The 112812-nt window shown below is 64.7% G+C and carries 104 protein-coding genes (1 of these 104 running past the window's edge); 62 read left to right on the top strand and 42 right to left on the bottom strand.

Going from position 1 to position 112812, the window contains the following annotated elements; translation table 11 throughout:
• Positions 1 to 76: 76 nt before the first annotated feature.
• Entirely contained in the window at positions 77 to 838 is a 762-nt protein-coding gene (locus AC0WR5_RS12235; RefSeq protein WP_475868994.1) for a GAF domain-containing protein, read from the bottom strand.
• 401 nt (positions 839 to 1239) lie between these two features.
• Here AC0WR5_RS12235 and AC0WR5_RS12230 point away from each other — a divergent pair, with 401 nt between their 5' ends.
• Positions 1240 to 3120, top strand: a complete 1881-nt coding sequence (locus tag AC0WR5_RS12230) for a PhoX family protein (RefSeq protein ID WP_475863480.1) — start codon at positions 1240 to 1242, stop codon at positions 3118 to 3120.
• 71 nt (positions 3121 to 3191) lie between these two features.
• On the opposite strand, the gene AC0WR5_RS12225 is transcribed toward AC0WR5_RS12230, so the two are convergent.
• Positions 3192 to 4094, bottom strand: a complete 903-nt coding sequence (locus AC0WR5_RS12225; protein WP_475868992.1) for a LysR family transcriptional regulator — start codon at positions 4092 to 4094, stop codon at positions 3192 to 3194.
• Between the two features lie 292 nt (positions 4095 to 4386).
• Here AC0WR5_RS12225 and AC0WR5_RS12220 point away from each other — a divergent pair, with 292 nt between their 5' ends.
• The 5 genes from AC0WR5_RS12220 (at position 4387) to AC0WR5_RS12200 (ending at position 9461) form a co-directional block, all read left to right on the top strand.
• Positions 4387 to 5382 carry an ABC transporter substrate-binding protein gene (locus AC0WR5_RS12220; protein WP_475863478.1) on the top strand — a complete coding sequence of 332 codons (996 nt, stop codon included), beginning with the start codon at positions 4387 to 4389 and terminating at the stop codon, positions 5380 to 5382.
• 5 nt (positions 5383 to 5387) lie between these two features.
• Entirely contained in the window at positions 5388 to 6167 is a 780-nt protein-coding gene (locus AC0WR5_RS12215) for an ABC transporter ATP-binding protein (protein ID WP_475863477.1), read from the top strand.
• A 1-nt stretch (position 6168) separates the two neighbouring features.
• Positions 6169 to 7023, top strand: a complete 855-nt coding sequence (locus AC0WR5_RS12210; RefSeq protein WP_475863476.1) for an ABC transporter permease — start codon at positions 6169 to 6171, stop codon at positions 7021 to 7023.
• Positions 7023 to 8390 carry an amidohydrolase family protein gene (locus AC0WR5_RS12205; protein ID WP_475863475.1) on the top strand — a complete coding sequence of 456 codons (1368 nt, stop codon included), beginning with the start codon at positions 7023 to 7025 and terminating at the stop codon, positions 8388 to 8390. The genes AC0WR5_RS12210 and AC0WR5_RS12205 overlap by 1 nt, the downstream gene beginning before the upstream one ends.
• Before the next feature lie 72 nt (positions 8391 to 8462).
• A complete protein-coding gene (locus AC0WR5_RS12200; RefSeq protein WP_475863473.1) occupies positions 8463 to 9461 on the top strand; it encodes an isopenicillin N synthase family dioxygenase in 999 nt (332 codons plus the stop codon).
• A 51-nt stretch (positions 9462 to 9512) separates the two neighbouring features.
• On the opposite strand, the gene AC0WR5_RS12195 is transcribed toward AC0WR5_RS12200, so the two are convergent.
• The 8 genes from AC0WR5_RS12195 to AC0WR5_RS12160 are packed head-to-tail and all read right to left on the bottom strand — an operon-like array spanning position 9513 to position 16925.
• On the bottom strand, positions 9513 to 10313 hold the full coding sequence (locus tag AC0WR5_RS12195) for a creatininase family protein (RefSeq protein WP_475863471.1): 801 nt from the start codon (positions 10311 to 10313) through the stop codon (positions 9513 to 9515).
• Between the two features lie 28 nt (positions 10314 to 10341).
• On the bottom strand, positions 10342 to 10983 hold the full coding sequence (locus tag AC0WR5_RS12190; protein ID WP_475863469.1) for an NAD(P)H-dependent oxidoreductase: 642 nt from the start codon (positions 10981 to 10983) through the stop codon (positions 10342 to 10344).
• Positions 10983 to 11564, bottom strand: a complete 582-nt coding sequence (locus AC0WR5_RS12185; protein ID WP_475863468.1) for an NAD(P)H-dependent oxidoreductase — start codon at positions 11562 to 11564, stop codon at positions 10983 to 10985. Before AC0WR5_RS12185 ends, AC0WR5_RS12190 begins: the two co-directional genes overlap by 1 nt.
• Positions 11561 to 12970 (bottom strand): FAD-binding oxidoreductase, encoded by a 1410-nt coding sequence (locus AC0WR5_RS12180; RefSeq protein WP_475863467.1) that lies wholly within the window; start codon positions 12968 to 12970, stop codon positions 11561 to 11563. The genes AC0WR5_RS12185 and AC0WR5_RS12180 overlap by 4 nt, the downstream gene beginning before the upstream one ends.
• Positions 12971 to 12974: 4 nt before the next feature.
• On the bottom strand, positions 12975 to 14237 hold the full coding sequence (locus AC0WR5_RS12175) for a cytosine deaminase (RefSeq protein ID WP_475863466.1): 1263 nt from the start codon (positions 14235 to 14237) through the stop codon (positions 12975 to 12977).
• On the bottom strand, positions 14237 to 15115 hold the full coding sequence (locus AC0WR5_RS12170) for an ABC transporter permease (RefSeq protein WP_475863464.1): 879 nt from the start codon (positions 15113 to 15115) through the stop codon (positions 14237 to 14239). Before AC0WR5_RS12170 ends, AC0WR5_RS12175 begins: the two co-directional genes overlap by 1 nt.
• Positions 15112 to 15915 carry an ABC transporter ATP-binding protein gene (locus AC0WR5_RS12165; RefSeq protein WP_475863463.1) on the bottom strand — a complete coding sequence of 268 codons (804 nt, stop codon included), beginning with the start codon at positions 15913 to 15915 and terminating at the stop codon, positions 15112 to 15114. Before AC0WR5_RS12165 ends, AC0WR5_RS12170 begins: the two co-directional genes overlap by 4 nt.
• A gap of 8 nt (positions 15916 to 15923) precedes the next feature.
• Positions 15924 to 16925 (bottom strand): ABC transporter substrate-binding protein, encoded by a 1002-nt coding sequence (locus AC0WR5_RS12160; RefSeq protein WP_475863462.1) that lies wholly within the window; start codon positions 16923 to 16925, stop codon positions 15924 to 15926.
• A 362-nt stretch (positions 16926 to 17287) separates the two neighbouring features.
• Here AC0WR5_RS12160 and AC0WR5_RS12155 point away from each other — a divergent pair, with 362 nt between their 5' ends.
• Complete coding sequence (locus AC0WR5_RS12155) at positions 17288 to 19144, top strand: bifunctional metallophosphatase/5'-nucleotidase (RefSeq protein ID WP_475863461.1); 1857 nt, start codon at positions 17288 to 17290, stop codon at positions 19142 to 19144.
• 50 nt (positions 19145 to 19194) lie between these two features.
• On the opposite strand, the gene AC0WR5_RS12150 is transcribed toward AC0WR5_RS12155, so the two are convergent.
• Positions 19195 to 20079: a LysR family transcriptional regulator gene (locus tag AC0WR5_RS12150; protein ID WP_475863459.1), complete on the bottom strand. Its 885-nt coding sequence runs from the start codon at positions 20077 to 20079 to the stop codon at positions 19195 to 19197.
• 129 nt (positions 20080 to 20208) lie between these two features.
• Between AC0WR5_RS12150 and AC0WR5_RS12145 the strand changes: the two genes are divergently transcribed.
• The 3 genes from AC0WR5_RS12145 to AC0WR5_RS12135 are packed head-to-tail and all read left to right on the top strand — an operon-like array spanning position 20209 to position 22993.
• The gene (locus AC0WR5_RS12145; protein WP_475863457.1) at positions 20209 to 21258 is read left to right on the top strand and encodes an SDR family oxidoreductase; all 1050 of its coding nucleotides are present in this window, start codon (positions 20209 to 20211) and stop codon (positions 21256 to 21258) included.
• Positions 21259 to 21289: 31 nt separating this feature from the next.
• Complete coding sequence (locus AC0WR5_RS12140; protein ID WP_475863454.1) at positions 21290 to 21997, top strand: SDR family oxidoreductase; 708 nt, start codon at positions 21290 to 21292, stop codon at positions 21995 to 21997.
• Between the two features lie 42 nt (positions 21998 to 22039).
• Positions 22040 to 22993 (top strand): aldo/keto reductase, encoded by a 954-nt coding sequence (locus tag AC0WR5_RS12135; protein ID WP_475863453.1) that lies wholly within the window; start codon positions 22040 to 22042, stop codon positions 22991 to 22993.
• 80 nt (positions 22994 to 23073) lie between these two features.
• On the opposite strand, the gene ilvD is transcribed toward AC0WR5_RS12135, so the two are convergent.
• On the bottom strand, positions 23074 to 24930 hold the full coding sequence (gene ilvD, locus AC0WR5_RS12130; RefSeq protein ID WP_475863451.1) for a dihydroxy-acid dehydratase: 1857 nt from the start codon (positions 24928 to 24930) through the stop codon (positions 23074 to 23076).
• Positions 24931 to 25031: 101 nt separating this feature from the next.
• Here ilvD and AC0WR5_RS12125 point away from each other — a divergent pair, with 101 nt between their 5' ends.
• From AC0WR5_RS12125 to tig, 4 genes are all read left to right on the top strand, one after another.
• The gene (locus AC0WR5_RS12125) at positions 25032 to 25955 is read left to right on the top strand and encodes a LysR family transcriptional regulator (protein ID WP_475863449.1); all 924 of its coding nucleotides are present in this window, start codon (positions 25032 to 25034) and stop codon (positions 25953 to 25955) included.
• 292 nt (positions 25956 to 26247) lie between these two features.
• The gene (locus tag AC0WR5_RS12120; RefSeq protein ID WP_475863447.1) at positions 26248 to 26925 is read left to right on the top strand and encodes an SGNH/GDSL hydrolase family protein; all 678 of its coding nucleotides are present in this window, start codon (positions 26248 to 26250) and stop codon (positions 26923 to 26925) included.
• Between the two features lie 176 nt (positions 26926 to 27101).
• On the top strand, positions 27102 to 28013 hold the full coding sequence (locus AC0WR5_RS12115) for a type IV pili methyl-accepting chemotaxis transducer N-terminal domain-containing protein (RefSeq protein WP_475863445.1): 912 nt from the start codon (positions 27102 to 27104) through the stop codon (positions 28011 to 28013).
• Positions 28014 to 28328: 315 nt separating this feature from the next.
• A complete protein-coding gene (tig, locus tag AC0WR5_RS12110) occupies positions 28329 to 29657 on the top strand; it encodes a trigger factor (protein ID WP_475863443.1) in 1329 nt (442 codons plus the stop codon).
• A gap of 248 nt (positions 29658 to 29905) precedes the next feature.
• Here tig and AC0WR5_RS12105 read toward each other — a convergent pair whose 3' ends face one another.
• The gene (locus AC0WR5_RS12105; RefSeq protein WP_475863441.1) at positions 29906 to 32767 is read right to left on the bottom strand and encodes a transporter substrate-binding domain-containing protein; all 2862 of its coding nucleotides are present in this window, start codon (positions 32765 to 32767) and stop codon (positions 29906 to 29908) included.
• 146 nt (positions 32768 to 32913) lie between these two features.
• Complete coding sequence (locus tag AC0WR5_RS12100) at positions 32914 to 33066, bottom strand: hypothetical protein (RefSeq protein ID WP_475863440.1); 153 nt, start codon at positions 33064 to 33066, stop codon at positions 32914 to 32916.
• A gap of 406 nt (positions 33067 to 33472) precedes the next feature.
• On the opposite strand from AC0WR5_RS12100, the gene AC0WR5_RS12095 reads away from it, so the two are divergent.
• Positions 33473 to 34759: an NAD(P)/FAD-dependent oxidoreductase gene (locus AC0WR5_RS12095; RefSeq protein WP_475863438.1), complete on the top strand. Its 1287-nt coding sequence runs from the start codon at positions 33473 to 33475 to the stop codon at positions 34757 to 34759.
• A 71-nt stretch (positions 34760 to 34830) separates the two neighbouring features.
• Here AC0WR5_RS12095 and AC0WR5_RS12090 read toward each other — a convergent pair whose 3' ends face one another.
• From AC0WR5_RS12090 to adiC, 3 genes are all read right to left on the bottom strand, one after another.
• Positions 34831 to 37131, bottom strand: a complete 2301-nt coding sequence (locus tag AC0WR5_RS12090) for an Orn/Lys/Arg family decarboxylase (protein WP_475863436.1) — start codon at positions 37129 to 37131, stop codon at positions 34831 to 34833.
• A 92-nt stretch (positions 37132 to 37223) separates the two neighbouring features.
• Positions 37224 to 37604 carry a hypothetical protein gene (locus tag AC0WR5_RS12085; RefSeq protein ID WP_475863434.1) on the bottom strand — a complete coding sequence of 127 codons (381 nt, stop codon included), beginning with the start codon at positions 37602 to 37604 and terminating at the stop codon, positions 37224 to 37226.
• Positions 37601 to 38956 carry an arginine/agmatine antiporter gene (gene adiC / locus AC0WR5_RS12080; protein WP_475863432.1) on the bottom strand — a complete coding sequence of 452 codons (1356 nt, stop codon included), beginning with the start codon at positions 38954 to 38956 and terminating at the stop codon, positions 37601 to 37603. The genes AC0WR5_RS12085 and adiC overlap by 4 nt, the downstream gene beginning before the upstream one ends.
• Before the next feature lie 531 nt (positions 38957 to 39487).
• Here adiC and AC0WR5_RS12075 point away from each other — a divergent pair.
• Positions 39488 to 40711: a multidrug effflux MFS transporter gene (locus AC0WR5_RS12075; RefSeq protein ID WP_475863430.1), complete on the top strand. Its 1224-nt coding sequence runs from the start codon at positions 39488 to 39490 to the stop codon at positions 40709 to 40711.
• 219 nt (positions 40712 to 40930) lie between these two features.
• On the opposite strand, the gene rplI is transcribed toward AC0WR5_RS12075, so the two are convergent.
• From rplI to AC0WR5_RS12055, 4 genes are all read right to left on the bottom strand, one after another.
• Positions 40931 to 41536 carry a 50S ribosomal protein L9 gene (gene rplI / locus AC0WR5_RS12070; protein ID WP_475863429.1) on the bottom strand — a complete coding sequence of 202 codons (606 nt, stop codon included), beginning with the start codon at positions 41534 to 41536 and terminating at the stop codon, positions 40931 to 40933.
• Positions 41537 to 41548: 12 nt separating this feature from the next.
• Positions 41549 to 41776 (bottom strand): 30S ribosomal protein S18, encoded by a 228-nt coding sequence (gene rpsR / locus AC0WR5_RS12065; RefSeq protein ID WP_005608650.1) that lies wholly within the window; start codon positions 41774 to 41776, stop codon positions 41549 to 41551.
• A gap of 26 nt (positions 41777 to 41802) precedes the next feature.
• Positions 41803 to 42159: a 30S ribosomal protein S6 gene (gene rpsF / locus AC0WR5_RS12060; RefSeq protein ID WP_475863427.1), complete on the bottom strand. Its 357-nt coding sequence runs from the start codon at positions 42157 to 42159 to the stop codon at positions 41803 to 41805.
• 200 nt (positions 42160 to 42359) lie between these two features.
• Positions 42360 to 43418 (bottom strand): SMP-30/gluconolactonase/LRE family protein, encoded by a 1059-nt coding sequence (locus AC0WR5_RS12055; protein WP_475863426.1) that lies wholly within the window; start codon positions 43416 to 43418, stop codon positions 42360 to 42362.
• Between the two features lie 381 nt (positions 43419 to 43799).
• Here AC0WR5_RS12055 and katG point away from each other — a divergent pair, with 381 nt between their 5' ends.
• Positions 43800 to 45974: a catalase/peroxidase HPI gene (gene katG / locus AC0WR5_RS12050; RefSeq protein WP_475863424.1), complete on the top strand. Its 2175-nt coding sequence runs from the start codon at positions 43800 to 43802 to the stop codon at positions 45972 to 45974.
• Positions 45975 to 46131: 157 nt separating this feature from the next.
• Here katG and AC0WR5_RS12045 read toward each other — a convergent pair whose 3' ends face one another.
• Both AC0WR5_RS12045 and AC0WR5_RS12040 read right to left on the bottom strand, forming a co-directional pair.
• Positions 46132 to 47109: a zinc-binding dehydrogenase gene (locus AC0WR5_RS12045; protein ID WP_475863423.1), complete on the bottom strand. Its 978-nt coding sequence runs from the start codon at positions 47107 to 47109 to the stop codon at positions 46132 to 46134.
• Positions 47110 to 47128: 19 nt separating this feature from the next.
• Positions 47129 to 47764, bottom strand: coding sequence for a TetR/AcrR family transcriptional regulator (locus AC0WR5_RS12040; RefSeq protein WP_475863421.1), 636 nt, complete (start codon positions 47762 to 47764; stop codon positions 47129 to 47131).
• A 246-nt stretch (positions 47765 to 48010) separates the two neighbouring features.
• Between AC0WR5_RS12040 and AC0WR5_RS12035 the strand changes: the two genes are divergently transcribed.
• Positions 48011 to 48598, top strand: a complete 588-nt coding sequence (locus tag AC0WR5_RS12035; protein WP_475863420.1) for a YceI family protein — start codon at positions 48011 to 48013, stop codon at positions 48596 to 48598.
• Positions 48599 to 48946: 348 nt separating this feature from the next.
• Here AC0WR5_RS12035 and AC0WR5_RS12030 read toward each other — a convergent pair whose 3' ends face one another.
• Entirely contained in the window at positions 48947 to 50170 is a 1224-nt protein-coding gene (locus AC0WR5_RS12030; RefSeq protein ID WP_475863419.1) for a cytochrome b/b6 domain-containing protein, read from the bottom strand.
• Positions 50171 to 50401: 231 nt separating this feature from the next.
• Between AC0WR5_RS12030 and fabD the strand changes: the two genes are divergently transcribed.
• From fabD to AC0WR5_RS11905, 25 genes are all read left to right on the top strand, one after another.
• Positions 50402 to 51343, top strand: coding sequence for an ACP S-malonyltransferase (gene fabD, locus AC0WR5_RS12025; RefSeq protein WP_475863417.1), 942 nt, complete (start codon positions 50402 to 50404; stop codon positions 51341 to 51343).
• 76 nt (positions 51344 to 51419) lie between these two features.
• Positions 51420 to 52157, top strand: coding sequence for a 3-oxoacyl-[acyl-carrier-protein] reductase (gene fabG / locus AC0WR5_RS12020; RefSeq protein ID WP_475863416.1), 738 nt, complete (start codon positions 51420 to 51422; stop codon positions 52155 to 52157).
• Positions 52158 to 52542: 385 nt separating this feature from the next.
• Entirely contained in the window at positions 52543 to 52776 is a 234-nt protein-coding gene (locus tag AC0WR5_RS12015) for an acyl carrier protein (RefSeq protein WP_475863415.1), read from the top strand.
• 290 nt (positions 52777 to 53066) lie between these two features.
• Entirely contained in the window at positions 53067 to 54326 is a 1260-nt protein-coding gene (gene fabF, locus AC0WR5_RS12010; protein ID WP_475863414.1) for a beta-ketoacyl-ACP synthase II, read from the top strand.
• Positions 54327 to 54329: 3 nt separating this feature from the next.
• On the top strand, positions 54330 to 55484 hold the full coding sequence (mltG, locus tag AC0WR5_RS12005) for an endolytic transglycosylase MltG (RefSeq protein ID WP_475863412.1): 1155 nt from the start codon (positions 54330 to 54332) through the stop codon (positions 55482 to 55484).
• A 114-nt stretch (positions 55485 to 55598) separates the two neighbouring features.
• Positions 55599 to 56045, top strand: a complete 447-nt coding sequence (locus AC0WR5_RS12000) for a hypothetical protein (protein WP_475863411.1) — start codon at positions 55599 to 55601, stop codon at positions 56043 to 56045.
• Positions 55930 to 57321 (top strand): DNA-packaging protein, encoded by a 1392-nt coding sequence (locus AC0WR5_RS11995; RefSeq protein ID WP_475863409.1) that lies wholly within the window; start codon positions 55930 to 55932, stop codon positions 57319 to 57321. Before AC0WR5_RS12000 ends, AC0WR5_RS11995 begins: the two co-directional genes overlap by 116 nt.
• Before the next feature lie 214 nt (positions 57322 to 57535).
• Positions 57536 to 58459, top strand: a complete 924-nt coding sequence (locus tag AC0WR5_RS11990) for a dioxygenase family protein (protein WP_475863408.1) — start codon at positions 57536 to 57538, stop codon at positions 58457 to 58459.
• Between the two features lie 235 nt (positions 58460 to 58694).
• Complete coding sequence (locus AC0WR5_RS11985; protein ID WP_475863407.1) at positions 58695 to 59903, top strand: phage portal protein; 1209 nt, start codon at positions 58695 to 58697, stop codon at positions 59901 to 59903.
• The gene (locus AC0WR5_RS11980) at positions 59896 to 60135 is read left to right on the top strand and encodes a GTA head formation protein, RCAP_rcc01685 family (RefSeq protein WP_475863404.1); all 240 of its coding nucleotides are present in this window, start codon (positions 59896 to 59898) and stop codon (positions 60133 to 60135) included. Before AC0WR5_RS11985 ends, AC0WR5_RS11980 begins: the two co-directional genes overlap by 8 nt.
• A 32-nt stretch (positions 60136 to 60167) precedes the next feature.
• Complete coding sequence (locus AC0WR5_RS11975; RefSeq protein WP_475863402.1) at positions 60168 to 60755, top strand: HK97 family phage prohead protease; 588 nt, start codon at positions 60168 to 60170, stop codon at positions 60753 to 60755.
• Positions 60756 to 60789: 34 nt separating this feature from the next.
• Complete coding sequence (locus AC0WR5_RS11970; RefSeq protein WP_475863401.1) at positions 60790 to 61977, top strand: phage major capsid protein; 1188 nt, start codon at positions 60790 to 60792, stop codon at positions 61975 to 61977.
• Between the two features lie 171 nt (positions 61978 to 62148).
• A complete protein-coding gene (locus tag AC0WR5_RS11965) occupies positions 62149 to 62751 on the top strand; it encodes a head-tail connector protein (RefSeq protein ID WP_475863399.1) in 603 nt (200 codons plus the stop codon).
• Complete coding sequence (locus tag AC0WR5_RS11960) at positions 62748 to 63086, top strand: head-tail adaptor protein (RefSeq protein WP_475863397.1); 339 nt, start codon at positions 62748 to 62750, stop codon at positions 63084 to 63086. Before AC0WR5_RS11965 ends, AC0WR5_RS11960 begins: the two co-directional genes overlap by 4 nt.
• On the top strand, positions 63083 to 63493 hold the full coding sequence (locus tag AC0WR5_RS11955; RefSeq protein ID WP_475863395.1) for a DUF3168 domain-containing protein: 411 nt from the start codon (positions 63083 to 63085) through the stop codon (positions 63491 to 63493). The genes AC0WR5_RS11960 and AC0WR5_RS11955 overlap by 4 nt, the downstream gene beginning before the upstream one ends.
• Positions 63494 to 63531: 38 nt before the next feature.
• Positions 63532 to 63945: a phage major tail protein, TP901-1 family gene (locus tag AC0WR5_RS11950; RefSeq protein WP_475863393.1), complete on the top strand. Its 414-nt coding sequence runs from the start codon at positions 63532 to 63534 to the stop codon at positions 63943 to 63945.
• Entirely contained in the window at positions 63945 to 64271 is a 327-nt protein-coding gene (locus AC0WR5_RS11945; RefSeq protein WP_475863391.1) for a gene transfer agent family protein, read from the top strand. Before AC0WR5_RS11950 ends, AC0WR5_RS11945 begins: the two co-directional genes overlap by 1 nt.
• Complete coding sequence (locus AC0WR5_RS11940; RefSeq protein WP_475863390.1) at positions 64268 to 64480, top strand: rcc01693 family protein; 213 nt, start codon at positions 64268 to 64270, stop codon at positions 64478 to 64480. Before AC0WR5_RS11945 ends, AC0WR5_RS11940 begins: the two co-directional genes overlap by 4 nt.
• Positions 64473 to 65111, top strand: a complete 639-nt coding sequence (locus AC0WR5_RS11935; protein WP_475863389.1) for a phage tail tape measure protein — start codon at positions 64473 to 64475, stop codon at positions 65109 to 65111. Before AC0WR5_RS11940 ends, AC0WR5_RS11935 begins: the two co-directional genes overlap by 8 nt.
• A 12-nt stretch (positions 65112 to 65123) precedes the next feature.
• Positions 65124 to 65759 carry a phage distal tail protein, Rcc01695 family gene (locus tag AC0WR5_RS11930; protein WP_475863387.1) on the top strand — a complete coding sequence of 212 codons (636 nt, stop codon included), beginning with the start codon at positions 65124 to 65126 and terminating at the stop codon, positions 65757 to 65759.
• Positions 65756 to 66640 (top strand): DUF2163 domain-containing protein, encoded by an 885-nt coding sequence (locus AC0WR5_RS11925; protein ID WP_475863386.1) that lies wholly within the window; start codon positions 65756 to 65758, stop codon positions 66638 to 66640. Before AC0WR5_RS11930 ends, AC0WR5_RS11925 begins: the two co-directional genes overlap by 4 nt.
• A complete protein-coding gene (locus tag AC0WR5_RS11920) occupies positions 66637 to 67080 on the top strand; it encodes an NlpC/P60 family protein (RefSeq protein ID WP_475863384.1) in 444 nt (147 codons plus the stop codon). Before AC0WR5_RS11925 ends, AC0WR5_RS11920 begins: the two co-directional genes overlap by 4 nt.
• Complete coding sequence (locus tag AC0WR5_RS11915) at positions 67080 to 71006, top strand: baseplate multidomain protein megatron (RefSeq protein WP_475863383.1); 3927 nt, start codon at positions 67080 to 67082, stop codon at positions 71004 to 71006. The genes AC0WR5_RS11920 and AC0WR5_RS11915 overlap by 1 nt, the downstream gene beginning before the upstream one ends.
• 94 nt (positions 71007 to 71100) lie before the next feature.
• Positions 71101 to 71904, top strand: coding sequence for a serine O-acetyltransferase (cysE, locus tag AC0WR5_RS11910; RefSeq protein ID WP_475863381.1), 804 nt, complete (start codon positions 71101 to 71103; stop codon positions 71902 to 71904).
• Between the two features lie 424 nt (positions 71905 to 72328).
• Positions 72329 to 73078 (top strand): hypothetical protein, encoded by a 750-nt coding sequence (locus AC0WR5_RS11905; protein WP_475863379.1) that lies wholly within the window; start codon positions 72329 to 72331, stop codon positions 73076 to 73078.
• Positions 73079 to 73088: 10 nt separating this feature from the next.
• Here the strand turns inward: AC0WR5_RS11905 and AC0WR5_RS11900 are convergent, their stop codons facing one another.
• From AC0WR5_RS11900 to AC0WR5_RS11870, 7 genes are all read right to left on the bottom strand, one after another.
• The gene (locus AC0WR5_RS11900; RefSeq protein ID WP_475863378.1) at positions 73089 to 73424 is read right to left on the bottom strand and encodes a carboxymuconolactone decarboxylase family protein; all 336 of its coding nucleotides are present in this window, start codon (positions 73422 to 73424) and stop codon (positions 73089 to 73091) included.
• Between the two features lie 150 nt (positions 73425 to 73574).
• On the bottom strand, positions 73575 to 74888 hold the full coding sequence (locus AC0WR5_RS11895) for a pyruvate dehydrogenase complex dihydrolipoamide acetyltransferase (RefSeq protein WP_475863376.1): 1314 nt from the start codon (positions 74886 to 74888) through the stop codon (positions 73575 to 73577).
• Between the two features lie 12 nt (positions 74889 to 74900).
• Positions 74901 to 76277 (bottom strand): pyruvate dehydrogenase complex E1 component subunit beta, encoded by a 1377-nt coding sequence (locus AC0WR5_RS11890; RefSeq protein ID WP_475863374.1) that lies wholly within the window; start codon positions 76275 to 76277, stop codon positions 74901 to 74903.
• Between the two features lie 15 nt (positions 76278 to 76292).
• Positions 76293 to 77309, bottom strand: coding sequence for a pyruvate dehydrogenase (acetyl-transferring) E1 component subunit alpha (gene pdhA / locus AC0WR5_RS11885; RefSeq protein WP_475863373.1), 1017 nt, complete (start codon positions 77307 to 77309; stop codon positions 76293 to 76295).
• Between the two features lie 653 nt (positions 77310 to 77962).
• The gene (locus AC0WR5_RS11880) at positions 77963 to 78262 is read right to left on the bottom strand and encodes an FtsB family cell division protein (protein WP_475863372.1); all 300 of its coding nucleotides are present in this window, start codon (positions 78260 to 78262) and stop codon (positions 77963 to 77965) included.
• Between the two features lie 180 nt (positions 78263 to 78442).
• On the bottom strand, positions 78443 to 79366 hold the full coding sequence (locus AC0WR5_RS11875) for a fructose bisphosphate aldolase (protein ID WP_475863371.1): 924 nt from the start codon (positions 79364 to 79366) through the stop codon (positions 78443 to 78445).
• Between the two features lie 150 nt (positions 79367 to 79516).
• On the bottom strand, positions 79517 to 80686 hold the full coding sequence (locus tag AC0WR5_RS11870; protein ID WP_475863369.1) for a phosphoglycerate kinase: 1170 nt from the start codon (positions 80684 to 80686) through the stop codon (positions 79517 to 79519).
• A gap of 137 nt (positions 80687 to 80823) precedes the next feature.
• On the opposite strand from AC0WR5_RS11870, the gene AC0WR5_RS11865 reads away from it, so the two are divergent.
• Complete coding sequence (locus AC0WR5_RS11865; RefSeq protein WP_475863367.1) at positions 80824 to 81330, top strand: peptidylprolyl isomerase; 507 nt, start codon at positions 80824 to 80826, stop codon at positions 81328 to 81330.
• A complete protein-coding gene (locus AC0WR5_RS11860) occupies positions 81323 to 81877 on the top strand; it encodes a peptidylprolyl isomerase (RefSeq protein ID WP_475863365.1) in 555 nt (184 codons plus the stop codon). Before AC0WR5_RS11865 ends, AC0WR5_RS11860 begins: the two co-directional genes overlap by 8 nt.
• Positions 81878 to 82045: 168 nt before the next feature.
• Here the strand turns inward: AC0WR5_RS11860 and AC0WR5_RS11855 are convergent, their stop codons facing one another.
• Positions 82046 to 82894 (bottom strand): isocitrate lyase/PEP mutase family protein, encoded by an 849-nt coding sequence (locus AC0WR5_RS11855; protein ID WP_475863363.1) that lies wholly within the window; start codon positions 82892 to 82894, stop codon positions 82046 to 82048.
• A 141-nt stretch (positions 82895 to 83035) separates the two neighbouring features.
• On the opposite strand from AC0WR5_RS11855, the gene AC0WR5_RS11850 reads away from it, so the two are divergent.
• From AC0WR5_RS11850 to AC0WR5_RS11830, 5 genes are all read left to right on the top strand, one after another.
• Complete coding sequence (locus AC0WR5_RS11850; RefSeq protein ID WP_475863361.1) at positions 83036 to 83803, top strand: metallophosphoesterase family protein; 768 nt, start codon at positions 83036 to 83038, stop codon at positions 83801 to 83803.
• Between the two features lie 230 nt (positions 83804 to 84033).
• A complete protein-coding gene (gene cysS, locus AC0WR5_RS11845) occupies positions 84034 to 85515 on the top strand; it encodes a cysteine--tRNA ligase (RefSeq protein WP_475863360.1) in 1482 nt (493 codons plus the stop codon).
• A gap of 218 nt (positions 85516 to 85733) precedes the next feature.
• Complete coding sequence (gene cimA / locus AC0WR5_RS11840; RefSeq protein ID WP_475863358.1) at positions 85734 to 87353, top strand: citramalate synthase; 1620 nt, start codon at positions 85734 to 85736, stop codon at positions 87351 to 87353.
• 15 nt (positions 87354 to 87368) lie between these two features.
• Positions 87369 to 88361 carry an alpha/beta hydrolase gene (locus AC0WR5_RS11835; protein WP_475863356.1) on the top strand — a complete coding sequence of 331 codons (993 nt, stop codon included), beginning with the start codon at positions 87369 to 87371 and terminating at the stop codon, positions 88359 to 88361.
• Entirely contained in the window at positions 88327 to 89139 is an 813-nt protein-coding gene (locus AC0WR5_RS11830) for a squalene/phytoene synthase family protein (protein WP_475863354.1), read from the top strand. Before AC0WR5_RS11835 ends, AC0WR5_RS11830 begins: the two co-directional genes overlap by 35 nt.
• Before the next feature lie 12 nt (positions 89140 to 89151).
• Here AC0WR5_RS11830 and cutA read toward each other — a convergent pair whose 3' ends face one another.
• A complete protein-coding gene (cutA, locus tag AC0WR5_RS11825) occupies positions 89152 to 89475 on the bottom strand; it encodes a divalent cation tolerance protein CutA (protein ID WP_475863353.1) in 324 nt (107 codons plus the stop codon).
• Positions 89472 to 90713: an MFS transporter gene (locus AC0WR5_RS11820; protein WP_475863351.1), complete on the bottom strand. Its 1242-nt coding sequence runs from the start codon at positions 90711 to 90713 to the stop codon at positions 89472 to 89474. Before AC0WR5_RS11820 ends, cutA begins: the two co-directional genes overlap by 4 nt.
• 293 nt (positions 90714 to 91006) lie before the next feature.
• Between AC0WR5_RS11820 and AC0WR5_RS11815 the strand changes: the two genes are divergently transcribed.
• Positions 91007 to 92125 carry an NAD(P)-dependent alcohol dehydrogenase gene (locus AC0WR5_RS11815; protein ID WP_475863350.1) on the top strand — a complete coding sequence of 373 codons (1119 nt, stop codon included), beginning with the start codon at positions 91007 to 91009 and terminating at the stop codon, positions 92123 to 92125.
• A 144-nt stretch (positions 92126 to 92269) separates the two neighbouring features.
• Here AC0WR5_RS11815 and AC0WR5_RS11810 read toward each other — a convergent pair whose 3' ends face one another.
• The gene (locus tag AC0WR5_RS11810) at positions 92270 to 93556 is read right to left on the bottom strand and encodes a cobyrinate a,c-diamide synthase (protein ID WP_475863348.1); all 1287 of its coding nucleotides are present in this window, start codon (positions 93554 to 93556) and stop codon (positions 92270 to 92272) included.
• Positions 93553 to 94401: a uroporphyrinogen-III C-methyltransferase gene (gene cobA, locus AC0WR5_RS11805; RefSeq protein ID WP_475863347.1), complete on the bottom strand. Its 849-nt coding sequence runs from the start codon at positions 94399 to 94401 to the stop codon at positions 93553 to 93555. The genes AC0WR5_RS11810 and cobA overlap by 4 nt, the downstream gene beginning before the upstream one ends.
• Positions 94402 to 94689: 288 nt before the next feature.
• On the opposite strand from cobA, the gene AC0WR5_RS11800 reads away from it, so the two are divergent.
• Genes AC0WR5_RS11800 through AC0WR5_RS11785 form a run of 4 tightly spaced genes read left to right on the top strand, consistent with a single transcriptional unit; the run spans position 94690 to position 97743 of the window.
• Complete coding sequence (locus AC0WR5_RS11800; RefSeq protein ID WP_475863345.1) at positions 94690 to 95730, top strand: cobalt-precorrin-5B (C(1))-methyltransferase; 1041 nt, start codon at positions 94690 to 94692, stop codon at positions 95728 to 95730.
• Positions 95727 to 96455 (top strand): cobalt-precorrin-6A reductase, encoded by a 729-nt coding sequence (locus tag AC0WR5_RS11795; RefSeq protein WP_475863344.1) that lies wholly within the window; start codon positions 95727 to 95729, stop codon positions 96453 to 96455. Before AC0WR5_RS11800 ends, AC0WR5_RS11795 begins: the two co-directional genes overlap by 4 nt.
• Complete coding sequence (locus AC0WR5_RS11790) at positions 96452 to 97081, top strand: DNA-3-methyladenine glycosylase family protein (RefSeq protein ID WP_475863343.1); 630 nt, start codon at positions 96452 to 96454, stop codon at positions 97079 to 97081. Before AC0WR5_RS11795 ends, AC0WR5_RS11790 begins: the two co-directional genes overlap by 4 nt.
• Positions 97078 to 97743 (top strand): alpha/beta hydrolase, encoded by a 666-nt coding sequence (locus AC0WR5_RS11785; protein WP_475863342.1) that lies wholly within the window; start codon positions 97078 to 97080, stop codon positions 97741 to 97743. Before AC0WR5_RS11790 ends, AC0WR5_RS11785 begins: the two co-directional genes overlap by 4 nt.
• A gap of 152 nt (positions 97744 to 97895) precedes the next feature.
• Here the strand turns inward: AC0WR5_RS11785 and AC0WR5_RS11780 are convergent, their stop codons facing one another.
• Positions 97896 to 98336: a VOC family protein gene (locus AC0WR5_RS11780; RefSeq protein ID WP_475863341.1), complete on the bottom strand. Its 441-nt coding sequence runs from the start codon at positions 98334 to 98336 to the stop codon at positions 97896 to 97898.
• A gap of 686 nt (positions 98337 to 99022) precedes the next feature.
• Between AC0WR5_RS11780 and AC0WR5_RS11775 the strand changes: the two genes are divergently transcribed.
• Positions 99023 to 99592, top strand: coding sequence for an HNH endonuclease (locus AC0WR5_RS11775; RefSeq protein ID WP_475863339.1), 570 nt, complete (start codon positions 99023 to 99025; stop codon positions 99590 to 99592).
• A 598-nt stretch (positions 99593 to 100190) separates the two neighbouring features.
• Here the strand turns inward: AC0WR5_RS11775 and AC0WR5_RS11770 are convergent.
• The 4 genes from AC0WR5_RS11770 to AC0WR5_RS11755 all read right to left on the bottom strand — a co-directional run bounded on the left by AC0WR5_RS11770 (position 100191) and on the right by AC0WR5_RS11755 (position 103701).
• Positions 100191 to 100697: a bactofilin family protein gene (locus AC0WR5_RS11770; protein WP_475863337.1), complete on the bottom strand. Its 507-nt coding sequence runs from the start codon at positions 100695 to 100697 to the stop codon at positions 100191 to 100193.
• Positions 100687 to 102015, bottom strand: a complete 1329-nt coding sequence (locus AC0WR5_RS11765; RefSeq protein ID WP_475863335.1) for a DUF5930 domain-containing protein — start codon at positions 102013 to 102015, stop codon at positions 100687 to 100689. Before AC0WR5_RS11765 ends, AC0WR5_RS11770 begins: the two co-directional genes overlap by 11 nt.
• A gap of 286 nt (positions 102016 to 102301) precedes the next feature.
• Positions 102302 to 103126 (bottom strand): ferritin-like domain-containing protein, encoded by an 825-nt coding sequence (locus AC0WR5_RS11760; protein WP_475863333.1) that lies wholly within the window; start codon positions 103124 to 103126, stop codon positions 102302 to 102304.
• A gap of 113 nt (positions 103127 to 103239) precedes the next feature.
• The gene (locus AC0WR5_RS11755) at positions 103240 to 103701 is read right to left on the bottom strand and encodes a peroxiredoxin (RefSeq protein WP_475863332.1); all 462 of its coding nucleotides are present in this window, start codon (positions 103699 to 103701) and stop codon (positions 103240 to 103242) included.
• Between the two features lie 134 nt (positions 103702 to 103835).
• Here AC0WR5_RS11755 and AC0WR5_RS11750 point away from each other — a divergent pair, with 134 nt between their 5' ends.
• The 5 genes from AC0WR5_RS11750 to lpdA all read left to right on the top strand — a co-directional run bounded on the left by AC0WR5_RS11750 (position 103836) and on the right by lpdA (position 112070).
• Positions 103836 to 107231 (top strand): YhdP family protein, encoded by a 3396-nt coding sequence (locus AC0WR5_RS11750; RefSeq protein ID WP_475863330.1) that lies wholly within the window; start codon positions 103836 to 103838, stop codon positions 107229 to 107231.
• 136 nt (positions 107232 to 107367) lie between these two features.
• Positions 107368 to 108417, top strand: coding sequence for a tRNA preQ1(34) S-adenosylmethionine ribosyltransferase-isomerase QueA (gene queA / locus AC0WR5_RS11745; RefSeq protein WP_475863328.1), 1050 nt, complete (start codon positions 107368 to 107370; stop codon positions 108415 to 108417).
• A 90-nt stretch (positions 108418 to 108507) separates the two neighbouring features.
• Positions 108508 to 109773, top strand: coding sequence for an MFS transporter (locus AC0WR5_RS11740; RefSeq protein ID WP_475863327.1), 1266 nt, complete (start codon positions 108508 to 108510; stop codon positions 109771 to 109773).
• A gap of 110 nt (positions 109774 to 109883) precedes the next feature.
• The gene (locus tag AC0WR5_RS11735; protein WP_475863326.1) at positions 109884 to 110462 is read left to right on the top strand and encodes a DUF924 family protein; all 579 of its coding nucleotides are present in this window, start codon (positions 109884 to 109886) and stop codon (positions 110460 to 110462) included.
• A 213-nt stretch (positions 110463 to 110675) separates the two neighbouring features.
• On the top strand, positions 110676 to 112070 hold the full coding sequence (lpdA, locus tag AC0WR5_RS11730; RefSeq protein WP_475863324.1) for a dihydrolipoyl dehydrogenase: 1395 nt from the start codon (positions 110676 to 110678) through the stop codon (positions 112068 to 112070).
• A 108-nt stretch (positions 112071 to 112178) separates the two neighbouring features.
• Here lpdA and AC0WR5_RS11725 read toward each other — a convergent pair whose 3' ends face one another.
• The gene (locus AC0WR5_RS11725) at positions 112179 to 112538 is read right to left on the bottom strand and encodes a rhodanese-like domain-containing protein (RefSeq protein ID WP_475863322.1); all 360 of its coding nucleotides are present in this window, start codon (positions 112536 to 112538) and stop codon (positions 112179 to 112181) included.
• A 161-nt stretch (positions 112539 to 112699) separates the two neighbouring features.
• Here AC0WR5_RS11725 and uvrA point away from each other — a divergent pair, with 161 nt between their 5' ends.
• Positions 112700 to 112812: the beginning of an excinuclease ABC subunit UvrA gene (gene uvrA / locus AC0WR5_RS11720; RefSeq protein WP_475863320.1), read on the top strand. 2746 nt of this gene lie beyond the right edge of the window; only the first 113 of its 2859 coding nucleotides appear in the window; its start codon is at positions 112700 to 112702; its stop codon lies off the right edge, out of view.

Raw genomic sequence — 112812 nt, 5'->3', positions numbered from 1 at the left:
CGTTCGCGGTGCGTCATCCCGCGGGAAAACCTTGACTGGTCAAACTGTCTCAGTGCTGAGACAGGTCCTGGCAGTTTTAGCCGATGCCGAGACGTTTCATGCGACGATAGAGCGTGGCGCGGGCGATCCCGAGCGTGCGGGCGGCCTCGGAGACATTGCCGCCGGCGCGTGTAAGGGCGCGGTTGACAGCAGCGCGCTCGGCCTTTTCGAAGCCGGTCGGCCCGTCCTCGCGCCCGAAGAGATCCGAGGCGGGGATTGAGCTGATCGGACCGGAGGCATTCAGACGAAAAACCTTGCGGGCTCCGCGCGTGGCACCTCGGACGATGTCGTCCTGGTCGACGGCCAGCAGCATGGCGGCCTCGCTGTCATCGAAATCCGCGACAATGATGCGGGCTGTGGGGAAGGCGGCGCGGAAGGTGTCCGCCTCGATTTGGCGCGCGGTCTGAGCAACCATCGCCGCAATCAACTGGTTGAAGGCGGCCGTCTGATCCGAGCGCGCAGAGGAGACATCGAGGGCGCCGAGCAATTCACCTTCGGCGCCGAATATCGGGGCATCCATGCAGCTCATTCGCGTGTTTCGTGCGTGGAAATGTTCGTCACGGTGAATGGTCACACGGCGCGCCTCGGCAATGCAGGTACCGATCCCGTTCGTGCCCTCGGAGGCTTCGGACCAGTCCGACCCTGGCGCCAGGCCCCAGGCATCGAAAGTCGCGGAGTCGCCGCCTGAGCTGCGTTGATCCAGCACCACGCCCCGGGAATCTGTCAGCAGGACGCCGCAGCCGGAGCTGCCGACGAGCTGGAAAAGGGCATCGAGCTTGGGCCCGGCCACCCGCATCATCAGAGCGGCCATCTGGCGGCGTTCTGCCAGTTCTGTGGACGAAATGCGGTACACCGCGTCCTTTTTGCCAGGATTGAGACCGTGGTGTTCCAGGGATCTGCGCCATGAGGCCGCCAAACGGGAATGGGCCGCCGATCCGGAATGGCTGGTGATCTCGATCACGCGATCGACGTGCTGCGACATTGAACTCATGTCAACTCCTCCCCGGGACAGTCTAGTCGACGGATTTCCGTCAGGGAAGGCAGCTGTTCGTCGTATGGTGTAGGTGGCCACGCTGGCGCCGCTGTCACGGATCTGTCGTGATATCGTCATCGGTGTGTTGGAGAAAGGTGAGATTTGCGCAGGGCAAGTGACCGGGTCTGTGCCCGGCGCGATCCAGCACTCTGCCAGAGGGGAATACAATGGATATCAAGAAGACCGTCGGTCTGTCCTGGGATGAATTCGATGAACTGCGCTCGCCGCGACCGGCCGAGAGTGATTTCGACCGGGTCGTCGAGCGCGCGGTGTCGCGTCGTGGCTTCCTTGGCGGTGCGCTGGCCTTCGGATCCGGCGCAGCTGTCTTTGGCAGCGGTCTGATCTCGTCGGTCTCGCAGGTCCGGGCCCAGACGAGCGGCTTTGCCTTTGCACCGGTTCCCGCAGGCACTGGCTTTGAGTTGACCGTGCCCGTGGGTTACCAGTGGAAGCCCCTGCTGCGCTATGGCGATGCACTCTGGTCCGAGGCCGATGGGGTCTATTCCCCTGAGACTGGTGTGCCTGTGGCCATGTCCGACAAGGTCTTTGGCGAAAACACCGATGGCATGGAAACATTTGTCATCGACGGTCGCACGGTCCTGACGATCAACTCGGAATACGCAAACCCTGAAATCAACCTGCCGGCCTCCTCCGAGGGCGTTCCCGCCAACGCGGGCGAGGTGCAGATGATGAAGAACATCCAGGGCGTCACGGTCCTGGAGATCGCCGACCGGGGCGACGGGTTCGAGGTCGTGGTTGACAGCCCGTTTAACCGTCGCATCACCCATGACACTCAAATGGCCATGGATGGCCCAGCCGCAGGATCGGCCCTGCTACAGACCAAAGCCGACCCCGAGGGCATGAGCCCGAAGGGCACGATGAACAACTGCGGTTCGGGCAAGACGCTCTGGGGCACCTACCTGACGTGCGAGGAAAACTTCAACGGCTACTTCGGCACCACCGGCGCCATGCCGGACGGGGAAGGCTACAAGCGATATGGCATCGGCGAGGAAGGCCGCTATGCCTACGAGAAATACGACGCCCGCTATGATCTGAGTCAGGAACCGAACGAGCCGCACCGCCACGGCTGGGTGACCGAGATCAACCCTGCAGACCCGGAGAGCACCCCGGTCAAGCACACCGCGTTGGGACGTTTCAAGCACGAGAACGCCGAGATGGTTCAGGCCGCAGATGGTCGAATCGTCGTCTATATGGGCGACGACGAGCGCGGGGAATTCATTTACAAGTATGTCTCCAACGGCACCTGGGCACCCGGTGAGCCGACCCATGGCCTGCTGTCGGATGGCACGCTCTACGTGGCGAAATTCAACGATGACATGTCCGGGGAGTGGCTGGCGCTGACACCGGAAACGACGGGCATGGAGATGGAAGAGATGCTGGTCTTTGCCCGCATGGCGGGCTCCAAGGTGGGGGCCACCACCATGGACCGCCCGGAATGGATCGCCGCCAACCCGCTCCGCTGCGAGGCCTATTGCGCGCTGACCAACAACAAGAACCGCGGTCTGAAGACCAACGCTGGCGGTGACGAGACCCCGGTGGGTGGTCCTAACCCGCGCGAGGCCAACAAATACGGCCAGATACTGCGCTGGCGCCCGGCGGGCGAAGACCACGGCGAGCCGACCTTCACCTGGGATCTATATGTGATGGCCGGCAACCCGGAAGTGTCCGAAGGTCTTTATCGCGGCTCCGAAAATGTAACGCCCGGCAACATGTTCAACTCGCCGGATGGCATGGCCTTTTCCTCCGATGGCATGCTGTGGATCCAGACCGATGGCGACGACAGCAACGAAGGCGAGTTCGCCGGCATGGGCAACAACCAGATGCTGGTCGGAAACCCCGAAACCGGCGAGATCGCGCGGTTCCTGACCGCGCCCCACGGTGCCGAGGTGACCGGCCTGACCTGGAGCCCGGACGGCAAGGTGGCCTTTGTAGGCATCCAGCACCCGGGCGGTTCATGGCCCGACGGTAACGGCATGCCGCGGTCGTCGGTCATTGCCGTGTGGCGGGAAGACGGTGCCAGGATCGGTTAGGACCGTCGCATCGCCTAAAGATCTGGGAAGGGACGCGGTGACGCGTCCCTTTCTTCTTGGGTCGACTGGCTTCAGCGACCGTGATTGCGCACGATTTTTTCAATTTCAGTCAGCACGGCACCGGTGGCACTTCCCAGGCGATTGCCGCGGCAGATGGCTAGGCTGAGTGTCTCTGTCAGGCGCCTTGTTGCGAGGGGGCGGAAGGAAAGACGACCGCTCTCGACGTCCCGCGAGACGTCGAGCCAGGGCAGAAAGGTGATGCCCTGGCCCTGTTGGACGAAGCTCTTGATCGCGGTAATTGAATTTGTGCTGAGGGCGACAGTGGGGTTGACCCTGACACTGAGGATCTCTGCGATCAGGCGGGTGTGCATCGAGAGCGCGGAACTTGGTAGACAGAGTGGCCAGGACAGAGCGTCCTGCATGTCGATGGGGCCTTCCCCCTCAAGGCCAATCGAGGGGGCGAAGCAAACCCCGAGATGGAATTCCATGCTCTCGACGACCACGAGCTGTGACAGCCGCGGCATGTTGTAGGCAACGATCACGTCGAGGTCGGAGGATTCCGTCTTTTCCATTAGTGCGGCCGTCGAGCCTACCAGCACCTCGAGTTCAACCGTGCCAAAGGCCTCTCTCAGGGCTGTCTCAAGGGGACCGAGCACGGGGGTGATCAGTCCTTCCATGATGCCCAATCGGATCCGAAGTCCCTGGGCGCGCTCCGGACGGCGCAGCGACTGGCTGAACTCGGCATCGAGGGTCATCCAGTTCAGGGCCTGCTTGCGCAGCTGCTTGCCCTCCTTTGTGAGCGAAACACCGGTGGAGGTCCGCACGAGCAGGGGGACGCCGTAGCTGCGCTCCAGGATTTGCATTTGTCTGCTCAATGCCGGGGCAGATATGTTCAGGCGGTTCGCGGCATCCCGGATGGAATCCGATTGCGAAACCACCAGGAACGAACGCAGTTCTCTCGAAAAAGCAGACATTTGTGGCGCGTCCTTACCGTTCTGATTGTCTCGCATTCCATATTTCTGAACGCGATGTGTATTTCTTTCTACTTTTTCTAACTTGAATTTATCTCGTAGCAATCTCCAGGGGCGGGCAGGAGCCGCCGGGAAGACGTGACGAGCGGCATCAGGGTATCGCTGCAGCCATCGCCGAAGGGCGGCCTTGCCGCTGTTACGCGACCGGTCGCACCGCACCGAACGGCCTGCCACCCGAACAAAGCGCTAGAGCACATGGCGCCAGCAGATACATCCAACGGGAAAGGCCGTAACAATGCAAAAGACCAAGACTTCAGTTCTGCTTTCCGCCGCTGCAATCGCGCTGGCCGGAACCGGTGCCGCCTCGGCGCAGGACATCGTGACCTACCAGCTCGACTGGCTGCCCGGCGGCGACAAGGCACCTATCTATGTCTGCATCCACGAAGGGTTCTGCGCTGACGCCGGCCTCGAGATCAGGATCGAGCCCGGCCGCGGATCCTCCGAGGCGATCACCAAGATCGCGACGGGGGCTTCGGATGTCGGCAGCGCGGGGATGGGTGCTCTCATGGCGGCCGTCGCCACCGAAAACGTGCCCGTGACCGCGGTGATGTCGATCTTCAACACGGGCCCGCACGCCTTCTACACCACCAAGGACAGCGGCATCGAAACCCTTGCCGACGTGAAGGGCCACAAGATCGCGACTTCGCCCTTTACCTCTTCGAATGTCTACCTGCCTCTGGTCCTGGCCGACAATGGCCTGTCGGAGGACGACATCGAGCTGACGAAATCCGATCCCGGTGCTCTCGGTCCGCTGCTGATGACGGGACAGACCGATGCCATCATCGCCTGGCTGACGGACGTATCGCGCTATGGCAATCAGGCCAAGGATGCGGGCAAGGAGCTGGTGATCCTGCCGTGGTCGGACGCGGGGCTTGAGCTTTATTCCGCGGCTCTGGTGGCAAGCGACGAGTTCCTCGAGGAACGCCCTGACGTGGCACGCCGTTTCGTGGCCGCGTTCAAGCAATCCCTGGAATTTGCACAGGAGCATCCGGAAGAAGCAGGTGCCGCCGTGTCGGCCATGGTACCAGAACTTGGCGCCGAGGATGTGACGGCGAGCTGGAAGGATGCCTCTGTCCTGGCCTTCAACGATATCACCGCAGAGATGGGCCTTGGCACGCTGGATGCCGACCGCCTTGCCGCAACCTGGGCTCGGGTCGCCGAGGCGCAGGGACTCGATCCTGAAGCGATCAATCCCGAGGATGTCGTCGACCGTTCCTTCCTGAAGGAGTGACATTCATGGCCCTCGTGCGCGACGCGATTACCTTTGAGGCCCTTCGGCAAACCTTTGCGACGGACGGCGGGCCACTCACCGCGCTCGAGGGCGTGAACCTGTCCATCGATCAGCACGAATTCGTGGCGGTACTGGGGCCTTCCGGCTGTGGCAAGTCGACCCTGCTGCGCCTGACAGCCGGCTTGATGAAACCCTCGGCCGGGGAGGTTCGGGTATTTGGCCTGCCGGTTGCCGAACCGCGTGATGATATCGGGATCGTGTTCCAGAATGCGACCCTGCTCCCTTGGGCGAACGTGCTCGATAACGTGGTCTTTCCGGCCCGCCACATGCGCGGCCGGGTGACCCCCGATGACCGGACCCATGCTCTGCAAATCATCGAGACGGTTGGCCTGAGCGGGTTCGAAGCCCGCCTGCCTGGCGAATTGTCGGGTGGCATGCAGCAGCGCGTGGGCATCGCCCGCGCGTTGTTCCTGAACCCCGACATCCTGTTGATGGACGAACCTTTCTCGGCGCTCGATGCCCTCACAAGGGATGCTATGGGGTATGAACTGTTGCGGCTCTGGCAGGCTAGTCCGAAAACCGTGTTGTTCATTACCCATTCCATTCCCGAGGCCGTCCTGCTGGCTGATCGCGTGATCGTCATGAGCGCACGGCCGGGCAGGGTGATCGCGGACATGCCTGTTCCGATGGGGCGGCCACGCGACGAGGCCTCGCTCCGCACGCCTGAAATGCAGGACTATGCTGCGCATCTGCGCGAGTTGCTCATTCACAAGGAGGTGGCGTGACATGACTGCCGAAGCGGATGCTCCCAACATGAGACAGGACAGCAGTGCGCCGCCCGCGGACGTGCCCGGCGACCGTCTGCCGTTCAAGGAACGCCTTATCCGAATGCCGACGGTCCTGCCGCTGCTGACGTTTGCTCTGGTTCTGCTGATCTGGGAGGGGGCGGCACGGTTCCTTGATATCCCGTCCTATATCTTGCCGGCCCCGACGCGGATCCTCGGCGGGTTCGATGCTGTCGATCCTTCGCGCTGGATGGAGCATGTCTGGGCCACGCTGCGGGTTGCGCTGATGGGATATGCCGTGGCGATCCTGGTCTCGCTGCCCATTGCCATAGGGCTGGCAAAGTCGCGCGTGCTGTCGCGCGCGCTCTATCCCCTGCTGGTGGTGATCCAGTCAGTACCGGTGGTGGCGGTGGCGCCCATCATCATCGTTGTCCTGGGCACCGATGATGCGCCTCGCGTCGTGATCACCTTCATGATCTCGTTTTTTCCGCTGATCGTGTCGATGACCACGGGGCTGATGGCCACGCCGTCGGAACTGATCGAACTGTCGCGATCACTGCGCGCACCGGTTTCGCGCGAGATTACCCAGATCCGTCTGCCCTATGCCACGCCGCACATCTTCTCAGGCCTCAAGATCTCGATCACCCTCGCTGTCATCGGTGCGGTGGTGTCGGAGTTCGTCGCGGCGGAGAAGGGGATAGGCTATTTTATCCAGTTCTCCACCTCGATGTTCAAGCTGCCGCAGGCCTGGGCCGGATTGCTGCTGCTGGTGATCATGTCGCTGGTCCTGTTCCAGGCTGTCAGCCTCGTGCAAAAAATCTTCTTTCCCTGGTCGTTGCCGAAGGAGCGCAAGTAATGCTCATCACGAATATCGAACATGGCTGGACAGGCGACGCCCAAGGCACCCGCCTGAGCGGCTCCATCCGGATCGAGGGAGGGCGGATTGCGGAAATTGGCCGGTTGTCCCCGCGCAAGGGAGAAGAGGTGATCAATGCGGCCGGTTGCGTGGTAGCACCGGGGCTGGTGAACACCCATCACCATCTGTTCCAGTCTGTGATGAAGGGCGTTCCTGCGGGTATGAACGTGGCTCTGGATGCCTGGCTCGAGACCGTGCCCTATCGTCTATGGCCACTGCTAGATGAACATGCGTTGCGGGTTTCAGCGCGGATCGGCTTTGCCGAGCTTGCACTGAGCGGGGCAACCACTGTCTGCGATCATCATTACGTCTTCTCCGAACGTTACGATTACGACCCGGCAGATGTGCTTTTCGAGGAGGCGGCGCGCTTCGGTCTCCGTTTCGTTCTGGCCCGTGGCGGGATGACCCGCGGACGGGCTTTCGAGGATCCGGCAACGCCTCCCTCGCCAACGGAAACTGTTGCGGCTTTCCTCGATGGCGTGGCGACGGCTGCGGCGCGTTGGCATGACCCTTCGGACCACGCGATGACCCGTGTCGCCTGTGCGCCGACAACGCCGAACTTCAACTTTGCCCCAGAGGCGCTGCCCGAGATAGCCCAAGAGGCCCGCCGGCAGGGCCTGCGCCTGCATGCCCACCTGTCCGAGAATACGGCCTATGCGCGCCACACCATGGCGGCCTTTGGCAAGCGGCCGGTGCCATGGCTTGCCGATCATGGCTGGCTGGGAGAGGACGTGTGGTTCGCGCATCTGGTGGATCTATCCGAGGATGAAATCGCGATGCTGGCAGAGAGCGGGAGCGCCATGTCGCACTGCCCACAGGCGAACGCGCGTCTGGGCTCCGGGATCGCACCGGCGGATGCGCTGCATCGGATGGGCGGAACCGTGTCGATTGCCGTCGATGGCGCGGCAGCGAACGAGGCGGCCGACATGGGCGCGGCGCTTTACTCTGCCTTCTGTTTGCACCGTGCAACGAAAGGTGTCGATGCCGTGGATGCGGGGACGCTGTTGCACTGGGGCACGATGGGAGGTGCTCGAACTTTGGGCATCCCGGGCGTCGGAGAGATCCGCCCGGGAATGGCAGCCGACATTACTCTTTTTGATCTGTCCGCGCCGCGCAACATGGGCTTGCACGATCCGGCACTGGCCCCGATGATCACTGGGGCGGCCGCTGTTCGACATAGCTTCGTCGCCGGTCGTCCCGTGGTGCGGGATGGCAGGATCGCCTGGCTTGATCTCGGCGACCTGGGTCAAGAGGCCAGAGAAGTCACCACGAGGCTTCGGCGCGAAACCGCGCTGGAGCTTGCCTGAATACCCACCGGAGTAGAAGCTGTCAGCGCCATGGGCGTCGGTCATTGCTCTTCTTTCATCAAGGAGAAAATCATGAGCACTGCAAAATCCTATGAACTGGCCGAGCTGGAAAAGGAAAGCCGGGTCGGCGGCTATGGCGAGGAGATCGACCGGGAAATCCCGCAGATCGACATGTCTGATTACTATAATCGTAAGGAAGAAATTACCGAGGCGCTCTGGGAGGCGGCCACCGGGATCGGGTTCTTCCAGCTCTACAATCACGGGATCCCGGAGACCTTGATCGCAGAGGCTTTCGAGATCACGGCACGGTTCTTTGACCTGCCCTCCGAGACGAAAGCGCAGTATCCGCTGAAGCCGGGGACCAACTCCGGCTGGGAGTACAAGGCCCAGGTTCGACCCTCGACCGGCACTCCGGACAACAAGGAGAGCTACCAGATCACGCTGCCGCGGATGAAGCAGCTCTGGCCGACGGGAGCGGAATTGGCCGGGTTCAAGGCGACCATGCTGGCCTTCGAGCGTCACAACTGGGCGTTGTCGATGAAGGTTCTGGATTGCTTCGCGACGAAACTGGACCTGCCGGCTGATTTTTTTACGGATCGGCACGACCCGGAGACGCCGGAATATCAGTCCACCCTGCGCCTGATCCATTACCTCGGGATGGAGAATGCCAAGCCCGAGGATTTCAAGTTCTGGCGGGCCGGGGCGCATACGGATTACGACTGCCTGACACTGCTGCACCAGAAGGAAGGGCAGGGCGGGCTTCAGGTCTGCCCAGGAAAGGACAGCCAAGGTCGTGCCGTGCAATGGACGGATGTGCCGCCCCTCGGCGGGGTGATCACTTGCAACATCGGCGACATGCTGATGCGCTGGTCCGACGACAAGCTGCTGTCGAACCTGCACCGGGTGCGGATGCCGAAGAACGGCGAGTCGCTGGGGCCGCGCTACTCCATGGCCTATTTCGCACAGGCTAATACGGATGCGATGCTTGAAGGCCCCGAAGGCAAGTACGAGCCGATGACGGCGGGTGACTATATCCAGATGCGCCTTGGGGCAAATTTTGGCAAGAAATGAATGCATTGCGGAGGTGGCCCGGAGGTGCCGGGCCGCCTACCGTGTCTGACGTCAGGCGATTAAGTCCTTGGGATAGGTCGGTTTGAACCCGTCCAGAGGAAGGTCGCGCACTTTGTACAGCATCTCCACAAACCCCTTGATCTGGAATTCGCAGGTGGCGCGGCCCTTCTCTGCTGTTGCCAGATGCGCCTCGCCGACGGTGCCCGCGGGGTTCAGGTCGGATGACACCCAGCCATAGGAAAGCGGACCGGTCGGGGAGATCGGAGCACTTTCTGCTGTGGAGCGAAAGTCTTCGGCCTTTTCCATGTGGACGGTCTCGGGCCGGAACGCGAGCATCAGGGAGGTCTCGACGTCGCCGCCATGGATGCCGTAGGAGCGTTCCTGTTCCGAATACATTCCCTCCGGATGGCTGAAATTACCCCATTGGCATTTCACCGCGAGCATGCCGGCCCTGACCCGCAGCTCTCGTGACAGGATCGAAACGAGGTCGAGGTTGCCGCCATGGCTGTTGGCGATCACGATTTTCCGGATACCTGCACGGGCGACCGACAATCCGATATCGGTCCAGACCCGCAGGGCATTTTCGGCGCTCAGGGTCAGGGTGCCCGGTGCATGGATATGCTCGTTCGACTTTCCGACTGCCTGAACCGGCAGGATCAGGATGTCGAGATCATCGGGGCAGGTGGCACGAAGTTGCGCGATCATCCCTTCGGCGATCATCATGTCGGTGCCGGTTGGCAGGTGAGGGCCGTGCTGTTCGATGGCCGCTGTGGGCAGGATGGCAATGGTCTTCTCCGGATCCATTCCGGAGAATTCGGTGGTGGCATACTGGGCCCAGTCGAGGCGTCTCATGATATTTCCTTGGGGGTGGTTTGTCGCATCAGGCGTGAAGTTCGCGGGCGATGGGGCGGGGCCTGGGCGCCCGAGAGGCGATCAGCTTGTCCATCTTGCCGGCCACGCGCTCGAGGTGCTTGGCACGGCTCTCGGGCGTGGATGAATCCATCAGGTAGTGGGCCGCGAAGAACTTGCGGGCAAAGGGCGCGAGGTTCCAGCCGAGGCCGCGCATGAGGGTCCGCTTGCCGGGGGCTCCGACCATGAAAGTCAACAGGCGGCTGGCCCCGCAGGTCGTGAAGACTCCCAGCTTGGTGATATGGGTCAGGCCGGGCCGGATTGTGTCCCCCTCGGATCTGGGCATCATGAATCCCACGTCGGGAACCAGGACTCGCTCCAGCCAGCCTTTCAGCATGGTCGGCGGGCCATACCACCATGTCGGATAGACGAAGATCAGCGTGTCCGCCCAGAGAAGGTCGTTGGTTTCCTCCTCGATGCCTTTTCGGTTGATCCGGACATCCTCGTAGTTGCGGTGTTCTTCTGCCCCCATGACCGGGTTGAAGCCGCGGGCATAGAGATCGTGGAGCCTGAGCTCTGCGCCGGCATCTCTGAGTTTTGCGAGAACCAGGTCGCGCACGGCCGAGGTGAAACTGTCGGAACGGGGATGGGAGTAGACAACCAAGGCACGCATCACAGCTTCTCCACTTCGCGCTTGACCCGCTCAAGATGCGCCGACCGTTGCGCATCCGTGACGCGGTTCAGATCATAGAGCGGAACATACCGCATCTTGTCCGGTCGGCAGACATGCCAGACAGCACGGGTCACTGTCTTGCGTGGCGGGTCGCCGGCCATGAAGGCGCGCATGCGCGTGCCGCCGTAGGTCGTGAAGGCCGCGAGCGTCCGGATGTGGGTCAGGTTTGGGCGCACCTTTCCATCCACGAGCTTGAAGCTGACGCCGGGCAGGAAGACACGATCGAGGAACCCTTTCAGGATCGCGGGATAGCCGAAGTTCCAAACCGGGAAGACCATGATCAGGGCATCCGCTGCCCGCAGCCTGTCGACATAGGATTGCACAGGGCCGAGATTTTCGGGCTCGTCATGATAACCTCTCCGCTCCGTTTCTGTCAGGACCGGCTGAAAGTCTTCGGCGTTGAGGTCGCAATCATCCACCTCCCACCCCTTGGCCGTCAGCCCTTCGACAACGACATTGTGCACGGCTGCGTTGAAGCTCTCGGGGCAGGGGTGTGCAAAGAGGACCAGGGCGCGGGTCATTCCGCATCCTCTTTTGGCAAGATGCCGGCATAGGCGTATATTCCCTTGTAGTCGAATTCCGGATCGTCCCAGGCAATCATCTTGCCTGGGTTCAGCAGCCCCTTCGGATCCGCTTCACGCTTGAAATCCAGCTGGCGGGCATCGGTCGACTGTCGACCGCCTTCCTCGAGTGTGTAGCGATGCGGATTGAAGATCATGCAGCCCATCTCCTCGTGCAGGCGCACAATTTCCTCGAGCCGCTCGTCACTGGAATATTTCACGATGGGCAGGCCAGCGAACATTACCTTGCCGTTCTCGCGCATCACCTCAAGGTGCTGCAGGACCTCGGTGCCGAATTCCTTGCGTACTTTCTCGACCAGTTCGAAGTGGTCGGGATACTTGTAGCGTACCTGGAGGTAGGTGATCTCCTTGTCGAATTTCAGGGCCCGCAGTGTGGTGTGGTTCCAGCCGAACTCGTAAACCGGGCCTGCTCCCCGCGGCCAGTCGTGATCATCCGAGCGATAAATCATCTTCATGCCGGCATACCGGGCGGAAAAGACGGCAAAGGCGTCCATGGCCTGCGGGGCGATCATCAACCCTACGACGGTGTCATCTTCGTCCACATGGGCATTCACGCGCTGGAAGTAGGACTTTGCAATCGGTGCCTCGTAAACCGAGGCCAGCTTGATCAGGATGCCGTCCTCGTTGGCGAGATCGGCAGCGAAATGCATTGCCTCGGTGAAGTCCTTGCCGGCCATGAATACGCCAACCCAGTCAAAGGCGGGGGCAGTGGGCAGCTCTATTTCGGTAATGATGCCGTTTGTGCCATAGGCATGGGAGACACGGGGCAGTTCGTCGCCACGGAATTCCAGGATCCGTGGTTCGGCCTCCATGGTGACAACCCGAAGGCGGATGATGTTACCAAGATCGCGCAGGGCGCCCCAACGCACGGATCCCACCCCGCCGGACCCGCCTGCGACAAAGCCCCCGACGGTTGCCATCGCGTAGGTCGAGGGGATCATGCGCAATTCCTGCCCCGAGTCTGCCCGCAGGGTTTCATCCAGGTCCTTCATGATGCAGCCGGGCTGGGCCACGACCCCTCCCGGATAGATCTTGGTTACCTTGTTGAAATTCTTCATGTGCATGACACAGCCACCAGCCAGTGGCATGGCCTGGCCATAGTTGCCGGTGCCGGCTCCGCGCACGGTGACGGGAACGTCGTGTTCATAGCAGATCTTCAGCACTTCGATGACCTCTTCCTCGGAGGCCGGATTGACCACGAAATCTGCGCAGAGGTGGTCCAGACGCTCCTTCAGGATCGGTGAGTACCAGTAGAAATCCCGGCTCTTGGAGCGGATCGTGGCCTCGCTCTCATCCATTTCGATATGCGAGAGGGCGGCTTTGGCGGCGGCAAAGTTGGGTTTCATCTGATCAGCTCATCAAGTGGTCGAGTTCGGAATAATCGGGCAGGGTTCGGTCGATCGCCACGCCGTTGCGCAGCACGATGCGGTCATGTTGCGGGCGGGCGAAGAGCTCTGTCCAGCTGCGGGCATTGCAGATCACGAGGTCTGCGGGGGCACCGGGGGCCAGAGACGGCATGTTGAAGCCGCAGGCCCGGGCGGGGTTGGTGAGGAAGGCCCGGGACCAGTCGGTTGCCGCATGGTCCAAATGGGCGATACGGGTTGCCTCTCGCATGACCTCGAGCATGTCGAGGTCGCCGTAGGCATAGAAGGGATCACGGGTGTTGTCGGAGGCAAAGCTGACGTTGATGCCGCGCTCCCGCATCTCGTGAACCAGGGTCACGCCCCGTCGGCGTGGGGTCCGGGTGGCGTGCCGGTCCTGAAGGAAGAGGTTGCACATCGGCAGGCTGACCACGTTGATTCCTGCCTTCGCGACAAGATCAAGGGTGCGCAGGGCCTCGTTTTCGTCCTGCGCCGAAAGCGAGCAGCAATGGCCCACGGTAAGCGGTGCTTCGAAGCCGGTTTCCAGGACCGTTTCGGCGATGCTTTTCAGGGTGTCGACTGTCGGATCCATCGTTTCGTCGACGTGCATGTCGGTATGCAGGGCGTGCCTCTCCGCGATTCGGAAGAAGGTCCGCAAGCGCTCCTTGAGATCCGGCATCGGGTAGGTGACTGTCCCGAGCACGCCCTTGCTGTCGGCCACGATCTCTGCGGTCTTCGCAAAAAAGGTGTCCTCGCCCACGTTGTCGATTGAAACGAGACAGGAGGCCTGAAGTTCCATCCGGCCGGCCCATTCCGCGCGCAGCTCTCGGAAGACGGGGAAGCTGATGGCATCCTGAGGCGCGAGGCTGTCGAGGTGCGTGCGGATCGCGCGGGTGCCGTGAGCATGGGCGCAGCGGATGGCAAACTCCATCCGGGCACGTACATCCTCGGCCGACCAGTTCGCGGTCCGGTCTGCCGCAACGGTTGCAAGGGCGCCATCGAACGTGCCGTCCGGATTCGGTGCGCGGCCCCAGATATGCCCCTTGTCCAGATGCGTATGCATGTCGATGAAGGCAGGAAAGACAATCGCCCCCTTCATGTCGACCACTTCTCCGGGAGGGCCATCTGAAATGACGTCTCCGTCGATGGTAAGGTCGATCGTGGCCATGTCTCCTTGCTGGCCAAGGAGGCAGGCCGGTGTGTGCAGGTTCGTTAGGGTAACGCGGCCGCTGGGCAGAACGCGAAAATTCATCAGACCTCTCGTTTCAGGGCACTCTCATGCCACTTGTGCAGAAGCATGTTGCTGAGGAAGGACAGGCTCGCGAAGATCACGACGCCAGCGCAGGCAATCAGGATCAGTGCAGCGAACATGCGCGGGATATTCAGCCGGTATCCGGCTTCGAGGATGGTAAAGGCAAGGCCCGAGCCGACTCCGCCGGTCCCGGCGACGTATTCGGCAACAACTGCACCGATAAGGGCCAGACCGCCGGCAATGCGCAGACCGCCGAGGAAATACGGCAGTGCCGAGGGTAACTGCAGGTAGCGAAGCCGTTGCCATCGTGTGGCGCCGTAGATCTTGAACAGGTCACGCAGGTTGTGGTCAGCGGAGTTCAGACCCAGCGTGGTGTTCGAAAGGATCGGAAAAAAGGCCACAATCCAGGCACAGATCAGCAGGCCTACCATCTTGTTGTCGACATAGATGAAGATCAGCGGTGCGACCGACACAATCGGCGTGACCTGCAGGATGACGGCATAGGGGTAGAAGCTCATCTCGATGAACTTGCTCTGGGTGAACAGCACGGCGAGCCCGACACCGCCGATGACGGCGATCAGGAGTGCCATCACGGCGGTTTGCATCGTCACCAAGAGTGCACTGAACAGGATCGGCCAATCCTGATAGAGCGTTTGCGCGACAAGGCCCGGACGGGGCAGGATGTAATGCGGAATCTCGTTGACCACACAGATGCGGTCCCAGGCATAGATCGAGAGCATGATGACGATGATCGGCAGCAGCCAGCGACCGATCCGTTCGTTGCGGTTGCGACGTGCGCGTGCCGCTTCCTCGTCATCCATGATGAGGTTCTGGGCAGTTACCTGGGCTGTGTCGGGATCGGTCTCACTCAGGCTCATTGATGTTCTCCCATGGCGGCATGGAGTGCGTCCGTGGCCTCGCTGCAGTGGCGGGCATATTCCGGGGTTGCGCGAAAGTCGTCGGTGCGGGGGTAAGGAGCGTCGACGTTCAACTCCCGGATCACGCGGCCGGGGCGTGCCGCCATGACCACGATTCTGTTCGAAAGAAATACGCTCTCGAAGACGGAATGCGTGACGAAGACGATGGTCGCGCCGGTCTTGGCGCGTAGTTGCAGCAGGTCATCGTTCAGCTTGTGGCGGGTGATCTCGTCGAGCGCGGCAAAGGGCTCGTCCATCAGGATCAGGCGGGGGTTGGTTACCAGGGAGCGTGCGATGGAGACCCGCATCCGCATGCCACCAGACAATTCGCGCGGATAGGATTCCATGAACTTGTCGAGGCCGACAAGTGAGAGCGCTTCGCGGATTTCGCTGCGCATGCTGCGATAGCTTTTGCCGCGCAGGCGCAGTGGCAACCAGACGTTCTGTGCCACGGTGGCCCATGGCATCAGAGTGGGTTCTTGAAACACTACGCCGAGGTCGCCGGGGTTTTGGCCTCCATGCCAGCTGATACGGCCCGAGGTAGCATGGCTGAGACCCGCGATCAGGCGCAGCGCAGTGGATTTACCGCAGCCGGAGGGCCCCAGCAGAGACACGAAATCGCCACGGTTGATGTCGAGAGACATTCCCGAGAGCGCCAGCAGCTTGCCGTTGAAGACCTTGGTGACGTCTTGCAGCGAAAGCACGACGTCGGGGGACGGTCGCACGGCGGGCATCTGGGCCGCCGTGCTCTCTTGGGTCATGTTCACGATTATTCGCCCAGCAGCTTTTCCTTGACCGGCAGGGCAACACCGGTGTTCGAGAACTCGGTGGTATAGACCTTGGAGAGATCGAGGCCGGCCTCGATCACCCCGGAAGCGACCATCTTTTCGTAGAAGCTCTGGATGGTTTCGTCCGTCATCGCGCCGATGCCCAGTTCGAGCGCGTCGCCGCTGTCCACGATGCCGTAGTCACGCATCATCTTGATGGAATAGGCGATCTGTTCGTCGCTCATCTCAGGGTTGGCTTCCTGGATCATGGCATTGGCGGCCGAGGGATCGCCGTAGAGATAATTTGCCCATCCGATGGAGGAGCCTTCGACGAAGCACTTCACGATTTCGGGACGTTCCTCGACGGTCTTGGCCATGGTCTCGACCAAGGTCGCATAGGTGTTAAAACCGGCGTCGGAGATCAGGTAGAGATCCGGGGTGAAGCCGCCCTCGCGTTCAACTGCGAAAGGCTCGGAGGTAATGTAGCCCTGCTGGCCCGAGTCCTCGTCCGCGATGAAGGGGGCGGGGTTGAAGGTGTAGGGCACACGCTGTTCCGGCTTGAAGCCGTATTCGGTGATCATCCACTGATAATAGGACTGATAGCCGTTGTCGCCGATGAAGAGCTTGGGGATGTTGACCAGATCGGCAAAGCTGTCTGCCTTGCCGGGGTGAGTCATGATCACCTGCGGTTCCTTCTGAAAGTGCGCCCCCACGATCATCACCGGAATGTCCTGGATGATGGCGTTGAAGGGCTGCAGCAGGTTGCCCGCCATGTGGAAATCTATCTTTCCGGCCAGAAGCAGGGCGCGGTTGTTCACCTGGGGGCCGCCGGGCACGATGGTCACGTCGAGGCCGCAGGCCTCGTAGGTGCCATCGGCGACGGCCTGATAGTAGCCGCCATGCTCTGCCTGGGGCAGCCAGTTGGTACCAAAGCTGACTTCTTCGAGAGCAAGGGCCGGCGTACCGGCGAGTGCGAGAGTTGCGGCGAACGCAGCACGTTTCATTGTGAGTGTATCCCTGATTGCAAGCAGACGTGCTCACGAGATTATGAGGAGCTGGTGATGGTGCTATGGTGCCATTGGGGAAAAGCTTCGGGTTTCCCGGGAAAAACTCGCAATGTTCTCTTTTGTGCCATTTTGTTGGTCGGTCCGGCTCTCTTTTAAGCCATGGATGAACACCCGCATGCCGGGTGTTCTGACGGAGCCTTGGCCCCGAGCGGTGCAACCGGCAGTGTGCGACGCAAGGACGAATGCGAGAAGTTGAAGGAAATGACGGAGATGCGGTGGAAATATTTGCGGGCGAATCAGGCGGGGCGTCTTTCTGGGGCTAGGTCCCGCTCTGGTCCAGTGAATTGCGGTCCGCGGACATGATGAATGAAGGCCGTGATCTTAGCCACTTGCTCAGGGTTTCGCCGGATCATGCCGGACCGCGCCTACGCCGCATTTCCGTTAACCCGCTCGGTCAGGCCGAGGCGGCCTTCGCGATAACGGGTGACTTCCTGTCGGCACCGGTCGGTCCGCTATACGCCCTGAGTAGACAGGATATTCCCGGGTGCCTTCCCCCGGCTCGGCGGCTCCGTCTGTTTCACTTCAACGACATGCACAATCATCTCTTCGACTACGCGCATGACGGCACCGTGACCCACCGGCTTGCGGAAATGGTTCAGCGTGTCCGGGACGCGCGTGGGGAGGCCGAGGATCAGGATGCAGTGCTTTTCCTGTCTGCCGGGGATGATCATACGGGAACGGTGCTGGATGAACTCCTGGGGTGGGAATCGTCGGAATTTTTGATGGATCCAGGTTATTCCGCCTTGTCTGCTGCGGGCCTGGATGCCGCAACCCTAGGAAACCACGAGTTCGACCGCGGGACTGCTCAGCTGAAACTGGGCATGGCACAGGCGACCTTTCCCTTGCTCAGCGCGAACCTGCATTCCTCCGCGAATATCCGACCCGGTGAAGATTATCACGCGGCGGTTCTGCTTGAGGTCAAAGGGATGCGCGTCGGGATCGTCGGCCTGACGACCCGAGTCGAAACCCGCGTCGGACAGCCTGCTGACCCGGAGATGGCCGTCGGCAGTCCGGTGACCGCGCTTCGGAACATCCTGCCGGTCATGAACGCAATTTCGGATGTGATAGTGATCCTCTCCCATTGCGGTTTTGGTGATGGAAATCATGCCTCGGGCAAGGCGGCTGTTGCGCGCGACATTGGAGAGGCGGATTTTGCCCTGGCCGATGTTGCGGGAGAGGGTTCCATGCGCCCGACGGTGATCGTGGGCGCGCATACGCATACGCGGCTGAACGAAAACGGCAGGGAGGCTGCAAACCTCCGCTCGGGCGTCCTGATTACACAAGCAGAGGCAAATGGCCGCTTTCTGGGCGAAATATGTCTGGATCTGGAGAGGTCCGGGGAAATTTTCGCGTGCTTGCATCAAATTGGCAGCGCCGGTGCGCGGCATGACTCAAGATTTGCAGAGGAGACGATCAAGCCGATCCAGGCGCGGGTTGCGGACCTGATGGCGGAAACGCTGGGCGAGGTCAGGGGGACGGAGCTGACGTGGCACGAAACCCGGACACGTCGCTATACGGCAGAATGTGCCATGGCCAATTTCATGAACGATGCCCTGCTGGAGCAGATGGCGGGTTTGCCGGGCGGTGCGCCAGACCTGGCCTTCATGAACGGCGGCAGTGTGCTTAGCGGCGCCGGACCCGGACAGGTGACATTCGGAGATTTGTTCAATGTCATGCCGTATGCAGACGAGGTCTTCCTGCTCGAGGCGACGGGAACGGAGATAGGAGAAATACTGCAGTCAAATGCCAGCCGGATCCTGAGGCCCGAGGAACTTGCCAGGACTGATACCTCAGGCTTCGTGGCCCGCGGTTTCCTGCATGTCTCGGGCGGGCTTCGCTATGCGATCTCGCTCGGTGGCTCGGCAGCCGAGGCCAGGGCGGAGGATATCGAGCTCTTCGGGCGTCCCCTTTCGGAACAGCGGGAGCGGCGCTTCAGCGTCGCAATGACGACCTATCTAGCCCTCGGAAGCTTTGGCGAGAGATGGAATGGGGGCGCGCTCGTCGGTGGCATACCGGGCGAGATTCCGGGCTATGACCTTCGCCAATTGGCGCGCCGCAATACCGGACTGGTCTATCGCAACCTGCTGGCAGATCATATTCGCACGGTCAGGCAGATTGCCGGGGAACTGGACGGAAGGCTTTCCGTTCGGAAGTGAGGATGGGCGGTTTATACCGCACACCTCCTTTCCGTCGGCTTTCCCGGTGCTCAGTCGGTGAGGTTGTCACTCACATAGTCGAGGAAGGCCCGTACGCGCCGGGCCTCGAAGACCCGGGGCGGGGACACCGCATATAGGTTTGTCGATTCCGTTGTGAAGCCTTCCAAGGCAGTTTCGAGCCGACCTGCGGCGATATCCGCGGCCACGTCAAAGCTGGATTTCTGAACAACGCCGGCCCCGGCAATCGCCCAGTCACGCAATGTCTGGCCGTCATTGGCCTGTCGGTTTCCGGACACCCGCACCCGTGTCCGTTTTCCGTGTTCGGTGAAAATCCAGTAGGAATGTGTATCGCCGGGCGCTCCGAGGATCAGGCAATTGTGCGTGCCAAGCTGCTTGGGGTATTGCGGTTTGCCGTGCCGGCGCCAGTAGACGGGCGCGGCGCAAATGCACTTGTGCCCCCGAAGCAGCATGCGCGCCCTGAGGTCGCTGTCACGCAGTGGGCCGGTGCGTATGCCCACGTCGAAGCCGCTCTCGACAATGTCGATCACGCGGTCGCTGAGGTAGAGCTGCACCGAAAGACCGGGATGATCCACCATGAACCGGTCGATCAGCCCGACGATCTGGCTGCGGCCGACGTCGTTGCTCGAGGTCACGCGCAACTGGCCGCTCAGTGGCCCCCGTTTCGAAAAATCGGTCATGGTCTCCTCGAAATCGGCAAGCAGTCGACGGGAGCGGTCGAGGAAATCGCGCCCCTCAGCCGTGAAGGAAAGCTGACGGGTGGTCCGCGTGACCAGTTGCGTGCCCAGCTCGGCTTCGAGTTCCTTCAATCCCTGGGTTACGGTGGATGGAGCCATGCCCCAGTCTCTTGCCACGGCGGACAGGCTGCCGAGCTCGGACAGAGCGACGAGGAGCTGCATCTTGCGGATGGTATCCATTATTCGACCTTGTCGAAAAGTCCTTGTTGAAAAATTACTATTTCATTTCCAGTGCGAAGGCTAGCTGATGCGATAGGCACGCCGGAATTGGCGTGAGCGGGAAAGATAATAGTGGAAACAGGACCTTCCATGGCTGAGAAACATGCTCTTGTGGCCGGCGGGCTTGGCGTCATCGGGCGGAGCTTGGTCACGCATCTTGCGGACGAACTTGGCTGGGACGTCACGGCAGTGTCGCGACGCACCCCCGATTTCGAGACAGGCGCGAGATACATTCAGACCGATCTGTTGAATGCGGAGGAGACCCGGGCTGCCTTTGCGGAGGCGGGGCCGTTCACGCATGTCTTCTACGCGGCCTACCAGGAACACGAGGATCCCGCACGGCAGGTCAAGGCGAACCTGGCGATGCTGCAAAACTGTATTGCGGCCGCTGACGAGGTCTCACCCGGCCTGCAACGGGTTCTGCTCTATGAAGGGGCCAAGTACTATGGCGCGCACCTCGGTGCCTTTCGCACGCCAGCGCGGGAAGGCGACGCACGGGTCATGCCGCCGATGTTCTATTACGACCAGCAGGACTGGTTGGCCGGCCATGCCGAGAGCAAGAGCTGGGATCATGTGGTCATCCGGCCCGATGTGGTCTGCGGGTTTGCCATCGGCAACCCGATGAACCTCGCCATGGTGATCGGCGTCTATGCGGCCATCTGCAAGGAGCTTGGATTACCATTGCGCTTTCCGGGATCGGCCGTCTGCTATGAGAAGCTGGCACAGGTAACAGACAGTGCCCAGCTGGCACATGGATCCACCTGGGCGGCGTTGAACGCCGAGGCCGGGCAGGCCTACAACCTGACCAACGGGGACATCTTCCGCTGGAAGCACGTCTGGCACCGGATTGCAGATCACCTGGATATGGATCCGGCCGAGCCTTTGCCGATTTCCCTGAGAGGGGTGATGGCCGACAAGGCGCCAGTGTGGGAACGGATCAAGGGGAAGCACGGGCTGGTCGACGTGCCATTCGACAAGGTGGCCTCCTGGGGCTTTGGTGATTTCATCTTCAATTGCGACTGGGATGTGATCTCCTCGACCACGAAAATAAGGCAGGCGGGATTTGGGCGCTGCGTGGACAGCGAAGAGATGTTCCTGTCGCTGATCGACGAATTTCGGGAACGCCACGTCCTGCCCTGAATAAGGGACCTGACGAAAGAAAAGGTGACACATGACATTGAACAAAAAGACTGTTCTCGTGCTGGGAGGATCCTCCGGGATCGGGTTCGGAGTTGCTATGGCAGTCCTTGCCGAAGGCGCTAGGGTGACCATTGCTTCGCGCTCGGCCAAGAAGATCGCGACCGCTTGCGGTCGTCTAGGTCAGGGCGCCGTGGGCGTGACGCTCGATACCGGAGATGCCGCGGCGCTGGAGGCGTTTTTCGCCGCGAATGCGTTCGATCATGTCTATTCCTCTGCCGCAGCGACACGGGTGGCTGCCGTCCGGGACCTGCCGCTGGAGGACGCTTATGCCTCCTTCGATTCCAAGTTCTGGGGGGCCTATCGCCTCGCCCGGGCAGTGCGGATAAACGAGGGCGGGTCGCTAACCTTTACCTCCGGCTTCCTATCGGTTCGCCCGAAGGCGGGAGCGGCGATCCAGGGTGCGATCAATGCGGGCCTCGAAGGGCTGACGCGTGGTCTTGCTCTCGAGTTTGCGCCGGTGCGGGTCAATTGCGTATCGCCGGGGCTGATCAAGACCGAGATGTACGACACGCTGGATGGCGACGGCCGCAAGGCCATGTTCGACGGCGCTGCGAAAAAATTGCCGACGGGACGGATCGGCACACCGGAGGATGTGGCCATTCAGGCTCTGGCGCTGATGAAGAACCCCTACATGACGGGGACGACGATTTTCGTCGACGGTGGCGGCGCCATCGCCTGACACCCGAAATCCATCTAAAACCAAGACATTCAGGAGAAAACAATGGAAAGCAAGAAACTTGGCAGCACCGGCCTGAGCATCGCGCCCATCGTCTTTGGCGGCAACGTCCTGGGATGGACGACCGACGAGACCGAGAGCTTCCGGGTGCTGGACGCCTTTGTCGATCACGGGTTTGATGCCATCGACACCGCCGACGTCTACTCGGCCTGGGTTGAAGGGCACAAGGGGGGCGAGTCCGAGACGATGCTCGGGAAATGGCTCGCGGCGCGCCCCGGTATGAGGGACAAGGTGAAGCTCTTTACCAAGGTGGGCTCTGACATGGGCGGTGAGGGCGAGAAAGGGCTCTCAGAGGCCTGGATTACCAAGGCCGTCGAGCGCTCGTTGGAGCGGCTTCAGGTGGAGAGCATCGATCTCTACTTCTCGCATTGGCCCGATCCGGAAGTGAGCCATGCAGAGACGCTCGGAGCCTATGACAAATTGCTGAAGGCAGGCAAGATCAAGGCCATCGGCGCCTCGAACTATGACGCGAAGTTGCTGGGCGAGGCTTTGACGACCGCCGACACGGAGGGTCTGCCCGCGTACCAGGTGATCCAGCCGGAATACAATCTCTACGACCGTTCGGGGTTCGAAGGTCCGCTGAAGGACCTCTGCATGGAAAAGAACATCGGTGTTGTGACCTATTTCAGCCTCGCGGCGGGCTTCCTGTCCGGCAAGTACCGCAGCGCAGCCGACTTGGCCGGGCGCCAGCGCGGCGGCATGGTCGAGAAATATCTGACCGAGCGCGGCATGCGTTTGCTGGATGTTCTGGAAGAGGTCGCCGGTGCCCACGGTGCAAGACCTGCAGAAGTGGCGCTTGCCTGGCTGATTGGGCGCGAGGGGGTGACCGCGCCGATCGCGAGCGCGACGAGCGTGGCGCAGGTCGAGAGCTTTGCAAAGGCGGCGTCGCTGAAATTGTCGGATGAGGACATGGCCCGGCTGACCTCTGCCGGAGCCTGAGCGGGCAGCCACACCTGGCAAAAAAGACCCTCCCGCGCCTTTCGGTGGGGGAGGGACATTTTCTTAACGAATGATGCCGCTTAGCGCTTGCGCGGCTGCAGCTGGGTCACGTCACGCACCGCGCCCCTGGCGGCAGAGGTGGTCAGTGCGGCATAGGCCTGAAGCGCGGCGGATACCTTGCGCTTGCGTGGCTCTGCCGGGAACCAGCCCTTGGCCTCCTGATCCGCGCGGCGCGCGGCCAGGGTGGCATCGTCGACCGCGAGGTGGATCGAACGGTTCGGGATGTCGATCTCGATCTTGTCGCCGTCCTGTACCAGTCCGATCGTGCCGCCCTCTGCCGCCTCGGGAGAAACGTGGCCGATGGAGAGGCCGGAGGTGCCACCGGAGAACCGGCCATCAGTCAGAAGCGCGCAGGCTTTGCCCAGGCCCTTCGACTTCAGATAGGACGTCGGATAGAGCATTTCCTGCATGCCTGGGCCGCCGCGCGGACCTTCGTAGCGGATCACTACCACATCGCCCTCTTTGACCTTGCCGGTCAGGATGTTGTTGACCGCGGCGTCCTGGCTCTCGCAGACATGTGCGGTGCCGGTAAATTTCAGGATCGAGGCATCAACGCCCGCGGTTTTCACGATGCAGCCATCCTCGGCGATGTTGCCGAAAAGGACCGCAAGACCGCCATCCTGGCTGAAGGCGTGTTCCTTCGAGCGGATCACGCCCTTTTCGCGGTCGGTATCGAGCTCCTTGAAGCGGTTCTCGGTCGAGAAGGCCTGGGTGGTGCGGACACCGCCGGGAGCGGCCTTGAAGAGCTGCTCCGCCTCGGGGTTGTTGGCGACCTTGATGTCCCAGTGCGCGATGGCTTCGCCCATGGTGGAAGAATGCACCGTGGCGCAATCCTCGTGCAGCAGCCCGGCGCGGGAGAGCTCGCCCAGGATCGAGAAGATGCCGCCGGCGCGGTGCACGTCCTCCATGTGGACGTTCTCGATGTTGGGCGCGACCTTGCACAGGCAGGGCACGTGGCGCGACAGCTTGTCGATGTCGTCCATGGTGAAATCCACGCCGCCCTCGTTTGCGATGGCCAGCAGGTGCAGCACGGTGTTGGTCGATCCGCCCATGGCGATGTCGAGCGACATGGCGTTCTGGAAGGCCTCGAAAGTGGCAATTTCGCGCGGGAGAAGGCCCTTTTCCTCCAGCTCGTAGTGGCGGCGCGTGATCTCGACGATCTTGCGGCCGGCCTCGAGAAAGAGGTGCTTGCGGTCGGCGTGGGTCGCCAGGGTCGAGCCGTTGCCGGGCAGGGCGAGGCCGAGCGCCTCGGCGAGGCAGTTCATCGAGTTGGCTGTGAACATGCCCGAGCAGGACCCGCAGGTCGGGCAGGCATTTTCCTCGATGTGCTGCAGCTGTTCGTCGGTGTAGGCGTCCGAGGCAGCGGCAACCATGGCATCCACGAGGTCGATTTTCTTGACGTCGAGATCGGCGATGTCGATCTTGCCTGCCTCCATCGGACCGCCAGACACGAAGATCACCGGGATGTTCAGGCGCATGGCGGCCATCATCATGCCGGGGGTGATCTTGTCGCAGTTGGAGATGCAGACCATGGCATCGGCGCAATGCGCGTTGACCATGTATTCCACGCTGTCCGCGATGACCTCGCGCGAGGGCAGGGAATAAAGCATCCCATCATGCCCCATTGCGATGCCGTCATCCACCGCGATGGTGTTGAATTCCTTGGCAACCCCGCCGGCCTTTTCCACCTCGGCGGCCACCATCTGGCCCAGGTCCTTGAGGTGCACGTGACCGGGCACGAACTGGGTGAAACTGTTGACGATGGCGATGATCGGCTTGCCGAAATCGCCGTCTTTCATACCGGTGGCGCGCCAGAGGCCACGGGCCCCGGCCATGTTGCGGCCATGGGTACTGGTTCTTGATCGATACAGGGGCATCGAACCCTCCCTGAGATAATGTCGGGCGCACCCTATACGCCTCGAACTTGCGAGTGAAATATATTATTGTGCCGCCATTGGGTCGCACAGGATATGAGTGAATGGACGTCAGGCAACTCAGGCACTTCGTCGCCGTGGCGGAGACATTGCATTTCGGCCGCGCCGCGGGGCGTCTTGGCATGACGCAGCCGCCACTGAGCCAGTCGATCCGGGCCCTGGAGCACGATCTCGGCGCGCCGCTCTTCGAGCGTACGCGGCGCAGCGTGGCGCTTACGCCTTTCGGGGCGGCCTGGCTGCCGCATGTTCGCGAAGCGCTCGAAGGGATTGCGGCCCTGCGCGAGACGGCCGAACGCATCCGCAAGGGCAGTGCAGGGCGGCTGGAGCTCTCCTTTGTCAGTACGGCGGACTACAGTGTTCTGCCGGCGCTCGTGCACAGGTTTCGAGAGGTCTATCCGGATGTCGAACTTGCGCTGAGCGAGGCCACAAGTGACCGTCAGATCGCCGCGATTGCAGAGGGAAATGGCCACGCCGGCCTGATCATTCCCCACGGCGAGGAGGAGCTGCCAGCCGGATTTGCCTATCGCCGGCTGTTGAGAGAGCCCCTGATGGCGGCGGTGCCGGAGGCCTGGATCCTTGAGGGGCGCCTGCAGGTGACCGGAAATGAATTGATGCCGGAGGCGGTGATTTCCTCTCCGCTGATCGTCTTTCCGCGCCGGGCGGCGCCGTCCTTCTATGATCTGGTCACCGGATATTATGCCGCCTGCGGAGGAACCGCCAACGTGGTCCAGAACGCGATCCAGATGCAGACGATCATCAGCCTGGTCTCTGCCGGAATGGGTATCGCCCTGGTGCCGGCTTCGTTGCATAACCTCGCCCGCTTCGGGGTGCGCTATCTGCCGCTGGCCGCCGAGGCGCCGGTACTGGAAACCGGGATCATCTGGCGCCGCGAGGACAGGACGCCCACGCTACAGAATTTCCTGGCGGTCGTGGCTGAAGTGGCGGCTCAGGACATCGATTTGCCTTAGGAAACCTGAGATTGCCCAAATTTGCAGCCCTGCCCGAAAGGGCTATCTGGACAGGGTCATGAATTCAGTTTGTACGGATACGTCCGGAATATGTACTCAGAACAGATGTTTAGGGCGCTGAAAATGCTCGAAAATTGATCTCTGTTCCCATAAACAGGACCCACGGCGACGGGCGGAGATGATTTCGCGCCCGGGCCCGGACCCGGATTTGTATATTGTGTGCACTGATTGGGCCGTCGGTCGGGCCCATCAAATATCGCGATAAATGTATCTATCAGGAGATCCTGGCGGAATGCTGAAACGAGTTCTGGCGGTACTGGCCGTCCTGATGCTGGCGAACTGCGGAGAGGCCGTTACCGGCAGTGCGGACGAGCGTATTTTGCTGATGGGCGATTCCATGATGGCCTTCAATCGCAGCTCCGGCAATTCGGTGGCCGACGTGGTCGAGGCGGAGCTTGGCGAGGAAGTCGTGGACCGTTCCGTGTCCGGCGCGCGCTACTTCTACCTGCTGCCGATATCGGGCAGCGCCGGGCTGAAAATCGAGAAGCAGTACCGACCCGGGCCCTGGTCCTGGATCATTCTGAATGGGGGCGGCAACGATCTGCTGTTCGGCTGTGGGTGTGCCCTCTGCGATCACCAGCTCGACCGATTGCTCTCCAAGGATGGCAGCACCGGTGCGATTGCCGAATTCGTGGGAGACCTGCGGCAGACAGGCGCGCGGGTGATCTATACCGGCTACCTGTTCAGTCCCGGGCGCTGGTCGGTCATCGACGGGTGTCGTGGCGAGGGCAAGGAGCTGGACCGCCGCCTGACGGCGATGGCCGCGCGCGATCCTGGCGTCTATTTCGTATCACTCGAAGACGTGGTGCCGAGCGGTGACGATTCCTTTCACGCGGTCGATCTGATCCATCCTTCGTCAAAGGGCAGCCGCGCCATCGGGCAGAGGGTTGCAGCGCTGATTACGGATTGATGTCAGATGGTTGCGGGGCGATCTGAAGGTGAAGCAACGCTGATCGTCAACACCGAACATCAGCAACTTTAGTCATTGCGGCAGTGCGGCGCGTTCATCCCGGGCGGCATCTTTACCTTTCCTAAAGGCGGATACTGTTCCTTGCCGGCATCCCTTCGCCTGCGAGGATCGCCATCATGTACGTATGTCTACGCAACGGAACCCGGATTGCGGTTGCGGTCCTGTTCTGCCTGGTGCAGCTGATCGTCGGTCACGCGGCCTCTGCGCAGGCAGAGGTGGCCCAGCAGATGAGCACGGCGGACAGGGTCGAGGCGGCCAAGCACAAGATCAACCTGGCTGGCGCGCAGAGGATGCTTTCGCAGCGGATCGCGATGTTGAGCTGCATGGCCGACAGTGGCGTGAACGTCGAGGACAGCCTGAAAAAGGCCCGCGCTGCCACCAGCCGCTTCGACCGCGTGCTGACCGGTCTGCAGGTCGGCGATGCGATCGATGAGCTGATGCCGGAGACCAATGCAGAGGTCCAGGCGGCGCTGGACATCGTCGACATGCAATGGACCGGCTACAGCGTTGCAATCGAACGCTTTCTGGAGACGCAGAGCCGGACCGCCCTGAACCAGATCCGCAACCGCAACATGCCCGTCCTGAAGGACATGAATGCTGCGGTCGGCGTGATGGAGCGGGTCTATGGCGAGGGGGTCGTGGCCCCCGATCTTGCCATGGCGCTGAACGTGGCCGGGCGTCAGAGAATGCTGATCATGAAGGCGCTGAAGGAAGCCTGCATGGTCGGGCGGAATTTTGGCCAGGACGACGACCGCGCGGCCCTGCGCGGCACGGTTTCGCTGTTCGAGAGTACGCTTTTCAAGCTGCAGGAGGGCAATTCCTTCGACGGTATCATCCCGCCGCCCTCCTTCGAGATCGTGGTCCAGCTGGAACTCGTGGACCTGATCTGGGGCTGGATGGGTGAGCGCTTTGACCAGATTGCCGATGGTGGCGCGGCCGACACGGAACTGTTGACGCAGCTGCTCTATCACGGCGAAGTGGCCCTCTTCGAGATGAATATGGCCGTGGGATTCTACGAGCTCGATTGAACCGCGACGGTTTCGGAAGTTTCGCGCGGGCGTCCGATCGGGCGGCAAAGCAGCGGATATAGCGAAATTTTCAGCACCACGCCCCGGGCGGCCGAAAGGGCCTCCGGGGCTTTTCCCGTTGAGCGAAGGGGAAGATTTCCGGGGGCAGAGGCCGCGGCGCCGGATCGGGGGGACCCGAGCGCGCCGCTTTTTGCCGCCAGAGCCGCGAAACGCGGTGAATCCGCCTTGCGCGACAGGGGTTCACCGCATAGAAGGGCCTCTGATTTTGAAGGCCGTGCGAGTGACGCGGCACCCGGTATGGAAGGACAAGCAACGATGCAGGTCACCGAGACCCTGAATGAGGGCCTGAAACGCGGCTACACGATCACTGTCTCGGCCGACGAGCTGGACAGCAAGGTCAACGAGAAACTGGCCGAGGCGCAGCCCGAAGTCGAGATGAAGGGTTTTCGCAAGGGCAAGGTGCCGATGGCACTGCTGAAGAAGCAGTTCGGCCAGCGCCTGCTCGGCGAAGCCATGCAGGAAACCATCGACGACGCGATGTCGAAGCACTTCGAAGACAGCGGCGACCGCCCGGCGATGCAGCCGGCCGTGAACATGGTTGACGGCGAGAACTGGAAAGAGGGCGACGATGTCGTCGTCGAGATGTCCTACGAAGCGCTGCCCGAGATCCCCGAAGTGGACATGAAGGCAATCGCTCTCGAGAAGCTGGTCGTGAAGGCCGATGACGCTTCGGTTGACGACGCCCTGAAGAACCTGGCCGATACCGCCAAGGACTTCGAGGACAAGGACGGCGCGGCTGAAGACGGCGACCAGGTTGTCATCGACTTCGTCGGCAAGGTCGACGGCGAAGCCTTTGAAGGCGGTTCGGCCGAGGATTACCCGCTGGTGCTGGGCTCCGGCAGCTTCATCCCCGGTTTCGAGGAACAGCTGACGGGTGTGAAGGCCGGTGAAGAAAAAGCCGTCGAAGTGACCTTCCCCGAGGAATACGGCGCAGAGCACCTGGCCGGCAAGGCCGCCGTGTTCGAATGCACGGTGAAGGCCGTCAAGGCCCCCAAGGCTGCCGAGATCGACGACGAACTGGCCAAGAAGTTCGGCGCTGATGATCTTGCTGCGCTGAAATCCCAGATCGCCGAGCGTCTGGAAGCCGAGTACGCCGGTGCCGCCCGCGCAGTGATGAAGCGCGGCCTGCTGGACAAGCTGGACGAAGTGGTGAGCTTTGACCTGCCGCCGAGCCTGGTGGAAGCGGAAGCCAGCCAGATCGCGCACCAGCTGTGGCACGAGGAAAACCCCGACGTCCACGATCACAATCACGATTCCATCGAGCCGACCGACGAGCACAACAAGCTTGCCGAACGCCGTGTGAAACTGGGCCTGCTGCTGGCAGAGCTGGGCACCAAGGCAGAGGTCCAAGTGACGGATGCCGAGATGACCCAGGCGATCATGAACCAGGCGCGGCAGTATCCGGGGCAGGAACGTCAGTTCTTTGAATTCGCGCAGCAGAACGCGCAGATGCAGCAGCAGCTGCGGGCGCCGATCTTCGAAGACAAGGTCGTAGACTATGTCTTCGAACTGGCTGACGTGACCGAGAAGGAAATCAGCAAGGACGAGCTCGAGAAAGCCGTCGAAGCGCTGGAAGACGAATAAGTCCCAAGGACTTAGACGATCGCGAAGGGCCGCCCCATGGGGCGGCCCTTTTGCGTTTGAGGGCCCGGAAGGGGCCAGAATTTGCACGGGTAAGGCACGCGAAAACGACGTCGGTATTCCGAAACTTGAATGTATTTAAGTGCCTGAAATCGCCGGATTCCAACGTCGGTATTACGTCGGTATCGCGTCGGTGCGAAAACGGACGCAGGAAGCTGGGCGGCGGGCGCGCAGCCGGGGCGTGAGAGAGGCTATCTCGGGTAGCTGCCGGTCAGGCTCCAGTAGAAGGTGCGGAGCTTTTCGGAGGCGGAATAGGTGCCGCCCGCGCTGATGCTGCTGCCGAAGGCCTGCAGCAGCAGGTTGGCGTCGGAACCGGCGGCGACCTCTCCGGCGGCGGCGGTGAAGACCTGTCGGTTGAGTTCGGTGAAGAAGGCCAGCACGGCGCGGTTCCGGGCGCTGGCACCGAGCCCCTCTCCGGGCGGGGCGCCGAAGATCGCATAGCGCTCGTTGCTGAAGAGCGCGGGGGCCAGGTTGGCATTGCCGATGCAGCCGGCGCCGGTGATCATCTGGCGCACGATCTCGACATCGCCGACATAGTAGAGCACCTGCCGCGGCTGGGCGCAGAAGGCCTCGGCGAGGCTGGTGTGATCGGGAAAGACCTGGATCACCGGCGGCGCACCGCCGGGGCAATCACCGGGCACCGGCGGGGAGGGCGCATGGTAGTCGTCGGCCATCGCATCCAGGGCCTGGCCGATCTGCGCGCCGAAGCGCAGCCAGGCGCCGGAGCGCAGGATGGTGTCGACCGAACCGAGCGCGGTGGTGCCCGCCACGATGCCGACGTAGCTGAAACAGGGCTGCCCGTCGGGCAGGCGGCGCGGCTCGGCAAAGGTGACGGCAGAAAGGTAGACCGGCACCGAGGCGCTGGCCTGCTCGAGACGCCTGGGGGTGAGGGTGGCCGGATCGCAGAGCAGGTCGATCTCGCCACTGGCGATCAGGTCGAAGCGGTTCTCGGCGGTGACGGGCCGGGTGGCGAGACGCAGGCCCCCGGGCCGGGTGCCCATGGTGGCGAGGACCGCATCGCAGATCTCGACCATGTAGCCGCGAAAGCCGTTCCGCTTGGGCCCGCCGTCGAGGGCGGCGGCGGGATCGAGGGGGGCGCTGCCCTCGTAGACGGAAAAGGGCGGGGTATCGGCGCGCACGCCGACTGTGAGCGAGGGCTGTTCGGCGGCGGGTGCGGGGCCGGTGGCGGCCAGGAGCGCAAGTGCGGTGAGCGGCACCAGGAGCGGCAGCATCAGCCGGCTGCCGCCGACGCGGGCCGCGGGCTGCGCCGCCTGATCCTGAGGCTCGCTGCGGCGGAAGACGACCGGCGGCGCGGTGTTCTCGGCCGGATCGGGCGTCTCGGCCTTTTCCACCAGCCAGGCATAGACGAGGAAGGCGATGAGCGCCGTCAGGGTGAATTCCGCCCCGGTGAGCGCGGCGCGGCGCAGGCTGTCGCCCAGGAACATCTCTCCGAGGAAGGCGAAGACGAAGAAGGGCAGCGCGAAGGCACCGGCGATGGTGATGGTCTTTCTGGCCGGCAGGGCCACGTGCACGTCGGAGACGACCAGGGCGCAGAGCGCGGAGATCATGCCCAGCACGAAGAACTCCGGCAGGTATTTCAGGTAGAAATAGAGGGTGACGTAGATGCCGTCCATCAGCGTCGGCAGCCCCTCGTTGAGGGGGTAGTACTGGATGACCTCGCTGAAGGTGATGGCCAGAAGCACCGAGATGGCGGCCAGGGCGGCGGGAAAGAGCGCGGTGCCCAGCAGGCGCAGGGCGGGCAGGGTGCTGAGGGTATAGCCGCTGTCCCAGCGCTCGCGGTCGATGGCGGCGCGGCGGATGGCGATGACGGAGAGGAAGCTGACCAGCAGCAGCACGCCGCCCTGCAACAGCATGTTGAGCGCCTGCGGCAGGATGAAGCCGCGGAGCGAACTGTCGATCGTGCCCTGAAGCGTGCGCCCCTCGGGCGCGGTATTGAAGAATTCCCACAGGGTTTCGAAGACGGGCACCACCATGATCATGGTGAGCAGTGCGGCGACCACCGCCATCAGGGCCTTGTCCTTCAGGTTGAAGGGATCGGGCTGGGAGAGCTGTTCGAGCACGAAGCGGGTGGGCTTGTCCTCGCTCTGGAGCGCCTCGCGGCGGCTCTGGCTGTAGAGCACGGCAAAGACGGCCTTGAGATTGCGCTGGCAGATCTGGACCTGTTCGCAGAGCGCGTCGATGTCATCGGACGTGGGAACGGGGCCGGCCTGATCGCAGAGGCGGGCGAAGGTGTCGCGCAGGGCGTGGCGTTCCTGACGCTGGGTCTCCAGCAGGGTTTTCAGGCTTTCCGTGACGGCGACGGGAAAGACGCTGCCCGGCCCGCTGACCCCGATGGCGCGGCTGAGCGTGTCGATGGCGAAACAGGCCTGTCGGGCATGGCCAATGGCGGTGTCCTGCATGTGCTGATGCGGCGGATTGGTGGCCATGTAGCGCCGGAGCGCGATGTCGAAATCGCCGACGCAGGGCCCGCCGGCGGCGCCCAGCCCCTGCGGATAGTCGAGGTGATTGAGACGGGTGATCAGGGTGAAGATGCTGTTGGGAATGCCCGAGAGCCGGTGGGCATAGTTGCGCACCGTGGCCTCGATCGCGCGGACCACGCCGCCGGTGCTGTCGCGGGCGGCCATGATCGCCAGCATGGCCAGCGCGATGGCCAGGGGGGAGGCGTCGCTGGTGGCGGTGAGGCGGGCGGGATCGCCGGGGGTGGAGGAGACCGGCGACTGGGTGGGCACGGTGCCCTGGGCGCCGGCGGTCGAGGCGCTCTGACTGACCGAGAGGAGGATGTCACCGAAGCGGTAGGCCCAGACGGCGGCGATGTAGATCAGCACGTAGATGCCGATGTAGAAGGCCCAGCCCTGGCGCTGGCGGCGTTTCGGGGAGAGCTGGTCGAGCTCGACCCCGCGCAGGATGGGGAAGTGCCCCTGGCCCAGCACGGACTTCATCGTGCTGTCATAGAAGAGGCGGTTGGCCTCGATCACCAGGACGGCGAGGCCGAAGAAGAAGGAGAGCAGGTAGGAGGGATCGAGGGTGAGCATGGGGCCTCCGGGCGTACGGCCGCGGGGCGCACGCGGGGGCGGCGCCGGGCGGGGCGTCAAGGGCAGGGTGTCCAGGTCTGGGCGTCCAGGTCGGGGCGCCGAGGGCAGGGCAGCGACGGCCGGGAGCCGTCAGCGGGAGGCGGGACCTAGCTGCAGCGGCGCACGTTGGGGTTGCAGGCGACGGGCTGAAGCGGCTGGGTGGTGATCGCCGGGGGCGCGGCCGTGCCGGTGGGCACCGGGGCCAGGCCCAGGGGGGAAAGGACGGTAAGAATGAAGGCGGCAAAAATGAACTTGGTCACAACGACATCTCCGGCATATGGGCGGGATCCTGCTTAACCATGGGTCAGGTTGCCGATTCGATCAACTTTTGATTGTTTTGCGGGCCCGGGGACCATCCGGGGACCATCCGGTGCCTTCCCGGGCACGAGGGCCATGACGGCGGGGCCCGCGGGGGCGCCCTGATGGCCCTGACTGATGGCCCTGATCGCGGGAAAAGGGCGGTCCTGCAGCGGATTTCGGTATGCATAGGTATTCAAGGTATTGATTTTGAGTAATAATTTGCAATCCGGCCAGGGCGACCCTAAATGATGTGTCACAGAGGCGGATTTTGGTCGCAGGGTCTGCGGTGCCCCGGGGAGGGACATGGCAGGGGCGACGGAGCCCGTCGAAGTGGGAGGGGATCAACCCATCGCTTGGAATGAACCCATGGAAAAAGAACATCACGTAGTGGTCGTCGGCGGCGGATTTGGCGGCATCGCCTGTGTTCGCGGCCTGAAACAGGACGGGGTCAAGGTGACCCTTGTCGATCAGAGAAATCACCATCTTTTCCAGCCACTGCTCTACCAGGTGGCGACGACGATCCTGCCCACGTCGGAGATTGCCTGGCCGATCCGGCACCTGCTGAAGGACCGGCCGGAGGTGCGTACGCTGATGGCCGAGGTGGCCGATGTGAACACCGCGGACAGGCGGGTGCAGTTCACCGACGGCGGCTCGCTGAGCTATGACACGCTGGTGCTGGCCACGGGGGCGCGGCATTCCTACTTCGGCAACGACGCCTGGGAGGATTCCGCTCCCGGCCTGAAGACGCTGGAGGATGCCACGGCGATCCGGCGGCGGATCCTGTCGGCCTTCGAGGCGGCCGAGCGCACCACCGACCCCGAGGAGCGCCAGGCGCTGCTGACCTTTGCGGTGGTCGGCGCGGGGCCGACGGGCGTGGAGCTGGTGGGCATCATCGCCGAGCTGGCGCACAAGGTGCTGCCGCAGGAGTTTCGCACCATCGACACGCGGCAGGCCCGCGTGCTGCTGGTGGAGGCGGGGCCGCGGGTGCTGCCGGCCTTTCCGGAGAGCCTGTCGGATTATGCCGAGGCGGCGCTGGCGAAGCTGGGCGTGGAGGTGCGCAAGGGCGTGCCGGTCACCGAATGCGACCCCGACGGGATCAGCATCGGCGAGGAGCGCGTGCCCGCGCGCACCGCGATCTGGGCGGCGGGGGTCAAGGCCAGCCGTGCCGCACAATGGCTGCGCGTCGAGGGCGACCGCGCCGGCCGCGTGCCGGTGGGGCCGGACCTGAGCCTGGCCGATCACCCGGAGATCTTCGTGATCGGGGATACGGCAGCGGTGACGAACAGCGACGGAAAGCCGGTGCCGGGCATCGCGCCGGCGGCAAAGCAGCAGGGGCAATACGTGGCGAAGGTGATCGCGCACCGCAACGGTGCCCGCCGTGATCCGGGGGCGTTCCAGTACCGCCACCAGGGCAGCATGGCGACCATCGGCCGCCGCGCCGCCGTGGCCGATTTCGGCCGCTTCCGCCTGCGCGGGACGCTCGCCTGGTGGGTCTGGGGCCTGGCGCATATCTACTTCCTGATCGGCACCCGCAACCGGGCCGTCGTGGCCTGGAGCTGGCTGTGGTCTTACCTGAGCGGGCAGAACTCGGCCCGTCTGATCACCCAGGGCAAGCAGGGCATCGCGGTGCCGCGCAGTGCCGCTGCCGAATAGGCGCAAAGACAGATCGAACGGGAAAGGGCGGCCAAGGGGCCGCCCTTTTGCATTGCGCCTGTCTGCCGCGCCTATTCCGTCAGGCAGTTGAAGGCGTAGCGCCCGTCCTCCATCACCGCGCCCTCGATCACCTTTTCGAAGCCGGGATAGATACGGGCCCATTCCTCGAGCGCGCGGATGTATTTCAGCGTGCCGCTGTCCTCGGCGCCGAAGCGTTCGCCGGGCATGACGATGGGAATGCCGGGGGGATAGGGGATGACGCCCACGGCAGAGATCCGGCCGGCCAGCGCATCGACGCCCACCAGCTCGGCCCGGCCGCGGATGAAGGCCTGATTGGCGGCACGCGGCAGCATCGCGGGCTCCGGCAGCTCCTCGTAGGCGCGGCTCTCGGCGGCGGCGATGTTGTGCTTGCGCATGTTGGCCCACATCTCGTTGGAGAAATCGCGCAGCCCGTAGCCGGAGTAGCGGTCGGGATCCATCTCGACGATGCCGGGCAGGGTCTTCTCGATCGGGGCATTGGCGTCATAGTCGCGCTTGAAGTCGACGAGGCTGTTGACCAGCGTGCCCCATTTGCCCTTGGTCACGCCCATGGAGAAGAGGAAGAGCACCATGTGCGAGGTGGTGCGCGAGGGCACGATGCCGCGCTTGGAGATATAGGCGGTGACCACGTCGCCGGGAATGCCCCAGTCTTCGAGCGTGCCGTCGGCGGCAAGGCCGGGGCAGAGCACGCCGTATTTCAGCGGGTCGAGCATGCACCAGTCGTCGGGCAGGTGATCGAAGCCGTGCCAGGCCTCGCCCGGCTTCAGCCGCCAGGCGGATTGCTCGCGGATCAGCAGCTCGGGCGGGGCATCGGCGAAATCGAAGGTCTCGCCGGTGGCACTGTCGGTGACGGTGGGGGCGTTCCAGCTGTCGAAGAACCACTCGCCCTTTTCGCGGTAGCTGCGGTTGACCCGCATCACCGTCTGCCGGCAGCGCACCGCCTCGCCCAGGGTATCGTCGAGCAGGGTCTCGCCCGCGCCGTCGTCCATCATCGCCGCCGCGATCTCGTTCGAGGCGATCATCGGGTAGAAGGGCGAGGTGGAGGATTGCGCGCAGAAGGACTCGTTGAAGGCGTGGTCCGAGATGGCGCTGCGGCCGTTGCGGACGTGGATGAAGGAGGATTGCGAGAAGGCCGCGAGCATCTTGTGGGTGCTGTGGGTGACAAAGACGGTGGGCCCGTCGGTGTCATGGCCGTCGGGATCGCCGCGCAGCCCGTAGTGGTTTTCGTAGACCGGGTGGAAGCGGGCATAGGCATACCAGGCCTCGTCCATGTGCACGCGGTCGCTGCTCTGGCCCAAGGCGGCCTCGACCGCGGCGGAATTGTAGCACATGCCGTCGTAGGTGCAGTTGGTGACCACGGCATAGACGGGCGTCTTGTCGGTGGCTGCGGCGGCGAGCGGGTTGGCCGCGATGCGCTCGGCGATGGCGGCGGGGGCCATCTGATCGGGGTGGATCGGGCCGATCACGCCGTAGCGGTTGCGCCGGGCGGTGAGATAGACGGGGATGCCGCCGGAGGAGATCAGCCCCTGTTCGATGGACTTGTGGCAATTGCGGTCGCAGAGCGCGATCTGACCATCGCCGACGCTGGCGTTGATGATGGTGCGGTTCGAGCCGGAGGTGCCGTTGAGCATGCAGTAGCTGCGCTCTGCCCCGAAGACGCGGGCGGCGTATTTCTCGCTCTCGCCGATGGGACCCTCGTGTTCGAGCAGCGAGCCGATGGCGGCGCGTTCGATGCCCATGTCGTTGCGGAAGATCTCCTCGCCGTAAGTCTCCTTGAAGACATGGCCGATGCGCGAGCGGCTGTAGGCGACGCCGCCCTGATGGCCGGGCGCGGCCCAGGGGTATTCGGCGTCGAGGCGATATTCCATCAGCGTGCGGGTGAGCGGCGGCAGGAAATCGTCGAGGTAATGCTCCAGCGTCAGCAGGATCCGCTGGGCGATGAAGGGGGGATAATCCTCCAGCGTCCAGACGAATTCGTCGATGCAGGTCGCGAGCTCGACCGTCATGTCGCGGCCGACGGGGCGTTCGGCCAGCAGCACGATGGGCAGGTCGGGATCGCGGCGCTTGATCTCGGTCATCAGGGCGAGCAGGGCCGTGGTGGTGGCGGGATCATGGGCGGTATTGCTCCAGTCGACCATGACCAGGTGCACGGCGGGTTCCGAGAAGGCCACCGATTGCGCCGTCTCGATCGAGCCGACGCGGATCGTCTCGATCTCCTGCTCCTTCAGCGCGGCGAGGACCTGGGCCATGCGCTCGGCGGCATAGCCGTCTTCGTCGGCGGGGTTCAGGTAGAGGATCTTGGAGGTGACGAACTGGCGGATGGAAGTGAACATCGCGGGGGCCTTTCGGTGCGCGCGGGGCGGCGCGGTGCGGCTGGGCGGCCCCGCGCCGCGAGGGCGGGGCCTGTGTGGGGGCGCGGTGAGCGCTACTGGTCGGCGGGAGCCGTTGCGGGATCCGTTGCCGGTTCCGATGCGGGGTCCGTTTCGGGGGTGGGCGTCGAGGCGGGGCCGTCGCCCGGCTCGAGCTCGGCCGGCAGGGTGGTGACCGGCTGATGCGGGCTGAGGCCGCCGTAGCCGCGGGCCGGGAAGAGCTGGCCTGCACCGGCCTGCTCGAGGCGGCTGGCGATCTTCTCGATAAGCAGGTTGCGTTCCACGCCGTTCAGGTCTGGCAGGGTGATCTTCTCGGGCTCGTTGTGGAAGGGGCGCCAGATCAGCACCAGCAGGATCAGCGCCACCACGGCGAGGATCACCCAGCCCTCCTTCAGGTCGTCGGTCCAGCTGTGGCCGGTATCCTTGTCCTCGGTCATTGCGGGGCTCCTTCCGCTGCGGTGGCTCCGGCCTCGGGATTTGCCTGCTTGAGCTTTGCCCTGGCCTGGCCGGTCTGGTTGTAGGCGTAGAAGAGGGTGACCACGGTCACGAAGACGAAGGACCAGACCACCTGGCCGCTGTCGGATCCGATGATGGCCCAGGAGGAATAGACCACCGCGATGATGATCAGGATGTTCCACATGATGGCACGGCTGCCGAATTCCTTCTGGCCCAGCAGCTTGAGCGAGGCGGAGGTATAGATGTAGGGCAAGAGCGTCATGATCACCGAGATCGAGGAGATCACCGCGAACTGCTGCGCCGCGGTGGGCGAGATGGTGAGCAGGCAGATGAAGGTCATCGCGATGGCGATGGCGATCAGCCCCGGGGCGGGGACATCGCGGCTGTTGGTGCGGGCGAAGAACCGCGGGAAGAGGCCGTCGTCTGCGGCGGCCTTGGCGGACTGGCCGGCGACCAGGGTCCAGCCCCCCAGCGAGCCGAGGCAGCCGGCAGCGGCGCAGACCGCCACGAGGGAGCCGGCGAAGGGCCCGAGCGCCAGGTTGGCCGCATCGGAGAAGGGCGCGGCGGAGACGACCAGCTGGGCGTTGGGGATGATCCCCATGATGACGGTCGAGGAGAGCACATAGGCCACGGCGGCGATGCCCACCCCGCCCAGGGTGGCGATGGGCACGTTCTTCTTAGGGTTCTCGACGGTGCCGGCGACCACGGCGGCGGTTTCCACCCCGAGGAAGGCCCAGAGGGTGACGTTGAGGATCGACTGGATCGCCGAGACGGTGGAGCCGCCCGAGACGTTCCAGGCCGCCATGTATGTCTCGCCGCTGAACCAGAACCAGCCGAAGATCGCGGTGCCGAAGATCGGGATGAAGACCAGCGAGGTGGTGTAGGACTGCACCTGTGTCACCAGCTTGGGCCCGAGGATGTTGATGAAGGTGAAGAGCCAGATCACCGCGATGGCGGCCAGCGCCGAGAGCACCGGCGTGTTTATGACCGGCAGGAAGTAGGCGATGTAGCCCACCCCGATGATCGCCATGGCGATGTTGCCCGTCCAGGCGGCGAACCAGTAGACGAGGTTGGTCTGATAGCCCATGTAATCGTCGAGGCCCTTGCGGACATAGGCGTAGGAGCCGCCGGCGCTCTCGTCGAAGGAGGCGAACTTGGCATAGACGAAGGCCAGGGACATGGCCCCGATGATCGTCACCACCCAGCCGTAGATCGCCACGCCGCCGACGGCCGCGAGGCTGGAGGGCAGCAGGAAGACCCCCGAGCCCATGATGTTGCCGCAGACCATCAGCGTGGCCGCGATGACACCAACCTTTTTCTTACTGTCCGCCATCACTGATCCTTTCCGGGGATATGGGCATCGGGAACCGGCCGGGTGGCCCGGGCAGGGCCATGCCGGGCAGCGCAGGGAAGGAGCGGGGGGCAGGCCTGGACTGCGCCCGACAGGCCCGCGGCCCGTCCGACGGCGCGGGAGCCGGAGCACTGCCCGCCGGCCCATCGGTGCGGGCAGGATAGGAAGTGGCAAACTGGGCAAGACCGGCCAAAAATGCCGAAACGGGTGACCACCACTGCATCTGAGAACGCATGTCGCACCGAAAAATGTCCCTGTAGGGAGAGGCTAGCGGCGGAATTTCGCGTTTCGTTAATTGAATCTTAATTCCATCTTTTGATCGGCGGTAAATCGCCCATTTCCCTTGGGGCACCCTGCCGGGCCCTTGCGACGGCCCGCACGGGGAAGCGCCCGCGCGCCGGGCGGAAGCCCGTCTTGCGCAAGTGCAGAAGGGGGCGTGCGCTGCTGCGGCTTGAAATACGAGACTGCAGTACTCTAATTAGGGGCAACGATGCTCTCCTGAAAGAAAATCCCATGACGCAAACCTCTCCTACCGGGCTGCGCGCGATGCTGATCGTGGTCGTGCTGGCCCTGCTCTCGATCTTTCCGCCGCTCGCAACCGACATGTACCTGGCCGGGATCGGCGACGTTGCCGATACGCTGGGGGCCAGCCAGTCGGCGGCGGAGCTCTCGCTGTCGCTCTTCTTCCTCGGGCTCTGCGTGGGCCAGCTCATGGTGGGGCCCCTGATCGACGCCTTCGGGCGCAAGGGGCCGCTGCTGCTGGGCACGGTGCTGTTCACGCTGACCTCTGTCGCGCTGCTGATGGTGGGCGATATCGTGGTCTTCAACGGGCTGCGCTTTGTCCAGGCGCTGGGGGCCTGTGCCGGCATGGTGGTGGGCCGGGCCGTGGTGACGGACCTGTATCACGGGCGCCGGGCGGCCAAGGTGATGACCGTGCTGGTGATGCTGATGACCCTGGGCCCGATCCTGGCGCCGACCGCGGGCAGCCTGCTGCTGACGGCCTTCGGCTGGCAGTCGATCTTTGTCTTCATGGTGATCATGGGGCTGATCGCTTTGATCCTGGTGCAGCTGGTGCTGCCCGAAACCCTGCCCAGGGCGCGCCGGCACGATGATGCCTTTGCCCGGGCCTTCAACCATTACGGCACGCTGATCCGCCGGCGCCAGTTCGTGCTGCCGGCGCTTGTCTGTGCCTTTGTCCAGGCGGCGATGTTCGCCTTCATCACAGGCTCGGCCGGGGTCTTTCAGACCGGCTTCGGCCTGTCGAGCGTGGCCTATGGCGTGCTCTTCGGCTGCGTCGCCTCGGCGCTGGTGATCTTTGGCCAGGTGAACAACTGGCTGCTGAACCACTTCGAGCCGCGCCGGATCCTGTCGGCCGGGCTGTTGGTGATGCTGCTCGCTGGGGTGGCGCTGGTGGCGGTCTCGGGCACCTCGGTGCTCTGGGTTCTGGTCGTGCCGCTCTGGGTCGCGCTCGGGATGGTGGGCCTGCTCTCGGCCAATGCGATGAGCGTGGCGATGGAGGCCAGCCCGGAAGGGGCGGGCATTGCCTCGGCCGGGATCGGCGCGGTGCAGTTCGCCATGGCCTTTGCCACCTCGACGGTGGTGTCGCTGGCGGGCACGGAGACCGCGGGGCCGATGTGCTGGGCGATCCTGATCCTGACGGCGCTGGCGGTGCTGAGCTGGGGCGTGCTGCAACGCTGGCCCGGGGTCAGCCCCGCGGCCGAGACCGCGGAAAGCTGAGACGGGTGGGGGCCCTGGCCCCCGTCCTTGAGATCCAATCCCGTCCTGACTCCCGCCCTGGCTCCCCCGGGCGGGACAGGGCCGGACAGGGCGGGACAGGGGCCGCGGAAGGCCGAACAAGGCGGATTTACGTCGCCCGGCCGCCAAGCCGAGCACCGGACAAGAAAAAACCGCGCCCCGTGAGGCGCGGTTTCATATCTCTGCGACAGGGAGCGAAGATTACTCTTCGTCTTCCTCTGCGGATGCCGGTGCATCGTCGTCGTCGGAGGCAGCGCCACCGATGTCGTCGAACAGCTCGGAGATTTCGAACTCTGCAGCGGCTTCCTCTTCGGCGGCCAGCTCCTGGATCGACTTGCCTGCGGCCTGAACCTCGGCTTCTTCCGGGGTACGGGCGACGTTGATGATCACGGTGACCTCAACTTCGGGGTGCAGGGTGACCTTGGCTTCGTGCAGGCCCAGTTCCTTGATCGGATCGGGGATGATCACCTGCTTGCGCTCGACGGTGAAGCCGTTCTCGGTGGCGACGGTTGCAACGTCACGCGGGGAAACGGAGCCGTAGAGGTTGCCGCCGTCGGAGGCTGCGCGAATCACAACGAACTTCTGACCGTCGAGTTTCTCGCCGAGAGCTTCGGCTTCTTTCTTGGTCTCGAGGTTGTTGGCTTCGAGCTGTGCCTTCTGGCTTTCGAAATGAGCGATGTTCTCTTTCGAGGCCGTCAGGGCCTTGCCCTGGAGCAGCAGGTAGTTGCGGGCGTAGCCGGGCTTGACGGTGACGACATCACCCATCTGGCCGAGCTTGGCGACGCGTTCGAGAAGAATGACTTCCATAGATCTGGCTCCTTACTTCACGGCGTAGGGAAGCAGGGCGAGGAAACGGGCGCGCTTGATGGCGCGAGCCAGTTCACGCTGCTTCTTTGCGGAAACGGCGGTGATGCGCGAGGGCACGATCTTGCCACGCTCGGAGATGTAGCGCTGCAGGAGACGGGTGTCCTTGTAGTCGATCTTCGGCGCGTTCTCGCCCGAGAACGGGCAGACCTTGCGGCGGCGGAAAAACGGTTTTGCGGCCATGGTTTATGTCCTTTTCTTCAGGCTGATCAGCGACGTTCGCGGCGACGGTCTTCGCGCTCGTCACGCTTCTGCATCTGGACCGAGGGGCCCTCTGCGTGCTCGTCGACCTTGATGGTCAGGACGCGCATCACGTCATCATGCAGGCGCATCAGGCGTTCCATTTCCTGAACGGCAGCGGCAGGCGCGTCCGACTTCAGGAAGGAGTAGTGACCCTTGCGGTTCTTGTTGATCTTGTAGGCCATCGTCTTGACGCCCCAGTACTCGGAATCAACCAGCTTGCCGCCGTTGTCCGAGAGGACGGTGCCAAAATGTTCGATGAGGCCTTCGGCCTGCGCGTTGGAAAGGTCCTGGCGCGCGATGAAGACATGCTCGTAAAGGGGCATGTGCTCTCCTGTTTCTGTCAAGGCGCATTTCATAGGAGGGTCCAAGCCTTCCGCGACCACTCCACGAGAGACTGCGCGGTTCATCCAAAAGATGCGGAAGGAGGCCTGCACTTACACGGGAACGCGCGAGCTGGCAAGGGGCAGGGTGCGGCGCGGGAGGAGGGCGCCCGCGACGGGGCCGCGAGGCCGCCCGCGCGGGGCTATCCGTTGGCGCCGGAGGCGGCTCCGGCCCAGTCGATCGCCAGGATCTTTCCGCCCGCGTCGCCTTCGAGGACGATGTAGAGCGTGTCGGCCCTGTCGCCGGTGCCGAAGGCGAAGTTCACCACGTTCTGTCCGCCGACGTCGATCACGGTGCCGTGGAGGCCGTCGGGGGAGACGCGCCAGATGCCCTGGGGGCCGAGGGCGACGAGGATACTGCCGTCCGGCTGCACCTTGATGCCGTGGGGCTGGCTGCCCTCGGGCAGGCGGGCCAGAACGCGGCGCTGTCCGAGGGTGCCGGGGCCGGTGACCGGGAAGGTCACGAGGTTCTCGCCGTCGGTCATGTAGAGCGCGGTGCCGTCGGGCGACAGGGCGATGCCGTTGGCGCCGTCGATGTCCATGGCGGCAATGGTGATGGCGGAGAGATCTGCGGGCACGTAGAGCGCGGTGCCCTCGACCGCGTCGCTGATCCAGGCGTTGCCGGCGGCATCGACGGTGATGTCGTCGGGGCCGGTGATGGGATCGTGACGTGCCTCGTCGAAGGCAACGGAGAGCGCGCCGGTGTCGAGATCGAGGACCAGGATCTGCCCGTCATCATTGGCTTCGAAGTCGGTCGCGTCGAACTGGCTGAGGAACTTGCCCATGTTCATGCGGGTGATCATGAGACGGTGCGGATCGAGCAGTGCGCTGCCGGAAGCGCCGCGCCCGGTGGTGGCGAGCACGCTGGTCCTGGCCGGATCGCCGGGCACCGATTGCACCACCTTGCCGGTCATGAAGGAGACCGCGGCGATACTGCCATCGGGGAGGACGCTTGGCCCCTCCGGCGTGACGATGGAGCTGATCACGGGGGTCGCGTCGGCGAGAGAAAGCGCGGCGGCGGGCCCGGCCATGGCCAGGGCGGTGCCGGTGAGGACCATGGCGGACAGGAGGGCGCGGGCGCTTCCCCTCATCACCATCCGAAGCCGGTGGAGGGGGAGGGTCGGCCCCGGCGCGGCGGCCTCGGGCCAGTGCCCTGTCGACGGGGCGATCATGCGGGGAGACGGGGCGGGAGCATCGGTCATCAGGCGTCCGGAGGTGATTTCGGGATAGATAAGGCGGCGCGGGGCCGCTGTCATCCCCGGGCCACAGTGTGGTGGCATGGTTTCTTGACTGCATCAGCCGTTTCACGGGCCAGTACGGGGAGCAGAGCCGAGCGCCAGTGCCGGTCTGCTGGGGGCCCCTCAAAGGCAAGCCGATGCAAAGAGCGCAAAACGATAAGGCTAGGTTATAGATATCGTAAATTTATACGATTTCTATTTATTCTAAATGGGGCCTAGGGTTGTGCCATAGTGTCGGGGTGGGAGCCGGGACAGGGAACCGACCGGTGAGTCGGGGATGGTCGCGGTTCGGGGCGGAGAAGCCCTCCCGAGGAAATACCCAGGTTGAAAACTTCGGAGGAAGACATGGACGGCAACGATATTCAGACCGGCGGCAAATGCCCGGTAATGCACGGCGGCATGACTGCTAACAAGGATTCCGTCACCAGCTGGTGGCCGAATGCGCTGAACCTCGACATCCTGCACCAGCACGACACCAAGACGAAGCCGCTCGGCCCCGATTTCAACTATCGCGAAGAGCTGAAGAAGCTTGATATCGAAGCGCTCAAGGATGACCTGCGCAAGCTGATGCACGACAGCCAGGACTGGTGGCCCGCAGACTGGGGCAGCTATGTCGGCATGTTCGCCCGCGTCGCATGGCACGCGGCCGGCTCCTATCGCCTGGCCGATGGTCGCGGCGGTGGCGGTACCGGCAACCAGCGTTTCGCACCGCTGAACTCCTGGCCGGACAACGTGAACACCGACAAGGGCCGCCGTCTGCTCTGGCCGATCAAGAAGAAATACGGCAACGCCGTGAGCTGGGCCGACCTGATGATCCTGTCGGGCACGATCGCCTACGAGGAAGCCGGCCTGAAGACCTTCGGCTTTGCCTTTGGCCGCGAGGACATCTGGCACCCCGAGAAGGACACCTACTGGGGTGCGGAGAAGGAATGGCTCGCGCCCTCCGACAACCGCTATGACGACGTGTCGAAGCCGGAGACCATGGAAAACCCGCTGGCTGCCGTACAGATGGGCCTGATCTACGTGAACCCGGAAGGGGTGAACGGCAAGCCGGACCCGATGGCAACCGCCGCGCAGGTGCGCGAAACCTTTGCGCGCATGGCGATGGACGACGAGGAAACTGCCGCACTGACCGCTGGTGGCCACACCATCGGCAAGTCGCACGGCAACGGCAATGCCGACAACCTGAGCGCGGATCCGGAAGCGGCCGACGTGGAATTCCAGGGCATCGGCTGGATGAACACCAAGGGCCGCGGCATCGGCCGTGACACCGTGGTCTCGGGCATCGAAGGCGCCTGGACCAAGGAACCCACCAAGTGGGACATGGGCTGGTTCGAGATGCTGTTCGGCTACGAGTGGGAACTGACCACCTCGCCCGCCGGCGCGCACCAGTGGAAGCCCGTCGACATCCGCGAAGAGGACATGCCGGTCGACGTGGAAGACCCGTCGATCAAGTGCATGCCGATGATGACCGATGCCGACATGGCGATGAAGGTCGACCCGGTCTACAACGCGATCTGCCAGAAGTTCATGGCCGATCCCGAGTATTTCAGCGAGACCTTCGCCCGTGCCTGGTTCAAGCTGACCCACCGCGACATGGGCCCCAAGGCCCGCTACTGGGGCCCGGACGTGCCGCAGGAAGACCTGATCTGGCAGGATCCGATCCCGGAAGGCCCGACGCAGTACGACATCGGCCACCTGAAGGCGAAGATCGCCGCCAGCGGCCTGTCGGTCTCGGACATGGTCTCGACCGCCTGGGACAGCGCCCGCACCTATCGCGGGTCGGACATGCGGGGCGGTGCCAATGGCGCGCGCATCCGTCTGGCGCCCCAGAAGGACTGGGCCGGGAACGAGCCGGAGCGCCTGGCGCACGTGCTCTCGGTGCTGGAGCCGCTGGCCGCAGAGGCCGGGGCAAGCATTGCCGATACCATCGTGCTGGCTGGCAACCTGGGTGTCGAGATGGCCGCGAAAGCCGCGGGCTTTGACATCGACGTGCCCTTTGCCCCCGGTCGCGGCGACGCCACCGACGAGATGACCGACGCGGCGAGCTTCGACGCGCTGGAACCGCTCGCCGACGGCTTCCGCAACTGGGCCAAGACCGACTACGTGGTGAGCCCGGAAGAGATGATGCTCGACCGTGCGCAGCTGCTGGGCCTGACGGCGGCAGAGATGACCGTTCTGACCGGCGGCATGCGGGCCATGGGTACCAACCATGCCGGCACCAAGCACGGTGTCTTTACCGACCGCGAAGGCGCGCTGACCACGGACTTCTTCGTCAACCTGACGGACATGGCCAATACCTGGGTGCCGGTGGGCGACGGGCTCTACGAGATCCGCGACCGCAAGACCGGCGCGGTGAAGTGGACCGCCACCCGTGTGGACCTGGTCTTCGGGTCGAACTCGATCCTGCGGGCCTATGCAGAGGTCTTTGCCCAGGATGACGGCATGCCGACCTTCCTGAAGGCCTTCGTCGACGCCTGGACCAAGGTGATGAACGCCGACCGCTTCGACCTGAAGTGATCTTGCCGGGATCCGGCGTGCGGTCTTTCTGACCGGGTTGACCGGGCGCCGGCCCGGAAGAGCCCCGCACCACCGAGAGGTGGTGCGGGGTTTTTCTTTGCCGCTCACCGCTTGCCGTTCGCCGCTTGCGGTTGGCCAGGCTTGTGGGCGGACAGCTTTACGGGCGGAGCAGGATCTTGCCGGCGCGGCCCGGGGTGAGCGAGGCCTTGACCGCGGCGGTGATCTCGTCGAGCGGGAAGGTGCCGCCGGAGGGCAGGTGAAGCTTGCCGGTGGCGGCCAGGGTGACCAGCTCGCCCATCAGCTCGGCCTTCTTGGCAGGCTCCATCTCGGCCGCGACGCGGGCGCCCCAGAAGCCCTTGATGGTGAGGTGGTTGGTGATCATCGTGCCGGAGGAAATCTGCATCGGTTCGCCGAGGGCCGAGCCGAAGGAGACCAGCAGGCCGTTCAGGCCCAGCAGAGAGATGATGTCGTTGACCACGGCGCCGCCGACGGAATCGATGGCGGCCTGGGCGCCCCCTTCGCCGAGGATGGCGCGGGCACGATCCTGCCAGCCCTCATCGGCGGTGCAGAGCACGTGTTCGAAGCCGGCGGCCTTGAGCTCCTCCACGGCATCGGGGCGGCGGACCAGGTTCAGGGTCTTGATGCCATGGGCCAGGGCCAGGTCATGGAAGATGCGGCCGACGGCGCCGTTGGCGGCGGTCTGGATGACCCAGTCGCCCTCTTTCACGTCGATGAAATCGAGCAGGGTGATGGCCGAGAAGGGCATGGCGACCAGCTGGGCGCCGGCCTCGTCGTCGATGGCATCGGGCAGGGGCAGGAGGCCGGCGGCCTCGGCGGTGAAATATTCGGCCCATTTGCCGATGGTGCCGGCGGCCACGACACGCTTGCCGACGAGGGCCTCGTCGACACCTTCGCCGACGGCCTCGACCACGCCGACGGCCTCGGAGCCTGCCAGGGCGGGCAGATCGGGCTTGACGCCGTACTGGCCACGCACCGTCCAGAGGTCATGGTTGTGGATCGAGGCGAGCACCATGCGCACCAGCGCTTCGCCGGGGCCGGCGGTGGGCTTGGGGGTGTCGATGGGGGCGAGCACCTGGGCGGGATCGCCGTATTCGGAATAGGAGATGGCTTTCATCTTGGGTCCTTTCGGGACGTCAGGCCAGGAAACGGCGCAGCGTTTCGTCGTAGGCGGTTTGCAGGGGAGCCGGGCTGTGCGACAGCCGGGCAAGAATGGCGGCACCGAGCCATTGCGCATAGAGCATGGCGGCGGCGGCCTCGGGATCGGGCTGGGCCCGGAGGGATCCGTCCTCGGCGCCGTCCCGCAGGACCTGCGCGAGGCGGGCGGTGAGCTCTCCGACGCCGTCGTCGAGCACGGCGGCCATGTCGGGGGAGAGATCGGCGACCTCTGCCCCGAGGCGGACCACCAGGCAGCGGCTGGCCATGGCGCCGGGGGTCTCGGCGGAGCCTTCGACCTCGAGGGCGGCACGGAACATTTGGCTGAGCCGCGCGGCGGCCGTGCCGGGGGCGGAGAGCACGCAGCTTACCCGGCCAAGGTAGCTGGCGACGTAATCCTGAAGCAGGGCCACACCGAAGGCCTCCTTGGAGGCGAAGTAGTGATAGAAGGAGCCCTTGGGCACGCCGGCCTCCTTCAGCAGCGTCGAGAGGCCGAGGGCCGCGAACCCGTGCCGCAGCACCAGCGCGTGGCCGGTGTCGATGATGCGCTGGCGCGTCAGGTCGCCCTTGGTGGGCGCCTCGGTGGCGGCATTCGCGGAGGGAACGGGGCGGGTCATGTGGGGCCCTCTTTGGAATAGACCGGTCGTCTAGTAGCGCCCCAGATAGGCGTTCGGCGAGAAAACACAAGCTCTGCCTGCAGGGAAAGTGCCTGGTCCCGAGGGCAGATCTGCAGAACACGGAGCCGTGTTGTTCATTTTCTCACAGCACCTGTGGGCACATCGGGAATTGAGAACGCGCTGCACTGCGGCACATTGGGCCTATCGAAACGCGACCTCCAAATTCCTGCATGGAAAGGAAATATCATGAAAACGACGATGCTGGCCGCCGCCCTGGCAACGCTGGTGGCCCCGGCTGCCTTCGCCGCGACCGAAACCTATGACCTGGACGCCAGCCACACCCAGATCATCTTCTCCTACGACCACCTGGGCTTTTCCCGCGGCTACGGCATGTTCTCGGGCATCGACGGCACGATCCAGTACGACGCCGAAGATCCGGCAGCCTCCTCGGTCGAGGTCAGCTTTCCGCTGAACACCATGATCACCGGCTGGCAGCCGCGCTTCGATCACTTCATGTCGCCCGACTTCTTTGACGATGCGGACGGTCAGCAAGAAGTGACCTTCACCTCCACCGACATCGAAGTGACCGGCGACAATACCGCGCTGATCACCGGCGACCTGACGCTGAACGGCATCACCAAGCCGGTCACGCTGGACACCACCCTGCGCCAGGCCGTTGAAAGCCACCCGATGGAAGGCAAGCCCTGGATGGGCCTGGTTGCCACCGGCACGATCCTGCGCTCGGACTTTGGTGTGGATGCCTTTGCGCCCTACGTCAGCGACGAAGTGAAGCTGGAACTCTCCGTCGAAGCCTTCAAGGCCGACGCCGAGTAATCCCTCCGGGATATGGCTCCCCTCGGGGCCGGAAAGGGCTGCCTTCGGGCGGCCCTTTTTCATGTGCCGCGAGGGGGGCGGGAAGGCAACGGTGCGGGAGCGCTGCGCCTGCGGAGGGCGGGCCTCCGGCGGGAGTACTTCGGGAAAGATGAATGGGGCAGTGCAGGGGGGGAGCGGCGCTGCGGGAGCAGGGCAGGAGCGCCCTGTGGCCATGATCATCGCGCGCGGTACGGGGAGGGGCCGCCGTTCCGAAGAGGGTACGCCCGGGGCCGGGCGCGCCGGGGACGAGAAAAGGGCCGCCCGGTGCGGGGCGGCCCTTTGGTGCTGTCCGGGCGAAAGAGCCGTGCCTCAGGGGGCGCTGTTCCGGCTGGCGGTCAGGTCGAAGCTGATCTGCACGGGGAAGGCCACCGATTGCTCGTCGGGCATCGTGTCGCCGACGTGGTAGTCGCGGCGGTCGAGCGGGAAGCTGGCGGTGGCATGGGCGGTCTCGCCATCGATCACCAGGGTGAAGGGGAAGTCGAGCGGTGCCTCGGTGCCCTTGAGGGTGAAGGTACCCTCGGCGCGCTGGCCCTCTGGGGTGTTCAGCAGATCGGCATCGAAGACCGCGGTGGGATGGTCGGCGGCGGCCAGGAAATCGGCGTCGAGCGCCTGCTTGGTGACCGAGCCGAGGGTCATCGAGGGGACGGAAACTGTCACCGTGACATGACCCGCGACGCCATCCGTGATGTCTTCGTTCCAGTCGATATCCGCCGTCCAGTCGCCGAAGGATCCGGTGACCTCCTTGCCGAACTGGGTGACCGTCAGGTCAAGGGTGCCCTGCTGGACCTGCCAGTCGCTGTCGACCGCGGCCAGTTCCGGGGTGGCGGCGGTGGGTGCGGCCTCGGGGCGGTGCACCAGGCCGCCGTAGCCGATCACGACCAGGGCCAGGAATATTGCGGCAAGGGCCGGCATGGCATGGGAGGGTTGCTCGGCCGAGGGGGTGCCGGATGTGCCCCGGGTCATGCGGGAAAGCGTGGCGTCGCGGTCGATGACATGGTGCTTGAGCGCGCCGGCCACGTGCAGCACGAGGACTCCGATCAGGGTCCAGGCGAAGGCCCAGTGCAGACCGGAAAAGACGGCCGAAACCGCCTCGCTCTGGGGCACGAAGGGCAGCGACTGGCCGAAGGGCCAGAGGATCGGGGCAAAACCGGACGTGGAGGCATGGTGGATCCAGCCGGTGAGCGGCAGGGCGATGATGCAGATGTAGAGCAGCCAGTGCACGACCGAGGCCGCCATGGCCTCGAGGCGGTGATCGCCGTTGATCAGGCCGGGGCGCCTCTGGGTGAGGGCCCATAGAATGCGCAGGACCGACAGGAAGAGCACAGTGACGCCGATGGTCTTGTGCACCGAGAAGAGCGTGGCCGTGCGCGCGACATAGGCGGCCTGCTGATCGGGCGCGACGGTTCCGAGGTTTTCGGCCAGAGTGTGAGAGTAGAGGCCGAGCGGCCAGTCGACGAGGATGAGCAGGGCGGTCAGCCAGTGGATGAGCCGGGTGACGCTGCCGTAGCTGTCGGTGGTATCGCGAAGGGACATGCGGGTTCCTTGGATCGGGAGGCAAGAGGGGGAAGGGTGACTGATGCCGCAGTTTAGCTGCGGTGCGGCATTGCTCAATCCGGGCTGCTCGCGCACCGCCTGTGCGCAGATGCGGTATCACGCCTCTGTGTCGCGCGGATGATCGCGCGGATGATCGCGCGGATTGCGCTGAGGGGCATCATTGGCTATCCCGGCGGCCAATGAGATGAGGCTGAGAGCGAGGAAGCCATAATGAGCCGCGCATTCGTGTTCCCCGGGCAGGGCGCCCAGACGATCGGCATGGGCAAGGCCCTGGCCGAGGCCTATCCGCAGGCAAAGGCGGTATTCGACGAGGTGGATGAGGCGCTGAACCTGAAGCTGAGCGCGCTGATCTGGGAGGGCGAGCAGGACGAGCTGACGCTGACCAAGAACGCGCAGCCGGCGCTGATGGCGACCTCTCTGGCAGCCTTCCGCGCGCTGGAGGCCGAAGGCGTGAAGATCACCGACGCCAAGTTCGTGGCGGGCCATTCGCTGGGCGAGTATTCGGCGCTGGCGGCGGCAGGCACCCTGAGCGTGGCGGATGCCGCGCGGCTGCTGCGCACCCGTGGCCAGGCCATGCAGGAGGCCGTGCCGGTGGGCGTCGGCGCCATGGCGGCGCTGCTGGGCCTGGATTTCAAGGCCGCGGCCGAGGTGGCCGCTGAGGCCGCGCAGGGCCAGGTGTGCCAGGCGGCAAACGACAACGACCCGGGCCAGGTGGTGGTGTCCGGCCACAAGGAAGCGGTGGAACGCGCGGTGGAGATCGCCAAGGCCAAGGGCGCCAAGCGCGCCGTTCTGCTGCCGGTTTCCGCCCCCTTCCATTGCCAGCTGATGGCGCCTGCGGCCGAGGTCATGGCGGGCGCCCTGGCCGATGTCGAACTGCAGGCACCGGCGGTGCCGCTGGTGGCCAACGTGCTGGCCGAGGCGGTACATGCGGGCCACGAGATCGGCCAGCTGCTGGTGGAACAGGTGACCGGCAGCGTGCGCTGGCGGGAATCGGTGATGTACATGGGCAGCCATGGCGTCAAGGAAATCTGGGAAATCGGGGCCGGCAAGGCGCTGTCGGGGATGATCCGGCGGATTGACCGGGGCATCGGCTGTCTGCAGGTGGGCACCCCCGAAGAGGTGAAGGCCGCCGCGGAAACGCTGGCCGGCTGAGGGCGGGCCGGGGCCCGGGCCCCGGACGCGACAGGACTGAAACGAGGGCGCCGCGGCGCCTGATCGGGAGAATTCGATGTTTGATCTGACGGGCAAGAAGGCGCTGGTGACCGGCGCGAGCGGCGGTATCGGCGGGGCCATTGCCAAGGCGCTGCATGCGGCAGGCGCGGAAGTGGCGCTGAGCGGCACGCGGGTGGAACCGCTGGAGGCGCTGGTGGCGGAACTGGGCGGTGCGGCGCATGTGCTGCCCTGCAACCTGAGCGACGGCGCGGCGGTGGACGCCCTGCCGAAACAGGCCATCGAGGCCATGGGGGGGCTGGATATCCTGGTGAACAACGCCGGGATCACCAAGGACCAGATCTTCATGCGGATGAGTGACGAGGACTGGCAGAAGGTGATCGACATCAACCTGACCTCGACCATGCGGCTGTGCCGCGCGGTGATGCGCCCGATGATGAAGGCGCGCTGGGGCCGGATCGTGAACATCTCCTCGATCGTGGGGGCCACGGGCAACCCCGGCCAGGTGAACTATGCCGCGTCGAAGGCCGGCATGGTGGGCATGACCAAGTCGATCGCCTACGAGGTGGCCAGCCGCGGGATCACCGCCAACTGCGTGGCGCCTGGCTTCATCGCCACGGCGATGACCGACAAGCTGACCGACGAGCAGAAGGCGGCCATCGACGCCAAGATCCCCGCCGCCCGGATGGGCACGCCGGAGGAAATCGCGGCGGCGGTCGTCTACCTGTCGAGCCCCGAGGCGGGCTATGTGACGGGGGCGACTCTGCACGTCAACGGCGGCATGGCGATGCTGTAAGGCGCCATGGCGCCCGGGCGAAATCCCGCCGGCCGCGGCAAATCGCGCCGTGTGGAGGGGCCGGGCGCCGGATTCGCGGCCTTTTTTCCGCCGCGAGAGGTGTTTTTTTGAAGTCTGATCTTGTCTTGCCGGGGCTTCGGCAGGAAAAGCGCAGCAGGTACGGGTTGCAATGGTAGCGCCCTTGCACCAGATCGTGAAAGCGTTTGCCTGATGGAAACCATGTGTTATAGGCGGCGCAGATTTGCGGGGGCGGTCAAGAGATGACCTGTTCCCGCGCCTCGCATGCGCGGGGGTGAACCGCCCGAAAGGGCAAGGCAAGCTGGCCCCTCGGGGCGAGGCAAGAACCGGGCCGAATGAGCCCAAGAGAGACGTGAGGGGAAATCCTATGAGCGATGTCGCAGACCGCGTGAAGAAAATCGTTGTCGAGCATCTCGGCGTGGAAGAAGACAAGGTGACCGAGAACGCTTCGTTCATCGACGACCTGGGCGCAGACAGCCTGGACACCGTCGAGCTGGTCATGGCGTTCGAAGAAGAATTCGGCATCGAAATCCCCGATGACGCCGCCGAAAACATCCAGACCTTCGGCGACGCGGTGAAGTTCATCAGCGAAGCTGCCTGATCGCTGTCCCGCATCCCGCGGGAGATCAAGGTTTCGGAAAGCCCCCTGTCGCAAGACAGGGGGCTTTCTTTTTTGGTGCTGCCGGCCGTGGCGGCGCCGGTGGGGGCGCAGGGCCATCGCGGCAGGCCATCGGGAGATTGGCGGCGACTGTCGCGGCCAAACCGGCCGCCCCCCCGCAATCGTGACCGGAGAAGGCCCGCCTCCGGACGGGCGAATTGTTGGCGAGGCTTGCCCCCGCAGGGCGGCCTCGGTTAAGAGCGTCCGAGAGGTTTTTAAAAAGGGCAGAATACATGCGTCGTGTCGTTGTCACCGGACTGGGACTGGTCACTCCCCTGGCTTGCGGGGTTGAGGAAAGCTGGAAACGTCTGTTGGATGGACAAAGCGGTGCCGGGACCATCAGCCGCTGGGATGCCTCGCACCTGGCGACGGATTACGCCTGCGAAGTGCCTTTTGGCGATGGCAGCGACGGCACCTTCAACCCTGATGACTGGATGGAGCCGAAAGAGCGCCGGAAGGTCGATACATTCATCCTTTTCGGGATCGCCGCCGCCGAACAGGCCGTGCGGGATTCCGGCTGGTCTCCCGAGGACGACGAGGGGCGCGAGCGCACCGGCGTCATGATCGGTTCGGGGATCGGCGGGCTTGAGAGCATCGCAGAAACGTCGATCCTGCTGAAGGAACGCGGCCCGCGCCGTGTTTCTCCCTTCTTCATTCCCGGCGCCCTGATCAACCTGATCTCGGGCCAGGTGAGCATCCGCCATGGCTTCAAGGGCCCGAACCACGCGGTGGTGACCGCCTGTTCGACCGGCGCCCATGCCATCGGCGACGCTGCCCGGCTGATCCAGTGGGGCGACGCCGACGTGATGGTGGCCGGCGGTGCCGAAGCCGCGATCTGCGAGATCGGCATTGCAGGTTTCAACGCGTGCAAGGCCCTGTCCACCAAGCGCAAGGATGATCCGACCCACGCCAGCCGCCCCTATGACGCGGACCGTGACGGTTTCGTCATGGGCGAGGGTGCCGGTGTCGTGGTGCTGGAGGAATACGAGCACGCCGTGGCCCGTGGCGCCAAGATCTATGGCGAATACCTGGGTTATGGCCTGTCGGGCGACGCCTATCACATCACCGCCCCCTCCGAGGATGGCGACGGCGCGCGGCGCTGCATGGAAATGGCGCTGAAGCGGGCCGGCCTGACGCCGGCTGACGTGGATTACGTCAACGCTCACGGCACCTCGACCATGGCGGACACGATCGAGCTTGGCGCGGTGGAGCGCCTGATGGGCGAGCATGCGCCGAACGTGACCATGTCGTCGACCAAGTCGTCGACGGGGCACCTTCTGGGCGCTGCCGGAGCCATCGAGGCGATCTTCTCGATCCTGGCGATCCGCGACCAGGTCGCGCCGCCGACGATCAACCTCGAGACCATGGCCGTCGAGACCAAGATGGACCTGGCCCCGAACGCGAAGGTCGAGCGCAAGATCGACGTGGCCCTTTCGAACTCCTTCGGGTTCGGCGGCACCAACGCAAGCCTGGTGTTCGGGAAGGTTCGGTAAATCATGTGGCGGTCTGTCGCCTCGAACGGGATCACGCTGCTGATCGTGGCCGCGCTGCTGCTGGGTGGCGTGATTCTCTGGGGCAAACGTGAATACACGGCCGAGGGCCCTCTGACCGAAGGCATCTGCATTCGGGTGGCCAGCGGCGAGAACATGCGCGGCGTCAGTGACGACCTGCAGGAGCAGGGCGCGGTAAGCCATGCCGCGATCCTGCGGATCGGCGCCGATTACACCGACAAGTCCGGTGCCCTGAAGGCCGGCGCCTTCCTGGTGCCTGCCGGCGCCTCGATGCAGGAGATCGTCGATATCGTGACCCGTGGCGGCGCAAGCACCTGCGGCACTGAGATCGTCTATCGCGTGGGGGTTCGGAACTCGGACGTGCTGGTGCGCGAACTGGATCCGGCCACCGGCCGCTTCGAAGAGGCCGCGCGTTTCGATGCCGGCGACGCCGAGAAGCCCGAGGTCTTCGAGACGGTCGCGGCGCAGGATGACACGCGCTATCGCATCGCGATGGCCGAAGGCGTGACGAGCTGGCAGGTCGTGCAGCTGTTGAACGACATGGACGAACTGACGGGCGAGATCACCGAGATCCCGGCCGAGGGCAGCCTGGCGCCCGACAGCTACGAGGTGCGCAAGGGCGATACGAAGCAGTCGGTCATCGACCGGATGCAGGCGAACCAGGAGCTGATCCTGGCCGCGGCCTGGGAGAACCGGGCGGACAATCTGCCCTTTGACACGCCGCAGGATGCGCTGATCATGGCCTCGATCATCGAGAAGGAAACCGGGGTGCCGGAAGAGCGCCGCCTGGTGGCCAGCGTCTTCGAGAACCGACTGGAGCAGGGCATGCGCCTGCAGACCGACCCGACGGTGATCTATGGCATCACCAACGGGCAGGGGGTTCTGGACCGTGGCCTGCGCCGCAGCGAGCTTGACCGGGCGACGCCCTACAACACCTACCAGATCGATGGTCTGCCGCCGACGCCGATCGCCAACCCGGGACGCGCCAGCATCGAGGCTGCGGTAAACCCGGAGGTGTCGGATTACATCTACTTCGTGGCGGATGGCAGCGGGGGGCATGCCTTTGCCTCTACCCTGGCCGAACACAATCGGAACGTAGCGCGCTGGCGCGAGATCGAACAGCAGAACGCGAACCAATAGGGCGCGATTTCAATGGGTTGGCGCGGGCTATGCGAATATCGTTAAGATTTCGATAGCCCGCCCGCACTCGCCCGGAAATTGACAGGGCGAACGGTCCGCTGTAGAACTTGTGACATGCTGGAAGACATGGGGAAACGGCCCGGGAGAAATCCCGAGGCCGTTTTTTCGTGTTGCTCGATCGGGGACAACAAAAAATCGCACGAGGCAAGAGCGACAATGACAAAACTACAGTCCCAGAGAGAAGACACCCGGTTGCAGAACGCGATCGAGACAATTGAACGACAGGTACTGGACATCTCGGCCGACTTGAAAGCGCTGCAGGGCAGGGTGCGCGCCGGAGAGACGGGGGCGGTGAAAGACGCCACCAAGATGTGCGGAGAGATCCGTTTCTGGATCCGGTTTGCTATGGAGATGGAGGCCAAGCTCGATGAAGGACGACAACGGAATGGACAGCACTCCGGCGGGGGCGAAGAGCTCGACCTCGGCGCCGCCCGGGCTTCGATCGGGTGCCGCCTGGATCGCCTGCGCAGATGCGGACGTACAGAAGCAATTTCTGGATGAACTTGGTGAGGGAGAGCTTCGTGCTCTCCCTTTTTTGTTCGAGTTCTGGGCGTTGCCACACCAGATCCCGCCCGAGGGGGACTGGCGCACCTGGGTGATCATGGGCGGCCGTGGCGCCGGCAAGAGCCGCGCCGGAAGCGAGTGGGTGCGCGCCCAGGTGGAGGGATCGCGGCCGCTCGATCCGGGTCGCTGCCGGCGCCTCGCTCTGGTGGGCGAGACCTATGACCAGGTGCGCGACGTGATGATCTTTGGCGAGAGCGGCATCATGGCCTGTTCGCCCCCTGACCGGCGGCCGGACTGGCAGGCCAGCAAGCGCACTCTGGTCTGGCCCAACGGCGCCCAGGCCCAGGTGTTTTCGGCCAGCGAGCCGGAGGCGCTGCGGGGGCCGCAATTCGACGGTGCCTGGCTGGACGAGCTGGCGAAGTGGAAAAAGGCTGGCGATACGTGGGACATGCTGCAGTTTGCGCTGCGGTTGGGCGAGCATCCGCAGATCTGCGTGACGACGACGCCGCGGAATGTCGGTGTGCTGAAGCAACTGCTTGAGAGCCCGTCGACGGTGGTCACCCAGGCGCCTACGGAGGCCAACAGCGCAAACCTTGCCGATGGTTTCCTCGAAGAGGTGCGGGCGCGCTACGCGGGCACGCGGCTCGGGCGTCAGGAACTGGACGGGATCATGCTGGCCGATGCGGAGGGCGCGCTCTGGACCGAGGCGATGCTGAGCGCGGCCCAGACCGAAGACATACCCGAGCTGGACCGGATCGTGGTGGCGGTGGATCCACCTGTGACCGGGCACGCGGGTTCGGATGAATGCGGGATCGTTGTGGCCGGGGCGGTATGCAGGGGCCCGGTGCAGAGCTGGCGCGCCTACGTGCTGGAAGATGCCAGCGTGAGTGCGGCCAGCCCGGTCCAGTGGGCCGAGGCCGCCATCGCGGCGCTGCATCGCCACGGTGCCGACAGGATCGTGGCCGAGGTGAACCAGGGCGGCGACCTGGTGGAGGCGGTGATCCGGCAGGTGGATGCCAATGCTCCGGTTCGCAAGGTTCGTGCCGCGCGCGGCAAGGCCGCCCGGGCCGAGCCGGTTGCGGCGCTCTATGAACAGGGCCGCGTCCGGCATATGCGCGGCCTGGGAGAACTTGAGGATCAGCTGACACAGATGACGATGCGGGGCTGGGAGGGGCTTGGCAGCCCTGACAGGCTGGATGCCCTTGTCTGGGCCCTGCACGAGCTGATGCTCTCGGCACAACCGAAAAGGATGCCCCAGGTGCGCAGCATCTAGGGCGAGTCCCCTTTAGGAAATTCTACTTTTCATGGTTTAGGCAACGCGGCAGGGCAGAAATGCTCTGCCGCTTTTTTTCGTTTTAGAACATTGGGTTCCCTGGAAAATGGGGCGAGCTGAAAAATAAACTCGGCCTGATTTGAGACGGAATGCAGCTCCTGGCGCGTTGAATTCGACGAAACGAGCCAAGAAGACGAAACGTCAGGAGCCAAAGATGACAAACTCCCCCGAAAAGACGCACGGCCACCACGGGCATGATGATCACGACCTGGGCTTTGCCCACGATCTGCCACGGATGCTGGGACGGCGGCGCCTGCTGACGCTGATGGGCGGGCTTGGGCTTGCCTCGGCTGCGGGCCTGCCGGCCGCAGCCATGGAATGCGTCGCGCTGCCTTGGGAAACCGCGGGCCCGTACCCGGCCGATGGGAGCAATGTGAAGGACGGTCAGACCGTGAATGCGCTGACGCAGGAGGGCATCATCCGCGAGGATCTGCGCCCGTCCTTTGGTGACATGACGCAAGATGCCGATGGCCTGCTGCTGGATCTGGAGTTGACGCTCGAGGATGCGGCGGGATGCACGCCGCTCGCGGGCTATGCCATCTACATCTGGCACTGCGACACCCAGGGCAAGTATTCGCTCTATGACTATACCGATGCGAACTTCCTGCGGGGCGTCGGGGTGGCCGATGACGAAGGCAAGGTGAAGTTCACCAGTATCTTCCCGGGCTGCTACGACGGGCGCTGGCCGCATATCCATTTCGAAATTTTCCGCAACGTTGACGCGGCGGTTTCAGGGGAAGCCTCGGTGTTGACGGCGCAGATCGCGATGCCTGAGGCAGAGTGCAGCGATGTCTATGCCAACGACAGCCGCTATGACGGCAGCTCGCGGAACCTGGGTCGCATCTCCATTCCCGACGACAACGTCTTTGGCGACAATACCGACGCCGAGTTGCAACAGCAGACCCTGTCCCTGACCGGAGACGCGAACAGCGGCTACAAGGGAACGCTGGTGATCCCGGTGGATTTTGATGCCGACAGCAGCACCATGGCGCCGCCGCCGGCGGGTCCTGGTGGCGACATGCCGCCACCTCCGGGCGGAGAGGGTGGCGCGCGGCCGCCGAAGCCAGGCGAGGAATGATCGAGACACAAGTCACACGAGCAACGAGGGCCCCGGATTTCCGGGGCCCTTTCGCGTATCATGGTCCCGTCTCAAAACGCTGAATGGAAAGGAAAACCGCGGGTCTTGGGCAGCGTACGGTCGGCGAGAACCTTTTTAACGGAATACCGCGATCTTCTTCTCACGGGCCGCCAAGAGGGCAGTTCGATGAAGGCCCGGCAGAACGATGCAGGGCGAGGCACCGAAGGAGAGACGCATGGGGGTCATCGACTATTTCCGCCGCGACACGAGCGGGCAGGCGACCGATGCGGCCGTGGGACCCGCACCCGAGCGCAAGGCGTCGGCCACCGGAAAGCTTGTTGCCATGCAGAGCCATGGCGGCGTGGCGTGGTCTCCCCGGGATACGGTCTCTTTGACCCGGACCGGCTTTGCCGGCAACCCGGTTGGCTTTCGTGTGGTCAAGCTGATTGCCGAAGCCGCGGCCGCGCTGCCGCTGATCTTGCAGGACGAGGCGCGACGCTACGAGGATCATCCTGTCCTGGCGCTGCTGCGGAAGCCGAACCAGGCGCAGGGGCGAGCGGAGTTCCTCGAGGCGCTCTATGGACAGCTGCTGCTGACGGGCAATGCCTATGCCGAGGCCGTAGCTGCCGAGACGGGGGCACCGGTGGAGCTTCACGTGCTGCGCAGCGATCGCATGGCGCTGGTGCCAGGGGCCGATGGCTGGCCCGTTGCCTTTGACTATACCGTGAACGGACGCAAGCTGCGTTTCGACGTGACCGGCCCACGGCCCTCGATCTGCCATATGAAGACCTTCCACCCGCAGGATGATCACTACGGATTGTCTCCTATGCAGGCGGCCGCACAGGCGCTCGACGTGCACAACAGTGCCTCGCGGTGGTCGAAGGCGCTGCTCGACAACGCGGCGCGTCCCTCTGGCGCGATCGTCTATCGCGGTGTCGAGGGCGAGGGGACGATGACCACCGAGCAATACGACCGCCTGGTCATGGAAATGGAAATGCATCACCAGGGTGCCCGCAATGCCGGAAGGCCTATGCTGCTCGAAGGCGGGCTTGACTGGAAGCCGATGGGCTTTTCCCCCTCTGACATGGAATTCCAGAAGACCAAGGAAGCCGCGGCGCGCGAGATCGCCCTGGCCTTCGGTGTGCCGCCGATGCTGCTCGGGATTCCCGGCGATGCCACCTATGCGAACTATCAGGAAGCGCACAGGGCCTTTTTCCGGCTGACAGTTCTGCCGCTCGCGACGCGGGTAACCGCCAGCATTGGCGAATGGCTCGAGATGTTTACCGGAGAAGATCTGAGAGTGTCACCGGATCTGGACAAGGTACCGGCGCTGGCCTCCGAGCGTGACTCTCAGTGGCGCCGCATCAGCGAAGCGGATTTCCTGACCCGGGAAGAGAAGCGTGCAATGCTGGGGCTGCCCCCGCTGGCGGACCATCATGGCTGACCCGAGGGAAGGGGCGCGGCTTGGCTATGACGGTTTCGAATGTGGGCCGTCCCTGCGGCTGGAAGCCCACGAGAGGGTTTCGAAGCTGCAGATCGACGGCCTGAAGTCTCAGATCGAGCGACAGGAGCAGATCATCGAACGGCTGGAACGTCGCCTCTGGCTGACTGTCTACGGAATTGTCGGGGTGATCCTGGCCCAGGCGTTTCAATCCATCATCGAGCAATTGCCCTGATCGTCCGACACGGGCGCGAAGAGCGGAGAGGTATGAAGATGTATGATAGCATGAACGCCCTCGAACTGAAATTCTGCCGGTTCGACGAGAGGCTGACCGTCCGTGAGGACGGGATGGTGATCGAAGGCTATGCTTCTCGGTTCGGGGCCTGTGACCAGGGCGGCGACGTGGTGGAGAAGGGAGCCTATGCGCTGTCTCTGAAGGAGCTGCGCAGCCAGGGCCGCAGCGTCAAGATGCTGTGGCAGCATGATCCCTGCCAGCCGATCGGTGTCTGGGACGAGCTGCGCGAGGACGAGACCGGCCTTTGGGTCAAGGGACGGCTGCTCGACGGCGTCATGCGGGGCCGCGAAGCTGCGGCACTGATCCAGGCGGGCGCCATCGACGGGCTGTCGATTGGCTATCGCACGAAGCGTTCGGCAAAGGATAGCGGAGGCCGCAGGCTTCTGACGGAACTGGAGCTCTGGGAGGTCTCTCTGGTGACCTTCCCTATGCTGACCAGTGCACGGGCAAAGGCACCGGCGGTGCCGGTGGCTGGTAAGGGCGCCGATCCCCTCGAAGACGACCTGTGGGACCTGGTGACGCTGTTCAACACGGCCCGTGCCGAAATGGGCGACCGATAGGGCGCTCTCTCAACTTCCATCAAAGGAGAAGACGATGGGTATGACCGAGAAGCATTCTCGGAACGGAGAGCATGTGTCTCCGGTAGCCGAGGTGAAATCCGCCATCGTGGATTTCATGCAGGAGTTCAAGGACTTCCAGTTCGATATTCATGAAAAGCTTCAACAACAGGAAAGCCGTTTGACAATGCTTGACCGCAAATCCCTGAGCGCCGCGCGTCCCGTGCTGGCCACGACTGCCGAAATCGAGGCGCCCCATCAGAAAGCGTTCAACGCCTACCTGCGCTCTGGCAATGACGATGGTCTGCGCGGACTGGAACTCGAAGGCAAGTCGATGTCGACGGCAGTGAACGGTGACGGCGGCTACCTGGTGGATCCGGCGACGTCGGATACCATTAAGTCGGTTCTGAAGTCCTCGTCCTCGATCCGCCAGATCGCCAATGTCGTGAACGTCAACGCGACCTCCTACGATGTTCTCATCGACACCACCGATATCGGTGCCGGCTGGAACGACGAAACTTCGGTGTCCGAGACCTCTACGCCGACCGTGGACCGCATTTCGATCCCGCTCTACGAGCTTTCGGCCCTGCCGAAGGCATCGCAACGCCTGCTCGACGATAGCGCCTTCGATATCGAGAGCTGGCTGGCCGAACGCATCGCCGACAAGTTCGCACGCGCAGAGGCGGCGGCTTTCATCAACGGTGATGGCGACGACAAGCCCACCGGCTTCATGACGCACACCAAGGTCGCCGATGCGACCTGGAGCTGGGACAACATCGGCTACATCGCCACTGGTTCCGACGGTGCTTTCGATCCGAATGACCCAGCCGATGCCATTGTCGAGATGGTCTATGCCCTGGGGGCCCGTTACCGCGCGAACGGCACCTTCGTGATGAACTCCAAGACTGCCGGTGCCGTGCGCAAGCTGAAGGACGCGGATGGCCGCTTCCTTTGGTCGGACAGCATGGCTGCCGGAGAGCCGGCACGCCTGATGGGCTATCCGGTGCTGATCGCCGAAGACATGCCGGACATTGCATCTGGCGCCTACGCGATGGCCTTTGGCGATTTCCATGCAGGTTACACCGTGGCCGAACGCCCGGACCTGCGCGTTCTGCGTGATCCCTTCAGCGCAAAGCCGCATGTTCTCTTCTACGCGACCAAGCGCGTCGGTGGGGACGTCAGTGATTTCGCGGCGATCAAGCTGCTGAAATTCGCCATCTCCTGATCGGGAGGGGCGGATCGGTGGGGCCGGGCCTACGGCCCCGCCGGGCGCGTGTCTCCTGCATGCGTTGTCCAGCAGCTCCCTCCGTCCGAGCAACGTTGGGAGACACGCGCCGGTCACTGCGCCGGGGCGGATATGGGGGCCGGGCATCGGGGCCCGGATCATCGGAGTGACATGATGATTTTGATCGAAGAAAACCAGACGCCGGCAAGCATACTGCCTATCGAACAGTTCAAGGCACACCTGCGCCTTGGCAGCGGGTTCGCTGAAGATGGCGTTCAGGAGCAGGTGCTTGAAGGCTATCTGCGTGCCGCGATTTCCTCTATCGAAGGGCGGACGGGGCAGGCACTCTATCAACGAGAGATGACCTGGGTGGTTCCCGCGTGGAAGGACCCGGAGCTTCAGCCCTTTCCGCTGGCGCCGATCCGCATGATCATGCGCGTGACCGTTCTGGATGCGGACGGAGTGGGCACCGAATATCCCGGCGAGGAGTTCATCGTTCGCGAAGACAGCCTTGAGCCCGTTTTGCGGGCCAGGTCCGGCAAGCTGCCCAGCATCGATGAGGCCGGCAAGGCCGAGATCTACATGATCGTTGGCAACGCAATGGACTGGTCGCAGGTGCCGCCCGATCTGGCCCAGGCAGTTCTGTTGATGGCAGCGCATTACTACGAATACCGCAACGACCTGAGGTTGTCGCGTGGCTGTACCCCATTTGGCGTCACGGCCCTGATCGAGCGTTATCGTCCTATGCGCCTGACGATGGGAGGTGGCGCATGAGCACACCGAACCTGAGCCGGCAGGTCACCCTGGAGGCGCCGAGCCGCACAACTGACGGCGCCGGTGGCTATACCAGCAACTGGACGCCGCTGGGAACACTCTGGGCCGAGATATTGCCGGGCACTGGCAGCTCTACCGGCCGTGGTGGCCTGATGGTTCGTGAGCAGCGACTGGCGATCACCGTTCGCGGTGCGCCTTACGGGGCCCAGAGCCGGCCCGTTCCGGGCCAGAGGTTTCGGGAAGGCGGCAGGATCTTCATGATCGACGGGGTCACCGAACAGGACGCGACAGGCCGTTATCTGATCTGTTCCGCCCGAGAGGAGATCGCCTCATGAGCTATGCGATCTCCGGCGCCCTCCAGGCGGCTATCTTCCAGCAGATCAGCCAGGACGCGGCGGTTTCCGCGCTGATTGGCAGTGACATCTTCGATGCGCCGCCCACTGGAACACCGCCGGCCACCTATGTCAGCCTTGGCCAGGAAATCGTTCGCGACCGTTCCGACAAGGACGGCTCAGGTGCCCAGCACGACCTGACCATTTCCGTCATCACGGATCAGGCAGGGTTTCAGGCCGCCAAGGCCGTCGCAGCGGCGGTTAGCGATGCGCTGGCGGCCCCCCTGCCGCCACTCAGTCGCGGGCACCTTGTTGCTTTCAGCTTCGTAAGGGCCCGCGCCCGTCTGGAAAGCAGTGCCTCGCTGCGGCGTATCGACATGAGCTTTCGCGCCCTGGTGCAGGACACCTGAGCGCCAGACATCTGAACACATCACACGGAGTAGAGATCATGGTTGCCCAGAGCGGTAAGGATCTTTTGATCAAGGTTGACATGACCGGCGCCGGCGCATTCGAAACCCTGGCGGGATTGCGGGCCACGCGGCTGAGCTTCAACGCAGAGAGTGTCGACGTGACCAGCCTGGAAAGCCAGGGCGGTTGGCGTGAGCTTCTTGGGGGTGCCGGCATGCGCTCGGCGTCTATCAGCGGTTCCGGCGTCTTCAAGGATGCCACGAGCGATGAGCGCGCACGGCAGATCTTCTTCGACAGCGAGACACCGGCGTTCCAGGTCATCATTCCGGACTTCGGGGTCGTCGAAGGGCCGTTTCAGCTGACCTCGATCGAGTATTCCGGGGCCCATGACGGCGAGGCGACCTACGAGATGGCACTGGCTTCCGCCGGCGCCCTCAGCTTTTCGGCGATCTGATGGCCAATCCCTGGGCCGGAGAAGTGGCGCTGGTCATCGACGGAGAACGCCACGTCATGAGGCTGACTCTGGGTGCGCTGGCCGAGCTGGAGGCCGGGCTGGCGAGCGGATCGTTGATCGATCTGGTCGAGCGGTTCGAAGCCGGCAGCTATTCCACCCGGGATGTGCTGGCGCTGATCGTTGCCGGGTTGCGCGGAGGAGGCTGGCGTGGGCGGCCGCAGGATCTGCTCTCGGCCGAGATCGAGGGCGGCCCGATGACAGCCGCGCGCAAGGCCGCCGAACTCCTGACGCGGGCGTTCTCGCTGCCGCCTGAAGGTGCCGCATGAGCGCGCTGGACTGGCCCGCGATGCTGCAGGCCGGTCTGCGTGGCCTTGGGCTCAAACCCGCCGAGTTCTGGGCGCTGACGCCTGCAGAACTGCACATGCTGCTGGGCAGCCTGCCAGGCCCCGAGACGTCTCTCGGGCGCAGGCGCCTGGAAGAATTGCTGGCCGCCTATCCGGACAGGCCGGGAAAGGGAGATGATTGTCATGGATGACCTGAGCTCGATTGACGACCTGAAGGAGCAACTCGCCGCCCTGGATGTCAGTCTGGGAGGCGCCGCCGACATGGCGGCGGGTTTCGATTCCGAGTTGCGACGCATGCGCAGCGCCTTTGCAGGTGCCGGAAAGGATGTACAATCTCTGGAGCGCGGCCTCAGCCGCGGGCTGCGTCGTGCCCTCGATGGCGTTGTCTTTGATGGCATGAAGATGAGCGATGCCCTGCGGAGCATTGCTGGGTCAGCCGCAAACAGCGTCTATTCCGCCGCCGTTTCCCCGGTGACCAATCATTTCGGTGGCATGCTCGCCCAGGCGATCATGCCATTTGCCAAGGGCGGTGCGTTCAGCGGTGGCCGGGTACGGGCCTTTGCAAGCGGGGGCGTGGTCTCCTCGCCTACCTATTTCCCGATGCAGGGCGGGACCGGCCTCATGGGCGAAGCGGGAGCCGAGGCAATCATGCCCCTGACACGCGGGGCCGATGGCAAGCTCGGGGTGCGCAGCGAAGGCGGTGGTGGCGTCAACATCACGATCAATATCTCGACGCCGGACGTCGAGGGCTTCCGCCGGTCGCAGTCCCAGATCGCCGCCCAAATGGGCCGTGCGCTCGGCCGCGGTCAACGCAACCGCTGAGGAGAGATCGACATGAGTTTTCACGAAATCCGCTTTCCCGCCTCGCTGTCCTTCGGTGCGGCCGGTGGTCCGGAGCGGCGCACCGATGTCGTGACGCTCGCCAACGGGTTCGAGGAGCGCAATGCACCGTGGCAGCATTCGCGCCGCTACTACGACGCGGGTCTTGCCATGCGCTCGTTGGATGATCTCGAGACGGTCATCGCCTTTTTCGAGGCCCGGCAGGGGCAATTGCACGGCTTCCGCTGGAAGGACTGGGCGGATTACAAGTCGGCGCGTCCGAGCGAGGTGATCGGTTTCCTGGATCAGCAGATCGGCGTCGGAGACGGAAGCGAGACGCAGTTTCAGCTTGGCAAGCGCTACAGCTCCGGGGCGCAGGAATATCTGCGCCCAATCTCCAAACCGGTTGCGGGTACGGTGCGCCTGGGTGTCAACGGCGTGGAATTGTCCGAAGGAAGCGGCTTCTCCGTCGACCTGTCCTCGGGCCTCGTCACCCTGACAAGCGCTGCTCCAACTGGCCATGTCGTCACGGCAGGCTTCGAATTCGACGTTCCCGTGCGCTTTGACACGGACCGCATACAGGTTTCGGTTGCGACCTTCGAGGCCGGCCAGGTGCCCGACGTCCCCGTGGTGGAGGTACGCGTCCGATGAGCTTCGATGCCGCACTTGCCGCTCATCTGGCCACCGGTGCGACCACGACCTGTCACGCCTGGGCAATCACCCGGCGCGACGGCACCATGATGGGCTTTACCGATCACGATTGCCAGCTTCAGTTTGATGGCATCAGTTTCAATGCCGATACGGGCCTGACGGCCAGTGCGCTGCAGCAGGGCACCGGCCTGTCGGTCGACAATGCCGAAGCGCTTGGTGCCCTGTCGGCCGGTGCGATCACCGAGGCGGATATCGAGGCGGGCCGCTACGACGGTGCCGAGGTGCGCGCCTGGCTGGTCAACTGGGCCGATACCGATGAGCGGCAGATCATCTTTCGTGGCTCTCTCGGCGAGCTGACGCGTAGCGCCGGTGTCTTTCGGGCGGAATTGCGCGGTCTTTCCGAACAGCTGAACCAACCAACGGGACGGATCTATCAGAAGCCCTGCGCTGCGGTGCTCGGCGATGAGGCCTGCAGCTTCGCCGTCGATGATCCCCTCTATACGGTCGAGACAGCGGCCAGCACCGTCCAGGAGGGCCAACGCTTCGGCTTCGCGACGCTTGGCGGCTTTGCGGAAGGCTGGTTTTCCCGTGGGGTGATCGAAGTGCTCGACGGCCCCGCAGCGGGGCTGAGGACGCCGGTAAAGCGGGACCTTTCGGAGGACGGGCTGCGTGTCCTCGAACTGTGGGGCCCGCTCCCGGTCGATCCCGGAAACGGGGTTATGCTGCGCCTTACGGCGGGATGTGACAAACGCTTCTCCACCTGCCGTGACAAGTTCGCCAATGCCATAAATTTCCAGGGATTTCCGGATCTGCCGGGCGATGATTGGCTGATGGTGCAGCCGGGGCAGAGTGCCCATACCGGCGGGGGCAGCCTCAGGTGACCCGACAGGAAGTGATCGTTTCCTCGGCGCGTCGCTGGATTGGCACGCCCTATGTTCACCAGGCCTCGGTGATGGGCGCCGGCACGGATTGTCTCGGTCTGCTGCGGGGTGTCTGGCGCGATGTTGTCGGCCCGGAACCCGAGGCCGTGCCAGCCTATACCGCGGACTGGTCCGAGCCGCGGCGCCAGGAAGATCTCTGGCAGGCGGCGCTCCGGCACCTTGTCCCGAAGCCCTTGGACGACGCGGCTTCCGGTGACGTGCTGCTCTTCCGGATGCGCGACGGCAGTGTCGCCAAGCACCTCGGCATCATGGCCGCCCTCGGCCCGGTGCCCAGCTTCATTCACGCATATTCCGGCCACGAGGTGCTGGAAAGTCCGTTCAGCGCGCCGTGGCGTCGGCGGGTCGTGGCCCGTTTCGCATTCCCCGAGGAGGTCTCCTGATGGCTACCATACTTCTCTCTGCTGCCGGCGCCGCGCTGGGCGGTTCGATGGGGGGCTCGGTCCTGGGCCTTTCCACCGCCGTCCTCGGGCGCTTCGTCGGGGCGACAGTCGGGCGTGCGATCGATCAGCGTCTGCTGGGCCAGGGCTCCGAGGCGGTCGAGACCGGACGTGTGGAGCGTTTTCGGCTGACCGGAGCCGGAGAGGGGGGCGCGGTGGCCCGCGTCTATGGGGGCATGCGTGTGGCGGGTCAGGTCATCTGGGCGTCGGGGTTCAATGAACATGTCAGCACCTCAGGCGGCGGCAAGGGTACGCCGTCTCAGCCCAAGGTCTCCGAGTACAGCTACAGTGTCAGCCTAGCCATCGCGCTCTGCGAAGGCGAGATCGACGGCATCGGCCGAATCTGGGCGGATGGCACTGAGGTCTCGCGCGATGATCTCAACATGCGGATCTACCACGGGGGCGCCTACCAGTTGCCCGATCCGAAGATGGAGGCGATCGAGGGGGCAGGGCAGGTGCCTGCCTACCGCGGCCTGGCCTATGTCGTCTTCGAGGATCTCGGACTGTCGCAATTCGGCAGCCGCATTCCCCAGTTCACGTTCGAGGTGATCCGCCCTGTGCAATCCGCTGTCCCGGGCGCTGGGGCAGAGGCTTCGCGCGCCATAAGGGGTGTTGCGATGATGCCCGGATCGGGGGAGTACAGTCTCGCGACCACACGGGTGCATTACAGCTATGGCGCCGGACAGACCTCTCTCGCCAACGTCAACACGCCGTCGGGCAAGTCCGACCTCTCCACGTCGCTCGATCAACTGCAGACCACCCTGCCCAATTGCGAAGCCACGTCACTGATCGTCAGCTGGTTCGGCAACGATTTGCGCTGTGGCTCCTGCGAGGTTCGTCCCAAGGTCGAACAGGGCAGCTTCGACGGTGTCGAGATGCCCTGGAGCGTGGCCGGTCTTGGCCGTTCCGCCGCCCAGGTGGTGGCCCGGGATGACGAAGACCGGCCGATCTATGGTGGCACGCCCTCGGATGCTGCCGTGATCGAGGCGATCCAGGCGATGAAAGCGCGTGGCCAGGCGGTGATGTACTATCCCTTCATGCTGATGGATCAGGTGTCCGGCAACACGCTGCCGGATCCCTACAGCGCCGCCACGAGCCAGCCAGCGCTGCCCTGGCGTGGCCGCATCACGTCGTCCATTTCCCCGGAGCGGGCAGGGTCGCCCGATGGTACGGCTGCCGCAGCGGACGAAGTGGCCGCCTTCTTCGGTACGGCCTCGGCCAGTGACTTCAGCATTTCCGGCGGACAGGTCAGCTATTCCGGGCCCGACGAATGGCGCTATCGGCGTTTTATCCTGCATGGCGCGGCGCTCTGTGCCGCCGCGGGCGGGGTCGAGGCGTTTTGCATCGGGTCGGAGATGCGCGGTCTGACTTGCATCCGGGGGGCGGGGAACACCTTCCCGGCCGTTGCCGCCCTACAGGCCCTCGCGGCCGAGGTGCGCGCCCTTCTCGGTCCGGCGGTCAAGATCAGTTATGCTGCCGACTGGACGGAGTATTTCGGCTATCAGCCCCAGGACGGCTCTGGCGATCGCTTCTTTCATCTCGATCCGCTCTGGGCGGATGACGAAATCGACTTCATCGGGATCGACAACTACATGCCGCTGTCCGACTGGCGAGACGGTCGCGCGCATCTTGATGCGGCGCAGGCCGACAGCATTTACGATCCGGCCTACCTGGCGGGCAACGTGGAAGGCGGGGAATACTACGACTGGTACTATGCCTCGGTGGCGGATCGGGCCGCGCAGATCCGCACTCCGATCACCGATGGCGCCCATGGAGAGCCCTGGATCTGGCGGGTCAAGGACCTCTCGGGATGGTGGCAGAATGCCCACCACGAACGCATCGGCGGCCTACGTGAGGCCGTGCCCACGGCCTGGGTACCGCAATCCAAGCCGATCCGATTTACCGAGCTCGGCTGTGCCGCGATCGACAAGGGCACGAACCAGCCGAACAAGTTCCTCGATCCCAAGTCCTCGGAATCCGCGCTGCCCCATTACTCCTCCGGGCGCCGCGATGACTTGATGCAGCAGCAGTACCTGCAGGTCATGCATGCCTATTGGAACGATCCGGCCAACAACCCTGTCTCCACCGTCTATGCCGCGCCCATGCTGGACATGAGCCGGGCCTATGTCTGGGCCTGGGATGCGCGCCCCTTTCCGCATTTTCCGAACAACCGCACGCTCTGGAGCGACGGTGACAACTACCGCGCCGGGCACTGGATCACCGGACGCATGTCAGGGCGCTCCCTTGCCCTCGTCGTGGCCGAGATCTGCGAGGCTGCCGGCCTGCAGCATTATGACGTCTCGGGGCTCCACGGCCACGTCAGCGGCTATCTCTGCGACGAGGTCAGTGAACCGCGTGCGGATCTGCAACCGCTGATGCTGCGCTATGGCTTCGATGCGGTGGAACGCGAAGGCCGGATCGTCTTCATCATGCGCGACGGACAGCAGGACGTCTCGGTCTCGGCCGAGGAAGTCGCCGTAACGCGCGAGATTGAGGGGCGGATCGAGCACCAGCGGGCCCCCGAGGCCGAGCTCGCCGGGCGCATGCGCCTGCGTTTCGTCGAGGCCGGTGCCGATTACGCCACCATTGCCGAAGAGGCTGTCCTGCCGGACGAGGCCGGTCGTTCCGTTGCCGGCAGTGAAATGTCCCTGGCCATGAACCGCGGCGAGGGCAGGGAGGTGGTCGAGCGTTGGCTGGCCGAAGCCCGGGTGGCGCGCGATACCCTGCGCTTTGCCCTGCCGCCTTCACGTCGCGATATCGGCGCGGGCGATGTCATCGCCTTCACGGATGCGGCTTCCCCTGCGCTCTATCGCATCGACCGTGCCGAATACGGCCTGGCCGGGATCTTCGACGCCGTGCGGGTCGAGCCCGAAGTCTATCTGCCCGCGGGCATCGACACCGATCTGCCCGCCGCCCCCGCGTTCATCCCGCCATCGCCGGTCCTGCCGCTCTTTCTCGATCTGCCGCTGATCCGCGGAGACGAGCCGCCCCATGCCCCGCATGTCGCCGTGACCGGCGATCCATGGCCCGGCTCCGTGGCTATCTACAGTGCCAGCAGCGACGCGGGCTATGCGCTCGACACCACCTTCTCGGCCCGTTCCATTGTCGGCGTCACCAATGTGCCCATGGCCGCTGGCCCCGTCGGCCGGATCGACCGTGGCGCGCCGCTGTCGGTCACGCTGACCTCCGGAGCGCTGTCGTCCACCGACGACGCGGGGCTGCTGTCGGGACAAAACCTGATGGCCATCGGCGACGGCACCCCCGGCAAGTGGGAGCTCTTCCAGTTCCGAGATGTCAAGCTCACCGGGCCTCGCACCTATCAGCTCGGCCACCGCCTGCGGGGACAGCTCGGAACCGATGCCCTCATGCCTGCGGAATGGCCCGCAGGCTCCTATGTGGTGCTGATCGAGAACAGCCTGCCCCAGATCGCCCTGGCGCCGAACCAGCGTGGGCTGGAACGGCATTACCGCACCGGCCCGGCGCGGCGCGGCACGGATGATCCCTCCTATCGCCACGACGTCCTGGCCTTCGAAGGCAACGGCCTGCGGCCCTATGCGCCCTGTCACCTGCGCAGCCGGGCGCTGGGCAACGGCGATATCGCCTTCAGCTGGATCCGGCGCACCCGTCTGGACGGCGACTCATGGGCGCTGCCCGAGGTGCCTCTCGGCGAGGAAGGCATGTCCTTCCTGCTTCGCCTGCGCGCCGGTGGCAGCCTCCTGCGCGAGGTCTTGGTGAACGAAACCGCCTGGACCTATTCCGCCGCTCAACAGGCCCAGGATGCTGTTTCGGGCGTCGCAGAACTTGAAATTTCACAGGTTTCCGCCAGCTACGGACCTGGTCTCGCGGCGCGGATCTCCTTTTTCGCCTAAATCATTCCGGTCCTTGATCGCTCGGTTCACGGGTTTGCGATTCCCTTTCCGGGCCCCATTTGTTAGTCTCAGGGGCAAACTTGGGATTAGAGCCATGGCTAACACGAACGCAAAACTCGCTGAACTCGATCCGGTCTGGGATCGGATCGTCTGTGAGGCGCGCCGCGCGATTGCCGACGAACCGCTGCTCGGCGGCATGGTCCATTCGACAATTCTGCACCATTCCTCGATCGAACGGGCGCTGGCCTATCGCATCTCGATGAAGCTGGCGTCCGACGAGATGTCGGGGCAGATCCTGCGCGAGATCTGCGACGAAGCCTTTGGCGCGGATCCGCAGATCGCCGCCGCCGCCCGTGCCGATATCGTGGCCATCCACGAGCGTGACGCGGCCTGCCATCGTTTCATCCAGCCGCTGCTCTACTTCAAGGGCTTCCAAGCGGTTCAGACCCACCGCATCGCCCATTGGCTCTGGACCGAGGGCCGCCACGACCTGGCCTATTTCTTCCAGATGCGCTCCTCCGAGGTTTTCGGCGTCGACATCCATCCCGCGGCCCGCATGGGCAAGGGCATCATGATCGACCATGCCCATTCCATCGTGGTGGGTGAAACCGCCGTGGTCGGCGACAATGTCTCGATGCTGCATTCCGTCACCCTCGGCGGCACCGGCAAGGAAGAGCAGGATCGTCACCCCAAGATCGGCAACGGCGTTCTGATCGGCGCCGGGGCCAAGGTGCTCGGCAACATCAAGGTGGGCCATTGCTCGCGGATCGCGGCCGGCTCCGTCGTCCTGCACGAGGTGCCGCCCTGCACGACGGTGGCCGGTGTGCCGGCCAAGATCGTCGGAGAGGCCGGCTGCGATCAGCCCGCCCTCGCGATGAACCAGCTTCTCGGCATGTGAGATGCCCGATGAACGGCGACGGGGCCCCGGATCTTCGGATCGCGGGGCCTTTTTCATGGCCTTACGTGCAGGAAGGCAAGGCCAGGGGAAAGGTCTGAAGGAAAGGCCTGTCTGACCCGGGTAATTGATAAACAGGCAGAACTGGTACTGAAACAAGGATACTCTGGAACGCGGTTGGGACCGCACCCGGGTCATGCACTTGTTTGCGACGGAAACAGCGCCTGAAACAGTGGGGAATTCCATACTTTCCTTCCCGAACCGACCCCGATCGGCCCTGCAGGGCCGATCCAAACCGGTCTTGAGCCCTGTCGAGGAGCCCCTTTCTGCCTGCCCGAGAGTTTGTCTAAATTTTTAAAACAATTTTTACAGATTTCGACAAAAGTTCCGGCCAGCCAAAGTGACAAGCAAGATCAGGGATTGAGGCATGGCTGAGAGCATATCGAGCGGGGGGCAGGCGCGACCGATGGTCGAGATCGCCCTGGTGCGGGACAGTGGCACCGAAAGCTGGCGCATGGACTGGGTGGCATTCACCCGCCACACCTTCCGGATGACGGTCCATCCCCAGGGCGAAAAGCCCATGCTGCCCCGGGCTTTCGACCCGGGGTTTCTCGCTGCGATATGGCCCTACCTGCCGGAACGCGACAGTGCATCCCAGGTCCTCAGTTCCTCGGTCAACATCGAGCTGCCTGGCCTGATCCTCGGGCGCATGCGGGTGCTCTTCACCCAGCGTTCCGGCCCGCTGGAACGGATGATGATCCGGTTCCAGCAGGCGCTCGGCGACCTGCAACTGATCCTGCTGCCGCATCTGCGCAGCACCGAAACCTCGACGCAGGTGATGCAGGACATCGCGGCTCAGGCCCTTCTCGACCTCCTGCATCCCTGTCTCGACCTGGCTGCGGTCGAGATCGCAGAGCTCGATGACCTGCAGTATCGCATGGTGATGGAGCGCCTCGTGGCCCTGCAGACCCGCAAGGAGGAGATCAGCTTCTTCGCCATGCTGTTGCGTCGCTTCCTGATGCGGCGCGACCTGTGCCATGACATGAGCCGGGACGCCGATCACGATCTGAACGCCGATGGCGGCCCCGCCGCGCAGGGGGTATGCACCGAGGTGTCGGAGCGGATCCAAGGCCGCTACCGGCCCCTCGGCATCGACATGGCGGCCGAGATCGGCTGAGCCCGCGGGCTCAGCCGGCCAGCTGGTCGTAGGCCTCGATGGCCTTGCCGCCGTACATGTAGGCGGGGCCGCCGCCCATGGCCATGGCCACGCTGATCGTCTCCACCACCTCTTCGCGGGTTGCCCCGGCGCGGATCGCGGCCTTCATGTGAAAGCCGATGCAATCGTTGCACTGCTTGACGATCCCGATGGCCACCGCCTGCAGTTCCTTGTGCTTGGCCGACAGCGCGCCGTCGTGCAGCGCCGCATCATGCAGGGCGGTAAAACCGGCTGCGGCATCGGGGTGCGCCTTGCGGAAGGTGCCCAGGTTGCGGGCCGAGTCCCGCAGGTAGTCTTTCCAGTCCATCACTTACTCCATGGCTGATGTGTCCCTTACACATATCATTATAGGAATGTGACGCCTTGCGCTGGATCAAATCGTGCGGCGGTCCACACATACGAAAACGGCCCGGAGATCGCTCTCCGGGCCGTTTCAATGTCTGTCCAATGGGCCGGCTCAGGCCAGCATCATCATCGGGTTTTCCAGGTTTTCGACGATCGACTTCAGCAGCTCGGCGCCGAGCGCCCCGTCGATCACGCGGTGATCCACCGACATGGTCACCGACATCACCGTTGCCACCTCGATCTCGCCCGCGTCGTTCACCACCGGCTTCTTCACGCCCGTGCCCACGGCCAGGATCCCCGCATGGGGCGGGTTCACGATGGCATCGAAATTGTCGATGCCGAACATGCCGAGGTTGGAGACCGCAAAGGACCCGCCCTGGTATTCATGCGGCGCCAGCTTGCGGTCGCGCGCACGCTTGGCCAGGTCCTTCATCTCGGTCGACAGCGCCGAGAGGCTCTTCATGTCCGCGTCCTTCAGGACCGGGGTAAAGAGGCCGCCCTCGATGGCCACGGCAACCGCCACGTCCGAGGGTTTCAGCTGCAGCACGCGATCACCGGCCCAGACGGCATTGGCCGTCGGGTTGGCCTGCAGCGCAAGCGCACAGGCCTTGATGATGAAGTCGTTGACCGAGAGCTTCACGCCGCGGCCTTCCAGCTGCTTGTTCAGCTCGGCGCGGAACTTCAGTAGCGCGTCCAGCTTGATGTCCCGGCGCAGGTAGAAATGCGGGATCGTCTGCTTGGCCTCGGTCAGGCGGGCGGCGATGGTCTTGCGCATCCCGTCGAGCTTGACCTCTTCGAAGTCGCGATCGGCGTACATCTTCAGCACCGTCTCGGTGGACGGGCCTGCCGGTGCGGCAGCTGCAGCAGCCGGAGCCGCGGCGGCCGGGGCGGCGGCTTCCGCCTTGGCGGCGGCGGGCTTGGCCTCGGCGGCTTCCACGTCGGCCTTCACGATCCGGCCATGGGGGCCCGAACCGGTGATCGTCGCCAGGTCGAGACCCTTCTGTGCCGCGATGCGGCGGGCCAGCGGCGAGGCAAAGATCCGGCTGCCGTCTGCGCCCTTGGGCGCGGCCGGGGCGGCGGGCGCCTCGGCCTTCGCGGCGGCAGCGGGGGCCGCGGCCTCTGCCTTGGGCGCCTCTGTGGCGGCCTTTGGGGCAGGGGCGGCGGCAATGTCGTCCGCGCTCTCGCCCTCTTCCAGCAGCACCGCGATGGGTTCGTTGACCTTCACACCCTCGGTGCCCTCGGCCACCAGGATCTTGCCGATCACGCCCTCGTCCACGGCTTCGAATTCCATCGTCGCCTTGTCGGTCTCGATCTCGGCCAGCAGGTCGCCGGAGGAGACGGTGTCACCCTCCTTGACCAGCCATTTCGCCAGCGTGCCTTCCTCCATCGTGGGAGAGAGGGCAGGCATCAGGATTTCCGTTGGCATCGCTCTCTCTCCTTACCGGTAGGTGACTTTCTTCACCGCGTCGATCACCTCTTCCGTGCTGGTCAGCGCGAATTTCTCGAGGTTTGCGGCATAGGGCATGGGCACGTCCTTGCCGGTGCAGTTGATCACCGGCGCATCGAGGTAATCGAAGGCGTTTTCCATGATGTAGGCCGACAGGTGGTTGCTGATCGAGCCGACGGGGAAGGCCTCCTCGACGGTGACGCAGCGGTTGGTCTTCATCACCGAGGCGATCACCGTGTCATAGTCGATGGGGCGCAGGGTGCGCAGGTCGATGACCTCGGCGCTGATGCCCTCCTCGGCCAGCTTGTCCGCCGCTTCCAGGGCGAACTTCATGCCGATGCCCCAGGACACGATGGTCACGTCGGTGCCCTCGCGCCAGATGCGGGCCTTGCCGAAGGGGATGGTGAAATCCTCCAGCACGGGCACGTCGAAGGCATGGCCGTACATCAGCTCGTTTTCCAGGAAGACCACCGGGTTGGGGTCGCGGATCGCGGTCTTCAGCAGGCCCTTCGCATCGGCGGCGCTGTAGGGCATGACGACCTTCAGGCCGGGGATCGAGGCATACCAGGCGGCAAAGTCCTGGCTGTGCTGGGCGCCCACGCGGGCGGCGGCGCCATTGGCCCCGCGGAAGACCATGGGCGCGCCCATCTGGCCGCCGGACATGTAGAGCGTCTTGGCGGCAGAGTTCACGATCTGGTCGATGGCCTGCATGGCAAAGTTGAAGGTCATGAACTCGACGATGGGCCTCAGCCCGCCAAAGGCGGCGCCCACGGCCAGACCGGTGAAGCCGTGCTCGGTGATCGGCGTGTCGACCACGCGCTTGGGCCCGAACTCGTCCAGCAGCCCCTGCGACACCTTGTAGGCGCCCTGGTACTCGGCCACTTCCTCGCCCATCAGATAGACGGTCTCGTCGCGGCGCATTTCCTCGGCCATGGCATCGCGCAGGGCTTCCCGCACGGTCTGCTGGCGCATCTCGGTGCCTTCCGGGTAATCCGGGCTGGCGTTCGATTTCACCTCTGCGGGGGCGGCGGCCACCGCCGGCGCCTTGGCCTCGGCCTTCGGTGCTTCCTCGGTGGCGGCGGCAGGGGCAGGGGCCGCGACATCACCGATGTCATCGGCGCTCTCGCCCTCTTCCAGCAGCACGGCGATCGGTTCGTTGACCTTCACGCCCTCGGTGCCCTCGGCCACGATGATCTTGCCGATCACGCCCTCGTCGACGGCTTCGAATTCCATCGTCGCCTTGTCGGTCTCGATCTCGGCCAGGATGTCGCCGGAGGACACGGTGTCGCCCTCCTTCACCAGCCACTTGGCAAGGGTGCCTTCCTCCATGGTCGGAGAAAGGGCGGGCATCAGAATTTCAGTAGGCATATGCGATATCCTCCCTCAGGCGTCTTCGTCTTGCGGCGCCACGTCGGCATAGATGTCGGTCCAGAGTTCGTCGAGCGCGGGCTCCGGGCTCTCCTTGGCGAATTCGGCCGACTGGTTGACGATGGCCTTGATCGACTTGTCGATCTCTTTCAGGTCATCCTCGGTGGCGTGCTTGCCGTCGATCAGCATCTGGCGGATGTGGTCGATGGGGTCATGCTTCTCGCGCATGTCCTGCACTTCCTCGCGGGTCCGGTACTTGGCCGGGTCCGACATCGAGTGACCGCGATAGCGATAGGTCTTCACTTCCAGGATATAGGGGCCGTCACCGGCACGGCAGTGCGCGATGGCCTTCTCGCTGGCCGCCTTCACCGCCAGCACGTCCATGCCGTCGACCAGCTCGCCGGGAATGCCGAAGGGCTCGCCGCGCTTGTAGATCTCGGCCGAGGAGGTTGAGCGCTTCTGGGCGGTGCCCATGGCGTACTGGTTGTTCTCGATCACGTAGATGACGGGCAGTTTCCACAGCGCCGCCATGTTGAAGCTCTCGTAGACCTGGCCCTGGTTCGCCGCGCCGTCACCGAAATAGGCAAAGGTCACGCGGCCGTTTTCCAGGTACTTGTCGGCAAAGGCGAGGCCGGTGCCGATCGGCACCTGCGCGCCCACGATGCCGTGGCCACCATAGAAGTTCTTTTCCTTGGAGAACATGTGCATCGAGCCGCCCTTCCCCTTGGAATAGCCGCCCTCGCGTCCGGTCAGTTCCGCCATCACGCCGTCGGGGTTCATCCCGCAGGCCAGCATGTGACCGTGGTCGCGATAGGAGGTGACGCGCTTGTCGCCTTCCTCCGCCGCGGCCTCGAGGCCGACGACGACGGCTTCCTGGCCGATGTACAGGTGGCAGAAGCCCCCGATCAGGCCCATGCCATAGAGCTGGCCGGCCTTTTCCTCGAACCGGCGGATCAACAGCATGTCGTGGTAATACTTCTTCAGCTCGTCAGCCGAGACATTCGGCTTCGCTGCGGCTTTGCGGGTCGCCATAGGTGTCCTCCCCGTATCGTCCCGTGAAATCGTCCTGCTGACCGAGATCGGCAAAACAGGAATAGTTTAGTATTAAACTATTCCCTACAGCAAGTGGCTCGCCGATGCGAGAGCCAAAATGCCGAAGGTCCTGCCGAGGCGGCCAACCGGCCATGTATGTAGAGCAAGGGTAGTCTTTCCCGCACGGGGAGCAAGCACCAACTTGGTGCATGTTGAAGTGGTTGCGGAGCGGGGCTCAGGGGCGGGCGCGTGACGCGCCTCCGGTCCCGCCGCTCCGGATGTGGCAGGGGGCTCTGCCCCCGTCGCGCGTGCCGCGCGCCTCCCCCGCCGTATTTCGGGAAAGATGAAAGGAGGGCGTGGCGCTTCTGTTGGATCTTTTCGTGAAAATGCCTCGCGCTGCGGGCGGTCGCCACGAGGGGGCGAGTTGTCCCGGGCCTTCATCTTTCCGGAAAATACGGCCGCCGGAGGCTTCGGGGCGGCCTCTGGCCGGCCCGAAATCAGGCCGCGCGGGGTAAAAATCAGCAGTGTTTCGGGCCAGTTTCGCACCGACGTGATACCGACGCGATACCGACGTAATACCGACGTTGGAATCCCGCCTTTTCAGGCACTTGCTGATTTGCAGATTTTGGAATGTATCGGCGGTTTCGCGGCGCTCAGCGCAGCACGAATTCGTCGCCCCGGATCAGCCCCAGGACGTCGCGCGCCTGCTGGTCGAGAAGGTCGAGATCCAGGTAATTGTCGGACAGCCGGTGGGTCTTGTTCTCCATCACCTCGATCTGTCCTTCCAGCTCGGCGAGCTGGGCCTCCAGGCGGGTGTTGTCGACTTCGACCACGGCGCGGCGAAACAGCCCGTATTCCCCCTGCACGGCGGCAAAGGTGAAATACATCCCCAGCAGGAGGATGGCTCCGAAGAATAGAAAGATCCCGATCGCCGGGCGTGTTTCGCTGCTCATGGTCTGCCTCAATCCCCTTTCGGGGGAACCACCTCTTCCGGGTGGCTATGGGCAGACTATGCCATAGCCGAATCGGCTTGTGAATCCCCTGATTCGCAAAAAACGAAAAAAGGAGCGGCCTGCCGCTCCTTTCCGATCAGTCCATCATTTGAACTGTTTAACCGGCGCTCCTCATGCGGCTCAGCCGGCGACGGAGGCCTTGTAGATCATGTCGATGGTGGCGCCCAGGGTGGCGTCGAAATCGGCATCGTCCTGTTGCGCCGAGAGGCCCTCGGTCAGGGCGCGGCTGAACGAGGCGATCATGCCGCTTTGCCGGGCCAGCCGTTCGCAGGCCTCCTCGCGGGAGTAGCCGCCCGACAGCGCCACGACCTTCATCACCGCCGGGTGGTCGACCAGCACCTTGTACTGGTTGTCGACCTCGGGGATCGTCAGCTTCAGCATCACCTCGGTGCCCTCCGGCAGGGCGTCCAGCTGCGTCAGGATCTCGTCGCGGAGCATGTCCTCCGCCTCGGCCTTGTCGGCGATCGAGATGGTCACCTCCGGCTCGATGATCGGGATCAGCCCGTGCGACAGGATCTGCTGGCCCACCTCGAACTGCTGCTGGACGATCTTCCGGATGCCGGTGGCATTGGCCGCATCCACGACGCTGCGCATCTTGGTGCCGAAAATGCCTTTCAGAACAGCGCGTTCGCACAGGATGTCCAGCTCGGGCATCGGCTTCATCAGCTTCACGCCGTCTTCCGCCTCGGCCAGCCCCTTGTCGACCTTCAGGAAGGGCACGACGCTGGCTTCCTTCCACAGGTACTCGGCCGTGGGCATGCCGTCGATCTCGCCGTCCATGGTGCGTTCGAAGAGGATCGCGCCGATGACCTTCTCGCCGTTGAAGGCGGGCGACTTGATGATCCGGGCCCGCATCTGGTGCATCAGAGAGAACATCTCCTCGTCAGTGGAGTATTCGCTCTCCTCGATGCCATAGAGCTTCAGCGCCTTCGGGGTCGAGCCGCCGCTCTGGTCGAGCGCTGCGATGAACCCGTCACCGCTGCGGATCTGCTCTGCCATGGCGGCATCGGCGCGTACCAATTCGGCCTGGTTCGTTTCCGTCATTTGCAATCGCCTGAAATAGTTGGGTTAAATCGGGCCACAGCGCGTCCGTGGCCTCACTGCGCCAATCGTAGGCGAGGGGGCGCAGCCATGCAATCTAGGTTGCGCTAACGGGCCGCCGAAAGCGGCCCGCGCCCCCTCGTCGGGCTGAAATCAGCCTTCCAGTGCCGCAACGCCGGGCAGGGTCTTGCCTTCCATCCATTCCAGGAAGGCGCCGCCGGCGGTCGAGATATAGGTGAATTTCTCCGCCGCGCCGCTGGCGTTCAGTGCCGCCACCGTGTCGCCGCCACCGGCGACGGAAACCATCTTGCCGGCCGCCGTCAGCTCGGCGGCCTTCAGCGCCGCGGCATCGGTGGCCGCGTTGAAGGGTTCGATCTCGAAGGCGCCCAGCGGCCCGTTCCAGATCAGCGTCTTGGTCTTCTCGAAGGCAAAGGCCAGCCGCTCGACGCTCTCGGGGCCGGCGTCCAGGATCATCGCGTCCTCGGGGCATTCGGTGGCCGGCACGGTCTTGTTCTCGGCGCCGGCCTTGAACTCCCAGGCCACCACGACATCGGCGGGCAGGATGATCTCGCAGCCCAGGTCGGCCGCCTTTTCAAGGGTTTCCTTGGCGGTGGGGATCATCTCCAGCTCGGCCAGCGACTTGCCCACCTTGATGCCCTTGGCCGCCAGGAAGGTATTGGCCATGCCGCCGCCGATCACCAGCTTGTCGACCTTCTCGATCAGGTTGCCCAGCAGCTCCAGCTTGGTCGAGACCTTGGCACCGCCCACCACGGCCAGCACCGGGCGCACCGGATCGCCGAGCGCGGCCTCCAGCGCCTCCAGCTCGGCCTGCATCAGCCGCCCGGCACAGCAGGGCAGCTCGCGGGCGAGCGCCTCGGTGCTGGCGTGCGCCCGGTGGGCGGCCGAAAAGGCATCGTTGCAATAGATGTCGCCGAGCGCCGCGATCTCGCTGGCAAAGGCGGGGTCGTTCTTCTCCTCGCCGGGATAGAACCGGATGTTCTCGAGCAGGATCACATCGGCATCGAGGCCCGCGACGGCGCCGAAATCCCCGGCAAAGGCCACGCTCTGGCCCAGCTTCTCTTCCAGCGCCGGCAGCACCACCTGCAGGCTCATCTCCGGCACGACCTTGCCCTTGGGGCGGCCGAAATGGGCGATCAGGATCACCTTTCCGCCCTTCGACAGGATGTCCTTCACGGTCGGGACGATTCGCTCGATCCGGGTGGCATCGGTCACCTTGCCGTCCTCCACCGGTACGTTGATGTCGACGCGGGTCAGCACCTTCTTGCCCGCAACTTCCATGTCATCAAGCGTTTTCCAGCCCATATGTCCCTCTCCTTTGCCCAGGTACGGCCCTGTTTGGCCAAGTTCTGGCGGGTTCCCACGCAGGGGTCAACATGCGTTACTTGGCAACCGGGGCATCTGCCCGTATTGCTTGCGCAAACATGTGGAAGGAGTGGCAAATGGCCGAAATCAAGGATCCCGAAAACACCATCCTGATGGAGCTGAAGAACGGCACCGTCATCATCGAGCTGCTGCCCGACGTGGCGCCGGCGCATTCCGAACGGATGAAGGAACTGGCCCGGTCCGGTGCCTATGACGGCGTGGTCTTCCACCGCGTGATCGACGGCTTCATGGCCCAGACCGGCGACGTGGCCAACGGCAACAAGAACAACGATTTCAACCTGCGCATGGCAGGCACCGGCGGGTCCGACCTGCCGAACCTGCCGGCGGAATTCTCCAAGCTGCCCCACGATCGCGGCACGCTCGGCGCCGCCCGGTCGCAAAACCCGAACTCGGCGAACTCGCAGTTCTTCATCAACTTCAAGGACAACCACTTCCTCAACGGCCAGTACACCGTCTATGGCCGCGTCATCGAGGGCATGGAACACGTCGATGCCATCCTGCGCGGCGAGCCGCCCGCGGATCCCGACATGATGATCTCGGTCAAGGTGGCCGCAGATGCGTAAGCTCGTCCTCGCAACCGGCCTGTCGCTGCTGATGGCGGCGCCGGCCCTGGCCACCGGTCTCGACATCGAGATCGAGGGCGAGGCCAACGGCACGGTGCACGTCGATCTCTTCGACGACATCGCGCCCAAGCACGTCGAGCGGATCACCACGCTGGCTTCCGAGGGCGCCTATGACGGCGTCGTCTTCCACCGCGTGATCGACGGTTTCATGGCCCAGACGGGCGATGTGGAATACGGCCACCTGGGCGACGACATGCGCCTTGCCGGCCGTGGTGGCTCCGATCTGCCGGACCTGCCGGCCGAGTTCTCGGACGAGGATTTTGACCGCGGCGTCGTCGGCATGGCCCGCGCCCAGGATCCCGACAGCGCCAACTCGCAGTTCTTCATCATGTTCCAGCCCGGGCCCTTCCTGAACGGCCAGTACACGGTCGTCGGCAAGGTGACCGAGGGCATGGACGTGGTCGATCAGATCAAGCGCGGCACCGGCCCGAACGGCGCCGTGGTCGGTCAGCCCGACGTGATGAAAAAGGTCACCGTCACCGAGTGACGCGATCTTGCCGACCTGGTGAAAGGCGGGGCTTCGGCTCCGCCTTTTTCACGTCTTCACGGGGCCTTGCCCATTTTCCGGCTTGGGGCGCCGCGCCATCGGGCCCCCGTGGCTGGCGTCGGCCGCAGGCCGGGCAGCTCCCTCCGGATCCGCCGGCGGCCCAGGGGCTCAATCCTCCCCGGTGGCGCCTGCGGCCCAGCCCGGCGCGCCACGCTCCAGCATCTTGTTGATCTCCTCGCCCGAGACCGACTTCTTCAGCCGGCTGAAGCTGCCGTCCTCGAAGACCTCGCTCATGGCATCGATGATCGCCCGGTGCGTCACCCGGGCAAGGCCCGAGCCGAGCGAGATGCGCGCCACGCCGATGCGGGCGAAATCCTCGATGGTATAGCTCGCCAGCGTGCCGATGGTCAGCGCGTTCACCGGCAGCTCCGTGCTCTCGACGATGCGCTGCAGGTCGTCGAAGCTGGGCGGGCCGGGCACATAGAGCACGTCGGCCCCGGCCTCCTCGAACCCCGCCGTGCGCGCCAGCGCCTCGTCCATGTCGTAGGTGCCGTTCAGCACCCCGTCGGCGCGGGCCACGATCACCATGTCGCGGGGCAGGGCGCGGGCCGCCGCGGTGGCCGCGCGGATCCGTTCCACCGCCAGCGCCCGGTCATAGCTGCTGCCGCCTCCCTGGGGGTTGTCCTCGATCGAGATGCCCGCAAGGCCCGCCTCGAAGGCCAGTTTCACCGTTTCCGCCACGGTGTCGGGATCCTCGCCATAGCCGTTCTCCAGGTCCGCCGAGACCGGCAGATCGGTAGCCGCGACCATGGCCGCGGCATGGGCCATGGCCTCGTCGCGGGTCACTGTGCCGTCGGGTTTGCCCAGGGTGAACCCGAAGGCCGCAGAGGAGGTGCCGATGGCCTGGGCGCCCATGGCCGCCAGCATCCGTGCCGATCCGATATCCCAGGCATTGGCCAGGACAAAGGGCGTGCCGCGCTTGTGCAGGGCGCGAAAGACGGGGCCGGGGTTGTGCATGAACTGCCTCCTTCTGCGGGGCTTGCCGCGCACTTTCTGCACGCTTTCACAAAGCCAGTGCCGGGAAGGTCTTGCAGAAAACGACGGGGCGCAAGGGTTTTCCGCTTGTTTCGGCCGCGTCCCGCGGGTCAGGCTCAGGCCATGATCACACGCAAACTTCCCGACCTGCCGGATCGTTTCGCCGTGCTTGCGGACATCCACGGCAATGCCGATGCCCTGCGCGCGGTGCTCGCCGACATGCGTGCCTGCACCCCGGATGCGGTGTTGCTGCTCGGCGATCATTTCAGCGGCCCGCTCGATGCCGCCGGCACCGCGGCACAGCTCCTGCCGCTGCCTGCGCTCGCCCTGCGCGGCAACCATGATCGCTACCTGCTGGAGCAACCGCTCGACGATCTCTACCCCTCCGACCGCATCGCGCGGCTGGCGCTCGACGATAGCGCCATGGCCTGGCTCGCCGGGATGCCGGAGGTGCTCTCCTGCGGCGATGTCTGGGCCTGCCACGCCATGCCCGGTGACGACAACACCTACTGGACGCACATGGTTTCCGAAGCGGGCGACGTGCTGCCCCGCCCGATGGATCAGATCGCCGGTGCCGCCGCGGGCATCGACGCCCGGCTGATCCTCTGCGCGCACACCCATCTGCCCGCGCTGCTGCAGCTGCCGACGGGGCAGATCCTGCTCAACCCGGGCTCCGTCGGTTGCCCGGCCTATTCCGATGTCGCCCCGGTGCCCCACGTGGTGCAGACCCGCACGCCGGCGGCCACCTGGGCGCTGGTCGAGCGTGACGGCGCCGGTTTCCGCATCGCCCACCGCCATGTCTTCTATGACACCGCGCGCATGGTCGCCGCCGCGCGGGGAAACGGGCGCGACGAATGGGCGGCGGGCGTCGGCACCGGGATGATCCGCTGATCTCTCCTGGGGGCAGGGCACGGGCCCAGGTGCGCAAATCAAGCCTTGGCAGGGCGCGCGCCCCGCGCTATGCAAACGCCCATGAACCGGATGATCTGTATCATTACCTGCTGCATCATTACCCGCTGAGACATCTCTCGCGGGCCGCTTCATCGTTTCCAGGAAATTGAGAACCTGTTAAGCCGCCCGCGGGTTACCCGCGCCAAGAGGCGTGCCGACAGGAGCAAGACATGGCCGATATCAAGCTGCACAATTCCCGCTCGCGGAAGAAGGAGGCGTTCCACCCGATCGATCCGACCAACGTGCGGATGTATGTCTGCGGCCCCACGGTCTATGATCGCGCGCACCTGGGCAATGCCCGGCCCGTGGTGGTCTTCGATGTGCTCTACCGGCTGCTGCGCCATGTCTACGGGCCCGATCACGTGACCTACGTGCGCAATTTCACCGACGTCGATGACAAGATCAACGCCACCGCCCACGCGCGCAAGGAGGCCGGCGCCCCCGGCACCCTCGAGGAGCTGATCGCCGAGCGCACCGACGAGACGATCTCCTGGTATCATCAGGACATGGACGCCCTCGGCACCCTGCGCCCGTCCATTAAGGGCAAGGAAGGGCCTGAAGCGGAGCCCCGCGCCACGCAGTTCATTCCCCAGATGATCGAGATGATCCAGGGCCTGATCGACGGCGGCCATGCCTATGCCGCCGAGGGCCACGTGCTCTTCTCCGTCGACAGCTACAAGAACTACGGCGCGCTCTCGGGCCGCTCCGTCGACGACATGATCGCCGGCGCCCGGGTCGAGGTGGCGCCCTACAAGCGTGATCCGATGGATTTCGTGCTGTGGAAACCCTCCTCCGACGATCTGCCCGGCTGGGACAGCCCCTGGGGCCGTGGCCGCCCGGGCTGGCACATCGAATGTTCGGCCATGAGCTATGAGCTGCTGGGCGAGAGCTTCGACATCCACGGCGGCGGCATCGACCTGCAGTTTCCCCACCACGAGAACGAGGTGGCCCAGAGCTGCTGTGCCCACCCCGAGGGCGATTTCGCCCGCTTCTGGCTGCACAACGAGATGCTGCAGGTCGAGGGCAAGAAGATGTCGAAATCGCTCGGCAATTTCTTCACCGTCCGCGACCTGCTCGATCAGGGCGTGCCCGGAGAGGTGATCCGCATGGTCTTCCTCGGCACCCACTACGGCAAGCCGATGGACTGGACCGAGAAGAAGCGGCAGGAGGACGAGGCAACTCTATTGAAGTGGAAGCGCCTGATCGACGAGGAACGCGACTATGTTGCTGACAACATAGATAGCGCAGAGGTGCCTTCCAGTGTTGTCGCCGCTGTTGCTGACAACCTGAACACAGCCAAGGCCATAACTGAGCTGCACGGGCTGGCGAAAGCCGCGCGCGACGGGCGCGATGGCAAGCTGGCACTGGCGGCAGGCCTCAACTTCCTTGGCTTCGATGTCTCCCACATCTGGACTGCCACTTTCGGCAACTCCATTGATCGGTTGCTGGGCGATGAGGTGGATTTGGAAGTCTACGAAGAGCAGCTGTTCGCCCTGCGCCAAGAGGCAATGCGGACGAAGGACTTCAGCGAGGTCGATGCGATGACGAAAATGCTCCTGCATGCCGGTCTGGAAGTTCGCAGTTCCAAGGGCGGGGTGGAGATCGATGTGACACCGAACTTCGACGCCTCCAAGCTGGACGCCGCGAAATGACACCGAGAGCACAACAGGCCGGCCCCCGGCCTCGGGTGGGGGCGAAAGCCCCCTCCCTGGAGGGTGAGGCCCGTCTCGGAAACCGTCCGGTGGACGGTTTCAGGGCCGAACGGGCGAAGCCCCGGGGGCTGACCGGGCCGCTGCGCGACCCGGGCGTGGCGCGCCGCACCGGCCGCGCCCCGCGCCAGACAGAACAACCAGCCGGGGAGGGGCTGTAAATGGAACGTCTCTATCTCTACGACACCACGCTGCGCGACGGGCAGCAGACACAGGGCGTCAGCTTCTCCACCCCGGAAAAGCTCCGCATCGCCCGGATGCTCGATGACCTGGGCCTCGATTACATCGAGGGCGGCTGGCCCGGGGCAAACCCCACCGACAGCGCCTTTTTCGACGCGGCCCCCGCGACCCGCGCCACCATGACCGCCTTCGGCATGACCAAGCGCGCCGGTGTCTCGGCCGAGAACGACGACGTGCTGGCCGCGGTCACCAACGCCGGCACCCCCGCCGTCTGCCTTGTCGGCAAGACCCATGATTTCCACGTCACCACCGCCCTCGGCATCACGCTCGGGGAAAACCTCGAGAACATCTCGCGCTCCGTCGCCCATCTCGTGGCACAGAACCGCGAGGCGCTCTTCGATGCCGAGCATTTCTTCGACGGCTGGAAGGCCAACCGCGAATATGCGCTGGAATGCGTCCATGCCGCGCTCGATGCCGGCGCCCGATGGGTGGTGCTCTGCGATACCAACGGCGGCACGCTGCCGGTGGAAATCGGCGAGATCGTCCGCGATGTCATCGCCTCGGGCGCCCCGGGCGACCGTCTCGGCATCCATACCCACAACGACACCGCCAATGCCGTGGCCGGCAGCCTCGCCGCCGTCGATGCCGGCGCCCGTCAGATCCAGGGCACGCTCAACGGCCTGGGCGAGCGTTGCGGCAACGCGAACCTCGTCACCCTGATCCCCACGCTCCTGCTCAAGGAACCCTACGCCAGCACCTACGAGACCGGCGTCAGCCGCGCGGCGCTGGCCGATCTCACCGCGATCAGCCGCAAGCTCGACGAGATCCTGAACCGCGTGCCGGTGAAACAGGCGCCCTTCGTCGGCTCTTCCGCCTTTGCGCACAAGGCGGGGCTGCATGCCTCGGCCATCCTCAAGGATCCCTCGACCTACGAACACATCGACCCCGCGATCGTCGGCAACGAGCGCATCATCCCGATGTCGAACCAGGCCGGTCAGTCGAACCTGCGCCGCCGCCTGGCCGATGCCGGGCTGAACGTGCCAAAGGGCGATCCGGCGCTGGCGCGGATCCTGACGGAGGTGAAGGAGCGCGAGGACAAGGGCTATACCTACGACAGCGCCCAGGCCAGCTTCGAGCTGCTGGCGCGGCGCGAGCTGGGGCAGTGCCCGACTTTCTTCGAGGTCGACCGCTACCGCGTGACCATCGAGCGCCGCCGCAACGACCGGGGGCAGATGGTCTCGGTCTCCGAGGCCGTGGTGGTGGTGCGCATCGACGGCGAGCGGCATCTCTCGGTCTCCGAGAGCCTCGATCCGCAGGGCAATGACCGCGGCCCGGTCAACGCGCTCTCCAAGGCGCTGGCCAAGGACCTGGGCAAGTACCAGAACGTCATCGACGACATGCGCCTTGTCGACTTCAAGGTGCGCATCACCCAGGGCGGGACAGAGGCCGTCACCCGTGTCATCATCGACAGCGAGGACGGCGAGGGTCGCCGCTGGTCCACCGTGGGGGTTTCCCCGAACATCGTCGACGCCTCCTTCGAGGCGCTGGTGGATGCCGTCACCTGGAAGCTGCTGCACGCGAGCCAGCTTCAGACGGCTTGATGCAAAGGATCAACTATGATCGCCAACATACTGATTTTCATCATCATATCACTTTTCATGATGATCGGTATCGCGCTGGTCATGATCCTGTCGCAGCCCCCGCGCCGCAGGCTCTCCGGCGGGCGCATGGAGTTCGGCGGGCAATTGGCGCAGGACGTCGCGCCGCTGCCCGTCAGCCATGTCACTGCCCGTGACGGGACCGAAATGCCGGTGCGCGGGCTGGGTGGCCCGCCCGGCGCGCCGCTCGTCATCCTGCTGCATGGTTCCGCCTGGTACGGGGCGCAGTTCGACGGCCTGGCGCCGCAGCTGGCGCGCCATGCCGATGTCCTGGTGCCCGACCTGCGTGGCCACGGCGGCTTTCCCGGGCCCCGCGGCGACATCGCCCACATGGGACAGCTGGAGGAAGACATCGCCGACCTGATCGCGGCCCGGGCGCGGCCGGGGCAAAAGGTGATCCTGGCCGGGCACAGTTCCGGCGGCGGTCTCGCCATCCGCTTTGCCGGTGGCGAATACCGCGACATGATCGACGGTGCCGTGCTCCTTGCGCCCTACCTGCATTACCGCTCCGCCACGATCCGCCAGGACAGCGGCTGGGCCCATGTGCTGCTGCGCCGGATCATCGGGCTGTCGATCCTGAACCTCATGCGCATCCATGCGCTCGACGGGTTGACGGTGATCCAGTTCGCCATGCCGCGCGCCGTGCTCGACGGGCCCCGGGGCGACATGGCCACCACCGCCTATTCCTGGCGGCTGAACCAGTCCCTCGCGCCGCGCAACGACTATGGCGGCGATCTCTCTGCGCTGCCGCCCTTCCTGCTGATCGCGGGCGAGGCCGACGAGGCCTTCGACGCCGCGGAATACCAGCCCGCGATGGTTGCAGCCACCGACAAGGGGCGTTACCTGCTCTTGCCGGGTGTCGGTCACCTCGACGTGGTCAATGCCCCCGACACGCCGCAAGCCATCGGAGAGTTCCTTGCCGGATACAGCGACCAGCCCCAACCGGAATGACGCCTGGACAGAAGACCTGACGGCCTGTGCCGGCCTCGTCGAACGCGGCGATCCCGAGCGGTTCCGCACCGTCATGGCGGCCCCGGTGCCGGCACGGCTGTCGCTCTTTCCGCTCTATGCCTTCAACATCGAGGTCGCCCGCGCGCCCTGGGTCACCCAGGAGCCGATGATCGCCGAGATGCGCCTGCAATGGTGGCGTGACGCGCTGGAAGAGATCGAGAAGGGCGAGGGGGTGCGCCACCACGAGGTGGTCACGCCGCTCTTTCACCGGCTGCCCGCGTCCGGCACGGCGCCGCTCGATGCGCTGATCGAGGCCCGCCGCTGGGACGTCTGGAAGGAACCCTTCGAGGACGAGATCCATTTCCGCCGCTACCTCGATGCCACCTCCGGCAACCTGCTGCGCGCCGGCGCCCTGATGCTGGGCAGCCCCCTGGACGAGGAAGTCGCCGCCGACGCGGGCTTTGCCATGGGCCTGGCCAACTGGTTCCGCGCCGTGCCCGCGCTCGAGAGTTCCGGCCGCTATCCCTTGCCCGATGGTCGCCCCGAAACCGTGCAAATGCTGGCCCGCGAGGGGCTCGACCGGATCGCCGCGGCGCGCCGCCGCCGCGCCCGCGTGGCAAAACCGGTGGCGCCGCTGCTCTTTGCGCTGCCGGAGGCCCAAGGCCTGTTGAAACTGGCCGCGCGCGAGCCTGGCCGGGTCAAGCAGGGCGCCCTGGCGCTCTCGCCCTTCGCGGAACGCGTCGCCCTGATGCGTGTCTCGCTGACAGGGCGCTGGTAGCTCGGTGGCAGGCTAGTCCCGGCTGGCGCCCGCCACCTCGAGCGCAAGCCAGGCGGTATAGCTGGCGTTGGCCCAGACGGAATGGCGCAGGATCATCGGCACCTCGTGCGGGTGCATCTCGGTGATCGCATTCTCCACCCGGTCGCCCAGCTCGGGCAGGGTGCGCAGGCGCAGCACCACCTCCTCGCTCTGGGTCAGGTCCTCGCCGTCATGGGACAGCCTCAGCACCGTGTCGCCGCGGCTGGCGCTGCCGATCAGCCGGGCCTTCAGCAGGGCACTGGCAATCCGGTCGGCCGAGGATCGCGTGGGACACATCACCTCGACCTCCAGGATCATGCCGCGGCCTCGTCCCTGGGCCGCATCACCAGCCAGATCAACGCGCCGCCCGCCAGTGCCAGCAGCGGGATCATCGCCATGTTCACCGCGTACCAGCCCGCCTCGGGGCCGCCACCGCTGCAATTCATCAGCCCGCCAGAGGCCAGCGAGGCAAAGGTCACGCCGCCGAAGACGATCAGGTCGTTCAGGCCCTGGATCCGGCCGCGTTCCTCCGGTGTATGTGCCCCTGCCAGCATGGTCGTCGCCCCGATGAAGCCGAAGTTCCAGCCGATCCCCAGCAGGACCAGCGTGATGAAGAAGTTGCTCAGGTCAACGCCCTGCATGCCGGCCACCCCGGCGGTGGCCAGGATCGCCAGCCCGATGGCCATGATCCTCTCCACGCCGAAGCGGTTGATCAATGCGCCGGTGAAGAAGCTGGGGATATACATGGCCAGCACGTGGCTTGTGACCACATTCGCGGCATCTGCCTTGTCGTATCCACAGCCCACCACTGCCAGCGGGGTCGAGGTCATCACCAGGTTCATCAGCGCATAGCTGACCATGGCACAGATGATCGCCACCGCGATGCGCGGGGTGCGGATCATCTGCCAGCGGGTCCGCCCGGCGGGGGCGTCATGGGCCGGCGCGGGCGGTTTCGGGATGTCCAGGAAATAGAACAGGATCGGCGCGCAGAGGTTGATCACGATCATCGTCAGGTAGGTGCCCAGGAAGGGGATCACCATGGCATCCGCCGTCACCTTCACCAGTTGCGGCCCGATGATCGCCGCCGCCAGGCCGCCGGCCATGACATAGGAGATCGCCTTGGGGCGGAAGGTGGCAGAGGCGGTATCGGTGGCGGCGAAGCGGTAGAACCCCTGCGCCGACATGTAGACACCGGTCAGCAGGGATCCTGCCAGGAAGATCCCGAAGGAGGCCTGGTAGAGGCCGATCGCGCCGATGATCGTGCCGAGCGCGCCGAACCCCGCGCCGGTCAGGAACCCGGTACGCCGCCCGAACCGCTGCATCACCGCCGAGACCGGCGTGGCCGCCAGCATCGAGCCCAGCACGATCAGCGAGATCGGCAGCGTGGCAAAGCAGGGATTGGGCGCCAGGCTCTGCCCTGCCAGCCCTCCGATGGTGAACAGCATCGGCATCTGGGCGCCCAGCAGCGCCTGCGCCATGACGAGCACCACCACGTTCTTGCGGGCGCGGCGGTCGTCGGGCGGGGCGGGGGGCGCATCGGTGATCTGGTCTGTCATGGCGAAACCGGTAGAGCCTGCGCAGGCCTCGGGCAAGTCCTATCCGCGGCGCGCGCCTCCGGAACCGTTCCTGAACATGTGCATTTTCGCGGAGGGGGCAGGGTGGTGGTCTGCAAGTCACTGAAAGGGAGTGTTATAAAATCACGTATACGTGCGATAGTGCACAGGAGCTGTGGCGAAATGGAACGGTGCACATTTGTATGCAGCGGCCTAATTTTCCTGCGGAACTTCCCGGTGGGCGCGCTGTTCCGGCGCTGCACGGCCGGGGGCAGACCCTGCGACAGGAGCCCGAAATGGAAATCACAGCAGCCGTCATCAACAAGGCGCACGCGCCCTTCGAAATCGAGACGCTCGACCTTCACGGCCCCGCGGACGACGAGATTCTCGTGCGCATCGAAGCCGTCGGCCTCTGCCACACCGACCTCGCGGTGCAGCACGAGTCGATTCCGCTGGCCTTCCCGGTGGTGCTCGGCCACGAGGGCGCCGGCATCGTCGAGAAGGTCGGCAAGGACGTCACCAAGTTCAAGGTCGGCGACAAGGTCGTCATGACCATGGCCTATTGCGGCGAATGCGAGAACTGCCGGCGCGGCGACGTGATGTACTGCGAGAAGCAGGCGCAGATGAACTATGCCGGCGCCCGCCCCGACGGCAGCCGCACGATCTGTCGCCACGGCCACGATCATGGCCACGACCAAGAGATCACCGGTGCCTTCTTCGGTCAGTCCTCCTTTGCCAGTTACGCCGTCGCCAACCAGCGCAACTGCGTCAGGCTGCCCGATGATGCCGACCTGACGATGGCCGCGCCTCTCGGCTGCGGCGTCCAGACCGGCGCCGGCGCCGTGATCAACTCGCTCGATGCCCAGGCCGGCCGGGCCCTCGGCGTCTTCGGCGGCGGGGCCGTCGGCATGAGCGCCGTCATGGGCGCCGTGGTGCGCGGCTGCTCCCCGATCATCGTGGTCGAACCGGTCGAGGCGCGGCGCAAGCTGGCGCTGGAACTGGGCGCCACGCATGCGATCGACCCTTCCGCCGGCGATGTCACCGAGGCAATCCGCGCCATCGTGCCCCGCGGCCTCGACTATGCCGTCGACACCACTGCCGTGCTGCCGGTGCTCGAGGCCGCGCTGGCGGCCATGGCCGTGCACGGCACCCTCGGCATGATCGGCGTGCCGCGCGATCCCGCGTCCGAGCTGCCGCTCTCGCTCTTCGGTTTCCTCTCCGGCGGCTTGACCATAAAGGCGATCCTCGAGGGCGACAGCACTCCCGATGTCTTCATCCCCGAGATGTACGAGTACTTCCGCCAGGGCAAGTTCCCCCTTCAAAAGCTCATCGCCACCTATCCCTTCAACAAGATCAACGACGCCGTCGAGGATCAGGCGAGCGGCAAGGTTCTGAAGCCGGTCCTGGTCTTCTGAGACGGCAAGCACCAGGGCGTCCGGCCCGTCCGGGCGCCGGTTTCGGGTTGGGACACTCGGAATGACGAAAGGCGCCTCCTCGCGGGGGCGCCTTTTTACTGTCGCCCTCCGGCGGCCTGGTGCCGTGGCCTCGGGCGCCTGTCGTCACGCCCGGTCGATCAGATGGGCGAAACTGCCGCTCACATGGCCCTGCCGCAGGCCCATAGGGGGCAGGGCGCTGCCCTCGGCATCCTGCGCCTGAAACAGCGTCTCGCCCTCGGCCTTCAGCGTGGTCGCATAGTGGAATTCATGCCCGGCCCATGCGCCCGCCATCGGCCCGGCCCCGGCCTGAAGGCTGCGATAGCCCAGGTGTAGTTTCCGCCGCTCAAAGGAGGTCTCCAGCCGCAGCAGCCCGGCCATCCCGTGCCGCGTCCCGTCGGCATCCACCAACCCGTCGCCCAGCACCATGTAGCCGCCGCATTCCCCGAACACCGGACGCCCCTCGGCATGTTTGCAAAGACTTTGCAAAAATACCCGGTTTGCAGAGAGTTTGCCGGCATGCAGCTCCGGGTAACCCCCGGGCAGATAGGTGAAATCCGCCTCCGGCACCGGCTCGTCGGCCAGTGGAGAGAAGAACCTGATCTCGGCCCCCGCCGCGCGCCAGTCGCCCAGCAGATGCGGATAGGCAAAGGCAAAGGCCCGGTCCTGCGCCACGGCAATCACCTGCGCCGGCGGCGCCACCATCGGCGCCTCGCCTGCCTCGATCTCCCCGGCCAGAGCGGTCAGCGCCTCCAGGTCCAGCGGCCGGTCTCCCGGCACGCCGGTCTCGAGCGCCGCTGCGGCGCGGTCCAGGAAATCGTCGAGTTCACCCATCTCGCCCGCCTGCACCAGGCCCAGGTGCCGCGAGGGCAGAGCCAGGTCGGCGCGGCGCGGCAGACAGCCCAGCACCGGCAGGCCCAGGGGCGCCAGCGCCGCACGCAGCATGGCGGCGTGCCGCGCACTGCCCACCCTGTTCAGGATCACGCCGGCCACACGCACCCCGGGATCATGCCGCGCGAACCCGGCCACCAGCGGCGCCACGCTCTGCGCCATCTTCGCCGCATCCACCACCAGAACCACCGGCAGGTGAAGGCTGCGCGCGATATCCGCCACCGCCCCGCGCCCCGCGGGTGGCGCCCCGTCGAAAAGGCCCATGGCCCCCTCGATCACCAGCATCTGCGCCGCGCTGCGCCCCGCCAGCGCCCGCAGCCGCGCCGGCCCCATCGCCCAGGCGTCAAGGTTCAGACAGGGCGCACCACAGGCAGCCTCGTGGAATTTCGGATCGATGTAATCGGGGCCGGATTTGGCGCCGGCCACGCGCAGGCCCCGCTGTCGCAACAGCCGCAGGGCGGCAAGGGTCACCGTGGTCTTGCCCGCGCCCGATGAGGGGGCGGCCAGGATCAGCCCCTTCACGACACCTCTGCCGGCAGCCCGCGCTCCAGCGGGTCCAGGTTGCGTGGCGCCACGCCGCCCGCCAGCGCCTGCCAGTCGAGCACCTGCCGCATCAGCACCGAGCGCCCGATGCAGAGGATCGCCGGCGGTTGCAGCCCGCTGTCCTCCAGATCCTCGGCCATGCGCCCCAGCGTCGTCTCCAGCACCTGCTGGTCCGGGGTCGTGGCATTGCAGACCACGGCGGCCGGCTCATCCGCATCGCGCCCCGCCTCCAGCAGCGCATCGGCAATCCGCTTGGCATGTTTCATGCCCATGTAGATCACCAGCACCTGCGCCCCCTCGGCAATCGCCTTCCAGTTCAGGCTGGTGGGCGCCTCGCCGGTCTGGTCGTGGCCGGTCACGAAGGTGACGGACTGGTTCACATCGCGATGGGTCACCGGGATGCCGGCATAGGCCAGCCCGCCGATGCCCGCGGAAATGCCGGGGATGATGCGCACGTTGATGCCATGCTGGATCAGCGTCTGCGCCTCTTCGCCGCCCCGGCCAAAGACGAAGGGATCGCCGCCCTTCAGCCGCAGCACCCGCTTGCCCTCGCGCGCCAGGTCCACCAGCCGCAGGGAAATGTCGCGTTGCTTCGCCGAGGGCTTGCCGCCCCGCTTGCCGGCATAGATCAGCTCTGCCTGCGGCGCCCAGCCAAGGATCGCATCCGAGACCAGGGCGTCATAGATCACCACGTCGGCCTGGCGCAGCGCGTTCAGCGCATGCAGCGTCAAAAGCCCCGGATCGCCCGGCCCGGCCCCGCAGAGCCAGACCCATCCGGGTTCGAAATCGGGCCAGTCGGCCATGGGAAGCGGTGAGTCATGCATGCCCCCAATATGCCCGTTCCCCGGGGGCAGGAAAAGCCCACCCGCGCAATCAGGATCATGATCCCCGGGCCATGCCCCCGCCGCCGAACGGAATTCCGGCCCAGCAGCCCGGCGTGGAACCGGCTCCCCTCATCTGGCCGGAAATATCCCGGGGGAAGGGGCCGCAGGCCCCTGGGGGCAGAGCCCCCTCGGCGCCCGCCGATTTGCCACGCTCCGATTTGCCCCCTCCGATTTGTCACCCTCGGATTTGGCATGGCACTCGCCGCCCGCGCCCCTATGATCCGGCGCATGAGCCGCAAACCCTCCGGACCTCTCCGCCGTGGCTGGACCACGGGCGCCTGCGCCACCGCTGCCCTGCGGGCGGCGCTGCTCGCGCTCTGGGATGCGGCGCCGGACCGGGTGCAGATCACCCTGCCGCGGGGCGAGACGCCGGTCTTCGACATCGAACATGTCGCCACGGGACCCGGCTGGGCCGAGGCGACGGTGATCAAGGATGCCGGCGACGACCCCGACGTGACCCATGGTGCGGCGATCACCACGCGGGTGATCCCGGGCGGGCAGGGCATCCGCTTCAGCGCCGGCGAAGGCGTGGGCATGGTCACCCGTCCCGGCCTGCCGATCCCGCCGGGAGAACCCGCGATCAACCCGGTGCCGCGCCAGATGATGGAGGAGCAGCTGCGCGATCTCGCCGCCCGCTTCGGCCATGATCTCGACGCCGAGATCCGGGTTTCCGTCGCCGGCGGCGCCGCGCTCGCCGCGCAAACCTGGAATCCCCGCCTCGGGATCGAGGGCGGGCTCTCGATCCTGGGCACCACCGGCATCGTGCGGCCCTTCTCCTGCGCCGCCTGGATCGCCTCGATCCACCGCGGTGTCGACGTGGCCCGCGCCGCCGGCCTGCCGCGGGTGGCCGGCTGCACCGGTGCGACGTCGGAAAAGGTGGTGCAGGGGCTCCATGACCTGCCCGATCATGCCATGCTCGACATGGGCGATTTCGCCGGCGGCATGCTGAAATACATCGCCGCCCATCCGCTGCCCCATGTCACCATCGGTGGCGGCGTGGGCAAGCTCACCAAGCTGGCCCAGGGGGCAGGGGATCTGCACTCGGGCCGCTCGCAGGTGGATTTCGCGGCGCTCTCCCGGGCGCTCGAGGCGCCCGAGGTGGCGCAGATGAACACGGCCCTGCAGGTGCTCGAAACCCTCGGGCCGCGCTTCGGCACCTGGGTGGCCGAGGAGGCGCTGGCCGAGATGCGCCGCCGCCTGCCCGAAGGTATCTCGGCCGATGTCGTGGTGATCGACCGCAAGGGCACGATCGTGGGGCGCGCCGGATGATCCTGCTCCTCGGCGGCACCTTCGAGGCCCGGCAACTGGCGGGCCGGCTCGCTCAGGCGGGCACGCCCGCCCTCGTCTCGCTGGCGGGCGCGGTGCGCCGCCCCGCACCCCAGGCGCTGCCCACCCGGATCGGCGGATTTGGCGGCGAGGCGCCGTTTCGGGCCTTCCTGCGCGAGGCGGGCATCACCGCCGTGCTCGACGCCACCCATCCCTTCGCCGCCCGGATCACCGCGCGCACCGCCCGTGTCTGCGCCGACCTTGGGCTGCCCCATGCGGTGCTGCGCCGTCCCGGCTGGCAGCCCGGCCCGGGCGACGACTGGCGCCGCATCGGGGCCGAAGAGGAGGCCGCCCGGCACATCCCCCCCGGCGCCCGGGTCTTTCTCGCCACCGGCCGTCAGACCCTGCCGCGCTATGCCGGCCTCGCGGGCCGCCACCTGACCCTGCGCGTGATCGACCCGCCCGAGGCGCCCTTTCCCTTCCCGAACGGCGGCTTTCACGTCGGTCGGCCGCCCTTCACGGTCGAGAGCGAGACCCATCTCTTCCGTGACCTCGGCATCCAGTGGCTGATCGCAAAGGATTCCGGCGGCGCGGGCGGCCGGGCCAAGCTCGATTCCGCCCGCGCGCTCGCGCTCCCGGTGCTGCTCATCGACCGCCCGCCGCTCCCCGAGCGCGTCACCTGCCTCTCCACCGTCGAAGAGGCCCTTGCCTGGGCGTTGGTGCCGTGATCTCCCGCATCCTCACCGACGAAGGCGTGCTGGCCGAGGGCGTCGCGGCTCTTGCCACCATCGATCCCGCCATGGCGCGCCTCGCCGAGACACTGCCCCTGCCGCCGCTCCGGCGCCGCGCGCCGGGCTTTGCCACGCTCCTGCAGGCGATCACCGGCCAGCAGGTCTCCACCGCCTCCGCCGCGGCCATCTGGGCGCGGCTCGAGGCCGCGTGCCTGACCAGCGAAACCGCCGTGACGGAGGCCGGCGAGGAGGGCCTGCGCGCCTGCGGCCTCTCGCGCCCAAAGATCCGCTATGCCCTGGCCATCGCCGGCTCGGGCACCGGTTTCGACGCCCTTGCCACGCTGCCCGACGAGGAGGTCATCACCCGCCTCGTGGCGCTGCCCGGGATCGGGCGCTGGACGGCCGAGATCTATGCCACCACGGCGCTCGGCCGGGCCGATGTGCTGCCCGCGGGCGATCTGGCCTTGCAGGAGGCCGCCCGGCTGCTCTACGGCTTGGACGCGCGCCCGACCGAGGGGGCGCTGCGCGCCCTGGGCGCGCGATGGAGCCCCTGGCGGGGCGTTGCGGCGCGGATGCTCTGGAGCTTCTACCGCGCCGAGAAGAACAGAGAGGGGATGCTATGACACGGGTTCTGCAGGCAGAGAAGAAGGCACCGGTTTCGGGCGAGACGCGCTCGGCGGTGGTCTTCCTGCATGGCTATGGCGCCAACGGGGCCGATCTGCTGGGGCTGGCCGACGTGCTGGGCGAACACCTGCCCGACACGATGTTCGTGGCCCCGGATGCCCCCGAGAGCATCCCCGGCGCGCCCTTCGGCTACCAGTGGTTCCCGATCCCCTGGATGGATGGCTCCTCCGAGGAGGAGGCCGAACGTGGGCTGCTCGCGGCCGCGGACGACCTGAACGCCTTTCTCGATGCGCTGATGGTCGACGAGGACCTGCTGCCGGAACAGGTGGCGCTCTTCGGCTTTTCCCAGGGCACGATGATGTCGCTGCAGGTCGCGCCCCGGCGCGAGGATCCGGTGGCGGGCGTGGTGGCCTTCTCGGGCCGGCTGATCCGCCCCGAGATGCTCGTCGACGAGGTGCAGAGCCGCATGCCCGTGCTGCTTGTGCACGGCGACGAGGACCCGGTGGTTGATCCCGCCAGCCTGCCCGCTGCCGCCGAGGCGCTGCAGCAGGCGGGCTTCAAGGAGGTCTTTGCCCATATCATGAAGGGCACGGCCCATGGCATCGCGCCGGATGGCCTCTCGGTGGCGCTGGCCTTCCTGCGCGACAAGTGCGGGTTCTGAGGCGCTTGCCATAGGCAAGGCAAGGGGGCTCTGCCCCCATCAGCCTGCGGCTGCCCCCCCCGGAGTATTGTCCGGAAAGATGAAACACGGGCATCCCGCCCTCATTCATCTTTCTGAAAATACTCGATCACGAGATCCGGGCCGCGCTGCCGTCACTCCTCGGGGAACCACAACCGGGGTTCGGCGAATTCCAGCGAGTTGCCGGCAGGGTCGCGGACATAGATCGAGCGCGCCCCGCCCGGCCAGTGGAAATCGGCCTCGATCGGATGGCCCGAGACCTCGAGCCGTTCGGCCCAGGCGTGGATCTCGGCCGCGCTGGCGGCAAAGCAGATATGCCCCTGTCCCGTGGCGCCGTGCGGCGGCACCGGCATCGCCGGATCGTCGCCGCCGGTCACCGTGCGGGCGGGGTTGAAGAGCAGCAGCATCTGCCGACCGATCCGGCAGAACAGGTGCCTGTCGCCGGCGCGGGCGATCTTCTCCAGGCCGAGCACGCCGGTATAGAAGGCCTCGGCCGCATCGAGATCCTCGGCATAGAGCGCAGTTTCCAGGATCGCGCCGGGGCGCAGGGTCTCCGAGGGAAGGATCTGATCCATGGCAAAACCTCTCGTCTGATAGGATTGAGCTAGGGGGCGCGCGCCTCGGGGCAAGGACAGGCAGGGCGCCGATTGTCATTTGGGCGTTACGCGGCGCGGGTATGGCTTTGGCAGGTCGCTGTATATCATGGGGCTTGTCAGGCGAGACACGCGATATATAGTTTTTTCATGCCCTCGGCGTAGAATGCCGGTGGGCAGGTATCGGATCGGCGGAACAGCAGAACGGCGGAGGGCCGGATGCGGGAAGGCGAAAGATCACGGACAGGACGGCAGCGGGCGCCGGGGCGGATCCCCGATCTGCGTCCTGAGCTGTGCGCTGGTCGTGCCGGTGATCGTCGCGGAGGCCACCGGTCCGGGCGGCCGCAGGCCGAGATAGACCGACCGGGCAGCAGGCCGCTCCTGCGCGCCCTCACCAGGCGGCCAGAGAGCAGTCCGCGCCCGATGCGGCTGCATCTGCGGATGCCGATACGGGCCCGGATGGTGCCGGTGACCACAGACAGGATGACCCCGAGGCGCGTGTGTTTCACGCGCCTTTTTTGTTGCCCTTCAAACCGCTCATCGCGCCGCAGCCCGCGGCGCGGGGGCCTCTTTCGCGGCGGGCTTCGGAGGGCCCGGCCATTCACGTCAAGGACCGCCGGCACGGGATCTCTCCCGCGGCCGGCCCAATCGCCGGAAAGGGTATCGGCATGATGCATCAACCCGTCGGGAACCTGCGGACACTTGTCCTCAATGCCGACATGCAGCCGCTCTCCTGGGCGCCGCTCTCGGTCTGGAACTGGCAGGACGCCTTCGTTGCCGTCCACCAGGAGCGGGTGCTGCAGATCAAGGCCTACGAGGAGGTGCGGGTGCATTCCGCCAGCCAGACCTTCGAAGTGCCTTCGGTCGTCGCCCTAAAGAGCTATCGCAAGCGCAAGAAGGTCTCCTTCACCCGCTACCATGTCTTCCTGCGCGACGGATTCCGCTGCCAGTACTGCGGCGAGCAGTTCCCGGCCAAGCAGCTGACCTTCGACCACGTGATCCCGCGCAGCAAGGGCGGCGGCACCTCCTGGACCAACATCGTGACCGCCTGCGAGGCCGACAACCTGCGCAAGGCCAACCGCACCCCCTCCCAGGCCCGCATGAAGCTGCTGCGCCCGCCCTACGAGCCCTCGGTGCGTCAGCTCGACGCCGTGGCCCGCAAGCTCTCCTTCCGGACCAGCGAGCTGCATCAGTCCTGGCTCGATTTCCTCTACTGGGGATCTGAACTCGAGGAATGATTTCGCACCCGCCGCGCCCGCCCGCTGGGCGCGCCTTCGCAGGGTGACGCCGGGGCGCCTCCGCGATGCCGTCGGGTCATGCTTTCGCGGTGCACGTCTTCCGGGAAGGATGGGCGGAAAGCTGCCGGGTCGGTGGCGGATCCCCGTCCGGGGTCTGCCGCGGCACTCGGGAGGCACCTGAACCTGCCGGTGGTCTCGCGGAAGGAGACCCCGGCGGGCCGTCGCGGGCGGATGTCTTGGGGAAGGGTTCGTTCGCGCCGAAAGGGCTGGCTGAGGTCTCGCGATCTCGCCGGCCCTTTCCCATTCCGAACCCTAAAACTCGACCCCATGCGGCGCCAATCTGGGGCCCGATCCGGCGCCGGTTGCCCCGCGCCGCGGCGGCCCGGACAGGCCGATTTCGCACCGACGCGATACCGACGCAATACCGACGTAATACCGACGTTGGAATCCGGCCTTTTCAGGCACTTGGAAATATTGTCGGTATGGAATGTGTTGCGGGTTTTCGACCCTCATCCGGGGGCATGAAAAAACCCGGTCGAACGAGGTCCGGCCGGGGTCTCTTTCTTGTCGCGGTGCCGCCCGACAAGGCGGCCCGGGATCAGCTTGCGTCGCCGCCGGTGCTGACGGTGGCCTTGGGCGCGCTAGCCTTCGGGCCGCTCGACAGCGGGTCGTCCTGGCGCTGGACGGAGCCTTCGAAATGGGCGCCGCTCTCGATCGCGATGGTCTTGTGGATGATGTCGCCTTCGACCCGTGCTGTCGAGGTCAGGCGCACCTTCAGGCCACGCACGCGGCCCACGATGCGGCCGTTGATGACCACGTCGTCCGCGGTGATCTCACCGCGGATCGTGGCGCCTTCGCCGACGGTCAGCAGGTGGGCACGGATGTCGCCTTCGATGGTGCCCTCAACCTGGATGTCGCCGGTGGTCTTCAGGTTGCCGGTAATGTGCAGGTCGGACGACAGCACGGATGCCGGCGGTTTTGCCTTGGGCGCAGAGGGTTTGTAGTCAGAGCTTGCGGCGGGCTTGCTCACCGGGGCGTCACTTGCCGGCGTGGTGCTCTCGGTGGCCTTCGGGCCGGGTTCGTTGATTTTGCTCTTAGAAAACATCTCTTGCAGCCTTGATATATGTCATCGGGTTAACGGGTTTACCGTTGACGCGCACCTCGTAATGCACATGGGGGCCCGTCACACGTCCGGATGCTCCCATATCACCGATCCGGTCCCCGCGCGAGACCCTTTGGCCCACCTTCACGCGAATGCGGGACATATGCCCGTATCGGGTCTCGATTCCGAAATCGTGCTGGATTTTTACCAGTCTGCCGTAGCCGGTCGACCAGCCGGCAAAGATCACCACGCCGTCGCCGGTGGCATAGAGCGGGGTGCCCACGGGCCCCGCAAGATCGACGCCGTAGTGGCTCCGGATGCCGCCGGTTTTCGGGTCGCGCCGGGTGCCGAAGCCCGAGGTGAAGCGATAGCTGTCATGCACCGGGTTGGCAAAGGGCGCCTTGGCCGCGGCCAGGCGATAGAGGTTCAGCTCGTCGAGCCGGCTCAGGATCTGATTGGCGCGCTGCGCGTCGGGCGAGGGCACGGTGCCCATCGTCGAGAAGGAGATCGGGGTCAGCGGGCCGCCCTGACCGGAATAGCCGCGGCGCACCTGGCTGATGAGCGTGTCGGTGTTCAGGCCGGCAGCGCGGAACATCTTGTCCAGCGGCTCGACCGAGACGTCGAGGGCATCTTCCAGCTGGTGGAAGATCGCGTCGTTCTGGTCCTGCAGAAGCGCCAGCTGCTGGGACAATTCGTCAGCCTGTTCAACGGCATCGCGGGCATCGTTATGGATCTGGTCGCGTTCTTCGGCGGTCTCGGACAGCGCGGCGGTCAGAACCGAGAGCGTGTCCTCGGCATAGGCGGGCATCTCCTGGCGATCGCTGTCCTGGCTGTTTGCGTCGTTCAGGGCGGCGAGCTGGCTGCGGGCATTGTCGCGCTCATCCAAGGTGCGGCGCAGGGTGGTCTGGATCACGTCGATCCCGGTTTCCAGCTCGCGCCGGCGTGCTTCCGACTTGAGCAGTTCGGTCTGCATGTCCGAGATCCGGCCGAGAGCCGTGTTGAACCGTTCCTGGGCGGCAAGCGCCTCGGTCTCGCGGTTGTCGCGCTCGTCGGCCATGGTGTTCAAGCTGTCCTGATAGGTCTGCTGATCGCGCATCGCCTGTTCGCGGTAATTGCCCGATCCGATGCTGTCCATCAGAAGGATCGCGGTGGCAATGATCGTCCAGGCCACGATCGCGGCACTGCCGGCCACGGCCAGCAGCTGCGTCGATGGCCGAAGGCGGATGAAGCGCGTGTCACTGTCCGATTTCAGGAAAAGCCGGCGTTCCGGAAAATGCCGTTCGAGTATCGCGTGAAGGCGAATGGCTACCCTAGTCCTCACGTATTCGTGTCCCTTTTCGTCCCGTCCCCGCGCCCCGCACTGATCCCCATCAAGGGCGCCTGCAACCTGTTACCGGCTGGGTGGCAGTCGGGCAACAGTTTTGGACTTTCTCTTGCGCAGGGTCAGTGCAATCCTGCGAAACTGGCGAATTCCCGCCTGTTTTACGTGGAAATACTGAGGAAATCGGCAATACGGCGCCGTCTGGCGCCCGTGGAACGGGCAGGGCAGCCTTTCGCCGGCGCCTCGGCGCCGCCTGCTCCCCGCCGGTGGGCGGCACAACCAGGGATCACTCGGCGTCGTTGCCGCTCTCGGTCAGGGGCCAGTAGAAATCCGGCGGCAGTCCGGCTTCCGCGCGTTTTTCCTCGTTGAAGGGCGGTTTCAGCGTAGAGTGGAAATAGCGCCGCACCAGATCGTGGAAAAAGGGCTTCGGGTCCCGTCCCTCGCGGCCGCACAGGAAATGAAACCACTTCGAGCCATAGGCCACGTGTCCCACTTCCTCTGCATAGATGGTTTCCAGCGCCGCCACGGCACTCACTACCCCGGCCTTGCGGAAGATGTCGATCATCCCCGGGGTCACGTCCAGGCCGCGCGCCTCCAGAACCATGGGCACCACGGCCAGTCGTCCAAAGATGTCGTCTGCCGTATCCTCGGCGGCGCGCCACATGCCGGCATGGGCGGGCAGGGCGCCGTAGTGACTGCCCAGCTCCTCCAGGCAATCGCACATCAGGTTGAAGTGCTTGGATTCCTCGTCTGCCGCCTTGACCCAGTCGTCATAATAGCCCGGCGGCATCGACACGTCCGGAAACCGCGCGATGATGTCCCAGTGCAGGTCGACGGCATTCAGTTCGATATGCGCCACCGCATGCAGCAGGGCGATCCGCCCCTGGGGCGAGCCGGGCCGGCGCCTGGGCACATCGCGCGGGCTCAGCAGCGGGGGCTTTGCCGGGCGGGCAGGCTGCAGCGGTGGCAGGGAGCGGCCGATGGGTATCTCGCGGCCTTCGCTTCGCGCTGCAAACCACTCCGCCGCATATCGATGCGACAGCGCCGTCTTGGCGCGCCCGTCTGCGGTGCTCAGAACCTCCACCGCCATCTCTGCCAGTGTTTCGGCCATCTTGTCCTTTCGCCGCCGCATTCCGCCTTCGGGCCGCAGCGCCTTCTCTATCTCTTGGAAAATATCTGCGACATGCGGGGGCCGGCCCCCGCATGCCGGTCACGCAAGTGCGCTCAGAGGGCCTTCACCGCTTCCAGAACCTCCTCGGCGTGGCCTGCCACCTTCACCTTGGGCCAGACCTGCGCGATCTTGCCCTCTGCGTCGATGAGGAAGGTCGCGCGTTCGATTCCCATGAAGGTCTTGCCGTACATCTTCTTTTCCTTCCAGACGCCATAGCTTTCACAGACGTCGCCCTCTTCATCCGACAGCAGGACGGTCGCCAGCTCGTGCTTGGCGGTAAATTTCTCGTGCTTGGAGAGCGAGTCCTTCGACACGCCGAGCAGCTTTGCGCCGGCCTCTTCAAATGCCGCAGCCAGAGCCGTGAAATCCTTGTTCTCGGTGGTGCAGCCGGGCGTGTCGTCCTTTGGATAAAAGAACAATACCACCGGAGCGGGGCGCAGCGCGGACAGGGTCACGTCGCTGCCTCCGGTCGCGGGCAGGGTAAAGTCGGGGGCCATTTCGCCGATCGAGGGCATTCCTTCGCCTTTCTGGTGCGTTACTCTTGCCTTCCATATTAGACCGTGGCGGGAGAGAATAAACCCAATCCGGTCTTCGCCCGTTTGCGAAGCGCCGAGACGCGATGCGCAGAGCAGAGAGCGCAGGGAAGTGTATGGACGAGACCGAGCGCCCGGAGGAAACCGGGCCGCAGATTTCCCCGGAAGGGCAGGACCAGAACCGCGCGGCCGGAGCCGACGCGGAAAGCTCCGGTGAGCCAGCGCGGCAGGACCATGAGCACGGTCACCAGGAGGGCAACCGCATCATCCGGGTCCTGTTGCGGCTGGTGCGCTTGGCGCTCCTGTTGCTGGTTTTCGTGGGCCTTGCGGCGGTTGCCCATATCCTCACCAATGACCGTACGCTGACCGCGCCTGCCTGGCTCCGGTCGGCCATCGAACATCGGGTCGAGGTGCAGAACCCCGGCATGGACCTCGACTTTGCAGATCTGACGCTGGTCTTCGAGGAGGGCTGGCAGCCGCGGATCCGGCTCTCCGATGCCACCGTTTCGCTGCAATCCGATCTGCCCCGGCTCAGCGTGGCAGAGATGACGGTTCAGCTTGCGCTCGGGCCGCTGCTCAAGGGGCAGATCAGGCCCCGTGACGTGACCATTTCCGGCGTACAGCTCAGTATTCGTCGGAAGGCGGACGGCGCTTTCGATCTCTTGCCGCAGGCATCGGGCGGGCTGACCGCTGCCGAGGCGGGCAAGGACATCACCGAGGTTCTGGAAGAATTCAAGAGCCTGCTTTCGAGCCGTCATTTCTCGGCCCTGACCCGGATCGAGGCCCGCGCGATGACTGTCGCCTACGAGGATCTTCAGGCCGAGCGAGCCTGGTCGGTCGACGGCGGCCGTGTCCTGTTGTCGCGCTCGGGCGAAGACCTGGTGATCCGGGGCGATTTCGCGCTGCTGGGCGGGCATTCCTATGCCACTGTCATCGGCACAAGCTATTCCACGCGCCTGGACACCCGTGGCGGAGAGTTCGCCCTGAACGTCGAGGAGATGCCCGCGGCGGATCTTGCCACCCAGAGTCCGGCGCTGGCCTGGCTTTCGGTTCTAGATGCGCCATTGTCGGGGGCCCTGCGCATCAGCCTCGATGACCAGGGCAAGGTTGGCCCGATGCACGCGACACTGCAGATCGGGCCCGGTGCGCTGCAGCCCAACGAGGACGCGCGTCCGATCCGCTTCCGCAATGCGCGCACCTATCTTACCTACGATCCCGCCACCCGCCGCCTCAGCTTTTCCGAGATCTCCGTGGACAGCCAGGTGGCGCGGGTCTCGGCCGAGGGAGAACTGCAGATCAACGGTGGTGGCGCGGAGCCGGTCGAGATGGTCGGTCAGATCGCTGTGACCGACTTTCGCCTCAGTCCGGGCCAGTTGCTGCCCGAGCCGGTGCGGCTGGACGGGGCCAGCCTCGATATGCGGCTGCGGCTCGACCCTTTCGAGCTGACGCTGGGCGAGCTGAGCCTGACCCAGAACGGCAAGACGCTGCGCCTGTCCGGAGAGATGACCGCAGGCAGCGAAGGCTGGGCACTCAGCCTGGCAGGGCATATGCCCGAGGAGATGTCATCGGAAGAGCTGCTGTCGATCTGGCCTGCGCCACTTGCCTCCAAGAGCCGGACCTGGATCACCGAGAATGTTAGCCAGGCGACCCTTGAAAACGTGCAATTCGCGTTCAAGGCGCGGCAGGGACACAAGCCGGATGTCTTCCTCGGCTTCGATTACGACGACATGACCTCGCGCTTCATGAAGACCATGCCGCCGATTACCGGAGGGCGCGGCCACGGGACGCTGCTGCGGAACCGGTTCGTGATCCGCGCCGAGGAGGGACACGTCACGGCGCCGGGACATGATCCGATCGACATCGCAGGCACTACCTTCGTGGTGCCGAACGTCAAGGTGAAGGGCGGGCCAGGACAGGTCGACCTGCAAATCGCCGGAGAAATCCCGGATGTTCTGGCGCTCCTCGACCAGGAGCCGCTCAGCCTGATGACGAAGGCAGGGCGGCCGGTGGACCTGGCCCGGGGGCAGGTTGCCGCCTCGGCGCAGATGACGTTCCCGATGATAAAGGGCCACAAGGTCACGCTCGACGAGATGACCCTGAAGGTCGATGGAACCCTGAGCGATGTCGAGAGCGACCAGCTTGTGCCCGGCAAGACCCTGCTTGCGCCTGAGCTGGCGCTGTCAGTCAACAAGGAGGCCATCCGTATCGGCGGCAGCGGGTCGCTGGCCGGCGTGGCCTTCGACGGTGCATGGACCTCTCCCATCGGTCCCGACACCAAAGGATCCACCGTCACGGCGGATGTAGTGCTCGATGCAGGGGCTGCAGAGAGCTTCCAGCTGGGGCTGGCGCCGGGCAGCATAACCGGCAGTGGCCGGGGCGACCTGGCCGTGGATCTGCCAAAGGGCGGCACGCCTTCATTTCGCCTTAGCTCCGATCTGGGTGGGCTCGGGGTCTCCATCCCTTCGATCGGGTGGCAGCTCTCCCAGTCCGGGACCGGCAGGCTCGAAGTCGCCGGCTCGATGGGGGCGCCGCTTCAGATCACCCAACTTCGCCTCGATGTCCCGGGACTGCAGACCGAAGGGCATGTTGACATGGCCGCCGATGGCAGCATGCAGGCGGCGGTCTTCGACCAGGTCCGCGTTGGCAATTGGCTGCAGGCGCCGGTGACCCTGCGCGGACGCGGCCGCGGCGTGCCACCGGGCGTGGAGATTGACGGCGGCAAGCTTGACATGCAGAAGATGCCGAAAGGCCTCTCTGAAGGCGATCAGACAGGTGGACCGTTAAGCCTTAAACTCGACAGCCTGCGCATTGCCGATACGCTCAGCCTTGACGACATGACCGGCGAGTTCGTCTCGGATGGCGGTCTGAGAGGAAATTTTGCCGGGATGCTGAACGGCATGGCTCCGATCACAGGGACGGTCACGCCAGTTGCGGCCGGCAACCAGATCGTGATCCGTTCCGATGATGCAGGGCGGGTGATGTCGGCCACGGAAGTGCTGAAGCTCGGGCGCGGCGGCCAGCTCGAGCTGCAGCTGGATCCGACCGGGGCGCCTGGCACCTATGACGGCCACCTGCACATCTCGGACCTCTCCATTCACGATGCTCCGGTCGTGGCCGACCTCCTCAGCGCCATCAGTGTCATCGGCCTTGTGGAACAGATGGCCGGGCAGGGCATCGCCTTTTCCGATGTCGAGGCGGATTTCCGTCTGACCCCAGACCAGCTGATCCTGAAGAGGGCGAGTGCAACCGGCGCTTCGCTCGGTATTTCGCTCGACGGGATCTACGACATCGACAGCAAGCACATCGACATGCAGGGTGTGGTGTCGCCCTTTTACCTTGTCAACGGCATCGGGTCGGTTCTGACCCGCAAGGGCGAGGGACTGATCGGTTTCAACTTTACCCTCAAGGGCGATGCCGCGTCACCCTCGGTGCGCGTGAACCCGCTCTCCCTGCTGACCCCGGGCATGTTCCGCGAGATCTTTCGGCGTCCTCCGCCGGAGGTCGCGAACTGACGGTGTTCGATCATCGCAAAATGGCCTTTTCCCTTGGTTTCCTGATGCGGCCATTGCGATTTCGGGCCCTCGGGTGTAGCGGGCTGCCGAAAGGCTGCCCCGGGGTCCGGGTCAGCGTGATGTCACGGAGTTTCCCTTGCACCTGTCCGATTTCGATTTCGACCTGCCCGAGACGCTGATCGCAACCCGTCCGGCACGCCCCCGGTCCTCGGCGCGGCTTCTGGTCGCGGAGGGAGACATGATCACGGATGCGATCGTGAGGGATATCGGAGATTGGCTGCGCCCTGGGGACAGGCTTGTTCTGAACAACACGAAGGTCATTCCCGCCCGCCTCACCGGTATCCGTCGTCGTGCATCCGCCCAGGGCGAGACCGAGGCACGGATCGAGGTCACGCTGCTGGAGCCTCGCGCGGATGGCACCTGGGCGGCGTTGCTGAAGCCACTGAAGAAGGTCCATGAAGGCGAGACAATCCGCTTTTCCGATCAACTGTCGGCGGTCCTCGAAGGGCGGGAGGAAGGGCAGGGCCTGCTGCGTTTTGACTTGCAGGGAGAGGATTTCGATGCAGCGCTCAGCGAGGCAGGCAACATGCCGTTGCCGCCCTACATTGCCGCGCTGCGCGCGCCCGACGAGCAGGACAAGGAAGACTATCAGACCATATGGGCCCGGCGTTCGGGCGCCGTGGCAGCCCCTACCGCGTCGCTGCATTTCGATGAACCGCTACTTGCGCATCTGCGGGAAATCGGCGTGGGCTTTACCGAAGTGACCCTTCATGTGGGCGCCGGGACGTTTCTGCCCGTCAAGGTCGATGACGTGACAACGCACAAGATGCACGCCGAATGGGGAGAAGTGACCGTGGCCGCTGCAGCGGAAATCGCCGCGACCAGGGAGGCGGGCGGTCGTATCATTCCGGTTGGCACCACGGCGCTGCGGCTGATCGAAAGCGCTGCGCGCGACACCGGCGCAATTGCGCCTTGGCAGGGCGAGACGGACATCTTCATCTATCCGGGTTTCGATTTCCGCGTGGCCGATGCTCTGATGACGAATTTCCACCTACCCAAGAGCACGTTGATGATGCTCGTCTCTGCGTTGATGGGACAGCAGAGGATACGGCAGATCTATGCTCATGCGGTGGAGGAGAAATACCGATTTTTCTCTTATGGAGACGCCTCGTTGTTGATCCCTTAAGCCGGACATGACAGGGAAGGAAGACCGCCCCGCCGGGTACTTCCTGAGCGTAATTCAAATCCGACGAGAAGACCTGAAGGAGATACGCTGATGATCCAGGTTCTGGGAACATCATGGGCTCTGCTGCTCGGCCTCATGCTTCTGATGCTCGGCAATGGTCTACAGGGGACATTGCTCGGTGTCAGGGGGGAAATCGAGGGCTTTTCCACGTTCAACATGTCGATTGTGATGTCGGCCTATTTCGCAGGTTTCCTCGGAGGATCACGCCTCGCCCCGGAGATGATCCGTCGCGTGGGTCACGTACGGGTCTTTGCCGCACTGGCGTCCTTCATTTCGGCCGTTCTCATTCTCTATCCGACCTGGGCAAATCCCTGGGCCTGGAGCGTCGAACGGGTGATCATCGGCTTCTGTTTCTCAGGGGTGTATGTCACTGCCGAGAGCTGGCTTAACAACGCTGCAACCAATGAGACGCGGGGGCAGTCCCTCGCGCTCTATACGCTCGTTCAGGTGGTGGGAATCATGCTCGCGCAGGGGATCCTGCTACTGGGTGACCCGGCTGGCTATGTCATGTTCATCGTGCCGAGCGTTCTCGTCTCGATCTCCTTTGCGCCGATCCTTCTTTCGATCTCGCCGACGCCCGCCTTCGAGTCGACCAAGCCGATGTCCCTCGTCGAACTCTATCGCACCTCGCCTCTCAGCATCGTCGGTGTCTTTCTCGTCGGTGGGGCCTTCTCGGCCCAGTTCGGCATGGCCGCGGTCTTCGGTACTCAGGCCGGGCTGTCCCTGCCTCAGATTTCGCTCTTCATCACGACCTTCTACATTGGAGCCTTGGTGGCACTCTTTCCCCTGGGCTGGCTGTCGGACAGGATGGATCGCCGGCGCCTGATCATGTTCGAAGCGCTCGTCGGCGGGCTCGGTGCGATCATCGGCCTGTTCTTCGGCGAGAACTTCATGGCATTGCTCTTTGCCGCCTTCGTGATCGGGGGGCTCACGAATCCGCTCTATTCCTTGTTGCTGGCCTATCTGAACGATCTTCTCGACTATGATCAGATGGCTGCGGGCAGTGCGGGCATGATGTTCGTGAACGGACTTGGCGCAATTGGGGGCCCCCTGCTGACCGGCTATGTGATGACGGTAACCGGGCCGATGGGCTTTTTCCTGTTCATCGCGGTCCTCCTTCTCGCCACGGCCGCCTATGCACTCTATCGGATGACGCAACGCGCCGCGCCGGCCGTTGAGGAGACTGCAGCCTATGCTCCGGTCCTTATGTCCGCGACCTCGGTTGCAGTCGGAGCGGCGCAGGAATGGGCACATGAGGCTGCTGAGGAGGCAGCATCAGAGGAAAGCGACGGCTGAACCCCGCCGGTTCGGACGATAGCGACGGAAGAAGATATTTTTTTGTGGAATTACAACTGCAATGCTCTCCTTATTGGTGAAGAGGCAAGCAGAGCAGAGAGGAGATCGCCATGATTGCCCCCGAAGACGTATTGGAATTCTGGCTGGACGACGTCGGGCCGGACGGTTGGTACAAGTCCTCAGATGACTTGGATGCCACGATCCGTGAAAAGTTCTCCGACGCCTGGCACAAGGCATGCGAAGGACACAACGGCTTCTGGCTTACCTATCCGAGCGGAGCGCTGGCTTACCTTGTTCTGATGGACCAGTTTCCGCGCAACATGTTCCGGGGGGAAGGGAAGGCCTTCCGGAGTGATGCCATGGCCTTGGCAGCAGCGAAAATGGCCATCAATCACGGGTTCGACATGAAGATCGACGAGCCGGCTCGCCAATTCTTCTACCTGCCCATGATGCATTCCGAGAACCTCTGCGACCAGGAGCGGTGTGTGCGGCTGATGGTAGAGCGGATGCCTGAAACGGGTGCTTCCAACATGGTGCATGCGAAGGCACATCGCGAAGTAATCCGCCAATTCGGGCGTTTCCCCTATCGCAACGAGGCACTCGATCGGAGTGTTTCGGATCAGGAAGCTGCCTATCTTGAAAAGGGGGGGTACGGTCAGACCGTCAGGGAGCTGCAGGCGGTAGATTAACGTTGGCTGCCATCGGACGAGATCCGCAGGCGCCTGCCTGCACGATTTCTTTGACTCTCCCGACTGTCGCAACGAGAGTGTCGACCGTCGGGCCTGAGTTGCTCGGAGTGCCTCTTGTCGTGCAAAACGCATTCCGCCTTGGCTCCTTGTGGCCTGTTTCGAGATAGTTTAACGTCAAACTATCTTGCAGACCATATTGCAGCGGAGGGGCGCATGGCGGCCAAATCTTTTGATTTCATCGTGATCGGCGCGGGCCCGGGGGGCTATGTTTCGGCCATTCGTGCGGCGCAGCTAGGGCTGAATGTCGCTGTTGTCGAGCGTGAACACCTCGGTGGGATCTGCCTGAACTGGGGCTGTATCCCGACCAAGGCGCTCCTGAGGTCGTCGGAGGTGTTCCACCTGATGGAGCGCGCCAAGGATTTCGGGCTGAGCGCAGAGAAGATCGGCTATGACCTTGATGCCGTTGTCCAGCGCTCGCGAGGGGTGGCCAAGCAGATGGAAGGCGGCGTGCGCGGCCTTTTGAAGAAGAACAAGGTGACTGTGTTCATGGGCGAGGCAAGCCTGCCTGCCAAGGGCAAGGTTTCGGTCAAGACCGACAAAGGGACCGAAGAGTTGACCGGCAAGGCCATCGTTGTGGCCACCGGTGCGCGTGCCCGCGAACTGCCCGGCCTAGAGGCCGATGGTGATCTGGTCTGGACATACAGGCACGCGCTTAAGCCTGTCAGGATGCCCAAGAAGCTTCTCGTGATCGGGTCCGGCGCCATCGGCATTGAGTTTGCGAGTTTCTACAACACGCTTGGTTCCGACACGACCGTGGTCGAAGTCATGGACCGCGTCCTTCCGGTCGAAGACGCTGAAATCAGCGCCTTCGCGAAGAAGCAGTTCATCAAGCAGGGCATGAAGATCATGGAAAAATCCATGGTCAAACAGCTTGACCGTGCCAAAGGCAAGGTGACCGCGCATATCGAAACCGGTGGCAAGGTCGAGAAGATGGAATTCGACACGGTCATTTCCGCGGTGGGGATTGTCGGCAACGTCGAGAACCTCGGTCTCGAGGAGCTGGGCGTGAAGATCGACCGCACCCATGTGGTGACGGATGAATTCTGCAGGACAGGTGTCGAAGGTCTCTTTGCCATCGGTGATATAGCGGGGGCCCCCTGGCTGGCGCACAAGGCAAGCCACGAAGGCGTCATGGTCGCCGAACTGGTCGCAGGGCTGCATGCCCATCCTGTAAAGCCGGAGAGCATCGCGGGTTGTACATATTGCCATCCACAGGTAGCATCTGTCGGACTGACCGAAGCAAAGGCCAAGGAGCAGGGCTACGAGGTGAAGGTCGGCAAGTTCCCCTTCATCGGCAACGGCAAGGCCGTGGCGCTCGGCGAGCCGGAAGGTCTGATCAAGACCGTATTCGACGCGAAGACCGGCGAGCTGCTCGGCGCCCACATGGTAGGGGCTGAGGTAACGGAACTGATCCAAGGCTATGTCGTCGGGCGCCAGCTCGAGACGACCGAAGAAGATCTTTTCCAGACCGTCTTCCCGCATCCGACGCTAAGCGAGATGATGCATGAAGCCGCGCTTGCAGCCTATGGTCGTCAGATCCACATCTGACCGCGTGCGTGACAAATCGATTTCAGAGGGGCGCCCTGTAAAGGGCGCCCCTCGTCATTTCGTCCCAAGAGCTGGGGGACGCTTGCACCCTTGCGGATCGGGTGCATCTCAGGACGAAACAACCTCACCACCTGCTTGGGCCCAGTGACGCAGGCCACCGATGTTGTGGACGTCGGTGTAGCCCATGTCTTCGAGCATTCTCTTGGCAGAGGCGGCCCGCCCTCCGGCGGCGCAAAAAACGCAGATGGTCGCGTCCGTGGCCAAGCGCTCGTCGTGTTCCGGATGGCGGGGATCAGCGCGGAAGGAGAGGGTGAAGAGAGGTATATGCACGGCGCCCTTTGCGGTGCCCGACTGGCGAAGTTCTCCGATATCACGGATGTCCAGCAGGACAATACTGTCGGACGCGGAGACTGCATCGGCAGCCGACATCTCTTGGGACTTGGACCTTTTGGAAAACAGCTTGAGCATGGTGTCTCCGTTCGTGTGAACATTTGTTGACCATGATATGGTATTCGGAAAAGAGAATGTGAAGTGGCTGTATTTGATGTTCCTGTAATGTTCTCATTTTCCGCTTGGACGTCCGGCCACCGTCACCTATCTCTAGGAAAGTCTTAGCCCGGGGGGCAAAAATGGCCGAACAGAAGCAAATCGAAGTCCGCGGTGCGCGCGAACATAACCTCAAGGATATCGATGTATCGATTCCCCGGGATCAGCTGGTTGTGATTACCGGTCTGTCCGGGTC

This window comes from Pseudooceanicola sp. DL12 (assembly GCF_056270665.1).
This window is presented reverse-complemented; position numbering and strand designations above follow the sequence as displayed.

Bases quoted from the DNA above. Each gene is read 5' to 3' on its own strand.
- AC0WR5_RS12235 (WP_475868994.1), bottom strand. From the start codon at position 838: ATGATGCGGGTGGCCGGGCCCAAGCTCGATGCCCTTTTCCAGCTCGTC.
- AC0WR5_RS12230 (WP_475863480.1), top strand. From the start codon at position 1,240: ATGGATATCAAGAAGACCGTCGGTCTGTCCTGGGATGAATTCGATGAA.
- AC0WR5_RS12225 (WP_475868992.1), bottom strand. From the start codon at position 4,094: ATGTCTGCTTTTTCGAGAGAACTGCGTTCGTTCCTGGTGGTTTCGCAA.
- AC0WR5_RS12220 (WP_475863478.1), top strand. From the start codon at position 4,387: ATGCAAAAGACCAAGACTTCAGTTCTGCTTTCCGCCGCTGCAATCGCG.
- AC0WR5_RS12215 (WP_475863477.1), top strand. From the start codon at position 5,388: ATGGCCCTCGTGCGCGACGCGATTACCTTTGAGGCCCTTCGGCAAACC.
- AC0WR5_RS12210 (WP_475863476.1), top strand. From the start codon at position 6,169: ATGACTGCCGAAGCGGATGCTCCCAACATGAGACAGGACAGCAGTGCG.
- AC0WR5_RS12205 (WP_475863475.1), top strand. From the start codon at position 7,023: ATGCTCATCACGAATATCGAACATGGCTGGACAGGCGACGCCCAAGGC.
- AC0WR5_RS12200 (WP_475863473.1), top strand. From the start codon at position 8,463: ATGAGCACTGCAAAATCCTATGAACTGGCCGAGCTGGAAAAGGAAAGC.
- AC0WR5_RS12195 (WP_475863471.1), bottom strand. From the start codon at position 10,313: ATGAGACGCCTCGACTGGGCCCAGTATGCCACCACCGAATTCTCCGGA.
- AC0WR5_RS12190 (WP_475863469.1), bottom strand. From the start codon at position 10,983: ATGCGTGCCTTGGTTGTCTACTCCCATCCCCGTTCCGACAGTTTCACC.
- AC0WR5_RS12185 (WP_475863468.1), bottom strand. From the start codon at position 11,564: ATGACCCGCGCCCTGGTCCTCTTTGCACACCCCTGCCCCGAGAGCTTC.
- AC0WR5_RS12180 (WP_475863467.1), bottom strand. From the start codon at position 12,970: ATGAAACCCAACTTTGCCGCCGCCAAAGCCGCCCTCTCGCATATCGAA.
- AC0WR5_RS12175 (WP_475863466.1), bottom strand. From the start codon at position 14,237: ATGAATTTTCGCGTTCTGCCCAGCGGCCGCGTTACCCTAACGAACCTG.
- AC0WR5_RS12170 (WP_475863464.1), bottom strand. From the start codon at position 15,115: ATGAGCCTGAGTGAGACCGATCCCGACACAGCCCAGGTAACTGCCCAG.
- AC0WR5_RS12165 (WP_475863463.1), bottom strand. From the start codon at position 15,915: ATGACCCAAGAGAGCACGGCGGCCCAGATGCCCGCCGTGCGACCGTCC.
- AC0WR5_RS12160 (WP_475863462.1), bottom strand. From the start codon at position 16,925: ATGAAACGTGCTGCGTTCGCCGCAACTCTCGCACTCGCCGGTACGCCG.
- AC0WR5_RS12155 (WP_475863461.1), top strand. From the start codon at position 17,288: ATGATGAATGAAGGCCGTGATCTTAGCCACTTGCTCAGGGTTTCGCCG.
- AC0WR5_RS12150 (WP_475863459.1), bottom strand. From the start codon at position 20,079: ATGGATACCATCCGCAAGATGCAGCTCCTCGTCGCTCTGTCCGAGCTC.
- AC0WR5_RS12145 (WP_475863457.1), top strand. From the start codon at position 20,209: ATGGCTGAGAAACATGCTCTTGTGGCCGGCGGGCTTGGCGTCATCGGG.
- AC0WR5_RS12140 (WP_475863454.1), top strand. From the start codon at position 21,290: ATGACATTGAACAAAAAGACTGTTCTCGTGCTGGGAGGATCCTCCGGG.
- AC0WR5_RS12135 (WP_475863453.1), top strand. From the start codon at position 22,040: ATGGAAAGCAAGAAACTTGGCAGCACCGGCCTGAGCATCGCGCCCATC.
- ilvD (WP_475863451.1), bottom strand. From the start codon at position 24,930: ATGCCCCTGTATCGATCAAGAACCAGTACCCATGGCCGCAACATGGCC.
- AC0WR5_RS12125 (WP_475863449.1), top strand. From the start codon at position 25,032: ATGGACGTCAGGCAACTCAGGCACTTCGTCGCCGTGGCGGAGACATTG.
- AC0WR5_RS12120 (WP_475863447.1), top strand. From the start codon at position 26,248: ATGCTGAAACGAGTTCTGGCGGTACTGGCCGTCCTGATGCTGGCGAAC.
- AC0WR5_RS12115 (WP_475863445.1), top strand. From the start codon at position 27,102: ATGTACGTATGTCTACGCAACGGAACCCGGATTGCGGTTGCGGTCCTG.
- tig (WP_475863443.1), top strand. From the start codon at position 28,329: ATGCAGGTCACCGAGACCCTGAATGAGGGCCTGAAACGCGGCTACACG.
- AC0WR5_RS12105 (WP_475863441.1), bottom strand. From the start codon at position 32,767: ATGCTCACCCTCGATCCCTCCTACCTGCTCTCCTTCTTCTTCGGCCTC.
- AC0WR5_RS12095 (WP_475863438.1), top strand. From the start codon at position 33,473: ATGGAAAAAGAACATCACGTAGTGGTCGTCGGCGGCGGATTTGGCGGC.
- AC0WR5_RS12090 (WP_475863436.1), bottom strand. From the start codon at position 37,131: ATGTTCACTTCCATCCGCCAGTTCGTCACCTCCAAGATCCTCTACCTG.
- AC0WR5_RS12085 (WP_475863434.1), bottom strand. From the start codon at position 37,604: ATGACCGAGGACAAGGATACCGGCCACAGCTGGACCGACGACCTGAAG.
- adiC (WP_475863432.1), bottom strand. From the start codon at position 38,956: ATGGCGGACAGTAAGAAAAAGGTTGGTGTCATCGCGGCCACGCTGATG.
- AC0WR5_RS12075 (WP_475863430.1), top strand. From the start codon at position 39,488: ATGACGCAAACCTCTCCTACCGGGCTGCGCGCGATGCTGATCGTGGTC.
- rplI (WP_475863429.1), bottom strand. From the start codon at position 41,536: ATGGAAGTCATTCTTCTCGAACGCGTCGCCAAGCTCGGCCAGATGGGT.
- rpsR (WP_005608650.1), bottom strand. From the start codon at position 41,776: ATGGCCGCAAAACCGTTTTTCCGCCGCCGCAAGGTCTGCCCGTTCTCG.
- rpsF (WP_475863427.1), bottom strand. From the start codon at position 42,159: ATGCCCCTTTACGAGCATGTCTTCATCGCGCGCCAGGACCTTTCCAAC.
- AC0WR5_RS12055 (WP_475863426.1), bottom strand. From the start codon at position 43,418: ATGACCGATGCTCCCGCCCCGTCTCCCCGCATGATCGCCCCGTCGACA.
- katG (WP_475863424.1), top strand. From the start codon at position 43,800: ATGGACGGCAACGATATTCAGACCGGCGGCAAATGCCCGGTAATGCAC.
- AC0WR5_RS12045 (WP_475863423.1), bottom strand. From the start codon at position 47,109: ATGAAAGCCATCTCCTATTCCGAATACGGCGATCCCGCCCAGGTGCTC.
- AC0WR5_RS12040 (WP_475863421.1), bottom strand. From the start codon at position 47,764: ATGACCCGCCCCGTTCCCTCCGCGAATGCCGCCACCGAGGCGCCCACC.
- AC0WR5_RS12035 (WP_475863420.1), top strand. From the start codon at position 48,011: ATGAAAACGACGATGCTGGCCGCCGCCCTGGCAACGCTGGTGGCCCCG.
- AC0WR5_RS12030 (WP_475863419.1), bottom strand. From the start codon at position 50,170: ATGTCCCTTCGCGATACCACCGACAGCTACGGCAGCGTCACCCGGCTC.
- fabD (WP_475863417.1), top strand. From the start codon at position 50,402: ATGAGCCGCGCATTCGTGTTCCCCGGGCAGGGCGCCCAGACGATCGGC.
- fabG (WP_475863416.1), top strand. From the start codon at position 51,420: ATGTTTGATCTGACGGGCAAGAAGGCGCTGGTGACCGGCGCGAGCGGC.
- AC0WR5_RS12015 (WP_475863415.1), top strand. From the start codon at position 52,543: ATGAGCGATGTCGCAGACCGCGTGAAGAAAATCGTTGTCGAGCATCTC.
- fabF (WP_475863414.1), top strand. From the start codon at position 53,067: ATGCGTCGTGTCGTTGTCACCGGACTGGGACTGGTCACTCCCCTGGCT.
- mltG (WP_475863412.1), top strand. From the start codon at position 54,330: ATGTGGCGGTCTGTCGCCTCGAACGGGATCACGCTGCTGATCGTGGCC.
- AC0WR5_RS12000 (WP_475863411.1), top strand. From the start codon at position 55,599: ATGCTGGAAGACATGGGGAAACGGCCCGGGAGAAATCCCGAGGCCGTT.
- AC0WR5_RS11995 (WP_475863409.1), top strand. From the start codon at position 55,930: ATGGACAGCACTCCGGCGGGGGCGAAGAGCTCGACCTCGGCGCCGCCC.
- AC0WR5_RS11990 (WP_475863408.1), top strand. From the start codon at position 57,536: ATGACAAACTCCCCCGAAAAGACGCACGGCCACCACGGGCATGATGAT.
- AC0WR5_RS11985 (WP_475863407.1), top strand. From the start codon at position 58,695: ATGGGGGTCATCGACTATTTCCGCCGCGACACGAGCGGGCAGGCGACC.
- AC0WR5_RS11980 (WP_475863404.1), top strand. From the start codon at position 59,896: ATGGCTGACCCGAGGGAAGGGGCGCGGCTTGGCTATGACGGTTTCGAA.
- AC0WR5_RS11975 (WP_475863402.1), top strand. From the start codon at position 60,168: ATGAAGATGTATGATAGCATGAACGCCCTCGAACTGAAATTCTGCCGG.
- AC0WR5_RS11970 (WP_475863401.1), top strand. From the start codon at position 60,790: ATGGGTATGACCGAGAAGCATTCTCGGAACGGAGAGCATGTGTCTCCG.
- AC0WR5_RS11965 (WP_475863399.1), top strand. From the start codon at position 62,149: ATGATGATTTTGATCGAAGAAAACCAGACGCCGGCAAGCATACTGCCT.
- AC0WR5_RS11960 (WP_475863397.1), top strand. From the start codon at position 62,748: ATGAGCACACCGAACCTGAGCCGGCAGGTCACCCTGGAGGCGCCGAGC.
- AC0WR5_RS11955 (WP_475863395.1), top strand. From the start codon at position 63,083: ATGAGCTATGCGATCTCCGGCGCCCTCCAGGCGGCTATCTTCCAGCAG.
- AC0WR5_RS11950 (WP_475863393.1), top strand. From the start codon at position 63,532: ATGGTTGCCCAGAGCGGTAAGGATCTTTTGATCAAGGTTGACATGACC.
- AC0WR5_RS11945 (WP_475863391.1), top strand. From the start codon at position 63,945: ATGGCCAATCCCTGGGCCGGAGAAGTGGCGCTGGTCATCGACGGAGAA.
- AC0WR5_RS11940 (WP_475863390.1), top strand. From the start codon at position 64,268: ATGAGCGCGCTGGACTGGCCCGCGATGCTGCAGGCCGGTCTGCGTGGC.
- AC0WR5_RS11935 (WP_475863389.1), top strand. From the start codon at position 64,473: ATGGATGACCTGAGCTCGATTGACGACCTGAAGGAGCAACTCGCCGCC.
- AC0WR5_RS11930 (WP_475863387.1), top strand. From the start codon at position 65,124: ATGAGTTTTCACGAAATCCGCTTTCCCGCCTCGCTGTCCTTCGGTGCG.
- AC0WR5_RS11925 (WP_475863386.1), top strand. From the start codon at position 65,756: ATGAGCTTCGATGCCGCACTTGCCGCTCATCTGGCCACCGGTGCGACC.
- AC0WR5_RS11915 (WP_475863383.1), top strand. From the start codon at position 67,080: ATGGCTACCATACTTCTCTCTGCTGCCGGCGCCGCGCTGGGCGGTTCG.
- cysE (WP_475863381.1), top strand. From the start codon at position 71,101: ATGGCTAACACGAACGCAAAACTCGCTGAACTCGATCCGGTCTGGGAT.
- AC0WR5_RS11905 (WP_475863379.1), top strand. From the start codon at position 72,329: ATGGCTGAGAGCATATCGAGCGGGGGGCAGGCGCGACCGATGGTCGAG.
- AC0WR5_RS11900 (WP_475863378.1), bottom strand. From the start codon at position 73,424: ATGGACTGGAAAGACTACCTGCGGGACTCGGCCCGCAACCTGGGCACC.
- AC0WR5_RS11895 (WP_475863376.1), bottom strand. From the start codon at position 74,888: ATGCCAACGGAAATCCTGATGCCTGCCCTCTCTCCCACGATGGAGGAA.
- AC0WR5_RS11890 (WP_475863374.1), bottom strand. From the start codon at position 76,277: ATGCCTACTGAAATTCTGATGCCCGCCCTTTCTCCGACCATGGAGGAA.
- pdhA (WP_475863373.1), bottom strand. From the start codon at position 77,309: ATGGCGACCCGCAAAGCCGCAGCGAAGCCGAATGTCTCGGCTGACGAG.
- AC0WR5_RS11880 (WP_475863372.1), bottom strand. From the start codon at position 78,262: ATGAGCAGCGAAACACGCCCGGCGATCGGGATCTTTCTATTCTTCGGA.
- AC0WR5_RS11875 (WP_475863371.1), bottom strand. From the start codon at position 79,366: ATGACGGAAACGAACCAGGCCGAATTGGTACGCGCCGATGCCGCCATG.
- AC0WR5_RS11870 (WP_475863369.1), bottom strand. From the start codon at position 80,686: ATGGGCTGGAAAACGCTTGATGACATGGAAGTTGCGGGCAAGAAGGTG.
- AC0WR5_RS11865 (WP_475863367.1), top strand. From the start codon at position 80,824: ATGGCCGAAATCAAGGATCCCGAAAACACCATCCTGATGGAGCTGAAG.
- AC0WR5_RS11860 (WP_475863365.1), top strand. From the start codon at position 81,323: ATGCGTAAGCTCGTCCTCGCAACCGGCCTGTCGCTGCTGATGGCGGCG.
- AC0WR5_RS11855 (WP_475863363.1), bottom strand. From the start codon at position 82,894: ATGCACAACCCCGGCCCCGTCTTTCGCGCCCTGCACAAGCGCGGCACG.
- AC0WR5_RS11850 (WP_475863361.1), top strand. From the start codon at position 83,036: ATGATCACACGCAAACTTCCCGACCTGCCGGATCGTTTCGCCGTGCTT.
- cysS (WP_475863360.1), top strand. From the start codon at position 84,034: ATGGCCGATATCAAGCTGCACAATTCCCGCTCGCGGAAGAAGGAGGCG.
- cimA (WP_475863358.1), top strand. From the start codon at position 85,734: ATGGAACGTCTCTATCTCTACGACACCACGCTGCGCGACGGGCAGCAG.
- AC0WR5_RS11835 (WP_475863356.1), top strand. From the start codon at position 87,369: ATGATCGCCAACATACTGATTTTCATCATCATATCACTTTTCATGATG.
- cutA (WP_475863353.1), bottom strand. From the start codon at position 89,475: ATGATCCTGGAGGTCGAGGTGATGTGTCCCACGCGATCCTCGGCCGAC.
- AC0WR5_RS11820 (WP_475863351.1), bottom strand. From the start codon at position 90,713: ATGACAGACCAGATCACCGATGCGCCCCCCGCCCCGCCCGACGACCGC.
- AC0WR5_RS11815 (WP_475863350.1), top strand. From the start codon at position 91,007: ATGGAAATCACAGCAGCCGTCATCAACAAGGCGCACGCGCCCTTCGAA.
- cobA (WP_475863347.1), bottom strand. From the start codon at position 94,401: ATGCATGACTCACCGCTTCCCATGGCCGACTGGCCCGATTTCGAACCC.
- AC0WR5_RS11800 (WP_475863345.1), top strand. From the start codon at position 94,690: ATGAGCCGCAAACCCTCCGGACCTCTCCGCCGTGGCTGGACCACGGGC.
- AC0WR5_RS11795 (WP_475863344.1), top strand. From the start codon at position 95,727: ATGATCCTGCTCCTCGGCGGCACCTTCGAGGCCCGGCAACTGGCGGGC.
- AC0WR5_RS11785 (WP_475863342.1), top strand. From the start codon at position 97,078: ATGACACGGGTTCTGCAGGCAGAGAAGAAGGCACCGGTTTCGGGCGAG.
- AC0WR5_RS11780 (WP_475863341.1), bottom strand. From the start codon at position 98,336: ATGGATCAGATCCTTCCCTCGGAGACCCTGCGCCCCGGCGCGATCCTG.
- AC0WR5_RS11775 (WP_475863339.1), top strand. From the start codon at position 99,023: ATGATGCATCAACCCGTCGGGAACCTGCGGACACTTGTCCTCAATGCC.
- AC0WR5_RS11770 (WP_475863337.1), bottom strand. From the start codon at position 100,697: ATGTTTTCTAAGAGCAAAATCAACGAACCCGGCCCGAAGGCCACCGAG.
- AC0WR5_RS11760 (WP_475863333.1), bottom strand. From the start codon at position 103,126: ATGGCCGAAACACTGGCAGAGATGGCGGTGGAGGTTCTGAGCACCGCA.
- AC0WR5_RS11755 (WP_475863332.1), bottom strand. From the start codon at position 103,701: ATGCCCTCGATCGGCGAAATGGCCCCCGACTTTACCCTGCCCGCGACC.
- AC0WR5_RS11750 (WP_475863330.1), top strand. From the start codon at position 103,836: ATGGACGAGACCGAGCGCCCGGAGGAAACCGGGCCGCAGATTTCCCCG.
- AC0WR5_RS11740 (WP_475863327.1), top strand. From the start codon at position 108,508: ATGATCCAGGTTCTGGGAACATCATGGGCTCTGCTGCTCGGCCTCATG.
- AC0WR5_RS11735 (WP_475863326.1), top strand. From the start codon at position 109,884: ATGATTGCCCCCGAAGACGTATTGGAATTCTGGCTGGACGACGTCGGG.
- lpdA (WP_475863324.1), top strand. From the start codon at position 110,676: ATGGCGGCCAAATCTTTTGATTTCATCGTGATCGGCGCGGGCCCGGGG.
- AC0WR5_RS11725 (WP_475863322.1), bottom strand. From the start codon at position 112,538: ATGCTCAAGCTGTTTTCCAAAAGGTCCAAGTCCCAAGAGATGTCGGCT.